The sequence below is a fragment of the Pseudomonadota bacterium genome, from assembly GCA_040752895.1.
GTDB lineage: Bacteria > Pseudomonadota > Alphaproteobacteria.
Map to the genome: position 1 here is coordinate 164,735 of JBFMHN010000002.1, position 111,951 is coordinate 276,685.

The 111,951-nt window shown below is 63.4% G+C and carries 107 protein-coding genes, 1 tRNA gene and 2 pseudogenes (2 of these 110 only partly in view); 59 read left to right on the plus strand and 51 right to left on the minus strand.

Going from position 1 to position 111,951, the window contains the following annotated elements; all coding sequences use genetic code 11:
• Positions 1-222: the 3' portion of a hypothetical protein gene (locus AB1781_04605; GenBank protein ID MEW5703851.1), read on the plus strand. It extends 90 nt beyond the left edge of the window; the window shows 222 of its 312 coding nt (coding positions 91-312); its start codon lies off the left edge, out of view; it ends in the stop codon at positions 220-222.
• Between the two features lie 37 nt (positions 223-259).
• Here the strand turns inward: AB1781_04605 and AB1781_04610 are convergent, their stop codons facing one another.
• The 4 genes from AB1781_04610 to AB1781_04625 all read right to left on the minus strand — a co-directional run bounded on the left by AB1781_04610 (position 260) and on the right by AB1781_04625 (position 4,263).
• Positions 260-466: a hypothetical protein gene (locus AB1781_04610; protein ID MEW5703852.1), complete on the minus strand. Its 207-nt coding sequence runs from the start codon at positions 464-466 to the stop codon at positions 260-262.
• Positions 467-583: 117 nt separating this feature from the next.
• Positions 584-1,090 (minus strand): histidine phosphatase family protein, encoded by a 507-nt coding sequence (locus AB1781_04615; GenBank protein MEW5703853.1) that lies wholly within the window; start codon positions 1,088-1,090, stop codon positions 584-586.
• Positions 1,087-3,042 (minus strand): asparagine synthase (glutamine-hydrolyzing), encoded by a 1,956-nt coding sequence (gene asnB, locus AB1781_04620; protein MEW5703854.1) that lies wholly within the window; start codon positions 3,040-3,042, stop codon positions 1,087-1,089. Before asnB ends, AB1781_04615 begins: the two co-directional genes overlap by 4 nt.
• Before the next feature lie 9 nt (positions 3,043-3,051).
• Positions 3,052-4,263, minus strand: coding sequence for a glycosyltransferase (locus AB1781_04625; GenBank protein ID MEW5703855.1), 1,212 nt, complete (start codon positions 4,261-4,263; stop codon positions 3,052-3,054).
• A 167-nt stretch (positions 4,264-4,430) separates the two neighbouring features.
• On the opposite strand from AB1781_04625, the gene AB1781_04630 reads away from it, so the two are divergent.
• Positions 4,431-5,579 carry a glycosyltransferase family 4 protein gene (locus tag AB1781_04630; protein MEW5703856.1) on the plus strand — a complete coding sequence of 383 codons (1,149 nt, stop codon included), beginning with the start codon at positions 4,431-4,433 and terminating at the stop codon, positions 5,577-5,579.
• Here the strand turns inward: AB1781_04630 and AB1781_04635 are convergent.
• Both AB1781_04635 and AB1781_04640 read right to left on the minus strand, forming a co-directional pair.
• On the minus strand, positions 5,576-6,448 hold the full coding sequence (locus AB1781_04635) for a class I SAM-dependent methyltransferase (protein MEW5703857.1): 873 nt from the start codon (positions 6,446-6,448) through the stop codon (positions 5,576-5,578). The genes AB1781_04630 and AB1781_04635 overlap by 4 nt on opposite strands.
• A gap of 71 nt (positions 6,449-6,519) precedes the next feature.
• A complete protein-coding gene (locus AB1781_04640; protein ID MEW5703858.1) occupies positions 6,520-7,773 on the minus strand; it encodes an O-antigen ligase family protein in 1,254 nt (417 codons plus the stop codon).
• Positions 7,774-8,032: 259 nt separating this feature from the next.
• On the opposite strand from AB1781_04640, the gene tkt reads away from it, so the two are divergent.
• Positions 8,033-10,069 carry a transketolase gene (tkt, locus tag AB1781_04645; GenBank protein MEW5703859.1) on the plus strand — a complete coding sequence of 679 codons (2,037 nt, stop codon included), beginning with the start codon at positions 8,033-8,035 and terminating at the stop codon, positions 10,067-10,069.
• A gap of 27 nt (positions 10,070-10,096) precedes the next feature.
• Positions 10,097-11,353: a phosphoglycerate kinase gene (locus tag AB1781_04650; GenBank protein ID MEW5703860.1), complete on the plus strand. Its 1,257-nt coding sequence runs from the start codon at positions 10,097-10,099 to the stop codon at positions 11,351-11,353.
• Between the two features lie 3 nt (positions 11,354-11,356).
• On the opposite strand, the gene AB1781_04655 is transcribed toward AB1781_04650, so the two are convergent.
• Both AB1781_04655 and AB1781_04660 read right to left on the minus strand, forming a co-directional pair.
• A complete protein-coding gene (locus AB1781_04655; protein MEW5703861.1) occupies positions 11,357-13,294 on the minus strand; it encodes an ATP-binding protein in 1,938 nt (645 codons plus the stop codon).
• A gap of 71 nt (positions 13,295-13,365) precedes the next feature.
• Entirely contained in the window at positions 13,366-14,493 is a 1,128-nt protein-coding gene (locus AB1781_04660) for a DUF2336 domain-containing protein (GenBank protein MEW5703862.1), read from the minus strand.
• 200 nt (positions 14,494-14,693) lie between these two features.
• Here AB1781_04660 and AB1781_04665 point away from each other — a divergent pair, with 200 nt between their 5' ends.
• Together AB1781_04665 and AB1781_04670 are read left to right on the plus strand one after the other, a co-directional pair.
• Positions 14,694-15,983, plus strand: coding sequence for a PQQ-dependent sugar dehydrogenase (locus tag AB1781_04665; GenBank protein ID MEW5703863.1), 1,290 nt, complete (start codon positions 14,694-14,696; stop codon positions 15,981-15,983).
• Between the two features lie 57 nt (positions 15,984-16,040).
• Positions 16,041-16,301, plus strand: a complete 261-nt coding sequence (locus tag AB1781_04670; GenBank protein MEW5703864.1) for a hypothetical protein — start codon at positions 16,041-16,043, stop codon at positions 16,299-16,301.
• Positions 16,302-16,314: 13 nt separating this feature from the next.
• Here AB1781_04670 and ftsY read toward each other — a convergent pair whose 3' ends face one another.
• From ftsY to AB1781_04690, 4 genes are read right to left on the minus strand one after another with little or no spacing between them, the layout of a single operon-like run.
• Complete coding sequence (gene ftsY, locus AB1781_04675; protein MEW5703865.1) at positions 16,315-17,238, minus strand: signal recognition particle-docking protein FtsY; 924 nt, start codon at positions 17,236-17,238, stop codon at positions 16,315-16,317.
• Positions 17,239-17,245: 7 nt separating this feature from the next.
• Complete coding sequence (mtaB, locus tag AB1781_04680) at positions 17,246-18,493, minus strand: tRNA (N(6)-L-threonylcarbamoyladenosine(37)-C(2))-methylthiotransferase MtaB (protein ID MEW5703866.1); 1,248 nt, start codon at positions 18,491-18,493, stop codon at positions 17,246-17,248.
• Positions 18,490-19,344 carry a diaminopimelate epimerase gene (gene dapF, locus AB1781_04685; protein MEW5703867.1) on the minus strand — a complete coding sequence of 285 codons (855 nt, stop codon included), beginning with the start codon at positions 19,342-19,344 and terminating at the stop codon, positions 18,490-18,492. The genes mtaB and dapF overlap by 4 nt, the downstream gene beginning before the upstream one ends.
• A 32-nt stretch (positions 19,345-19,376) precedes the next feature.
• Positions 19,377-20,087 (minus strand): hypothetical protein, encoded by a 711-nt coding sequence (locus tag AB1781_04690; protein MEW5703868.1) that lies wholly within the window; start codon positions 20,085-20,087, stop codon positions 19,377-19,379.
• Positions 20,088-20,272: 185 nt separating this feature from the next.
• Here AB1781_04690 and ffh point away from each other — a divergent pair, with 185 nt between their 5' ends.
• The 25 genes and pseudogenes from ffh (at position 20,273) to AB1781_04815 (ending at position 46,335) form a co-directional block, all read left to right on the plus strand.
• A complete protein-coding gene (gene ffh, locus AB1781_04695) occupies positions 20,273-21,643 on the plus strand; it encodes a signal recognition particle protein (GenBank protein ID MEW5703869.1) in 1,371 nt (456 codons plus the stop codon).
• A gap of 38 nt (positions 21,644-21,681) precedes the next feature.
• A complete protein-coding gene (gene rpsP / locus AB1781_04700; protein ID MEW5703870.1) occupies positions 21,682-22,050 on the plus strand; it encodes a 30S ribosomal protein S16 in 369 nt (122 codons plus the stop codon).
• Positions 22,051-22,074: 24 nt separating this feature from the next.
• Positions 22,075-22,668 carry a ribosome maturation factor RimM gene (gene rimM / locus AB1781_04705; GenBank protein ID MEW5703871.1) on the plus strand — a complete coding sequence of 198 codons (594 nt, stop codon included), beginning with the start codon at positions 22,075-22,077 and terminating at the stop codon, positions 22,666-22,668.
• Positions 22,661-23,368, plus strand: coding sequence for a tRNA (guanosine(37)-N1)-methyltransferase TrmD (gene trmD, locus AB1781_04710; GenBank protein ID MEW5703872.1), 708 nt, complete (start codon positions 22,661-22,663; stop codon positions 23,366-23,368). The genes rimM and trmD overlap by 8 nt, the downstream gene beginning before the upstream one ends.
• Positions 23,369-23,379: 11 nt before the next feature.
• Complete coding sequence (rplS, locus tag AB1781_04715; GenBank protein MEW5703873.1) at positions 23,380-23,805, plus strand: 50S ribosomal protein L19; 426 nt, start codon at positions 23,380-23,382, stop codon at positions 23,803-23,805.
• Between the two features lie 16 nt (positions 23,806-23,821).
• Entirely contained in the window at positions 23,822-25,228 is a 1,407-nt protein-coding gene (leuC, locus tag AB1781_04720) for a 3-isopropylmalate dehydratase large subunit (protein MEW5703874.1), read from the plus strand.
• 9 nt (positions 25,229-25,237) lie between these two features.
• Complete coding sequence (gene leuD, locus AB1781_04725) at positions 25,238-25,849, plus strand: 3-isopropylmalate dehydratase small subunit (protein ID MEW5703875.1); 612 nt, start codon at positions 25,238-25,240, stop codon at positions 25,847-25,849.
• Positions 25,850-25,879: 30 nt separating this feature from the next.
• Positions 25,880-26,992, plus strand: coding sequence for a 3-isopropylmalate dehydrogenase (gene leuB, locus AB1781_04730; GenBank protein ID MEW5703876.1), 1,113 nt, complete (start codon positions 25,880-25,882; stop codon positions 26,990-26,992).
• An 86-nt stretch (positions 26,993-27,078) separates the two neighbouring features.
• Positions 27,079-28,095, plus strand: a complete 1,017-nt coding sequence (locus AB1781_04735; protein MEW5703877.1) for an aspartate-semialdehyde dehydrogenase — start codon at positions 27,079-27,081, stop codon at positions 28,093-28,095.
• 79 nt (positions 28,096-28,174) lie between these two features.
• Positions 28,175-29,062 carry a CoA ester lyase gene (locus AB1781_04740; GenBank protein ID MEW5703878.1) on the plus strand — a complete coding sequence of 296 codons (888 nt, stop codon included), beginning with the start codon at positions 28,175-28,177 and terminating at the stop codon, positions 29,060-29,062.
• Positions 29,062-30,108 carry a MaoC family dehydratase gene (locus tag AB1781_04745; GenBank protein ID MEW5703879.1) on the plus strand — a complete coding sequence of 349 codons (1,047 nt, stop codon included), beginning with the start codon at positions 29,062-29,064 and terminating at the stop codon, positions 30,106-30,108. The genes AB1781_04740 and AB1781_04745 overlap by 1 nt, the downstream gene beginning before the upstream one ends.
• A 113-nt stretch (positions 30,109-30,221) precedes the next feature.
• Positions 30,222-30,620, plus strand: a complete 399-nt coding sequence (gene sdhC / locus AB1781_04750; protein ID MEW5703880.1) for a succinate dehydrogenase, cytochrome b556 subunit — start codon at positions 30,222-30,224, stop codon at positions 30,618-30,620.
• Positions 30,617-30,997, plus strand: a complete 381-nt coding sequence (sdhD, locus tag AB1781_04755; GenBank protein MEW5703881.1) for a succinate dehydrogenase, hydrophobic membrane anchor protein — start codon at positions 30,617-30,619, stop codon at positions 30,995-30,997. Before sdhC ends, sdhD begins: the two co-directional genes overlap by 4 nt.
• A gap of 6 nt (positions 30,998-31,003) precedes the next feature.
• Positions 31,004-32,791: a succinate dehydrogenase flavoprotein subunit gene (gene sdhA, locus AB1781_04760; protein MEW5703882.1), complete on the plus strand. Its 1,788-nt coding sequence runs from the start codon at positions 31,004-31,006 to the stop codon at positions 32,789-32,791.
• Between the two features lie 21 nt (positions 32,792-32,812).
• Positions 32,813-33,592 carry a succinate dehydrogenase iron-sulfur subunit gene (locus AB1781_04765; protein ID MEW5703883.1) on the plus strand — a complete coding sequence of 260 codons (780 nt, stop codon included), beginning with the start codon at positions 32,813-32,815 and terminating at the stop codon, positions 33,590-33,592.
• Between the two features lie 37 nt (positions 33,593-33,629).
• Positions 33,630-34,853: a cell division protein ZapE gene (gene zapE, locus AB1781_04770; GenBank protein ID MEW5703884.1), complete on the plus strand. Its 1,224-nt coding sequence runs from the start codon at positions 33,630-33,632 to the stop codon at positions 34,851-34,853.
• Positions 34,854-34,976: 123 nt separating this feature from the next.
• The gene (nadA, locus tag AB1781_04775; GenBank protein ID MEW5703885.1) at positions 34,977-35,996 is read left to right on the plus strand and encodes a quinolinate synthase NadA; all 1,020 of its coding nucleotides are present in this window, start codon (positions 34,977-34,979) and stop codon (positions 35,994-35,996) included.
• Positions 35,997-36,013: 17 nt separating this feature from the next.
• Entirely contained in the window at positions 36,014-36,847 is an 834-nt protein-coding gene (gene nadC, locus AB1781_04780) for a carboxylating nicotinate-nucleotide diphosphorylase (protein ID MEW5703886.1), read from the plus strand.
• A gap of 189 nt (positions 36,848-37,036) precedes the next feature.
• Positions 37,037-37,969 (plus strand): annotated as a pseudogene (gene mdh, locus AB1781_04785) (malate dehydrogenase).
• A gap of 407 nt (positions 37,970-38,376) precedes the next feature.
• The gene (gene sucC / locus AB1781_04790; GenBank protein MEW5703887.1) at positions 38,377-39,546 is read left to right on the plus strand and encodes an ADP-forming succinate--CoA ligase subunit beta; all 1,170 of its coding nucleotides are present in this window, start codon (positions 38,377-38,379) and stop codon (positions 39,544-39,546) included.
• Positions 39,546-40,421, plus strand: a complete 876-nt coding sequence (sucD, locus tag AB1781_04795) for a succinate--CoA ligase subunit alpha (protein MEW5703888.1) — start codon at positions 39,546-39,548, stop codon at positions 40,419-40,421. Before sucC ends, sucD begins: the two co-directional genes overlap by 1 nt.
• A gap of 90 nt (positions 40,422-40,511) precedes the next feature.
• A complete protein-coding gene (locus tag AB1781_04800) occupies positions 40,512-43,346 on the plus strand; it encodes a 2-oxoglutarate dehydrogenase E1 component (GenBank protein ID MEW5703889.1) in 2,835 nt (944 codons plus the stop codon).
• A 25-nt stretch (positions 43,347-43,371) separates the two neighbouring features.
• Positions 43,372-44,616 carry a 2-oxoglutarate dehydrogenase complex dihydrolipoyllysine-residue succinyltransferase gene (gene odhB, locus AB1781_04805; protein ID MEW5703890.1) on the plus strand — a complete coding sequence of 415 codons (1,245 nt, stop codon included), beginning with the start codon at positions 43,372-43,374 and terminating at the stop codon, positions 44,614-44,616.
• A gap of 30 nt (positions 44,617-44,646) precedes the next feature.
• Positions 44,647-46,059 (plus strand): dihydrolipoyl dehydrogenase, encoded by a 1,413-nt coding sequence (lpdA, locus tag AB1781_04810; GenBank protein ID MEW5703891.1) that lies wholly within the window; start codon positions 44,647-44,649, stop codon positions 46,057-46,059.
• 6 nt (positions 46,060-46,065) lie between these two features.
• On the plus strand, positions 46,066-46,335 hold the full coding sequence (locus AB1781_04815; GenBank protein ID MEW5703892.1) for a hypothetical protein: 270 nt from the start codon (positions 46,066-46,068) through the stop codon (positions 46,333-46,335).
• Here AB1781_04815 and AB1781_04820 read toward each other — a convergent pair.
• Complete coding sequence (locus AB1781_04820) at positions 46,332-47,282, minus strand: tyrosine recombinase XerC (GenBank protein MEW5703893.1); 951 nt, start codon at positions 47,280-47,282, stop codon at positions 46,332-46,334. The genes AB1781_04815 and AB1781_04820 overlap by 4 nt on opposite strands.
• Before the next feature lie 7 nt (positions 47,283-47,289).
• The gene (fsa, locus tag AB1781_04825) at positions 47,290-47,946 is read right to left on the minus strand and encodes a fructose-6-phosphate aldolase (protein ID MEW5703894.1); all 657 of its coding nucleotides are present in this window, start codon (positions 47,944-47,946) and stop codon (positions 47,290-47,292) included.
• A 65-nt stretch (positions 47,947-48,011) separates the two neighbouring features.
• Here fsa and AB1781_04830 point away from each other — a divergent pair, with 65 nt between their 5' ends.
• The 7 genes from AB1781_04830 to AB1781_04860 all read left to right on the plus strand — a co-directional run bounded on the left by AB1781_04830 (position 48,012) and on the right by AB1781_04860 (position 56,223).
• The gene (locus tag AB1781_04830) at positions 48,012-50,243 is read left to right on the plus strand and encodes a primosomal protein N' (GenBank protein MEW5703895.1); all 2,232 of its coding nucleotides are present in this window, start codon (positions 48,012-48,014) and stop codon (positions 50,241-50,243) included.
• Positions 50,244-50,450: 207 nt separating this feature from the next.
• Complete coding sequence (locus tag AB1781_04835) at positions 50,451-51,011, plus strand: F0F1 ATP synthase subunit delta (protein MEW5703896.1); 561 nt, start codon at positions 50,451-50,453, stop codon at positions 51,009-51,011.
• Positions 51,012-52,538 carry a F0F1 ATP synthase subunit alpha gene (gene atpA, locus AB1781_04840; GenBank protein ID MEW5703897.1) on the plus strand — a complete coding sequence of 509 codons (1,527 nt, stop codon included), beginning with the start codon at positions 51,012-51,014 and terminating at the stop codon, positions 52,536-52,538.
• A gap of 24 nt (positions 52,539-52,562) precedes the next feature.
• Positions 52,563-53,444 (plus strand): F0F1 ATP synthase subunit gamma, encoded by an 882-nt coding sequence (locus AB1781_04845; GenBank protein ID MEW5703898.1) that lies wholly within the window; start codon positions 52,563-52,565, stop codon positions 53,442-53,444.
• 41 nt (positions 53,445-53,485) lie between these two features.
• Entirely contained in the window at positions 53,486-54,907 is a 1,422-nt protein-coding gene (atpD, locus tag AB1781_04850; GenBank protein MEW5703899.1) for a F0F1 ATP synthase subunit beta, read from the plus strand.
• An 11-nt stretch (positions 54,908-54,918) separates the two neighbouring features.
• Complete coding sequence (gene atpC, locus AB1781_04855; protein ID MEW5703900.1) at positions 54,919-55,332, plus strand: ATP synthase F1 subunit epsilon; 414 nt, start codon at positions 54,919-54,921, stop codon at positions 55,330-55,332.
• A gap of 81 nt (positions 55,333-55,413) precedes the next feature.
• Positions 55,414-56,223 carry a ferritin-like domain-containing protein gene (locus AB1781_04860; protein ID MEW5703901.1) on the plus strand — a complete coding sequence of 270 codons (810 nt, stop codon included), beginning with the start codon at positions 55,414-55,416 and terminating at the stop codon, positions 56,221-56,223.
• Positions 56,224-56,236: 13 nt separating this feature from the next.
• Here the strand turns inward: AB1781_04860 and AB1781_04865 are convergent, their stop codons facing one another.
• Genes AB1781_04865 through rsfS form a run of 7 tightly spaced genes read right to left on the minus strand, consistent with a single transcriptional unit; the run spans position 56,237 to position 62,838 of the window.
• Positions 56,237-56,734: an RNA pyrophosphohydrolase gene (locus tag AB1781_04865; GenBank protein MEW5703902.1), complete on the minus strand. Its 498-nt coding sequence runs from the start codon at positions 56,732-56,734 to the stop codon at positions 56,237-56,239.
• Positions 56,731-57,921 carry a divergent polysaccharide deacetylase family protein gene (locus AB1781_04870; protein ID MEW5703903.1) on the minus strand — a complete coding sequence of 397 codons (1,191 nt, stop codon included), beginning with the start codon at positions 57,919-57,921 and terminating at the stop codon, positions 56,731-56,733. The genes AB1781_04865 and AB1781_04870 overlap by 4 nt, the downstream gene beginning before the upstream one ends.
• 20 nt (positions 57,922-57,941) lie before the next feature.
• Positions 57,942-59,234, minus strand: coding sequence for a S41 family peptidase (locus AB1781_04875; protein MEW5703904.1), 1,293 nt, complete (start codon positions 59,232-59,234; stop codon positions 57,942-57,944).
• Positions 59,234-60,346, minus strand: a complete 1,113-nt coding sequence (locus tag AB1781_04880) for a peptidoglycan DD-metalloendopeptidase family protein (GenBank protein ID MEW5703905.1) — start codon at positions 60,344-60,346, stop codon at positions 59,234-59,236. The genes AB1781_04875 and AB1781_04880 overlap by 1 nt, the downstream gene beginning before the upstream one ends.
• A 46-nt stretch (positions 60,347-60,392) precedes the next feature.
• The gene (gene gpmI / locus AB1781_04885; protein ID MEW5703906.1) at positions 60,393-61,997 is read right to left on the minus strand and encodes a 2,3-bisphosphoglycerate-independent phosphoglycerate mutase; all 1,605 of its coding nucleotides are present in this window, start codon (positions 61,995-61,997) and stop codon (positions 60,393-60,395) included.
• A gap of 59 nt (positions 61,998-62,056) precedes the next feature.
• A complete protein-coding gene (locus tag AB1781_04890; GenBank protein MEW5703907.1) occupies positions 62,057-62,524 on the minus strand; it encodes a 23S rRNA (pseudouridine(1915)-N(3))-methyltransferase RlmH in 468 nt (155 codons plus the stop codon).
• Between the two features lie 8 nt (positions 62,525-62,532).
• Positions 62,533-62,838 carry a ribosome silencing factor gene (gene rsfS, locus AB1781_04895; protein MEW5703908.1) on the minus strand — a complete coding sequence of 102 codons (306 nt, stop codon included), beginning with the start codon at positions 62,836-62,838 and terminating at the stop codon, positions 62,533-62,535.
• Between rsfS and AB1781_04900 the strand changes: the two genes are divergently transcribed.
• Positions 62,740-62,946 carry a hypothetical protein gene (locus AB1781_04900; GenBank protein MEW5703909.1) on the plus strand — a complete coding sequence of 69 codons (207 nt, stop codon included), beginning with the start codon at positions 62,740-62,742 and terminating at the stop codon, positions 62,944-62,946. The genes rsfS and AB1781_04900 overlap by 99 nt on opposite strands.
• Here AB1781_04900 and AB1781_04905 read toward each other — a convergent pair.
• From AB1781_04905 to rplU, 6 genes are all read right to left on the minus strand, one after another.
• Positions 62,943-63,641, minus strand: a complete 699-nt coding sequence (locus AB1781_04905) for a nicotinate-nucleotide adenylyltransferase (GenBank protein ID MEW5703910.1) — start codon at positions 63,639-63,641, stop codon at positions 62,943-62,945. The genes AB1781_04900 and AB1781_04905 overlap by 4 nt on opposite strands.
• Positions 63,605-64,846 carry a glutamate-5-semialdehyde dehydrogenase gene (locus tag AB1781_04910; GenBank protein MEW5703911.1) on the minus strand — a complete coding sequence of 414 codons (1,242 nt, stop codon included), beginning with the start codon at positions 64,844-64,846 and terminating at the stop codon, positions 63,605-63,607. The genes AB1781_04905 and AB1781_04910 overlap by 37 nt, the downstream gene beginning before the upstream one ends.
• A 64-nt stretch (positions 64,847-64,910) precedes the next feature.
• Complete coding sequence (proB, locus tag AB1781_04915; GenBank protein ID MEW5703912.1) at positions 64,911-66,053, minus strand: glutamate 5-kinase; 1,143 nt, start codon at positions 66,051-66,053, stop codon at positions 64,911-64,913.
• The gene (gene obgE, locus AB1781_04920; GenBank protein ID MEW5703913.1) at positions 66,050-67,075 is read right to left on the minus strand and encodes a GTPase ObgE; all 1,026 of its coding nucleotides are present in this window, start codon (positions 67,073-67,075) and stop codon (positions 66,050-66,052) included. Before obgE ends, proB begins: the two co-directional genes overlap by 4 nt.
• A 94-nt stretch (positions 67,076-67,169) precedes the next feature.
• On the minus strand, positions 67,170-67,427 hold the full coding sequence (gene rpmA, locus AB1781_04925) for a 50S ribosomal protein L27 (GenBank protein ID MEW5703914.1): 258 nt from the start codon (positions 67,425-67,427) through the stop codon (positions 67,170-67,172).
• A gap of 12 nt (positions 67,428-67,439) precedes the next feature.
• Positions 67,440-68,072 carry a 50S ribosomal protein L21 gene (gene rplU, locus AB1781_04930; GenBank protein ID MEW5703915.1) on the minus strand — a complete coding sequence of 211 codons (633 nt, stop codon included), beginning with the start codon at positions 68,070-68,072 and terminating at the stop codon, positions 67,440-67,442.
• Between the two features lie 200 nt (positions 68,073-68,272).
• On the opposite strand from rplU, the gene AB1781_04935 reads away from it, so the two are divergent.
• Positions 68,273-68,362, plus strand: a tRNA-Ser gene (locus AB1781_04935).
• A 52-nt stretch (positions 68,363-68,414) separates the two neighbouring features.
• Here the strand turns inward: AB1781_04935 and AB1781_04940 are convergent.
• The 3 genes from AB1781_04940 to AB1781_04950 form a co-directional block, all read right to left on the minus strand.
• Positions 68,415-69,038, minus strand: a complete 624-nt coding sequence (locus AB1781_04940; GenBank protein ID MEW5703916.1) for a pyridoxamine 5'-phosphate oxidase family protein — start codon at positions 69,036-69,038, stop codon at positions 68,415-68,417.
• 28 nt (positions 69,039-69,066) lie between these two features.
• Entirely contained in the window at positions 69,067-69,552 is a 486-nt protein-coding gene (locus AB1781_04945) for a nuclear transport factor 2 family protein (GenBank protein MEW5703917.1), read from the minus strand.
• Between the two features lie 68 nt (positions 69,553-69,620).
• Positions 69,621-70,166: a peroxidase-related enzyme gene (locus tag AB1781_04950; protein MEW5703918.1), complete on the minus strand. Its 546-nt coding sequence runs from the start codon at positions 70,164-70,166 to the stop codon at positions 69,621-69,623.
• A gap of 128 nt (positions 70,167-70,294) precedes the next feature.
• On the opposite strand from AB1781_04950, the gene AB1781_04955 reads away from it, so the two are divergent.
• Positions 70,295-71,209, plus strand: coding sequence for a LysR family transcriptional regulator (locus tag AB1781_04955; protein MEW5703919.1), 915 nt, complete (start codon positions 70,295-70,297; stop codon positions 71,207-71,209).
• Positions 71,210-71,361: 152 nt separating this feature from the next.
• Here the strand turns inward: AB1781_04955 and AB1781_04960 are convergent.
• Positions 71,362-71,655, minus strand: a pseudogene (locus AB1781_04960) (mechanosensitive ion channel protein MscS).
• A gap of 15 nt (positions 71,656-71,670) precedes the next feature.
• Positions 71,671-72,417, minus strand: a complete 747-nt coding sequence (locus AB1781_04965) for a mechanosensitive ion channel domain-containing protein (GenBank protein ID MEW5703920.1) — start codon at positions 72,415-72,417, stop codon at positions 71,671-71,673.
• 502 nt (positions 72,418-72,919) lie between these two features.
• Between AB1781_04965 and AB1781_04970 the strand changes: the two genes are divergently transcribed.
• The gene (locus AB1781_04970; GenBank protein ID MEW5703921.1) at positions 72,920-73,657 is read left to right on the plus strand and encodes a transglutaminase-like cysteine peptidase; all 738 of its coding nucleotides are present in this window, start codon (positions 72,920-72,922) and stop codon (positions 73,655-73,657) included.
• A gap of 58 nt (positions 73,658-73,715) precedes the next feature.
• The gene (locus AB1781_04975; GenBank protein ID MEW5703922.1) at positions 73,716-75,206 is read left to right on the plus strand and encodes an O-antigen ligase family protein; all 1,491 of its coding nucleotides are present in this window, start codon (positions 73,716-73,718) and stop codon (positions 75,204-75,206) included.
• Here the strand turns inward: AB1781_04975 and AB1781_04980 are convergent.
• From AB1781_04980 to AB1781_05000, 5 genes are all read right to left on the minus strand, one after another.
• Positions 75,203-75,874 carry a hypothetical protein gene (locus AB1781_04980; GenBank protein MEW5703923.1) on the minus strand — a complete coding sequence of 224 codons (672 nt, stop codon included), beginning with the start codon at positions 75,872-75,874 and terminating at the stop codon, positions 75,203-75,205. The genes AB1781_04975 and AB1781_04980 overlap by 4 nt on opposite strands.
• A 14-nt stretch (positions 75,875-75,888) precedes the next feature.
• Positions 75,889-78,138, minus strand: a complete 2,250-nt coding sequence (locus tag AB1781_04985) for a polysaccharide biosynthesis tyrosine autokinase (GenBank protein MEW5703924.1) — start codon at positions 78,136-78,138, stop codon at positions 75,889-75,891.
• A 47-nt stretch (positions 78,139-78,185) separates the two neighbouring features.
• Positions 78,186-78,746: a polysaccharide biosynthesis/export family protein gene (locus tag AB1781_04990; GenBank protein MEW5703925.1), complete on the minus strand. Its 561-nt coding sequence runs from the start codon at positions 78,744-78,746 to the stop codon at positions 78,186-78,188.
• Positions 78,747-78,784: 38 nt separating this feature from the next.
• The gene (locus AB1781_04995) at positions 78,785-80,059 is read right to left on the minus strand and encodes an outer membrane beta-barrel protein (GenBank protein ID MEW5703926.1); all 1,275 of its coding nucleotides are present in this window, start codon (positions 80,057-80,059) and stop codon (positions 78,785-78,787) included.
• A gap of 93 nt (positions 80,060-80,152) precedes the next feature.
• Positions 80,153-80,791 carry a hypothetical protein gene (locus AB1781_05000; protein ID MEW5703927.1) on the minus strand — a complete coding sequence of 213 codons (639 nt, stop codon included), beginning with the start codon at positions 80,789-80,791 and terminating at the stop codon, positions 80,153-80,155.
• 241 nt (positions 80,792-81,032) lie between these two features.
• Between AB1781_05000 and AB1781_05005 the strand changes: the two genes are divergently transcribed.
• The 14 genes from AB1781_05005 to AB1781_05070 all read left to right on the plus strand — a co-directional run bounded on the left by AB1781_05005 (position 81,033) and on the right by AB1781_05070 (position 94,625).
• Positions 81,033-81,212, plus strand: coding sequence for a hypothetical protein (locus tag AB1781_05005; GenBank protein MEW5703928.1), 180 nt, complete (start codon positions 81,033-81,035; stop codon positions 81,210-81,212).
• Positions 81,213-81,388: 176 nt separating this feature from the next.
• The gene (locus AB1781_05010) at positions 81,389-82,816 is read left to right on the plus strand and encodes an undecaprenyl-phosphate glucose phosphotransferase (GenBank protein MEW5703929.1); all 1,428 of its coding nucleotides are present in this window, start codon (positions 81,389-81,391) and stop codon (positions 82,814-82,816) included.
• A gap of 62 nt (positions 82,817-82,878) precedes the next feature.
• The gene (locus tag AB1781_05015) at positions 82,879-84,207 is read left to right on the plus strand and encodes a hypothetical protein (GenBank protein MEW5703930.1); all 1,329 of its coding nucleotides are present in this window, start codon (positions 82,879-82,881) and stop codon (positions 84,205-84,207) included.
• Positions 84,204-84,896, plus strand: coding sequence for a class I SAM-dependent methyltransferase (locus AB1781_05020; GenBank protein MEW5703931.1), 693 nt, complete (start codon positions 84,204-84,206; stop codon positions 84,894-84,896). The genes AB1781_05015 and AB1781_05020 overlap by 4 nt, the downstream gene beginning before the upstream one ends.
• Positions 84,897-84,972: 76 nt before the next feature.
• The gene (locus AB1781_05025; GenBank protein MEW5703932.1) at positions 84,973-85,440 is read left to right on the plus strand and encodes a hypothetical protein; all 468 of its coding nucleotides are present in this window, start codon (positions 84,973-84,975) and stop codon (positions 85,438-85,440) included.
• The gene (locus tag AB1781_05030) at positions 85,425-86,855 is read left to right on the plus strand and encodes a class I SAM-dependent methyltransferase (protein MEW5703933.1); all 1,431 of its coding nucleotides are present in this window, start codon (positions 85,425-85,427) and stop codon (positions 86,853-86,855) included. Before AB1781_05025 ends, AB1781_05030 begins: the two co-directional genes overlap by 16 nt.
• Positions 86,842-87,561, plus strand: a complete 720-nt coding sequence (locus tag AB1781_05035; protein MEW5703934.1) for a hypothetical protein — start codon at positions 86,842-86,844, stop codon at positions 87,559-87,561. The genes AB1781_05030 and AB1781_05035 overlap by 14 nt, the downstream gene beginning before the upstream one ends.
• Complete coding sequence (locus tag AB1781_05040) at positions 87,537-88,652, plus strand: hypothetical protein (protein MEW5703935.1); 1,116 nt, start codon at positions 87,537-87,539, stop codon at positions 88,650-88,652. The genes AB1781_05035 and AB1781_05040 overlap by 25 nt, the downstream gene beginning before the upstream one ends.
• Positions 88,653-88,713: 61 nt before the next feature.
• Complete coding sequence (locus AB1781_05045; protein MEW5703936.1) at positions 88,714-89,652, plus strand: SDR family oxidoreductase; 939 nt, start codon at positions 88,714-88,716, stop codon at positions 89,650-89,652.
• Positions 89,645-90,451, plus strand: coding sequence for a sugar phosphate nucleotidyltransferase (locus AB1781_05050; protein MEW5703937.1), 807 nt, complete (start codon positions 89,645-89,647; stop codon positions 90,449-90,451). The genes AB1781_05045 and AB1781_05050 overlap by 8 nt, the downstream gene beginning before the upstream one ends.
• A complete protein-coding gene (locus AB1781_05055) occupies positions 90,448-91,347 on the plus strand; it encodes an NAD-dependent epimerase/dehydratase family protein (protein MEW5703938.1) in 900 nt (299 codons plus the stop codon). The genes AB1781_05050 and AB1781_05055 overlap by 4 nt, the downstream gene beginning before the upstream one ends.
• A gap of 23 nt (positions 91,348-91,370) precedes the next feature.
• Positions 91,371-92,615 (plus strand): class I SAM-dependent methyltransferase, encoded by a 1,245-nt coding sequence (locus AB1781_05060; GenBank protein ID MEW5703939.1) that lies wholly within the window; start codon positions 91,371-91,373, stop codon positions 92,613-92,615.
• Between the two features lie 19 nt (positions 92,616-92,634).
• Complete coding sequence (locus AB1781_05065; GenBank protein ID MEW5703940.1) at positions 92,635-93,654, plus strand: hypothetical protein; 1,020 nt, start codon at positions 92,635-92,637, stop codon at positions 93,652-93,654.
• A 92-nt stretch (positions 93,655-93,746) separates the two neighbouring features.
• Positions 93,747-94,625, plus strand: a complete 879-nt coding sequence (locus AB1781_05070) for an FkbM family methyltransferase (GenBank protein MEW5703941.1) — start codon at positions 93,747-93,749, stop codon at positions 94,623-94,625.
• A gap of 80 nt (positions 94,626-94,705) precedes the next feature.
• Here AB1781_05070 and AB1781_05075 read toward each other — a convergent pair whose 3' ends face one another.
• From AB1781_05075 to AB1781_05095, 5 genes are read right to left on the minus strand one after another with little or no spacing between them, the layout of a single operon-like run.
• Complete coding sequence (locus AB1781_05075; GenBank protein ID MEW5703942.1) at positions 94,706-95,362, minus strand: class I SAM-dependent methyltransferase; 657 nt, start codon at positions 95,360-95,362, stop codon at positions 94,706-94,708.
• Complete coding sequence (locus tag AB1781_05080; GenBank protein MEW5703943.1) at positions 95,359-96,561, minus strand: glycosyltransferase; 1,203 nt, start codon at positions 96,559-96,561, stop codon at positions 95,359-95,361. Before AB1781_05080 ends, AB1781_05075 begins: the two co-directional genes overlap by 4 nt.
• Positions 96,558-97,880 (minus strand): hypothetical protein, encoded by a 1,323-nt coding sequence (locus AB1781_05085; GenBank protein MEW5703944.1) that lies wholly within the window; start codon positions 97,878-97,880, stop codon positions 96,558-96,560. Before AB1781_05085 ends, AB1781_05080 begins: the two co-directional genes overlap by 4 nt.
• Positions 97,881-97,923: 43 nt before the next feature.
• Positions 97,924-98,802 carry an FkbM family methyltransferase gene (locus AB1781_05090; protein MEW5703945.1) on the minus strand — a complete coding sequence of 293 codons (879 nt, stop codon included), beginning with the start codon at positions 98,800-98,802 and terminating at the stop codon, positions 97,924-97,926.
• A gap of 32 nt (positions 98,803-98,834) precedes the next feature.
• Positions 98,835-99,308 carry a hypothetical protein gene (locus AB1781_05095; protein ID MEW5703946.1) on the minus strand — a complete coding sequence of 158 codons (474 nt, stop codon included), beginning with the start codon at positions 99,306-99,308 and terminating at the stop codon, positions 98,835-98,837.
• A gap of 108 nt (positions 99,309-99,416) precedes the next feature.
• On the opposite strand from AB1781_05095, the gene AB1781_05100 reads away from it, so the two are divergent.
• Positions 99,417-100,226: a hypothetical protein gene (locus AB1781_05100; GenBank protein ID MEW5703947.1), complete on the plus strand. Its 810-nt coding sequence runs from the start codon at positions 99,417-99,419 to the stop codon at positions 100,224-100,226.
• Here the strand turns inward: AB1781_05100 and AB1781_05105 are convergent.
• Positions 100,218-101,363, minus strand: a complete 1,146-nt coding sequence (locus tag AB1781_05105; protein ID MEW5703948.1) for a glycosyltransferase family 9 protein — start codon at positions 101,361-101,363, stop codon at positions 100,218-100,220. The two genes, AB1781_05100 and AB1781_05105, sit on opposite strands and share 9 nt — an antisense overlap.
• A gap of 67 nt (positions 101,364-101,430) precedes the next feature.
• On the opposite strand from AB1781_05105, the gene AB1781_05110 reads away from it, so the two are divergent.
• Positions 101,431-102,636, plus strand: a complete 1,206-nt coding sequence (locus AB1781_05110) for a glycosyltransferase (GenBank protein ID MEW5703949.1) — start codon at positions 101,431-101,433, stop codon at positions 102,634-102,636.
• Between the two features lie 108 nt (positions 102,637-102,744).
• Here the strand turns inward: AB1781_05110 and AB1781_05115 are convergent, their stop codons facing one another.
• The 8 genes from AB1781_05115 to hyfB form a co-directional block, all read right to left on the minus strand.
• Positions 102,745-103,713: a flagellar motor protein MotB gene (locus AB1781_05115; GenBank protein ID MEW5703950.1), complete on the minus strand. Its 969-nt coding sequence runs from the start codon at positions 103,711-103,713 to the stop codon at positions 102,745-102,747.
• A 3-nt stretch (positions 103,714-103,716) separates the two neighbouring features.
• On the minus strand, positions 103,717-104,583 hold the full coding sequence (motA, locus tag AB1781_05120; protein ID MEW5703951.1) for a flagellar motor stator protein MotA: 867 nt from the start codon (positions 104,581-104,583) through the stop codon (positions 103,717-103,719).
• A gap of 243 nt (positions 104,584-104,826) precedes the next feature.
• Positions 104,827-105,351, minus strand: a complete 525-nt coding sequence (gene nuoB / locus AB1781_05125; GenBank protein ID MEW5703952.1) for an NADH-quinone oxidoreductase subunit NuoB — start codon at positions 105,349-105,351, stop codon at positions 104,827-104,829.
• 11 nt (positions 105,352-105,362) lie between these two features.
• Positions 105,363-106,874 carry an NADH-quinone oxidoreductase subunit C gene (locus AB1781_05130; GenBank protein MEW5703953.1) on the minus strand — a complete coding sequence of 504 codons (1,512 nt, stop codon included), beginning with the start codon at positions 106,872-106,874 and terminating at the stop codon, positions 105,363-105,365.
• Between the two features lie 19 nt (positions 106,875-106,893).
• A complete protein-coding gene (locus tag AB1781_05135; GenBank protein ID MEW5703954.1) occupies positions 106,894-108,345 on the minus strand; it encodes a hydrogenase 4 subunit F in 1,452 nt (483 codons plus the stop codon).
• Positions 108,342-109,004 carry a hydrogenase-4 component E gene (locus AB1781_05140; protein ID MEW5703955.1) on the minus strand — a complete coding sequence of 221 codons (663 nt, stop codon included), beginning with the start codon at positions 109,002-109,004 and terminating at the stop codon, positions 108,342-108,344. The genes AB1781_05135 and AB1781_05140 overlap by 4 nt, the downstream gene beginning before the upstream one ends.
• A gap of 1 nt (position 109,005) precedes the next feature.
• The gene (locus tag AB1781_05145; protein ID MEW5703956.1) at positions 109,006-109,962 is read right to left on the minus strand and encodes an NADH-quinone oxidoreductase subunit H; all 957 of its coding nucleotides are present in this window, start codon (positions 109,960-109,962) and stop codon (positions 109,006-109,008) included.
• Positions 109,953-111,951, minus strand: partial view of a hydrogenase 4 subunit B gene (hyfB, locus tag AB1781_05150; GenBank protein ID MEW5703957.1) — the 3' portion only. The gene runs 14 nt beyond the window's last position; 1,999 of the gene's 2,013 nt are visible here — the last part of the coding sequence; its start codon lies beyond the right edge, outside the window — the gene reads right to left on this strand; the stop codon is at positions 109,953-109,955. Before hyfB ends, AB1781_05145 begins: the two co-directional genes overlap by 10 nt.

A 111,951-nucleotide genomic window follows, 5' to 3' on the forward strand; every position in this document is an offset into this window, starting at 1 on the left:
GGATCCACCGAAGCGACATCGGAGAAAGAAAACTATCGAAGCCAGGCCGCCGCCTATTGCAAGGAGAAGGCGCAAGCCGAGAAACTCCGTTACGTACGGGAGGCGCGACGGGAAAAAAACACCGGCACGGATCTCGGCGGGCGGGTGCAACAAGCCTTCAACCAGGCCTATGACCAATGCCTCGAAGCTTACGGCGTTCCGCGGACGAGTTCGGGCGAGTGACGAAACGTCCCGCCACGCGTACGAACGGACAGCACCGTTAACCGGCTTTCCGCGCACCCCGACAGATCAGGCCAAGACCGACCAGCACGGCAAGCGCACCGACGGCCACGCCAAGCTGGGCCTTCCAGCCCAGGAAGATCCAGCCGTCGCTGGTGTTCAAAAGGACGTCGTAGAGAAAACTGAAATTGTTGACGAGCAGACCGAGGAAGATCAGCCCAAGCCCCATCTTTGTGTTTTTCGTCATCTGAACGCTCCTTCTCAAGGTAGCCCTCGCAAAAGCTTAGCCCATCCTACCCCCATACCCAAGGGGGGTGACGAAGCGTGGCCGGGGTCGCGAAATTCCAGGAAGGAAGCCGTTTCCTTAAGGCCAGGCAAAGCAGGCAAGCTCTCCCTCCCCGTCTGCGACCCGTTCCCAACTTTCCGCCTGAAAGCGGATGGCGGCAAGACCGGCGGGCGGGAAATCCTCCTTAAGGCGCGACAGGGCGGCGCCGTCGCCCCGGCCGACCAGCCGGCAAGCGAGCCGCCGGAAACCAGGGTTGTGACCGACGACGAGGACGCAGTCCATCCTTGCCGGCAGCCGCGCCAGCCGTTTCAGAATCCGATTTGGGCCGGCCAGGTAGAGCGATTTCCGGAAGCGGACCGGGACCTCGGCCTCGAGCCCGATATGGAATTGCCGCCAGGTTTCGACGGCGCGGCGGGCAGCCGAGCATAGGACAAACTCGGGCCTCGGGATCTTCTGCGCCAGATGGGCGCCCATGCGCATGGCGTCCCGACGTCCCCGGGCGCTCAACGGGCGGTCGAAATCGATGAATGCCGCCGCCGTTTCCGCCTCGCCGTGGCGAAGCAGGTAAAGCGTCTTCGTTCTCATAAGCCCCGCCCACGGTTGCCACTCTCCTGTTCGAGCCAGGCTTGAAACATAAGCACGTCCCAAAGCAAGTACTGCCAATTGCGCTTGCCGCTCAGATGTTCCGCCCATTTCGCGCGGATGGGCGCAGGGTCGAGAAAACCTTCCTCGCGCAGGCGGTGCACATCCAGCAGGGCTTCCGCCCAGTCCCGCAAGGGGCCGCGGAGCCACGCATCGATCGGCACGCCGAAGCCCATCTTCGGCCGCCCGGTCAACGCCTGCGGAACGTAGCGGTCGAGAACCTGGCGGAGAAGCCACTTCCCCTGGCCGTTCCGCACCTTCATCTCCCGCGGCAGCCGCCAGGCGAATTCGACGACGCGGTGGTCAAGCAGCGGCACCCGCGCCTCAAGCCCCACCCGCATGCTGGCGCGGTCCACTTTGGTCAGGATGTCGTCCGGCAGGTAGGTGACGGCGTCCAGGAACTGCATGCGGTCCGTGAAGTCCGGAAAGGTTTGCGCAACGCTTCTATCCCGGAGGATGCCGGCGGGCTCGCTGCCTGCCAAGACGACGGCGGCCGGGTCCTCCCAATGGGTCAGCAATCCCAGGTAAAGCGCCTCGGCGTCGGGAAGGGCCAGCAACCCGGCCAGCTTATGCAGCTTGTCGCCGGCTTGGCGCACGCGCAGGCCGGAAGGCGCCCAGCCGAAAAGACGGTCCCAGGCGGCGGGCGGGGTGGCGCGGATCATGGCCGCCGCCAAAAGGCGCATGGACTTCGGCAAAAGCGAAAGTTTCCGCCACAACCGTTCGGCCCAGAAGTAACGGTTGTAGCCGGCAAAAAGCTCGTCGCCGCCGTCGCCGGAAAGGGCGACCGTCACGTGCTTGCGGGTAAGCTCCGAGATCAGGAAAGTGGGCACCTGCGAGGAATCGGCGAACGGCTCGTCATAGATTAGGGGAAGCTTCGGAATGACCTCGAGCGCGTCCTTGGGCGCGACGTAAAGTTCCGTGTGCTCGGTCCCCAGATGGACGGCGACTTTCCTGGCGTCCGCCGCTTCGTTGTAGGCTTCCTCGTGAAAGCCGATCGTGAAGGTGCGCACCGGCCGTTCGCTTTGCGCCTGCATGAGCGCCGTCACGGTCGAGGAATCGATGCCGCCGGAAAGGAAGGCGCCGAGGGGTACGTCCGCGATCATCTGCTGCTTCACCGCGTCGCGAAGCAGACGATCGAGCGCATCGACCGCTTCCTCCTCGCCGACCGAATTGGGCGAACGCACGCCCTGGCCGGCGACTTCCCGCAAGTTCCACCAGGTGGAAACTGCCGGCTCCCTTCCCAACCGCAGCGTCAGCATCTTGCCCGGCTCCAGCTTGAAGGTGTCGCGGTAGATACTGTAGGGAGCGGGGATGTAGTTGTGGCGAAGAAAGGCCGTAAGCGCGTCGCGATTCACCTCGGCCCGGAAGGAAGGATGCGCGTGAAGCGCCTTCAGCTCCGAAGCAAACAGAAAGAGATCCCCCTGTTTTGCCCAGTAAAGCGGCTTGATGCCCAGCCGGTCGCGAACGAGAGTGAGAACGCGGTCCTCGCGATCCCAAAGCGCTAACGCAAACATGCCGTTGAGGCGGGTAAGCGTGGCGTCCAGACCCCAGGCCGCGATGGCTTCGAGTATGACTTCCGTATCGCAATGGCCGCGAAAGCCGACCCCGCGGGCGATCAATTCCTTGCGAAGTTCGGGAAAATTATAGACCTCGCCGTTGTAGGAAAGGACGTAACGGCCGCCGCGCGATTCCATCGGCTGATGACCGGCGGGCGAAAGATCGAGAATGGCGAGTCTGCGATGGCCGAAAGCAATCCCGGCACCGGGGTCGATCCAGGCGCCGTCGTCGTCGGGACCGCGGTGGCGAAGGGTTAGCATCATCCGCCTTACAATCGCCGCCAGGCGTTCGGGCGGCGTGCCCCGGGCAAGATCGACGAAACCTGCAATGCCGCACATGGCCGCCGCCTAGCTCGGCCGCCCGCGGGTGGCGCGCGCACGGGAAGGCGCTACCCCATCGGCGAGAAGGCGTTCGTAAAGCCCGGCATAGGCCTGCGCGCAGGCCTCCAGGGTGAAGCGGCGGGCGACCCGGGCCTGGCCCGCTTGCCCCATCCGGCGGCGAAGCGCCGCGTCACCGGCCAGCCGGAGGATCGCCCCCCCCAGGCGTCCGGCATCCTGCTGCGGCACGACGAAGCCGGTTTCGCCGTCAACCACGGCCTCGGCATTGCCGCCGACATTCGTCACAACCATCGGAAGCCCCGCCGCCATGCTTTCGAGCAGGCTGTTCGAAAATCCTTCCTGATCCGAGCAGAGAAGCCCGATGTCGGAAAGCGCCAGAAGTGCGGCGACGTCCGATCTCGGGCCCAGCCAGTGCACGTGTCGCGCAAGGCGGTTCTCGCGAGCCACTTCCGCCAGCGCCTCGCCAATGCCGTCGTCCCTGCCCACGCACAAAAGCACCCACTCGCGCGGCAATTGCTCGCGCACCCGCCCAAGGGCCCGCAGAAGACCCGTATGCCCCTTATAGTAAATCAGGTTCGCAACCAGGATCAGCACGAGCGTTTCTTCTCCGATCCGATAGGCGGAAAGAAGCGCCTTGCGCGTCGTTTTTTTCGTGGCGGTGACGACGGCGGAAAGGTCGAGCCCGTTATAAATCAGGCCGAGTTTTTCTTCCGGGATACCTTCCAGGCGAAGCTGCGCGACGACCGCCTTCGAGTTGCCCACCGCCATCCGCACGTGCCGGTGCAGCCGCCGTTCCAGCCGCGCGAGAAGAGGGTGCTTCAACTGATAGGTCGCGAGGTTTCGCCGGCTCATGGCCCGGCAAGGAACGCGCGCCACAAGCGCGCAAAGGCCGCCGACCAGGTAAGCCATCGGAAGAAAAAAATGCGCGATGTCCGGCTTCCGTCTCCGCATGAGCAGCGTCAGGCGGACGGCCGTCAAAGGCAGGAGCAAGGCGTACCCAACCGCCCGCGGCAGAAGGCGCCGAACGACCGACCCGCCCCACGGCTCTAGGACGGGAACGCCCGCGGCTTCCAGTTTCGGGGCGAGGACACCCTTGTGGGTCAGGGCATACACAAGGACCTGGAAGCCATCGCGATTGAGACGGGGAAGAACTTGGGTAAGATGTTGCGCCGTGCCCCCGACGTCCAAATCTCCGACCACGATGAGGAGGGTTCTTTTCATCTTCCAAATGCAAGCGGCGCCGGACCGATTTTTATTCCCCGTTTCCGTAAACTTCCGGACGCCGCCAAACGGCGTTTACCGGTAGAATGAGAAAGTGTCGCCCGCCACGCCTTAAAAGAAAGACCGGCCAAGGCATGCGCCGGTCGGAGAACGCAGAAAAGTAACATATGTCCGACCCCCGAAAAGCAAAGATTCTCTTTCTGGTCACCGAAGACTGGTACTTCTGCTCGCACCGCCTGCCCATCGCCCGCGCCGCGCGCGACGCCGGCATGGAGGTCGTTGTCGCCACACGGGTTTCGGACCGCGCCGAGGCGATTCGCGCCGAGGGCTTCCGCCTTCTCCCGATCGGTCTTCGCCGGCGCAGTTTCAACCCGTTTCGCGAGGTCGCCGCCTTGGCCGAGCTTGTTCGCCTATACCGACGCGAACGGCCGGACCTCGTCCACCACGTGGCCATGAAGCCGGTGCTCTACGGCTCGTTCGCCGCCTGGCTGTGCGGCGGGCTGACCGCCGTCAACGCGTTGGCGGGGCTGGGCTTTGTCTTCGCCTCGTCGAATCTGCGGGCGCGCGCGCTTCGTCCGTTTGTCCGCTTCGCCTTGCGCTTCCTGTTGAACCGCGTGAACGGAAAGGTCGTTCTGCAAAACCCGGACGATCGGCGAGCCCTTCAGGAAACGGCCGGCATCAAACCGGAACGCATGATGGTCATTCCCGGCTCCGGCGTCGACACGACCCACTTTCAACCCCTTCCGGAACCGCCCGGCGCCTCGATCGGCGTCGCCATGGTCGCCCGCATGCTGGCCGTGAAAGGCGTTTACGACCTGATCGCGGCGGCCCGCCTCTTGGCCCGCCGCGATAAACGGGTGCGCGTTCTTCTCTATGGGATGCCCGACCCGGACAACCCGACCTCGATCCCGCGGGCGCAGCTCGAGGCGTGGACCGCCGAAGGAATCGTCGAATGGCGCGGCTTCGAGGTGGACGTCCGACGCATCTGGCGGGAAGCCCATATCGCGGTTCTGCCTTCCTATGGCGAAGGCGTGCCGAAATCGCTTCTCGAAGCGGCGGCCTGCGGACGCCCCGTCGTGACAACGGACGCGCCCGGCTGCCGGGAAGTCGTGCGTCCGGACGAGACCGGCCTTCTGGTCCCGCCGGGTGAGGTGGAAGCCCTGGCCGGGGCGCTCGCCCACCTGGCCGGCGACGAGGCCCTGCGGCGGGCCATGGGCGAGAAGGGAAGGCGCTTCATCGAGGCGACGTTTTCCGAGCGTCTCGTCGTCACCCAGACGATGGCGCTCTACCGCGAACTTCTGGCACGCGCGCGCTAGTCCGATACGGGCCGCGCGAAAACCTCGATGACATGGCCGCGCCGGGCAAGGCGATCGGCGACCCAAAGCAAACCCTGCAAAGGCTTCGTCACCAGCCGGTTCGAAAGGTGGAAGGCCTGGTCCGGAAGCCAGGTCGCCAGGCGCTCGACCCGGAAGCCGCCCTTCTCCATAAGCCGGCAGAGGCTTGCGACCGTGTAGAAATACGGGTGGTGGATGGATTCCAGCCCATAGCGCCGCCGCAACCCCGCCGCCCGGTACAGAAGATCGATCGGGTTGATGAACTGCTGCGGCACTTCGACGACGAGCAGCCCGTCCGGCAGCAAAAGCGTGCGGATGCGGTCGAGATAGGTAAGCGGTTCCGCCAGATGTTCGAGCACGTGATTCATGTGAACGACGTCGTAACGCGGCCGCAGCGGCAGCGCGTCGCGGACGAGGTCGCCCTTGATCAAAGCGATCCCGTGCTCCCGCCGCGCCGCCTCGCAGGCCTCCCCGGAAAGCTCGATCCCATCGGCCGCAATGCCCGCCTCCCGAGCGGCGCGGACGGCAAGGCCGTTGGCCGCCCCGATATCGAGCAAGCTTTCCGGCCGGCGGCCCAAATGCCGGACAACGCGCGTCATCCGGTGGCCGAAATAGCGGAGCATGTCGCCCTCTACCCGGCGGAGCGAGGCAGCCGCCAAGCGCGCCGTGTGGTAATTACCTGTATAGAGCGCCTCGCATTCCTCAAGCGTCGGCGTCGGGTAAAGCCAGGCGATATCTCCGCAACGCAATACTTTGCGGCCGGGCGGCAGCGACAGCAGCCGTTCGGCGGCGCGCCATTCGACGACCGGCGGCAGGGGCTTGGCAAGGAAGCAGCGTGGGGTTTCCGACATGGCCTTTCACATTCCCAACCTATACGCCCATCGTAGCGCCATCGTAGCGCCGGCCGGGCAGAGATAGCGCGTCAAATGTCCGGGGTTTTCCGCTTGGCCGCCGCCGCCAGCGTCCGGGCCAGGCCATAGGCCAGAACGACGTGGAAAACGCGCAAGCCCAGGACGCCGTGCAGCAGCATCGGCAGCAGGATATAGACACCCAGCATCGCCCGGCGATACCCATCGAACCGCCGCGCGGCAAAGCCAACCAGGGCAAGAAGCGCGCCGCCGATGCCTATCCCCAGCGCCCCAAGCTCGGTCAGAAGCTGAAGGGGAACGTTGTGGACGTTGCCGCCGCCGATAACCAAGGCTTGCGCGTTCGCAGCCCTCTGCAGGGCGGGGCCGAACTGGTTGACCCCGATCCCCCACGGAAAGCTTTCGACGGCGAACCGCCACGCCGGCGTCCACAACTCCAGGCGCAAGTCGAAGGACTTTTGAATCTCTTGCCAAGGCATTGTGTAGATCGAGACCCTGCCCAAGCCCAGCTTGATGTCGATGAGCGCAAAAACAAAGAAAGCGGCAAGCGCGGCAAACGCGCCAACGCCGACGGCAAGCCACCTTCTCCGGCCAGGTTCAAGCCTGCGGAACTGCAAAAGCAGAAAAAGCGCAACAAGCAGGAAGGCAACCAACGTGAATATCTTCGCATAGAGCAGGAAAACGACGGCAAAAGCCCACGCGGAAAGAACAAGAGTCTTCAAGAAATTCATCGGTTTCTGCCGCATCTCGGCCGAAGCGAACAGGAGCAAAAGCAGCCCCGTGATGGTCGCGGCGTAGATCGTCTCGTAGGTTACCCATTGCGTGATGTGCACTTCCAGGTACTGCATGCCGAGGGCTTGAACGGAAGCGCCGAAGACGAGGAAGAGGAGAAGCCCGAGGGAAGGCCGCCGCCCCGCCCCCTGCAGCAGAAGGGCAAGCATGCCGATGTCGAGGAAGAAAGCCGCCGTTTTCAGAGTGCCGAACGCCAGCGAGGGAAGGTGGACGCCGCTTGCGAACGCCACCATCGCCACCGAATGGAGGACGATGAGCAACACCGGCGTCAGAAAGAGCAGGACCGTTGTGCGCCCGGGCCAGCTAACCCAGCCCCGCGCCGCCGCGAAAAGAAAAACCAGCGGCAAGAACAGGTCATAGAGGGAAAGGCTGACCGGGGCGCCGTCCGGGCCGACCGGAAACGGCCAGATGGCGAGAAAGCTTAGGCCCAGGAGCAACCAGAAGCCGTCCACCCTGCTTTGCGAAAGCTTGGGTACGGCCCCTTTGCCCGTGGAATTGCCGCCGTCTGGTGGGAACATGGCGCCGTGAACACGCGTGGAAAGATTGGCTTCGGTCGGCTAGACTTATACCGCATCGCATCCTTTATCGCACCCTTGGCCGGAGGGACGAAAAAAGCGGGAAAAACCGGTTTCCTCCGACCCATTGGATTTTACGGAAAACGCCCTCCCACAGCCGGCCGCGATCTGTTATAGACCCATCTCCATCTTCGCCCGTGACGCCGCCGGCCGAGCGATCCGCACTGTCGAAGCCGGCAAGCCCCGTGACCGGAAATCTCCGATGGCCGCAAACTTGTTCACCCCCGTCTCCCACCCATCCACCCCTCCGACCGCAAGCGGGGCACCCACCCACCGGGACCTCGCCAACGCCATCCGGGCGCTGACGATGGACGCCGTGGAGAAGGCCCAGTCCGGCCACCCCGGCATGCCGATGGGAATGGCCGACGCGGCGACCGTCCTCTATGGACAATTCCTGAAATTCGACCCGGCCTGGCCAGCCTGGCCGGACCGCGACCGGCTGGTGCTCTCGGCCGGCCACGGTTCGATGCTGCTCTATGCGCTTTGCTACCTCACCGGCTACCCGGACATGCCGATTGAGGCGCTTGAGAATTTCCGTCAACTGGGAAGCCGCACCCCCGGCCACCCGGAATACGGCCACGCGCAAGGCATCGAGACGACGACAGGGCCCCTGGGCCAGGGATTGGGGAGCGCCGTCGGCATGGCAATCGCCGAACGCCACCTCGCCGCTTGCTTCGGCGAGGACGCTGTCGATCACTACACCTACGTCATCGCCGGCGACGGCTGCCTGATGGAAGGGATCAGCCACGAGGCGATCTCGCTGGCGGGGCACTTGCGGCTCCGCAAATTGATCGTCCTTTTCGACGACAACCACATCTCGATCGACGGGCCGACTTCGCTCACCCTTTCCGAGGATGCCTTGAGGCGTTTCGAGGCGGCCGGCTGGGATGGCGCCCGCATCGACGGCCACGATCCGGACGCCATCGCCAAGGCTATCGCAAGCGCCCGGCTGTCCGCGAAGCCTTCCCTCATCGCCTGCCGGACGACGATCGGCTACGGCGCGCCGACCAAGGCCGGCACCGCCGCCACCCACGGCGCGCCCTTGGGCGCCGAAGAAGTAGCCGGCGCGCGGAAGGCGCTTGGCTGGAAGGCGCCACCCTTCGTCGTGCCGGAAGCGATTCTGGCCGCCTGGCGCGCCATCGGGGAACGCGGCAAGGAGGCGCGCCTGGCCTGGGAAAAAAGGCACGCGCATATGGCGGCGGACTTACGGTCCGAGTTCGATCGCAGGCTGGCCGGCGCGTTGCCGGTGAACTGGGAAGCGCCGCTTGAGCGCCTCAAGGCAAAATGGCTGTCGGAAAAGCCGAAGCTCGCCAGCCGGCAGGCCTCCCAGAAGGCGCTCGAGGCGCTGACCGAGACCTTGCCTGAATTGATCGGCGGTTCCGCCGACCTGACCGGCTCGAACAACACCCAGACCGCCACCCAAAAGCCGCTCACGGCGGACGATTACGGCGGCACCTATCTCCACTACGGGGTGCGTGAGCACGGCATGGCGGCGGCCATGAACGGGCTTGCGCTGCATGGCGGCGCGATTCCCTATGGCGGCAGCTTCCTTGTCTTCACGGATTATTGCCGGCCGGCGCTTCGGCTTTCCGCGCTGATGGGCCAGGGCGTCGTTTACGTGATGACCCACGACTCGATCGGGCTTGGCGAGGATGGGCCGACGCACCAGCCGGTCGAGCATTTGGCAGCCTTGCGGGCAATGCCGAACCTCAACGTCTTCCGCCCGGCCGATGCCGTGGAGACGGCCGAATGCTGGGCGCTCGCCATCGCCCAGCGGCGACGCCCAAGCGTGCTGGCGCTGAGCCGCCAGGGACTTGCCGCCCTTCGCACGACGCCCTCGCGGACAAATCTTTCGGCGAAGGGGGCTTACGTGCTTGGCGCGCCGAAGGCCAAGACCCGCGTGACGCTGCTCGCCACCGGCTCCGAAGTGGGGCTGGCGCTGGAAGCCTGCGGAAGGCTAGAGGAAGAAGGCGTTCCGACCCGTGTCGTTTCGATGCCGTGCTGGGAATTGTTCGAGGAACAGGGCGCCGATTACCGCGAGGAGGTCCTAGGCCCTGGCACCCTTCGCGTCGGCATCGAGGCAGCCGTTGCCTTCGGCTGGGAGCGTTACCTCGGCGCCGACGGCATCTTCATCGGCATGGCCGGCTTTGGCGCCTCGGCGCCGGCGAAGGACCTCTATGCCCATTTCGGAATCACGGCCGAAGCGGTGGTCGAGGCGGTCCGGCGGCGGCTAGCCTGATCACCTCGCCCGTTTATTCCTGAGACGATGAATATTCCTGAGACGATGGAAACCGCGGCAATCTTTCACACGATCGACGACTTCAACGTCCGGGGAAAACGCGTGCTGCTGCGCGTTGATCTCAACGTGCCCATCCGCGACGGCAAGGTTACGGACACGCTTCGCATCGCGCGCGTGCTGCCGACCATCCGAACGCTGACCGAACGCGGAGCGAAGGTCGTCCTGCTTTCCCATCTTGGCCGGCCGAAAGGCAGGGCGGTGCCGGAGCTTTCGCTCCGCCCCATCGTTGCCCCCCTGGAGGCTGGCCTCGGACGAAAGGTGGCCTTCGCCGAGGACTGCGTCGGGGATGTCGCGGCGGGCACCGTAGCCGGGCTCGAGGCAGGCCAGATCGCGCTGCTCGAAAACCTTCGCTTCCACCCCGGCGAGGAGGCGAACGCCGCCGACTTCGCCGGCCAGCTTGCCGCCTTGGGCGAACTATATGTGAACGACGCTTTTTCCTGTTCCCACCGCGCGCACGCTTCCGTCGAGCGGCTGGCGAAGGAGATGCCTGCCGCCGCCGGTCCGCTGCTGGAGGAAGAACTCACAACCCTCGAACGGCTGCTCACACGTCCCAAGCGGCCGATTATGGCCATCGTCGGCGGCGCCAAGGTTTCAACCAAGCTCGATGTTCTCGACCATCTCGTTGGCAAGATGGACAGTCTTGCGATCGGCGGCGCGATGGCGAACACCTTCCTGCTTGCGCAAGAGCTGCCGATCGGAAGATCGCTGGCCGAGCCGGACATGGTGAAGACGGCGGCGGCGATCCTGGCGCGGGCGGCGGCCAATGGCTGCCGGATTCTGTTGCCGGAGGACGTCGTCGTGGCGAAGGAACTGCGGGAAGGGATCGCGACGGAGACGGTGCCGGTTTCGGCCATGCCGACGGACCGCATGATCCTCGATGTCGGTCCGCAGACGGTGGCCCGGCTCATGGAAAATTTGCGGGCGGCCAAGACGCTGGTATGGAACGGCCCGCTCGGCGCCTTCGAAACCCCGCCTTTCGACCGGGCGACGGTGGCGGCGGCGAAGGAGGCGGCCCGTCTCACGCAGGCCGGAAACTTGCTTTCCGTCGGTGGCGGCGGCGACACCATCGCCGCCCTGCACCGGGCGGGGCTGGATACCGCTTTCTCTTATATCTCGACGGCGGGCGGCGCCTTCCTGGACTGGCTCGGCGGCAAGACGCTGCCGGGGATCACGGCCCTTGCCCCGCCTCCGGGTCGGCAAGTCACCTCACGCAAGAAAGACTGAAGACTAAAGGGCGTTCGCCGCCGGCGGCGGCATATCCTGGACCTCGAAACGCTCGGGCGGGAACCACAGCGTCACCTTCGTTCCCTGATCCGGGGCGCTGGCCAGGGTCAGCGTGCCGCCGTGCAACTCGACGAGCTTCTTCGTGAGCGGCAGGCCGAGGCCGGTTCCCGGATAGCGGCGGCTCAAGGAGCTGTCGACCTGCCCAAACGGGGCCAACGCCTTCGGAATATCTTCCGCCGCGATGCCGATGCCGTTGTCCTTGACGCTGATCAGCAGGCCGCCATTCGGGCTGCGCCAGATCTCGACGGTGACGGCGCCGCCCTTCGGCGTGAATTTGATCGCGTTCGAAAGCAGGTTCAGCAAAATCTGCTTCACCTTGATCCCGTCGGCCCGGAACCGCGGCAGGTCCGGCGCCACTTCCCATGTGAGATCGAGACTGCCTTCCATGGCTTTCTGACGAACCAGGCGGATCGCCGCTTCCATCACCTGTTGAAGATCGAGAAGCTGCTCTTCGACATCGAGCCCGCCGGCCTCAGCCTTCGAAACGTCGAGGATATTGTTGATGATGCCGAGCAGGTGACGGGCGCTTTCGAAGATATCCTTCGCGTACTCGCGGTAGCCGTCGCTGCCAAGCGGCCCCATCAATTCGTGTTGCATGATTTCCGAGAAGCCGATGACCGCGTTTAGCGGCGTGCGCAGCTCGTGACTCATGTTGGCGAGAAAGTCCGACTTCGTCTGGTTGGCGGCCTCGGCCACTTCCTTTGCCGCTTGCAGCACGGCCTCGCGTTCCTTCAGCACCGTGATGTCGGAAAAGAAGCCGATCGTCCCGCCGCCGGTGACCCTTTCGAGCGTAAACTTGACCCAACGCCCGCCCTTTAGCGCCATCTCGACGAAACTTTTTTCCCGACGGAGGTAGGCGAGCTGATCCGTGAGCCAAGCCGGGTCCTGTCCGGGAGCGAGGATGCGCCCTGTCTCGACACCGACGCGAAGGATGTCGTCGAGCGTGGCGTTCGAATCGGCAAGCGCGGTTCCTTCCAGAAAAACCGCGCGGAAAGGCGAGTTGCAAAGAGCCAGCTTCTCGGAAGCATCAAAAATGGCGAACGCATCCTCGATACTCTCGATCGCCTCCATGAGCTGGATGCGGGATTCGACCGCCCGGGACCAGGCAAGCGTTTCGTTCGTGACGTCCTCGGCCGTTCCGCGGTAACCGCGAAACCGGCCCGTTGCATCGTCGAAGATGGGAAGACCGCTCAGGCGAAACGTCCGTTTTCCCCCTTCCGGAAGGTCCACCTCATACAGCTCTTCCCGAAAGGGCGAGCGCATATGAGGACCTGGCCGGTCAACGCCTTCGCCGATCGCCTTAAACTGTCCGAAGGCGAAGAGATTTCGCCCTTCCAGTTCGCGGGACAACACGCCGATCAGGTCGAAGACGCGGTCGGACGCGTAGGTGAAGCAAAAGTTTTCGTCGGTCTCCCACAGCCAGTCGGAGACGAGCCGAGCCAGATCCTCGAAGCGCTCGCGCTCGCGCGTCAGCTGCTTGCGAAGACCCGCGCCATAGCTGGCCTTCTGCACGACGCCCGCAACGGCGGCGAGCTTCCCCTCGCCGTCGCGCACCGGAAAGTGGCGCGAATGGAATTCCTCGCTATGGGCGCCCATGCGCAGCGTAAAGGCGTGCTGAACGGCATCGCCTTCCCGCCGAACGGCCGCCACGATATCGGCCAGCGAGAAAGGCGGCGCATCCCCCGCCTTCAGATTCTCGAAGGCCTCGTTCGCGTAAAGAAGGTCGCCGTCGAGATCCGCCAGGTAAACGGGGTTCGTCGATTCGAGGAACGGCGTTGCCGCAAGCGTTCGGATCGCATCGAGACTCCGCGCCGCGGCTTTCTCGCCTCCGGCCGCGCCGATAGCCTGCAGATAAACGGGTTTCGCCCCTTTGTATTGCAAGATTTTCTCGATGCCCCCCTTGACGCGAAACCTTGGCTCCGGCGCGAGGGTTCTTGAGTTTACGTCTCCCCCTAGGAGTTATCCTCCGCCGCATCCAGCCGCTTTATAGCATAAAGGTATTCTGGATCGCGCTGCCACTGTTTCGTGACCTTTGCCGCCGCCTCTGAGTCCATTCGCTCGTAAAAGGCGAGAATCTTTGAAAGTTCGCCGGGGTCAATTATGTGCTCGCCGGGCCTTGCCTTGCGGCTCAGCAGGAAAATCGAGGCGAAGGCCTGCTTGGGGATCGCCTCGGCCTTGCAGGCGATCGCCAGGCCCTCGCCGCCCGGCTCGAACAGAAGCCGCCGCACCAGCTTGGCGGAAAGGCTCGTGTATTTCGCGAACAGCGCCGCGAACAGCGTGATCTCGCCCTGGCGGAGAACGCGGATCAGAAGCTCCGGCGTGACCTCGACTTCCTGCGCAAGCCGCGCGGCGGGGTCTTCTTTCTTCTTCGGCTTGGGCGCCCCCTGGTCTTCTTCCGCCAGCAGGCCCCGCACCGAGGATTCGATTTGATCGTCGAGAACGGTGATATCGATTTCGAATTTGGCGGCAAGCTCCTGCCGCAAGGCGGCCGACACCCACCAGTACATCTTCTCGGCAAGCGCCGGCGACAGATCCTTCCGCTGGATGAGGGGCTCGCGGTAAGTATTCACCTTGCGCGACTGTTCGACGAGATATTCCTTCGTGCCTTGCGCGATTTTGGCCTCGGCGTTTTCGAGAAGGGTTTTGATGACATCCGTGTTGCCCGTCTCGACAAGGGCGTCCGAGACGGCTTCGCTGACGTTCTTCCGCATGGCGATGGCGAGATGGTGCTCCATCGTGCGGTGCTGGATGACTTCGATAAGATCGATGTCGTGAAGAATTTCGCTTTTCAGAAGAACCGGGCGGGCGACGGCGATTTCGTCGTTGGCAAGGGTCAGAATCAATTCGCGCGGCGCGTTCGGCAGAATCGAGAGCCGTTCCGAAAGGTGGCGGCGGACGGCCGTCTCGACGTCCTGAACCAACTGGTTGAGGATGTCCGTCATCAGCGCGCGCTCGCGGTCGGTCAGCCCGTTATCTTCCACCATGAAGAGATCGCTGATCGTATTGACCAGACGCTCCCTACCGGCGCTGGATTTGTCGCGCGCCAGACTGAGAAGTGTCTCAATCTCTCTGTCTTTCATGCCTCGCATCCCGGTTGCCACAGAAACGAAGGCCGGCCCCTTCGAGCCGGCGCTTTGCCAAGCGCCCCTTCCGCCTTCGATTGATCCCCTCTTACGCACCTTGCGGCAATCCTAGCCGGAAGATGGTTGCCCATTTCTTACTTCGGCTGCGGAATTCTGCTTAAATGACGAGAAAATTTTTAGCAAAAATGGTTAATCCCATGACGCGCGGAACGAATCGCGCGATCGCCGGCATAGGCGTTCTTGGCTTTCTCTTGGGCTTTTGTTTCCTGTGGCTTGCCTTCGCCGCCGGCCCCGGACAAACGGCCGAGCTCGGAGCGCGGATCGAGGTTCGTCTCGAAAACCTGCCGCCCCCTTACGCGGGAAAAAGCTTCACCAACCCGCCGCTTACGATTCCGCGACCGGCAACGGCCGAGCTTCGCGTGCCGGAAGGCTTTCGCGTCACCCTCTTCGCCGAGGGCCTTTCGCACGCGCGCTGGCTTTGCGTGACGCCGGAAGGCGAGGTCTTCGTGGCCGAGCCTTCCGCCGGCCGCGTCACCCTTCTTGCCGACCGCGACGGCGATGGCCAGGCGGAGTTTCGAAGCGCCTATCTCGAGGGGCTGCGCAGCCCACACGGCCTCGCCTTCCGGGACGGCGTCCTTTACCTCGCCGACACGGCGCGCCTTTGGCGGGCGGCGCACCGGCCCGGCGCCACCCAAGGCAAGGCCGAGCCCTTGACGCCACCCGGCGCGCTGGGCACGAGTGGCGGCCATTGGACCCGCAACCTGGCCATCCACCCGGACGGCACGCGGCTTTTCGTCGCCATCGGCTCGCGCGGCAATCTGGCCGAAGAACCGGAGCCCCGGGCGACGATCCGCGAATTTCCAATCGCGGGGGGCGCGGGAAAAACCTTCGCGAGCGGTCTGCGCAACCCGGTCGGCATCGCCTTCTACCCGGAGACGGCGGACCTTTATACGGTCGTCAACGAGCGCGACGGGCTTGGCGACGAACTGGTGCCGGATTACCTCGCCCGCGTCGAGGGCGGCGATTTCTACGGCTGGCCTTACGCCTATCTCGGCCCCAACCCGGAGCCGCGCTTCGCCGAGCTTGACCCCGACCGCGTCGCGAAGACGAAAAAGCCCGACCTGCTTTTCCGCGCGCACTCCGCCCCCTTGGGACTCCTTTTCTATGCGGGCGCGCAGTTCCCCAAACGCTTTCGCGGAGACGCCTTCGTGGCCCTGCACGGCTCGTGGAACGCGAGCCGCCCGCAAGGCTACATGGTCGTCCGCGTCCCCTTCGCCGAGGGCCGCCCGCAAGGTTGGTACGAGCCCTTCGTGACCGGCTTCCGCTTGGACGGAGACGGCGCGCCCGGGCGCGCCGAGGTGTGGGGCCGGCCGGCCGGCTTGGCCGAACTTCCCGACGGCAGCCTGCTGATTGCCGACGACGTGGGAAATCGCATCTGGCGGGTGAGCTATGCGGGTAACGCGCAAGAGGGCAAGCCTACGCCTTAACGTTTTTTTAAAGGGGCCGTCCCTAGCTTTCCCTTCGGCTTAAATTAAGGTCCAGCGATGAACGTTTCGTCGATTCCGACGCTTCTCCAGGCGCTTGCCGCCCAGCCGGTTCCGCCGAAAAGCGAGGGTTCGCCAGCCGTCCAGGCGGCGCAACGCGTGCTGGCCACCCGCCAGGCGGAAGCTTCCTCGGACCGGGCCAAGCCGCGCCAGCCGCCGCCTTCCGCAGCCGCCCTCCGGACCGAGACGGCCCTGGCGCGCGCCCACACCGGCCCCACCCGCGATCTGCCGCGCGGCAGCCTCCTCGATATTCTCGCCTGATTTTTCAGCCGGCCTACAGCCCCAAAAGGTTGCGGGCGAAGCTCTTGGCCTCGAAGGGGTGGAGGTCCTCGACCGCCTCGCCGACGCCCACCGCATAAACGGGGAGGCCGAAGCGCTGGGCAAGCGCCACGACGACGCCACCGCGCGCCGTGCCGTCGAGCTTCGTCACGATGAGGCCGTCCACCGCCACCATGTCGCGGAAAGTCTCGACCTGGGAATGGGCGTTCTGGCCGACATTGGCGTCGAGCACGAGAAGGGTGGCGTGGGGGGCTTCCGGGTCGCGCTTTTTCAGCGCGCGCACCATTTTCTGCAACTCCGCCATGAGGGCGATCTTGTTTTGAAGCCGCCCGGCGGTGTCAATGAGCAGAACGTCGAATTTTTCCCGCGCCGCGCGTTCCAGCGCATCGTAGGCAAGCCCCGACGCGTCCGCCCCTTCCTCTTTCGAAAGAACGGGAACGCCGGCACGCTTGCCCCAGTGTTCGAGCTGGGCCACGGCGGCGGCGCGGAACGTGTCGCCGGCCGCCAGCAAAACCGTCTTCCCGGCGTCGCGAAACTGTTTGGCGAGCTTGCCGATCGTCGTCGTCTTGCCGCCGCCGTTGACCCCAACGACGAGGACGACGAAGGGCTTCTTGTCGGTGTCGAGAACAAGGGTTCTGGCCACCGGTTCCAGCAGCCGTTCGATGGCTTCGGCCAAGCGTTCGCGGATCGGATCGGGACCGGCATCCTCGGGCCTCGAGACGGCTTTCAGTTCCGCGACCAGCGCCGCCGCCGTGCCGACGCCCAAATCGGCGCCGATGAGAAGCTCTTCGAGTTCCTCCAGCTTCGCCGCGTCGAGCTTGCGGTCGGTGAAGATGCCGCGAATGCCATCGGCGAGTTTGGTCGAGGATTTCCGAAGGCCGCCGCGCAGGCGGCGAAGCCAGCTTGTCGCTTCGGCCATCGCGTCGCTACCCGGAGAGACGGCCCTGAAGGGCGTCGCCCTCGGCGCCAACGATCCGGGCGGAGACGATGGCGCCGGGCCGGGCCTCGCGGTCCAGACGAACGGGTGCGTACTGGGCGCTCCGCCCGAGCAAAGGCCGCTCGATCAGAAGATCGGCGTCCTTGCCGACGCAAGCCTCGAAAAAGTGCTGCCTGGCCGCAGCCCCTGCTTCGCGCAAGCGCGCCGCGCGGGCCTTGCGGACCGCGACCGGCAGTTGCGGCATGCGGGCGGCCGGCGTCTTGGCGCGCGCGGAATAGGGAAAGACGTGGAGATAGGTAAGCCCGCATTCGGGAACCAGGCAGAGCGTATCCTCGAACATCGCATCGGTTTCCGTCGGAAACCCCGCGATGAGATCGGCGCCGAAGACGATGTCCTTGCGCAGCCCCCGCGCGCGTTCGCAGAACCGCACGGCGTCTTCTCGCGAATGCCGCCGCTTCATGCGCTTCAGCACGAGGTTGTTGCCGGACTGCAGGCTTAAGTGCAGGTGCGGCATGAGGCGGGGTTCGTCCGCCAAAAGCGCCATCAGCTCTTCGTCCGCCTCCGCCGGGTCGATCGAGGAAAGCCGGAGACGGGGAAGCTCCGGCACAAGCTTGAACAAGCGACGCAGCGTGGCGCCGAGCGTGGGCTTCCCCGGCAGGTCCGCCCCATAGGCCGTGAGGTCAACGCCGGTCAGCGCGATTTCCCGGTAGCCGTTCGCGACGAGCTTCTGCGCCGAAGCGACGAGAGCGCCCAAGGGCACGCTCCGGCTGTGGCCGCGGCCGAAGGGAATGATGCAGAACGTGCAGCGATGGTCGCAGCCGTTCTGCACCTGCAAAAAGGCCCGCGCCCGGCCCTCGAGGCCTTCCACCAGGTGGCCGGCCGTCTCGCGCACGGAAAGGATGTCGTTAACGGCGACGCGTTCGGCGTTTTCGACGCCGTAACTTTCCGGCCTGAGCTTCTCGGCGTTGCCGAGAACGCGAGTCACCTCCGGCATCCGCGCGTAAACTTCCGGCGAAATCTGAGCGGCGCAGCCGGTGACGACGATGCGCGCGCCGGGCCGTTCGCGGCGCAGACGCCGGATCGCCTGGCGGGCCTGGCGCTCGGCTTCGGCGGTGACGGCGCAGGTGTTCACATAGACGGTGTCGCGCTCGCCAGCGGCAAGGGCGTGGGCTTCGATGACTTCCGATTCGTAGGCGTTGAGCCGGCAGCCGAAGGTAAGGACGCTGGGCTCCCTCACGCCGCCGCCTCCGTAACGAGATCGAGCGGCAACTCGCCCGAAAAACTCAGGGCCGCCGGACCGGAAAGCAGAACGTGGCCGTCCTCGCGAATCCGCACGAACAGCGAGCCGCCGTCGAGAACGACCTCCGCTTCCTTGCCCAAAAGCCCGCGGCGGTTGGCGGCGACGGCGGCGGCACAGGCGCCGCTGCCGCAGGCGCGCGTCAAGCCTGCGCCGCGCTCCCAGACGCGAAGGCGAAGCCGGTTTCCAGAGAGGATCTGGGCGACGCCGATATTCGCGCGTTCCGGGAACCAGGCGTCGTTCTCAAGCCGCGGCCCGATCTCGGCGAGCGGCACTTTTTCCGCGTCCCCGACGAAAAAAACCGCGTGCGGGTTGCCCATGCTGACGGCGACCGCGTCGCGCAGCGTGCCGGCCCGCAGATCGAGGTGGAGCGTATCGGCCGGCCCCTTCAAGGGAATCGCCTGCCAATCCGTTTTCGCCGGACCCATGTCGACGCGGATGCGGTCCGGGCCTTCGCGAATCGCTTCGATGGGGCCGGCCAGGGTTTCCAGCCGGCACCGATCGGTCCCCTTCTCCGTCATCACCAACCGGGCGACGCAGCGCGCGGCGTTACCGCACGCCTCGGCCTCCTCGCCATCGGCGTTCCGGATGCGCATGACGGCGTCCGCCCCCGGGTTCCGGGCCGGTTCGATCAGCACGACCTGGTCGCAGCCCACCCCGGTCCAGCGATCGGCGATGGCGCGCGCGCCGGGGGCCGTGAAGGCCTTCGCCGCGCGCCGGTCGGTGCGCGCATCGAGGACGACGAAATCGTTCCCAGCACCATGCATCTTGCGAAACAGGATCCCCGTCATGCCCGTTAATATGGCGTAAAAATGGCGGAAGTCTATTGGTTTCCAGCACTTTTCCCGGCGCCAGCGGCGCGCAGGAAGGCGGCCATGTGAAAGCCGGCCTGCGGCGGCGCGTACGCCGGGCCGACCGGGCAGGCGCGCCGGGCGAGGCAGCCGCCGCCCCGACAATCGCCGCCTTCCGGGCTTTCCAGATGGCCTATGCAGCGGGGCACGTCGTAAGCCCCGTTTTGAAAGGCGCCGACCGGGCAGGTGGTCAAGCAGGGCTTCGCCACGCACCCCTCGCAAGGCTTGGCCGCGGTCAAGGGCGGTGGCACCGGGTGCCGGGTTTCAAAGCAAAAAACCCCCCGGTAGGCGTGCCAGAGGCCATAGTCGGGATGGATGAGAAGGCCGATCGGGGATTGGGCAATCCCTTCCGCCCGTTTCGCCCAGCGGAAAATAGGCCGCGCCCCAGGGCCGAATGGAAAGAGAAGCGCAGCCCCGATTGCCGCCGCGACAGAGGAAAGCACCCGCACCGTCCAGCGGTCGAGGGGGTCCGGCTTTCCATCTCTCGCCTCAGCGGAGACAGCGAAGGCCTCCCACATGGCGGGGCCGGCGTTGCCGGCCAAGATCACGGTCCCGACCCTTCGGCCGCTAGGCAAGGGCGGCACGCCGTCGCCGGCTTCCGGATGGAAGCCGCCGCGCGGCAAGAGGCCGAAGGGGGAAAGCGCCGCGGCAAGCGTTGCATAGATTTCCATATGGGCTTTCATGGGGGGCATCTTACGCAAGCGGCGGGTTGCCCGCGAATCCCTTGAAACGCTTGACTCTTCAGGCCCCGCCCCCTAGCATACCGGACCTTTTCGGATAGGGGACCCGATCGCCCTAGGGGGTCCGCCAGCCCGCGAGTATCGCGCGCTGGCGCGTTTGGCATTTGGGAAACGGCAAGAACAAGAACATGTTCGAGAACCTAGCAAACCGTCTTGGCGATGTCTTCGGACGGCTCAAGAAACGCGGGACGCTCTCGCCGGAGGACGTCCGCGTGGCGTTGCGCGAGATTCGCGTGGCGCTGCTCGAGGCGGACGTGGCGCTTCCCGTCATCAAGGACTTCCTCACCAAGGTCGAGGCGGAAGCGACCGGTGAAACGATCACGCGCGCCGTCGCTCCCGGCCAGATGGTCGTCAAGATCGTCCACGACGCGCTGACCGAAATGCTGGGGCCGAAGGCGGCCGCCCTCAAGCTCGACGGGCCCCTGCCCACGGCCATTCTTTTCGTCGGCCTGCAAGGGTCGGGCAAGACGACGACGGTCGCCAAGCTGGGCTTGAAACTGGCCCGCGAAGAAAAGAAGAAGGTGCTGCTTGCCTCCCTCGACGTCTACCGCCCCGCCGCCCGGGAACAGCTTGCGATCCTGGGCCAGCAGGCCGACCTCGCCACCCTGCCGATGATCGCCGACGAAAAGCCGGTCGCGATCGCCCAGCGCGCGATGGCGCACGCCCGGCAGGAAGGCTTCGACGTCGTTCTCCTCGACACCGCCGGGCGGGGGCACGTGGACGCGGCGATGATGGCGGAGGCGGAAGCCGTCCGCGACGCCGTGAACCCCGCCGAGACGCTGCTGGTGGCCGACGCCATGACCGGCCAGGACGCCGTCCGCGTGGCGGAAAGTTTCCACACCCGTTTAAACCTTAGCGGCATCGTGCTGACGCGGCTTGACGGCGACGCCCGCGGGGGGGCGGCCCTTTCCATGCGGGCGGTGACCGGCTGCCCGATCAAGTTCGTCGGCGAAGGCGAAAAACTGGATCGGCTGGAGACTTTTCACCCCAACCGCATCGCCGGCCGCATCCTCGGCATGGGCGACGTCGTGAGCCTGGTCGAAAAAGCGGAGGCCGCCGCCGACGAAGCGGAAATAAGCCGCCTTGCCTCGAAACTCGAAAAAGGCGCCTTCGATCTCAACGACATGGCGGAACAGTTTCGCCAGCTTGGCCGGATGGGAGGGATCGGCGAGTTCCTCGCGTTGCTTCCCGGCCTCGACCGGGGACAAAAGCAAAAGGCGATGGCGAAGATCGACGAACGCCTGCTGCGCCGCCAGGAAGCCATTATCCGTTCGATGACGCCGCTTGAACGGCGCAACCCGAAAATTCTGCACGCCTCGCGCAAGCGGCGGATCGCAGCCGGTTCCGGCTCCGGCGTGAACGACGTCAACCGCCTGCTGAAGCAGTTCCGCGACATGCAGACGATGATGAAGCGCATGAAACAGATGCAAAAGATGGGGCTGGGCAAACCGGGCCGGAGCGGCGGCCTGCCCTTCAATCCGATGCAACCTCGCCACTAACCAAGACCCGCAACCGACAAAGGAAAGCAGATCAAGAGATGAGTGTAAAAATCCGAATGTCCCGCGGCGGCGCCAAGAAGCGCCCCTTCTACCGTATCGTCGTAACGGACGTGCGAAACTCGCGCGATGGCCGTTTCATCGAACGGGTCGGCACCTACAATCCGATGCTGGCGAAAGACCATCCCGACCGCGTGAAGCTCGACCCCGAACGGATCAAGCATTGGCTTGCGGTCGGCGCCTTGCCGAGCGACCGCGTCGCGCGCTTCCTGGGCGAAGCCGGGCTGGCGCCGATGCCGCCCAAGCGCCACAACCCGGAAAAGGCGATCCCGAGGAAGGACCGGAAGAAGGCGGCGACGGAAGCGGCCGCCGGGCCGGCGCCGGCGCCGGCCGAAGCGCAAAAGGCGTAAGCACCTCCCACGGGAGCTTTTTGCATGATCGCCGGAAAGCAACATCGCAACGAAGAAAGCGCCGAAGAAGCGAAGCGCGTTTGCGTGGGCGTCGTCACCGGCGCCCACGGCGTGAAAGGTCTGCTTCGCGTTCGCAGCTTCACGGGGAACCCGGCCGACGTCGCGGCCTATGGGCCGGTCTCGGACGAGGCGGGCGAACGCCGGTTCGATCTCGCGGTCGAAGGCCGCGCGAAGGACGACCTGCTCGTGCGCGTCGCCGGTATCGCCGACCGCGATACCGCGGAAGCCCTGAAGGGGATGCTGCTTTACGTCGCGCGCGCGGCATTGCCGGAGACGGAGGAGGACGAGTACTACCACGGCGACCTCATCGGCCTGCGGGTCGAAGACCGTCAAGGGAACCGCCTAGGCAGCGTTGTCGGCGTGCACAATTTCGGCGGCGGCGACATCCTGGAGATCGCGATCGAAAGCGGACCGGCCGCGATGGTCCCCTTCACGCGGGAGGCGGTGCCCGAGGTGGACATGGCGCGCCGCCGCGTTCGGGTGGACCCGGCCGCCATCTTGCAAACGGAAGGAAAGGCAGCGAAAGAAGAAGCGGCAAAGGAAGGGTGCGATGGCTGAGGCGGGGCCCTTGTGGCGGGCGCGGGTGCTCACGCTTTTTCCGGAGATGTTCCCGGGGCCGCTTGGCTTTTCGCTGCCGGGCAAGGCGCTGCGGGAGGGGGTCTGGACCCTGGAAACGATGGACATCCGCGATTATGCGAGCGATAAACACCGTTCCGTCGACGACGCGCCTTTTGGCGGCGGGGCCGGTATGGTGATGCGCCCCGACGTTGTCGACGCCGCCCTGAAGGCGGCCGCCGATCCGGGACCTGTTCTCTACCTCTCGCCGCGGGGGAAGCCGCTGGACCAGGCCGTGGTTCGCCGCTTGGCGGACGGGCGTGGGGTGACGCTTCTTTGCGGGCGTTTCGAAGGCGTGGACGAACGCGTGCTGGAGGCGTGGGCGATGGAGGAAGTGAGTCTGGGCGATTTCGTGCTTTCCGGCGGCGAGCCGGCGGCGATCGCCTTGATTGACGCCTGCGTGCGGCTGCTGCCGGGCGTGATCGAGAACGCGGACGCGCTGAGGGAAGAAAGTTTCGAGGACGGGCTTTTGGAATACCCGCACTACACCCGGCCGCAAAGCTGGGCGGGACGAGAGGTGCCGGATGTGCTGATCTCCGGGCACCACGAGAAAATCCGCGACTGGCGGCTCGCCATGGCGGAAGAAATTACGCGCAAACGACGTCCGGACCTTTGGGCCCGTTACGTCCGGGAAAAACCTTGAGGAAAATGGCCATGAACACGATCGAACAGCTTGAAAACGAAGCCATGCAGAAGATGAACGCCGAGCGGCCTCTCCCAAATTTCGGGCCCGGCGACACCGTGAACGTGAAGGTGAAGGTGGTCGAGGGAACCCGCGAGCGAATCCAGGCCTTCGAGGGCATCTGCATCGCGCGGGCGAATCGCGGGATCAATTCCTCCTTCACGGTGCGGAAGGTTTCCTATGGCGAAGGGGTTGAACGCGTTTTCCCGCTATACTCCCCGTACGTCGCAGGCATTGACGTCATCCGCTACGGCGCCGTCCGCCGGGCGAAACTTTACTACTTGCGGGACCTCGCCGGGCGCCGGGCGCGCATTGCGGAAGACACTTCCCGTCGCATCGCGGTGCAGAGCGAAACTGCCGCCGCCGCGGACGGCGCGCCGGAGGCAGGCAAGGCATAGGGTTTAAGGATCGGCGATGGCGCGGCCAAGAACACTTTTCGACAAAATCTGGCACGACCACCTGGTGGACGTCGCAGAGGACGGCACCTGCCTTCTCTACATTGACCGTCACCTCGTCCACGAGGTGACGAGCCCCCAAGCCTTCGAGGGCTTGCGGACGGCCGGGCGCAAGATGCGCCGTCCGCAAGCAACCCTTGCGGTCGCCGACCACAACGTGCCAACGACAGACCGTTCGCACGGCATCACGGACGCCCAGTCGCAACTCCAGGTCGAAACCCTGGAGAAGAACTGCAAGGAATTCGGCATTCCCTACTTCGCGATGGCGGACACCCGCCAGGGCATCGTCCACGTCGTCGGGCCCGAACAGGGCTTCACGCAGCCCGGCATGACGATCGTCTGCGGCGACAGCCACACGGCGACTCACGGCGCCTTCGGCGCCCTTGCCTTCGGTATCGGCACTTCCGAGGTCGAGCACGTGCTGGCGACGCAAACCTTGATCCAGCGACCGGCCGAAAACATGCGAATCACGGTCGAGGGCGCGCTCAAGCCCGGCATCACGGCGAAGGATATCGCCCTTGCGATCATCGGCAGGATCGGCACCGCCGGCGGCACCGGCCACGTCATCGAATACGCCGGCTCCGCCATTCGCGGGCTTTCGATGGAAGGGCGGATGACGCTTTGCAACATGACGATCGAAGCCGGCGCGCGCGCCGGCCTCATCGCACCCGACGAAACGACCTTCGCCTATCTCAAGGGCCGGCCCTTCGCCCCCAAGGGTGCTGCCTGGGAGCAGGCCTGCGCCGCCTGGCGCGAGCTGCCGTCCGACGCCGAAGCCTTTTACGACAAAGAAATTGTGCTGGCCGCCGCCGACATCGCGCCCCAGGTCACTTGGGGAACCAGCCCCGAGGACGTGCTGCCCATCACCGGCGCCGTTCCCGACCCGGCGCGGGAGAAGGACGCCGCCCGCCGGGACGCCATGGAACGCGCGCTCGACTACATGGCGCTGCGGCCCGGCACCAAGCTGACCGACATCCGGGTGGACCGCGTCTTCATCGGTTCCTGCACGAACGGCCGGATCGAAGACCTCCGGGCGGTCGCCGCCGTCGTCAAGGGAAAGAAGGTGGCGAGCAACGTCGGCGCCATGATCGTGCCCGGTTCCGGCCTCGTGAAGGCGCAGGCGGAGCGGGAGGGGCTCGACAAGGTTTTCCTGGAAGCCGGGTTCGAATGGCGCGAGGCCGGCTGCTCGATGTGCCTGGCGATGAACGCCGACCGGCTGAAGCCCGGCGAACGCTGCGCGGCGACCTCGAACCGCAATTTCGAGGGCCGCCAGGGCCGCGGCGGGCGGACCCACCTGATGAGCCCGGCGATGGCCGCCGCCGCCGCCATTACCGGCCACCTGACCGACATCCGCGAATTCGACTGAGGGAAGCCGATGGAAAAATTCCAAACCCTTGAAGGAATCGCCGCCCCCCTGCGGAGGATCAACGTCGACACCGACATGATCATCCCCAAGCAGTTCCTGAAAACGATCAAGCGGACGGGGCTGGGCGAAAGCCTCTTCCACGAAATGCGCACCGCGCCGGACGGCAGCCCGAAGGCGGACTTCGTCTTAAACCGCGCGCCCTGGAACCGGGCCAAGATTCTGGTCGCGGGCGCCAACTTCGGTTGCGGTTCGTCTCGCGAGCACGCCGTCTGGGCGATTCTCGATTTCGGGATTCGCTGCGTCATCGCGCCTTCCTTCGCCGACATTTTCTACGGCAATTGCTTCAAGAACGGGATCCTGCCGATCCGGCTTCCGGAAGAAACCGTCGCGGCCCTGATGGCGGACGCCGAAAGCGGCGAGAAGGGCAAGTTGAAAGTGGACCTGCCCGCCCAGACGATCACGCGCGCCGATGGCGCCACGATCCCCTTCGCGATCGAGCCCTTCCTGAAGAGCTGCCTGCTCGAAGGCCTCGACGACATTGCGCTTACGCTGCGGAAGGAGGCGAAAATCGCCGCCTTCGAGGCAAGCCAGCGCGAAACCCGGCCCTGGCTCGCCGCCTGAGCCTCCTTAGCGACTGGAAACCTTGAAGCCATGACCATGACCGGAAAGATTCTGCTTTTGCCCGGCGACGGCATCGGGCCGGAGGTGATGGCCCAAGTCCGCCGCCTGATGGATTGTCTGGCCGGGGAGGGGCGCGTTCGTTTCGAGGTCGAGGAGGACCTGATCGGCGGGGCCGCCTTCGATGCCCACGGCACGCCCTTAAGCGAAGAGACGCTTCGCCTCGCCCTTGCCGCCGACGCCGTCCTGCTCGGCGCCGTCGGCGGGCCGAAATGGGACAGCCTTCCCTTCGACAAGAAGCCCGAGCGCGGGCTTCTGCGCATCCGGAAGGAGATGGGTCTTTTCGCCAATTTACGGCCGGCCATCGTCTTCGAGGCACTGGCCGACGCCTCGCCCTTGAAACGCGAGTTGGTCGCCGGCCTCGACATCCTGATCGTGCGCGAGTTGACCGGCGGGATTTACTTCGGCGAACCCCGCGGCATCGAGGACATCGGCCACTGCGAACGCCGGGGCATCAATACCCAGGTCTACACCTCCGGAGAGATTCGCCGGGTTGCCCGCGTCGCCTTCGAGCTTGCCCGCAACCGGGACAACCGGGTCTGCTCCGTCGAAAAAAGCAACGTCATGGAAAGCGGCCTTCTATGGCGCGAGGAAGTAACGAAGCTGCACAAGGCCGAGTACGCGGATATCGCGCTTTCGCACATGTATTCGGATAACTGCGCCATGCAGCTTGTCCGCGCGCCGAAGCAGTTCGACGTCATCGTGACGGATAATTTGTTCGGCGACATGCTGTCGGACGAGGCGGCGATGTTAACCGGCTCCCTCGGCATGCTGCCTTCCGCCTCGCTGGGCGCTGCCGACAAGCAGGGCAAGCGGAAGGCGCTTTACGAGCCCGTTCACGGCAGCGCGCCGGACATCGCCGGCCGCAACGCCGCCAACCCGCTGGCGGCGATCTTGAGCTTCGCCATGCTGCTGCGGCACTCCTTCGAACGCGCGAAGGAAGCGGACCGCATCGAGGCGGCGGTCCGCAAGGTGCTGGAGGGCGGGCTGCGCACGGCCGACATCATGCAGCCGGGCAAGGCGAAGGTGTCGACCGCGGTGATGGGCGAGGCCGTCGCCCGCGAGTTTGAGAAGCTTGGCGGTTGAGGCCGCTCGGCCGGTCTTGAAAAAAGAAGGGCCCAGGCGTATCTAGGGGCCCCCTTACCCTTGAGCGGCAGGCTATAAGAAGAACCATGGGATATCGCGTTGCCGTCGTCGGCGCGACTGGCGCCGTCGGCCATGAAATACTGCAAGTCCTTGCCGAGCGGTCCTTTCCCGCCGACGAGATCGTGGCCCTTGCCTCCGATGCCTCGGAAGGAAAAGAGATCTCCTTCGGCGAGGACGAGACGCTCAAGGTCCGCGCGCTGGAGAAGTTCAACTTCGCCGGCATCGATATCGCGCTTTTCTCGCCCGGCGCCAAGGTCTCGGCCAAGTACGCGCCGCGTGCAGCGGAAGCCGGCGCCATCGTCATCGACAATACCTCCCACTTCCGGATGGAACCGGACGTGCCGCTCGTGGTGCCCGAAGTGAACGGGCACGACATCGCCGGCTACCAGAAGCGCAAGATCATCGCCAACCCGAACTGTTCGACCATCCAGATGGTCATGGCCCTGAAGCCCCTCCACGACCTGGCGCGCATCCGCCGCGTTGTCGTCGCCACCTATCAGTCCGTCTCCGGGGCCGGCCGCGAGGCGATGGACGAGCTGTTCCGCCAGACCCGGGCGATCTACGTAAACGACGCCGTACAAAAAAGCGAATTCCCGAAGCAGATCGCCTTCAACGTGATCCCCCAGATTGACGTCTTCATGGCGGACGGCGCGACGAAGGAAGAGTGGAAGATGGTGGTCGAAACCCAGAAGATTCTGGACCCCGCCATTCAGGTCACGGCGACCTGCGTGCGCGTGCCGGTTTTCATCGGCCACGCCGAAGCCGTGAACGTCGAGTTCGAAAGCCCGATCACGGAGCAGGCGGCGCGAATCGCCATGCAGAATTTCCCCGGTGTTACCGTGGTCGACCACCGCGTCGAGGAAGGTTACGTCACGCCCCAGGAATGCGCCGGCGAAGACAACGTCTTCGTCTCCCGTATCCGTAAGGACCCGACCGTCGCGCATGGGCTGTCGCTTTGGATCGTCGCCGACAATTTGCGGAAAGGCGCCGCCTTGAACGCCGTCCAGATCGCAGAGAAGCTGGTTTCCGACTATCTCGACTGATCAGGCGGCAAAGGCGGGGTTGCCGGAAACGCGGCCTTTTCGATAGTCTCAACCCGCCGGCCTTTCAGGGAGACCTTGCATGCCGAAAACCATCCGCCCCCGCCGCAGCGTCCTCTATATGCCGGGCTCGAACGCGCGCGCCCTCGAAAAGGCGCGCACGCTTCCCGCCGACGGCCTCATCCTCGACCTCGAGGACGCCGTCGCCCCGGACGCCAAGGTCGAGGCCCGCGCCATGGTCAAGGCGGCCCTTGCCGAAGGCGGCTACGGACAGCGTGAGATTCTTCTTCGGGTGAACGGCCCGGAAACGCCCTGGGGAAAAGACGACCTCCTAGCCGCCGCCACCTCCGGGGCGGACGGCGTGCTGCTGCCAAAAGTCGGAAGCGCCGAGACCGTGCAGGCGGCGGAAGCCCTGCTCAAGGCGAACGGGGCGCCGGAAGAACTTGCCATCTGGTGCATGATGGAAACGCCGGACGCCATTCTGCACGCCGAGGCGATCGCCAAGGCAAGCCCGAGGCTCGGCGGTTTCGTCATGGGCACTTCGGATTTGGCGAAGGACTTGCACGCCGCCCATACGGCGATGCGCCTGCCGATGCTAACCAGCCTAAGTCTCTGCCTGCTGGCGGCGCGCGCCGCCGATCTTGCGATCGTGGACGGCGTTCACCTCGACCTCGACGACGCCGAAGGCTTCGCCGCCGTCTGCCGCCAGGGCGTCGAGCTTGGTTTCGACGGCAAGACGCTGATCCACCCCAAACAGGTGGGGCCAGCGAACGCGATCTTCGCGCCGTCGGAAAAAGAGGTGGCCTTCGCCCGCAAGATCATCGAAGCCCACCGGCAGGCCGCGAAGGAAGGGAAAGGCGTCGTCGTGGTGGACGGCAAGCTGATCGAGAATCTGCACGTCCTGAGCGCCGAACGCATCGTGCGGATGGCAACCGCGATTGCGGAAATGGAGAAGGAAGCGGTGGCGTGATGAAGACGAACGCCGGAAATTTCTTCGAGGACTTCGAAGTCGGCCGGGAAATCGTTCACGCGACGCCGAGGACCGTCACCGCCGGCGACGTCGCCCTCTACACCGCCCTTTACGGTCCACGCTTTGCCGTTCAGTCCTCGGATCAGTTCGCCCGCAGCATCGGCTATTCCCGGGCGCCGGTGGACGACCTTCTCGCTTTTCACGTCGTCTTCGGAAAGACCGTCTCCGACATCTCGCTGAACGCCGTCGCCAATTTGGGGTACGCGGATTGCCGCTTCGGCGTACCGGTCTTTCCAAACGACACGCTTTCCGCGCGTTCGACCGTTATCGGCGTCAAGGAGAACTCGAACGGAAAGACGGGCGTCGTCTATGTCCGCTCGCAGGGGGTAAACCAGCGTCACCAGACCGTCCTGGAATTCGTCCGCTGGGTCATGCTGCCGAAGCGCGATGCCGCCGCCAAGGCGCCGGCGCCGGTCGTGCCGGAGCTGCCGGAGAAGGTTGCCTTCTCCAACCTCGTCTTTCCGTCGGAGATCAAGTTCAACCTCTACGACGACCGGCTGGCCGGGTCCGCCCATCGCTTCGGCGACTACAAGGTGGGCGAAAGGATCGACCACGTGGACGGCATGACGGTCGAGGAGGCCGACCACATGCTGGCCGCAAGGCTTTACCAGAATACGGCGCGGGTGCATTTCAACCAGCACGTCGAGCGCGAGGGCCGCTTCGGCCGCCGGATCGTCTATGGCGGCCATGTCATCAGCCTGGCCCGCGCCTTAAGCTTCAACGGGCTTGCCAACGCCTTCCGCCTAGCCGCCATCAACGCCGGCAGCCACGTCGCCCCCTGCTTCGCCGGCGACACCGTCTACGCATGGTCGGAAGTGCTGGAGAAGGAAACCGACGGCCAGAGGAAGGCGCTCGGCGCGCTCCGCCTCCGGACGGTGGCGACGAAGAACCGCAATTGCGCGGATTTCCCCTACAAGGGAAAAGACGGCGCATACGATCCCGCTGTCATCTTGGACCTCGATTACACGGTTCTTCTGCCCCGTTAACCGCCGGCCGCGCGGGCTTTTCCCAAAGTTGACTTCGGCCGGGGCGGCAAGCTAAATCTGGGCGGTCCGCGCGGTCCGCCCGGATCAAGCCATTACCTGCACGAGGCATCAGCATGTCCTTGAGGAAGCGCCCTCTTTCACCCCATCTCCAGATCTACCGGCCGCAAATCACGTCCGTCCTTTCGATTCTCCACCGCTTCGCCGGCATTCTGCTGGCGGTGGGCACGCTGCACCTCGTCTACTGGATCGCCGCGGCGGCAGCCGGGCCGGAAGCCTTCGCCACGGCCCAGACCTTCACCGCCACGTGGATCGGGCGGCTCCTGCTGTTCGGCTGGACGGCCGCCTTTTTCTACCACCTTGCGAACGGCATCCGGCACCTCGTATGGGACACCGGCTACGGGTTCGAACTCGGCACCGTCACGGCCAGCGGCTGGACCGTTGTCGCCGCGACGGTGGTGCTTACGCTGATCAGCTGGGCGGTTGGCTATGGGTTGATCGGAGGGGTGTCGTGAGCCTGCGCTCTCCCTTGGGTCTTGCCCGCGGCCTCGGTTCCGCCAAGGAAGGCACGGCCCACTGGTGGGCCCAGCGCGTAACCGCGATCGCGCTGGTGCCGCTTGGCCTTTGGTTCGCAGCCTCCCTTCTCTCGCTGATCGGCGCCGAACACGCAACGGTCGTCGCCTGGATCGGCGCGCCGGCGCCGGCGGTCCTGCTCGTGCTCTTGCTGTCGGCGGTGTTCCACCACGCCGCCCTCGGGCTTCAAGTCGTGATCGAGGATTACGTCCACCACGAAGGCGGCAAGCTTGCCGCCATCCTTTTTGTCAAGTTCGCCTGCCTCGGGCTTTGGCTCGTCGCCGTCTTCGGCGTCCTCAAAATCGCGCTTCAGGGCTAGACGGAAATGACAAAAGCATACGAAATCATCGACCACACCTACGACGCCGTCGTCGTCGGCGCCGGCGGCGCCGGGCTGCGCGCCACCCTTGGCATGACGGCGGCGGGCCTCAAGACGGCCTGCGTCAGCAAGGTCTATCCCACCCGCAGCCACACCGTCGCCGCCCAGGGCGGCATCGCGGCGGCGCTTGGCAACGTGATGGAGGACGATTGGCGGTACCACATGTACGACACCGTCAAGGGGTCCGACTGGCTGGGCGACCAGGATGCCATCGAATACATGTGCCGGAACGCCATTCCCGCCGTGCTCGAACTCGAACATTTCGGCGTGCCCTTCTCGCGCACGCCGGAAGGGAAGATTTACCAGCGCCCGTTCGGCGGCCACACGATCAACTACGGCGAAAAAATGGCGCACCGGGCGAACGCCGCCGCCGACCGCACGGGGCACGCCATCCTGCACACGCTCTACCAGCAATGCCTCAAGCGCCAGGCGGAATTCTACAACGAGTATTTCGCGCTCGGCCTCTTGATGGACGAGGAAGGCGCCTGCCGCGGCGTCCTGGCGTGGTGCCTGGACGACGGCACAATCCATCGTTTCCGCGCGCACGCGACGGTGCTGGCGACGGGCGGCTATGGGCGGGCCTATTTCTCCTGCACCTCGGCCCACACCTGCACGGGCGACGGCAACGCCTTGGTCGCCCAAGCCGGCCTGCCGCTGCAGGACATGGAATTCGTCCAGTTCCACCCGACCGGCATCTACGGCGCCGGCTGCCTGATCACGGAAGGTGCGCGCGGCGAAGGCGGTTACCTCACGAATTCGGAAGGCGAGCGGTTCATGGAACGCTACGCGCCCTCGGCCAAGGACCTGGCCTCGCGCGATGTCGTCAGCCGCTCGATGACGGTCGAGATCCGCGAAGGCCGCGGTGTCGGGCCGGAGAAGGATCACATCTACCTTCACCTCGAACATCTGGCGCCGGCGCTTCTGCACGAGCGCCTGCCCGGCATCTCCGAGACGGCGAAAGTCTTCTCCGGCGTTGACGTGACGAAGGAGCCGATCCCGGTCCTGCCGACCGTCCACTACAACATGGGCGGCATCCCGACCAACCATCACGGCGAAGTCCTGCGACCGACCCGGGAAAACCCGAACGCCATCTGCCACGGCCTCATGGCGATCGGCGAAACGGCCAGCGTTTCCGTCCATGGCGCCAACCGATTGGGCTGCAACTCGCTTCTCGATATCGTCGTCTTCGGTCGCGCCGCCGCCCTGCGGGCGGCCGAAACCGTGAAGAAGGGAGCGCCCCACCCGCTGCTCAAGAACGCCGGCGAAGAGGCCGTCGCGCGGCTTGACCGCTTCCGCCAGGCCAAGGGCGGCTTACGCACGGCCGATATCCGTCTCAACATGCAAAAGACCATGCAGGCGAACTGTGCCGTCTTCCGCAACGAAGACGTGTTGAAGGAGGGGGCTCGAAAGATCGACGCGGTGGCCGTCTCGCTGGCCGATGTCTTGGTCGAGGACCGTTCGCTCGTCTGGAACTCGGACCTCATGGAGACGCTCGAGCTGGAGAACCTGCTCATCCAGGCGCGGGTAACGATGCACGGGGCCACGGCACGGCACGAAAGCCGCGGCGCGCACGCCCGCGAGGACTATCCGAAGCGCGACGATGCAAACTGGCTGAAGCACACCCTGGCCTACGCCGGCACGGAAGGCGAGGTCCGCCTCGACTATCGGCCGGTTCATTTGAATACGCTGACGGACGAAGTGAAAACGATTCCACCGAAGGAACGGGTCTACTAGGAGGCGCGGAAGGAAGAACGCATGGCGGAATTCACGCTGCCGAAAAATTCGAAGGTCGGGAAGGGCAAAACCCACAAGGCGCCGGCAGGCGCTACGAACGTCAAGGCGTTCCACGTCTACCGGTGGGACCCGGACGCGGGCGAAAATCCCCGTCTCGACAGTTTCGAGGTGGATATCGACCGCTGCGGGCCGATGGTTCTCGATGCCCTCATCAAGATCAAGAACGAGACGGACCCCTCGCTCACCTTCCGCCGTTCCTGCCGCGAGGGCATCTGCGGCAGCTGCGCGATGAACGTCGACGGCATCAACACGCTCGCCTGCCTGCACCCGATCCAGGACATCCAGGGCGACGCCAGAATCTATCCCCTGCCCCACCTGGAGGTCGTGAAGGACCTGGTGCCGAATCTCACCCACGCCTTCGCCCAGTACGCCTCGGTGAAACCCTGGCTTCAGGCGGACACGTCGGCCCCGCCCAACCAGGAACGCCTGCAAAGCCGCGAGGACCGGGCCAAGATCGACGGCCTTTGGGAATGCGTCCTATGCTTCTGCTGTTCAACGAGCTGCCCAAGCTATTGGTGGAACAGCGAGCGTTATTTGGGCCCCGCCACCCTCTTGGCCGCCTATCGCTGGATCGTCGACAGCCGGGATGAGGCGACCGGCGACCGCCTCGACAACCTGGAAGACCCGTTCCGCCTCTACCGCTGCCACACGATCATGAACTGCACGAAGACCTGCCCGAAGGGGCTCAATCCGGCGAAGGCGATCGGCGAAGTTAAGAAATTGTTGGTCGCCCGGCGTTAATCTCCCGTCATTCTTGACGCCAGCCGAGGCACTCCTGATGAAGGCCGGGCCGCTTGCCGCCTACCACCGCCGGACACGCGAAGGCCGGGTAACGCCGGACCCGGCCCAGCTTGCCGTTCTCGAGGACCTCGACACCCTCTACCTGGCCTTGCGCGATCACCGCCCGCCAACCAGCGCCCGACGGCTTCTCGGCAAGCTGCTGCCTGGCGGTCGTTCCCTGGCGGCGGCGAAAGGCATCTACCTTCACGGCGACGTTGGGCGCGGCAAGTCGATGCTGATGGACCTTTTCTTCGAGACAGCACCGGTCCGCCGCAAGCGCCGCGTGCATTTCCACGAATTCATGCTTGAGGTGCATGGGCGCCTGCACGCCCGGCGGAAGGCGCGCAAGAACGCCCATAAGGCCGGCGGCCTCTTGCCCGAGGTCGCGGCCGAAATAGCGAAGGAGGCCCGGCTTTTCTGCTTCGACGAGATGCAGGTTCTCGACATCGCCGACGCCATGATCCTTGGCCGTTTGTTCGAAGCCCTTTTCCGGCAAGGCGTTGTCGTTGTCGCCACCGCGAACCGGCCGCCGGACGATCTCTACAAGGACGGCCTGCAACGGGAAAGCTTTCTGCCCTTCATCGCGCTTCTCAAGGACCGGCTCCGCATCCGCGAGCTGGCGGGCCCGACGGATTACCGGCTGCGCTTGCTTCGGGACTTGAGCGTCTACCGGACGGACGGCGGCGCGGAAGCCGCCCTAGACCGGGCCTTCGAGAAGCTCACGATGGGAAGCGAGCCGGTTTCCTGCACCCTTCTCGTGCACGGCCGCAAACTCGCCGTCCGCCGCGCCGCCCGCGGGGTGGCCCGGTTTTCCTTCGCCGAGCTTTGCGAAGCGCCGCTAGGCGCAGCCGATTACCTTGAGATCGCCAACCAGTTCCATACCGTCATCCTCGACCGCATCCCCCGCCTGGGCGCCGAGAAGCGGAACGAGGCGAAGCGCTTCGTGACCCTGGTGGACGCCCTCTATGAGCGCAAGGTAAAGCTGATCGCGAGCGCAGAAGACAATCCCCAAGACCTCTATCCCTCAGGCGAGGGCGCCTTCGAGTTCCGGCGCACCACCTCGCGGCTGCTCGAAATGCAGTCGGAAAACTATTTTGCGAGGCCGCACCTTGTGCTGACCGAGACGGAAGACGCCCAAAGCCCCGGCGGCGGATCTTCGGAAGACCTTGCGGAAAGCCGAAATCTCCTGAAAAATGATGAAATTCGGCGGGTTCCTTATTAAATAGTAGAAGAATGGACCGGGGCGGCAAGGGCACCCCTTAAGCGAACGCGACGGCTAGACGTTATCTATCTGGAAGGGTTTCCGGCCGAAGACTTCCGCCCGGAGAAGAGGCGATCAATCATGATGGCAAGCCGCATCTTGCCTCCGGCGCCCGGCGCGCTGACGGCAAAAGAACTGGACCCGACCCTCGACCTCGAGGCGGAGATCGGCCGTCTGCGCCGCAAACAGAACGCCGTCATCCTTGCCCACTACTACCAGGACGCCGAGATTCAGGACATTGCCGACTTCGTCGGCGATTCGCTCGATCTTTCGCGGCGCGCCGCGGCAACGAAGGCCGATGTGATCGTCTTCTGCGGGGTCCGGTTCATGGCGGAAGTCGCCAAGATCCTGAGCCCGACGCGCACCGTGCTGCTGCCGGACGCCGAGGCCGGCTGTTCGCTGGAAACCTCTTGTCCGCCGGACCTTTTCCGCCAATTCCGCGAGGCCCACCCGGACCATATCGCACTGACCTATATCAACTGCTCGGCCGAGGTGAAGGCCCTTTCCGACATCATCGTCACCTCCTCGAACGCCGAAGCGATCATCCGCCAACTGCCGGAAGACCAGCCCATCCTCTTCGCGCCGGACCGCCACTTGGGCGCTTGGCTCGCCCGCCAGACGGGGCGCGATCTTTTGCTGTGGCCGGGCACCTGCATCGTCCACGAGCAATTCTCCGAACGCGAGCTCGTGCGGCTTAAGGTCCACCACCCGGAAGCCAAGGTCGCCGCCCACCCCGAATGCCCGGAGGCCATCCTGAACCACGCCGATCATATCGGCTCCACGTCTTCCCTCATTCGCTTCGTCCTCGATTCGCCGGCACCAACCTTCATCATCGCGACCGAACCCGGCATCCTCCATCAGATGAAGAAGCGCGCGCCCCACAAGCGCTTCCTCCCCGCACCTGGCATGGACGAAAGCTGCGCGTGCGCGGCTTGCCCGTTCATGGCGCTGAACACGATGGAAAAGCTCTACCTCGCCCTCGCCAACCTGGCGCCCGCGGTCGCGATCTCCGAGGAGCTCCGCCTGGCCGCGGAGAAGCCGATCGCGCGCATGCTCGAGATGTCGCCGATGCCGGAACCCGCGCAGCTTCGCGCGACCGGCTAGACGGCCTCTCCTTACCCATGCAACTGGAAGCCCGGGAAATCGAAGAAATCGTCGAGCGCGTCCTCGTCGAGGACGCCGCCCAGAACGACGTCACCAGCCGGGCGATCGTTCCGGAAGAGGCCGAAATCGCCCTAAACCTGGTCACCCGCGAGCCCACCGTCGTGGCCGGCCTCCCTATCGCTGCGGCGATTTTCCGCCGGATGGCGCCAGAGGCCAAGATCACCGTCTGCGTCGCCGAAGGAGACGAAGTGGCCGCCGGCGCCTGGCTCGCCCGTCTGCAAGGACCGGCGCGCGGACTGCTCGCCGCCGAACGGGCCGCGCTTAACGTCGTGCAACACCTCTCCGGTATCGCCACGCTCACCCGCGCCTATGTCCGGCAAATCGCCGGCACCGGAGTCATGCTCCGCGATACCCGAAAAACGACTCCCGGTCTTCGCCGGCTCGAAAAATACGCCACCTATCTGGGCGGCGCCCAAAATCATCGCCCGGACCTGGCCGGGGGCATTCTCATCAAGGACAACCACCTGGTCATTGCCGGCGGGATTGGAGAAGCGGTGCGTCGCGCCAAGCATGCGAAGGCGGGCGCGGTCGAGGTGGAATGTGAAAATCTTGATCACGTACGGGAAGCAATCGCGGCCGGCGCCGACGTTTTGCTGCTCGACAACATGGGCCTGAAAGCCTTGCGGGCAGCGGTTTCCAGCGTTTCCGGCCGGGCGAAGCTGGAAGCGTCCGGCGGCGTCACGCTCGAGTCCATTCGCGCCATCGCCGAAACCGGAGTCGACTTTATCTCGGTCGGTAAAATTACGCATTCCGCACCCGCCATTGACGTTGGACTCGATCTCGATTTGTGATTCCAACCGACGACGGTCGTAAATGAATCCGAAACGAATTTCATAAACACTTGCACAAACGCTTGCAGAAACTCGCCGTTCGCGCTAAATCCCTCATTGGAATGTGTGAAATGTGCCACGGTCCGAAAAAGGAATCGATTCGAAGGAGCGGCTGAATTGTTCTCGCCGGCGCGCACTTCAAGGTACGATATGGCACGTAACAAAATCGCTTTAATCGGTGCAGGCAACATTGGTGGCACGCTTGCACACCTGGCCGGGCTAAAACAGCTTGGCGACGTCGTGCTCTTCGACGTCGTGGAAGGCGTGCCCCAGGGCAAGGCGCTGGACCTGGCCCAGTCCTCTCCAGTCGAAGGCTTCGACGCCGCCCTCGCCGGCGCGAACGGCTACCAGGCTATCGCCGGCGCGGATGTCGTCATCGTGACGGCAGGCATCCCTAGAAAGCCGGGCATGAGCCGCGACGATCTCGTCGAGGTCAACGCCAAGATCATTTCCGCAGTCGCCGAAGGAATCAAACGGCACTGCCCAAAAGCCTTCGTTATCGTCATCACCAATCCGCTCGACGCGATGGTGGGGCTGATGCAAAAGGCAAGTGGCCTGCCGCCGGAAATGGTGGTCGGCATGGCGGGCGTTCTGGATTCCGCCCGCTTTCGTTATTTCCTCGCCGAAGAGTTCAAGGTTTCGGTCGAGGACGTCTCCGCCTGCGTCCTTGGTGGACATGGAGACGCGATGGTGCCGCTGCCGCGTTATTCGACGGTTGCGGGAATACCGCTCCCCGATCTCGTTAAAATGGGATGGACAACGCGAGAGCGGCTCGACCGTATCGTGCAGCGAACAAGAGACGGCGGTGCAGAAATCGTCGGGCTCCTGAAAACAGGGTCCGCCTTCTACGCCCCCGCCTCATCGGCCATCGCGATGGCCGAATCGTACCTCAGGGATAGGAAGCGCGTATTCCCCTGCGCCGCAAGGCTGAATGGGGAATACGGCGTCCAGGGACTCTATGTCGGAGTTCCCGTTGTAATTGGCGGCAAGGGAGTGGAGCGAGTAATCGAAATAATGCTCAACGCCAGCGAAAAGAAAATGTTTGAGAAATCGGTCGCGGCTGTTCGCGACCTTGTGGAAATTACGGAGGGTATAATGGCAGCGAAAAAGAAAGCAGCGAAAAAGAAAACGGCGAAAAAGAAAACGGCGAAAAAGAAGGCCGCGAAGCGCAAAACCGCGAAGCGGCGTTCGCCCGCGAAACGGAAGACCGCGAAGCGCAAAACCGCGAAGCGCAAAACCGCCAAGAAGAAGACCGCCAAACGCAAAACCGCCAAGAAGAAGGCGGCTCCGAAGCGTCGGCGTCGTAAGGCGGCGAAAAAGGCCTAGCCTTAGCCTATTCGGCGGTTTTGCCGAAACGCCTAGGGTGTCCGCCTGCAAGGGCGGCGCTAGCCAAGCGGGGCGGGGGGTGCCTGGCATCCCTCGCCCCTTTCTTGGCATCTTTCAAGAAAAGCCCCCTAGGTTCGACACATAAGGTTTGACATAGTGGCGGCATGAATATTCACGAATATCAGGCAAAAGGTCTGCTCGCGCGTTACGGCGTCGCCGTGCCGCGCGGAGGTGTTGCCTACACCGGCCAGGAAGCGGAAAACATCGCCACCGAACTTGGCGGCCCCGTCTGGGTCGTCAAGGCGCAGATTCACGCCGGCGGCCGAGGCAAGGGCGGTGGCGTCAAGGTCGTCAAATCCGAAAAAGAGGTCATAAACGCGACCAAGAAAATGCTTGGTTCGCGCCTCGTCACGCATCAGACCGGACCCGAGGGCAAAGAAGTCGAGCGCGTCTATATCGAAGAAGGGTGCGACATCGCGCGCGAACTTTACCTCAGCATGCTGGTGGACCGCGCGAAGGGACAGGTCACGGTGATGGCCTCCACCGAAGGCGGCATGGACATTGAAGAGGTCGCGGCGAAAACACCGAAAAAAATTCACCGGGTTCCCATTGATCCGGTAACCGGCATCCAGCCCTTTCACGCGCGCCGCCTGGCATACGGGCTTGGCCTGCGCGACAAGCAGGTAAGCTCCGCCCAGCGGTTTATCCTTGCAATGTACAAGGCGTTCACGGAGCTCGACGCGAGCTTGATCGAGATCAACCCGCTTGTCGTTACCGGCGCGGGGGAAGTCGTCGCGCTGGATGCAAAAATGAATTTCGATGACAACGCGCTTTTTCGGCACAAGGACATCGAGGAGCTGCGCGACGAGCACGAGGAAGACCCGTCCGAAACCGAAGCATCGCGTCATAACCTGAATTACATCAAGCTCGATGGCAACGTCGGCTGCATGGTGAACGGCGCCGGTCTTGCCATGGCGACGATGGACATCATCAAGCTGCACGGCGGGGAACCCGCGAATTTCCTGGATGTCGGCGGCGGCGCCACGCGCGAGCGCGTCACGACGGCCTTCAAGCTTATTCTGTCGGACCCGAACGTCGAGGGTATTCTCGTCAACATCTTCGGCGGCATCATGCGCTGCGACGTCATCGCGGAAGGCGTCGTTGCGGCCGCCCGCGAGGTCAGCCTGAACGTGCCGCTCGTCGTGCGACTCGAAGGAACGAACGTTGATCTCGGCAAGCAGATCCTCGAACGCTCCGGCCTTCCCATCGTCGCGGCAAGCGACCTCGGGGACGCCGCCCGGAAGATTGTCCAGGCGGTGAAAGAGACAAGCTGATGCCCATTCTTGTCGACAAGAATACGCGAGTCATCTGCCAGGGGTTCACCGGCTCCCAGGGCACCTTCCACTCCGAACAGGCCATCGCCTACGGCACGCGAATGGTGGGGGGCGTTACCCCGAACAAAGGGGGGACGCAGCACCTCGATCTTCCGGTCTTCGATACCGTTGGCGAAGCCGTCGCGGCGACCGAAGCGAACGCCTCGGTCATTTACGTGCCCCCGCCCTTCGCCGCCGACGCCATCCTCGAAGCGATCGACGCCGGCATAGCGATTGTCGTCTGCATCACGGAAGGAATCCCGGTCCTCGACATGGTGCGCGTGAAGCGCGTGCTGCGGGAGACAAAAACACGCCTGATCGGCCCCAACTGCCCCGGTGTCATCACCCCCGGCGAGTGCAAGATCGGCATCATGCCCGGCCACATCCACAAGCGGGGCAGGGTCGGCATCGTCTCGCGTTCGGGCACGCTGACCTACGAGGCCGTCGCCCAAACGACGGCGGCGGGCCTTGGGCAAACGACCTGCGTCGGGATCGGCGGCGACCCGGTCAACGGCACGAACTTCATCGACTGCCTTGAGCTTTTCCTGGACGACCCGGAAACCGAGGGCATCGTCCTGATCGGTGAGATCGGCGGCACCGCGGAAGAGGAAGCGGCAGCCTTCTTCAAGGCGGACAAACGGAAAAAGCCGGTCGTCGGCTTCATCGCAGGGGTCACAGCACCGCCCGGGCGGCGCATGGGGCACGCCGGCGCCATCATATCCGGTGGCAAAGGCACCGCTCACGACAAGATCGAGGCCTTCCGGAGCGCCGGCATCGCGGTCGCCGAATCCCCCGCCGAAATCGGCCGAACGATGCTGAAGACGTTGAAGAAATAGCGCGCGGCATTCTATATTTAGCGAAACGTTAACCAAACCCACCGCATCCTAACTTCCAACAAGAAGCCGGGAGGAAGGCGCTTTCCGATTATGGCTCAAGGCCCTATCGAACCAACGTTTCTTTCCGGCGCCAACGCCGCCTTCGTCGAGGAACTTTTCCGCCGCTACCTGGAAAGCCCGGGGGCGGTTGATCCGAGTTGGCGGTCATTTTTCGACGAGTTGAAGGACGGCACCGGGCCAGGCGACCTTGCCGGCGCCAGCTGGGCGCCAAGGCGCGCCTTCGCACCGGCGCTTGCGGAAAGGCCGGCGCGGCTGGAGGCGCCTTCCGGCGACGTCCGCGCCGCCACCCTCGACAGCATCCGCGCGCTCATGATGATTCGGGCCTTCCGGGTGCGCGGCCACCTGGTCGCCAACCTCGACCCCTTGGGCCTCCAGGAGGAAAAATACCACCCCGAGCTCGACCCCAAATCCTACGGTTTCACCGAGCAAGACTACGACCGCCCGATTTTCATCGACAACGTGCTCGGCATGGAAACGGCAACCGCGCGCGAAATCCTCGACACCCTGCATCAGACCTATTGCGGCAACATCGGCGTCGAATTCATGCATATGCAGGATCCCGAGCAGAAGGCCTGGATCCAGATTCGCGTGGAGAGCGAGCGCAACCAGCCGAGCTTTACCCCGCGCGGCAAGCACGCCATCCTCGAACGCCTGACGGAAGCGGAGATTTTCGAGAACTTCCTGCACGTCAAATACCCGGGCACCAAGCGTTTCGGGCTGGACGGCGGCGAAAGCCTGATCCCGGCGCTCGAGCAGGTCTTGAAACGCGGCGGCCAGCTTGGCGTGAAGGATGTCGTGATCGGCATGCCCCATCGCGGCCGGCTGAACGTGCTGGCCCATGTGCTGAACAAGCCGTTCACGGCGATCTTTTCCGAATTTCAGGGGAACTCCGCCCATTCGGACGACTTCCAGGGTTCGGGCGACGTGAAGTACCACCTCGGCGCTTCGGCCGATCGGCTGTTCGACGAAGAAACCATCCACCTCTCGCTGACCGCGAACCCTTCCCACCTAGAGGCGATCAACCCGGTCGTCCTCGGCAAGACCCGCGCCAAGCAGTTCCAGCGCAAGGACAAGGAGCGCAGCCAGGTGCTGGCCATCCTCATGCACGGGGACGCCGCCTTCGCCGGCCAGGGGCTGGTTCCGGAAAGCCTCGAGCTTGGCGACCTCCAGGGCTATCGCTGCGGCGGCGCCATTCATTTCATCGTCAACAACCAGATCGGCTTCACGACAAGCCCGAAATTCGCACGCGGCACCCCCTACCCGTCCGACATCGCGAAGGGAATCCAGGCGCCGATTTTCCACGTGAACGGGGATAACCCCGAAGCGGTCGTCCACGTCGCCAAGATCGCCACCGAGTTCCGCCAGCAATTCCACAAGGACGTCATCGTTGACATGTTCTGCTACCGCCGCTTCGGTCACAACGAAGCGGACGAGCCCGCCTTCACCCAGCCCTTGATGTACAAGGCGATCGCCAACCATCCCACGACCCGCACGCTTTACACCAGGAAACTGGCGGAGGCAGGCGAGGTGACGGAAAAAGAGGCGAAAGCCGTTTACGACGCCTGCATGGAAAAGCTCGAAACCGACTTCAAGGCGGCGCAACATTACAAGTCGAACAAGGCGGACTGGCTGGAAGGTGCATGGACCGGCTTGGGCCTTGCCACCGAGGGCAAGCGGCGCGGCAAGACCGGGGTGGCGCTGGAAACGCTTCGCGAGGTGGCGCGCGCGCTCGTGAAAGTGCCGGAAGGGCTGAACGCCCACCCGAAGATTCTCCGCCAATTGAAGACCAAACGGAAGATGATCGAAAGCGGCGCGGGCATCGACTGGGGCACGGCCGAGGCGCTGGCCTTCGGCACGCTTCTCGTCGAGGGCTTCCCGGTCCGCCTGAGCGGTCAGGATTCCACGCGCGGCACCTTCTCCCACCGTCACGCCGCCCTCATCGATCAGGAAACGGAAGCGAAACACGTCTTCCTCGAGCACGTCCGGGAAGGCCAGGCGACCTTCGAGGTAATCGACAGCCCGCTTTCGGAAGCCGCCGTGCTCGGCTTCGAATACGGCTACACGATGACCGAGCCGAACGCGCTTGTTCTATGGGAAGCGCAGTTCGGCGACTTCGCGAACGGCGCCCAGGTCATCATCGACCAGTTCCTGGCCTCGGCCGAAAGCAAATGGATGCGGATGTCCGGCATCGTCCTGCTGCTGCCCCACGGCTACGAGGGGCAGGGGCCGGAGCATTCCTCCGCCCGGCTCGAGCGCTATCTGCAGCTTTGCGCCGAAGACAATATGCAGGTCGCAAACTGCACGACGCCGGCGAATTATTTCCATCTCCTGCGCCGCCAGATTCACCGGAACTTCCGGAAGCCGCTCATCGTGATGGCGCCGAAGTCGCTGCTGCGCCACAAGAAGGTCGTATCGACGCTGGAGGAGATGGGCCCCGATTCGACCTTCCACCGCGTGCTGGCGGACCCGGAAAAGCTGGCCGCCGGCGCCAAGGTGAAGCGCGTCGTCCTGTGCGCGGGCAAGATTTATTATGACCTCGAACAGGAACGCGCGAAGCGCAATATCCGCGACGTGGCCCTTGTCCGCATCGAACAGCTTTATCCCTTCCCGGCCGACGCCTTAACGGACGAACTCGTGAAATACCCGAACGCCGAAATCGTCTGGTGTCAGGAGGAACCGAGAAACATGGGCGCCTGGACTTTCCTCGACCGACGGCTCGAAGAAGTTCTGACCGGGGCAAACCACAAGACGAAGCGCCCGGCCTATGTCGGGCGCCCGGAGGCCGCCTCGACGGCGACGGGGCTTTTGCGCCGGCACAACCAGCAACAAGCGGAAATCGTGGACGACGCGTTGACGGTGTCGTAACGGTAGAGGAAATTTCGAGGACAAGATGGCGCAAGAAATCGTAGTTCCGGCCTTGGGCGAGTCGGTGGTGGAAGCAACCGTCGCCAAGTGGTTCAAGGCCGTTGGCGACACGGTCACCGCGGACGAACCCCTGGTCGAACTGGAGACGGACAAGGTCACCCTCGAGGTGCCGGCGCCCGCCTCCGGGCATCTGAGCGAAATCGTCGCCGAGAGCGGCACCGACGTCGCGGTCGGCGCAGTGCTCGGCCGGATCGAAGCCGGAGCCGGCAAGAAGGCCGGGAAGCCGAAGACGGAAGCCAAGACGGAAGCCAAGACGGAAGCCAAGACGGAAAAAAAAGAACAAAAGACGGAAAAGCCGGCGGCGGCGACCGTGCTGACGCCCGCCGTCCGCAAGCTGGTCGCGGAAAACCGGCTGGATGCGTCCGCAATTCCAGCCTCCGGCAAGGACGGGCGGCTCACCAAGGAAGATGTCCTCGCCCATCTCGAAAAGGCCAAGGCCGCACCTCCGCAAGCCAAGGCAGACACGCAAACCAAGGCGCCTGGCTCCGCGCCGACCGGCGAGGCCAAGCCCGGCGCCGAGGAACGCGTCCGCATGTCGCGCCTGCGCAAACGGATCGCCGAGCGGCTGAAGGAAGCCCAGAACACGGCGGCGATGCTTACCACCTTCAACGAGGTGGACATGACCGCCCTGAAGGCGGTCCGCGATGAATACCGCGACGGCTTCGAAAAGAAATACGGCGTCCGCCTCGGTTACATGTCCTTCTTCATCAAGGCCGCGATCGTCGCGCTCAAGGAAATTCCGGAAGTGAACGCCCAGATCGACGGCGACGAGATCGTTTATAAGAACCATTACGACATTGGCGTCGCCGTCGGCTCGCCGCAAGGGCTCGTCGTGCCGGTCCTGCGCAACGCCGACCGTTTGGGTTTTGCCGAAATCGAACAAGGGATCGGCGATTTCGGCGCCAAGGCCCGTGACGGCAAGCTCACGATGGAAGATCTGACCGGCGGCACCTTCACGATCTCGAACGGCGGCGTCTTCGGCTCACTGCTTTCGACGCCGATCCTCAACCCGCCGCAATCGGCCATCCTCGGCATGCATAAGATCCAGGACCGCCCGATGGCCATCGACGGCAAGGTCGAGATCCGGCCGATGATGTACCTGGCGCTAACCTACGATCACCGTCTGGTCGATGGGCGCGAAGCGGTGACGTTCCTCGTCCGCGTCAAGACATGCATCGAGGACCCGAGCCGCCTTTTTCTCGACATCTAAGCGATCAAAAAAAGCGCCAAGAGGAAGCACATGAGCGACAAGCAATTCGACGTGGTGGTGATCGGCGGCGGCCCCGGCGGCTACGTTGCCGCCATCCGCGCCGCCCAGCTTGGGCTCAAGACCGCCTGCGTCGACGCGCGCGGGCCCCTGGGCGGCACCTGCCTCAACGTCGGCTGCATCCCCTCGAAGGCGCTGCTGCATTCGAGCCACTATTTCGAAATGGCGGCCCATGACTTCGCCGGCCACGGTATCCGGACGGGCAAGCTCGGACTCGACCTTCCCGCCATGATGGCGCGCAAGGAAAAGGTCGTGAAGGACCTGACGGGCGGGATCGCCTACCTCTTCAAAAAAAACAAGGTGACCCACTTTCATGGCGTCGGCCGGATCGCGGCGAAGGATACCGTCGTCGTCACGCTTGCCGGCAAGAAAGGGGAAACGACGCTCAAGGCGTCGAACGTCGTGATCGCGACCGGTTCCGTGTCAGCACCCCTGCCGGGCGTCGAAATCGACGAGAAGCGGATCGTCTCCTCGACCGGCGCGCTGGCGCTGCCGAAGGTCCCGAAGCGGCTCGCCGTTATCGGGGCGGGGGTCATCGGGCTTGAGCTTGGTTCCGTCTGGCGGCGGCTTGGCGCGGAGGTAATCGTCCTTGAATACCTCGACCGCATCCTGATGCCGATGGACTTGGGGCTTGCGAAGGAAGCGCAGAAAATCCTTAAGAAACAAGGGATTGACTTCAAGCTGGGCGTCAAGGTAACGGACGCGAAGGTGGCGAAGGACAAGGTCGAACTCGCTTTCGCGCCGGCCAAGGGAGGGCGCCCGGAAACGCTTGCCGCCGACGTCGTCCTCGTCGCGATCGGGCGCAAACCCTATACGGAAGGGCTTGGCCTGGAAGAGGCGCAGGTTGCCCGCGACAAGCAGGGCCGGGTCGAGATCGACGATCATTTCCGGACGAACGTGAAAGGCGTTTACGCCTTGGGCGACGTCGTGCGGGGCCCCATGCTCGCCCACAAGGCCGAGGACGAGGGAATCGCCGTCGCCGAGATCATCGCCGGCCAGGCCGGCCACGTGAACTACGACGCGATTCCAGCCGTCGTCTATACCTGGCCCGAGATCGCCGCCGTCGGCAAAACGGAAGAGGAGCTGAAGGCGGCCGGCGTCCCTTACAACACCGGCCAGTTCCCTTTCCAGGCGAACAGCCGGGGGCGGGCCAACGCCGACACCGACGGCTTCGTGAAGATACTCGCCGACAAGAAGACCGACCGCGTGCAGGGCGTCCACATCGTGGGGCCGGTCGCCGGCGAGCTGATCGCCGAAGCGGCCTTGGCGATCGAGTTCGGCGCCTCGGCGGAAGACATCGCGCGCACCTGCCACGCCCATCCCGGCTTCGGCGAAGCCGTAAAGGAAGCCGCCCTAGCCGTGGCGGGCCGTCCCATCCACTTTTAAGCCGCCGTGGCGGGTCGCCTCAACGATACGGTTGGCCGCTGGCTGCGCCGGATTTTAGGCGTTCTCTTCCTCATTGCCGGCGTGGTCGGGCTTTTCCTTCCCGTGCTGCAGGGTGTTCTGTTCCTTCTGATCGGGACGCTTTTGCTGGCGGGCGATTCGATCTGGGTGCGGCGAAAAATCGCCAGCCTCAGGAAACGCCACCCGAAAACCTATGCGATGTTTCGCAAATGGCAGCGGAAGACGCGCAAAAAAAGCGGGAAGAAGCGGCGTTCCTAGCCCCTGGCTTTCTTCCTGGCCCGCGGGTGCGCCTTCTCGTAAACGACGCGGAGGGCGTTTTCGTCCACTTCGGTATAGCGCTGCGTCGTCGTCAGCGAGGCGTGGCCAAGAAGTTCCTGGATGGCGCGCAAATCCCCGCCGCCAGCAAGCAGATGGGTGGCGAAGCTGTGGCGCAGTGCATGGGGGGTTGCGGTTTCGGGAAGGTTGAGACCGGCGCGCAGGCGGCGCATCTCCTTCTGCACGATGGCGGCCTGCAGGCGTCCGCCCCGGCTGCCCACGAACAGCGGGCCGGCACCCCGCAACGGGAACGGGCAGGCCGCGAGATAATCCGCCACCGCCTGGCGGACGACGTCGAGCACCGGCACGATCCGTTCTTTCCCCCCCTTGCCGGTGACGCGAAGCGCTTCGCCTTCCGGCGCCTGATCGCGGTTCAGCGCAAGCGCTTCGCCGATCCGCAGACCGCAGCCGTAAAGAAGCGTGAGGACGGCGACGTTCCGCTTGGCGACCCACGGCATGGCCGAGCCTGCGGCGGAGGATAAGGTTGCCTTCGCCTCGGCTATGGAAAGCGGCCGCGGCACCGAGCGCGGGAGCCTGGGGCTGCGCAGGTTGGCGATAGCCGGGTTGTGGACAAGCCCGCGCTGATCGAGAAAGCGGAAGAAGCCGCGGACGACGGAAAGGGCGCGCGCGATCGAAACCTTTGCCTTGCCGGTCCCGGCTTCCCGGGCAAGCCAGGCGCGGAAATCGGCTGTCTTGAGGGCACGAAGCGCCGCCAGCCCCGGCCTTTGCCCGAAATGATGCGCCAGGAATTCGAGGAAGGCGGCAAGGTCGCGCCCATAGGCCTTGACCGTATGCGGCGAATAGCGCCGCTCGGCGGCAAGCCAGCCCCGCCAGGCGCGGATGCCGACCTCGAGTTCGGGGTCGGCCGCGGGCGGGGACGGCGTTCCCATCACGCCCTCAAAGGATGGACTGGCCGGTTTTCTGCCAGTCGGCAAGGAAAGTGGCGAGGCCCTGGTCGGTCAACGGGTGCCGAAAAAGCTGCCGCAGCACGCCGGGCGGCACCGTCACGACATGCGCCCCAAGCTTCGCCGCCTGGATCACATGCTGGGGGTGGCGGACGGAGGCGACGAGCACTTCCGTCGTGAAGGTGCTGTAGTTGCGATAGATCTGGCAGATGTCGGCGATCAACCCCATGCCGTCCTCGCCGATGTCGTCGAGGCGACCGACGAAGGGGGAAACGAAACTGGCGCCGGCCTTGGCGGCTAGGATCGCCTGGGCGGGCGAAAAGCAAAGCGTCACGTTCACCATCGCGCCCGCCTCGCGCAAAGCCCGGCAGGCGCGCAGCCCGTCCGGCGTCAGCGGCACCTTGACGGCGATGTTCTTGGCGAGCTTGGCAAGCTTCTGCCCTTCCTGGATCATCGTCGGGTAGTCGGTCGCCGTTACCTCGGCGCTTACCGGGCCGGGCACCACTTTGCAAATTTCCTTCACGACCTCGAAAAAGTCGCCGCCGGACTTGGCGACGAGGGAGGGGTTCGTCGTCACGCCGTCGAGCAGGCCGGAGGCCGCAAGGTCGCGGATTTCTTTTATGTCGGCGGTATCAACGAAAAATTTCATCGCACCCTTGGCAGGCTTGAAAGGTTGGCTGGTTCCCCAAGCGGGGCTTGATTAGAGTGTAGTCCATGCCTTTCGTCGGTGCCAGCGCCCGAACGGTCGAGACGGAAATCCGCGTTCCGGTTCTGCTGCCTTACCGTCTGCCGCACGTCTACGACTACGCCGCAAGCCCCGACCTTGGCCTGCGCCCCGGCGACTACGTGCGGGTGCCCCTGGGCAGGCGCGAGGCGATCGGCGTCGTTTGGGATGGGAATGCGGCGGGTGGCGCGAGCGGCGCGGACCGCACGGGAAAGCGGCCTATCCGACTGAAGCCCGTCGCCGAACGGCTGGAGACGCCGGCCATGCCGGCCGAGCTTCGGGCCTTCGTCGAATGGGTGGCCGGCTACACGATGAGCGCGCCAGGCCTTGTCCTTCGCATGACGATGAGCGCACCGGAGGCGTTGCGGCCGGTAATGCCCGCGATGGGCCTGCGGCGGGCCGCGGACAAGCCCCACGGCCGCCTCACGGCGAAGCGCCAGCGCGTGCTCGACTGCCTGGAGAAATCCGGCAACCTCCCGCTTGCCCGCAAGGCGCTGGCGAAGCAGGCGGGGGTCGGCGAAGCCGTTCTCCGCGGCCTTCTCGAGACCGGCCTCCTCGAGGCAACGCCAATGGCGGAAGCGGCCGCATCCGCGCCGTTCGGCAAGGCAAAGGCGGTAACGCTTTCCAGTGCCCAGCAGGCCGCCGCCGAGGCGCTGGAGGCGGACCTCGACCGCAACGCCTTCGCGGTCAGCCTGCTTGACGGCGTCACCGGGTCCGGCAAGACGGAGGTCTATTTCGAGGCCCTTGACCACGCCGTGCGTCAGGGAAAGCAGGTGCTCGTGCTGCTTCCGGAAATCGCCTTAAGCGCCCAGTGGCTGGAACGCTTCGAGGAACGCTTCGGGCAACGGCCCGCCGTCTGGCATTCGGGCCTCGGCCGCGCCACCCGCCGACACACCTTCCGCCAGGTGGCGGAAGGGAAAGCAAGCGTCGTCGTCGGCGCGCGATCGGCCCTTTTTCTTCCCTTCCCGAAGCTTGGCTTCCTCGTCGTAGACGAGGAGCACGATCCTTCTTACAAACAAGAAGACGGCGTCATCTACCAGGCGCGCGACATGGCGATCGTGCGCGCCAAGCTCGGGAAGCTTCCGATCGTGCTGGCTTCGGCGACGCCATCGATCGAGACGCTCCGCAACGCGACGGGCGGACGCTACCGGCGCCTCCACCTCCCGGACCGCCACGCCGGCGCCGATCTTCCCAGCGTTCGGCTGATCGATCTCCGCCGGGACCCGCCGCCGCGCGGGCATTGGCTGTCGCCCATCTTGCAAAACGCCATCCGGGAGACGCTGGAAAAGGGCGAGCAGGCCATGCTGTTCCTGAACCGGCGCGGCTATGCGCCGCTGACGCTTTGCCGGCGCTGCGGTTACCGTTTCCAATGCCCGGCCTGTACGGCGTGGCTGATCGCGCACAAGCAGGCGGGCCGTCTTCTCTGCCACCACTGCGGCTATTCGGAACCGATGCCCGCCACCTGCCCGGCCTGCGGGGTGGAAGATACCCTGGTTGCGTGCGGGCCCGGCGTCGAACGCCTCAAGGAGGAAGCGGCGGCCCTTTTCCCCCAGGCGCGGACGGCCGTCATGACGAGCGACACGGCGGCCAACCCCGCCGCGGCGGCTGCCATCGTCCGCCGCATGCAGGAAGGCGAGATCGACCTGCTCATCGGGACGCAGATCATGGCGAAGGGCCATCATTTTCCGGCCCTCACCCTGGTCGGCGTCGTGGACGCGGATTTGGGCCTGGCCGGCGGCGACTTGCGGGCCGGCGAGCACTGCTACCAGATGCTGCACCAACTGGCCGGTCGCGCCGGCCGCGAGGCCCGCCCGGGCGCCGCCTACCTCCAGACCCACCTGCCAGAGATGCCGGTCATGCAGGCGCTGGCCAGAGGCGAGCGCGACGCCTTCCTCGAGGCCGAGGCCCGCGGCCGCGAGGCGGAAGGCATGCCCCCCTTTGGCCGCCTGGCCGCCCTTATCCTTTCCGGAACCGAGGCGGCGGCGGTCGAACGCTATGCCCGCCTCTTAAGCCGGGTGGCGCCGGCTGGCGGGGGCGTTCATGTGCTGGGGCCGGCGCCGGCGCCGCTCGCCATGCTGCGGGGGCGCCACCGCTTTCGCCTGCTGGTCAAGGCCGCTTCGGGCGTTCCCATCCAGCGCATCCTGCACCGCTGGCTCGATCCCAGCCCGCCGCCGGCGGGGGTTAAACTGCAGATCGACATCGACCCCTACAGCTTCCTCTGAGCGCCCGTCGAAACCGTGCGAATGGCGCACAAAACTAGGACCTTCGTCGGGTTGCAACGCACCGACCCCTATGGTAGGTATCCGCTGGTTTTTTTCAGGGAGGGGGCCGCGCTTCCGGTGCGGCCGACCGTAGGCCGATCCCCTTTAAAACCAAGGTCGGCAAAAAGGTCTATTCACCCGCGTTAAACGCTTTAAAGGAACTGCCAGGTGTCATCCGAAGCCGCCGGTGTTTCCGGTCTCGCCAATCGCTACGCCACCGCGCTCTTCGAGCTCGCCCATGAGCAGAAGTCGCTCGACGCCGTCGCCGCCGACTTGCGCGCGGTGGAGAAGATGATCGAGGAAAGCGGCGACTTCCATCGGATGGTCCGCAGCCCCGTCCTTTCCCGCGAGGAACAGGCGCGCGCCATCGGCGCGGTCGCCAAGGCGGCCGGCCTTTCCAGCCTGGCCGGAAAGTTCCTGGGCACCCTCGCCAAGAACCGCCGCCTCTTTGCACTGCCCGCCATGATCGGCGCCTTCCGCCGGCTCCTTGCCGATCACCGCGGCGAGGCGTCCGCCACGGTGACGGCGGCAAAGCCCCTGAACGAAGATCAACTGTCCGCCATCCGGCAGGCCTTGAAACAGGCCGTCGGCAAGAACGTCTCCATCCACGCGCGGGTGGACCCGGGCCTGCTTGGCGGACTCATCGTGCAGCTTGGGTCCCGAATGGTGGACAACTCGCTGCGCTCGCAATTGGAACGCCTGAAAATCGTCATGAAGGGAAGCACGTAAATGGAAATCGGGGCCGCGGAAATCTCTGCCATCCTCAAGAAGGAAATCGCCGACTTCGGGACTGAAACCACGGTCAGTGAAGTCGGTCAGGTACTGTCTGTCGGTGACGGGATAGCCCGCGTCTATGGTCTCGACCGGGTCCAGGCCGGCGAAATGGTCGAATTCCCCGGCGGCATCCGCGGCATGGCGTTGAACCTGGAGGCGGACAACGTCGGCGTCGTCATCTTCGGCGACGACCGCGGCATCCGCGAAGGCGACACCGTGAAACGCACCGGACAAATCGTCGAGGTGCCGGTCGGCAAGGGCCTGTTGGGCCGCGTCGTCGACCCCTTGGGCAACCCGCTCGACGGCAAGGGTCCAATTGAGGGAGAGCGCCGCCGCGTGGACGTGAAGGCGCCCGGCATCATCCCGCGCCGTTCCGTGCACGAGCCGATGCAGACGGGGCTGAAGGCGATCGACGCCTTGATTCCGATCGGCCGCGGCCAGCGCGAACTGATCATCGGCGACCGCCAGACAGGCAAAACCGCCATCGCCATCGACGCGATCCTGAACCAGAAGGAAGCGCACGCGGGCAACGACGAGAAAAAGAAACTTTACTGCGTCTACGTCGCCATCGGCCAGAAGCGCTCGACGGTGGCCCAGATCGCCAAGACGCTGGCCGACAACGGCGCGCTTGACTACTCGATCATCGTCGCCGCCACCGCCTCGGAACCGGCGCCGCTTCAGTTCCTTGCTCCCTACGCGGGCTGCGCGATGGGCGAATATTTCCGCGACAACGGCACGCACGCCCTTATCATCTACGACGACCTTTCGAAGCAGGCCGTCGCCTATCGGCAAATGTCGCTTCTTCTGCGTCGGCCGCCGGGACGCGAAGCCTATCCGGGGGACGTTTTCTACCTTCACTCCCGCCTGCTCGAGCGGGCGGCGAAGATGAACGACGACAACGGCGGGGGCTCGCTGACGGCGCTGCCCATCATTGAAACCCAGGCCGGCGACGTTTCCGCCTATATCCCGACCAACGTGATCTCGATCACGGACGGCCAAATCTTCCTGGAGACGAACCTTTTCTACCGGGGCATCCGACCGGCCGTGAACGTCGGCCTTTCCGTGAGCCGCGTCGGCTCCGCCGCCCAGACCAAGGCGATGAAGCAGGTCGCCGGCACGATCAAGCTCGAACTTGCCCAGTACCGCGAAATGGAAGCCTTCGCGCAGTTCGGCTCGGACCTGGACGCGGCGACCCAAAGGCTCTTGAACCGCGGCCGGCGCCTGACCGAGCTTTTGAAGCAGGGCCAGTACTCCCCGCTCGCCGCCGAAGAGCAGGTCGTCGTCATCTTCGCGGGCGTGCGGGGTTATCTCGACGGGATCAACGCCGCCGAGGTGACGCGCTTTGAAGAGTCGCTGCTTTCCGAGATCCGCGCGAAAGGGCAAGACATCCTGAAAGCGATCCGGGAAGAGAAGGTGATCTCCGATAAGACGGGGGCCGAACTTAAGGCCTTCCTCGACAGCTTCAGCAAGACGTTCGCCTAGAACCAACCGATCGGATCGCACGGAATGCCCAGCCTCAAGGACCTTCGCATCCGGATCAACTCCGTTCGCTCGACGCAGAAAATCACGGCGGCGATGAAGATGGTGGCCGCGTCGAGGTTGCGACGCGCCCAGGAACAGACGGAAGCCGCCCGGCCCTATGCCGACCGGATGGAGCGGCTCTGCGGAGCGTTGGCAAAAAGCCTGGAGCATTTCGAGGCGGCACCCAGGCTGCTTACCGGCACCGGCAAGGAAGAAACCCATCTTCTGATCGTCGCCACATCGGACCGCGGGCTTTGCGGCGCCTTCAATTCCTCGATCGTGCGCGCCGCCAGGGCGCGGATTCGCGAGCTTCAAACTGCCGGCAAGACCGTGAAAATTCTTTGCGTCGGGCGCAAGGGGCGCCTGCAGCTTCGGCGGGAATATAGCGGGCTCATCGTCGATTCGATGGAAGAAATCAGCAAACGCCGGTTGCGGTTCCAAGACGCGGAAGGTGTGGCCGAGCGCGTGCTGGCGCTTTTTGAAAAAGGCGAATTCGATGTCGCGACGGTGATCTATAACCGCTTCGCCTCGGCGATCCTGCAAGTCGTCACGCTGCGACAGATCATCCCCTTCCCGGCGCCGGAAGAAGAAAAGGCGGCGGACACGCAAGGCGCTGTCTATGAATACGAACCCGAGGAAGAAGAATTGCTCGGCGAGCTTCTGCCCCAAAATCTGAGCACGCAGGTTTACCGATCGTTGCTCGAGAACGCGGCCAGCGAGCAGGGCGCACGCATGACGGCCATGGACAACGCCACGCGGAACGCGGGCGAACTGATCGACAAACTGACGTTGCACTACAACCGTACGCGCCAGGCGTACATCACGAAGGAACTTATCGAAATCGTGTCCGGCGCCGAAGCGCTGTAAAGATGGGACGCACGGGCGGCTTACCAAGGGAAACGGAAGACATGGCAAAAAAAGTCGGCAAGATCACGCAGGTGTTGGGGGCCGTCGTCGACGTGCAGTTCGACGGCGAACTTCCGCTGATCCTGAACGCGCTCCACTGCGACAACCAGGGCAACCTGCTGGTCCTTGAGGTTGCCCAGCATTTGGGCGAATCGACCCTTCGGACGGTGGCGATGGATACGACGGACGGTCTCGTCCGAGGCCAAGAGGTGACCGACACCGGCGAACCGATCAGCGTGCCGGTGGGGCCGGAGACGCTTGGCCGCATCATGAACGTCATCGGCCAGCCGGTCGACGAGCGCGGCCCGATCAACACCAAGAAAACTTCGCCGATTCACCGGCCGGCGCCTTCCTTCCAGGACCAGTCCACGGAGGCCGAGATCCTCGTCACCGGGATCAAGGTCGTGGATCTGCTGGCCCCTTACGCGAAGGGCGGCAAGATCGGCCTTTTCGGCGGCGCCGGCGTCGGCAAGACCGTCATCATCATGGAGCTTATCAACAACATCGCGAAGGCGCATGGCGGCTATTCCGTCTTTGCCGGCGTCGGCGAGCGCACACGCGAGGGGAACGACCTCTACCACGAGATGATCGAGTCCGGCGTCATCAAGCTCGACGGGGAAGGCTCGAAGGCGGCCCTCGTCTATGGCCAGATGAACGAACCGCCCGGCGCCCGGGCGCGCGTCGGTCTTTCCGGTCTGACGGTCGCCGAATATTTCCGCGACGAGGAAGGCCAAGACGTTCTTTTCTTCGTCGACAACATCTTCCGCTTCACCCAGGCCGGTTCGGAAGTGTCCGCGCTTCTCGGCCGCATCCCGAGCGCGGTCGGATACCAGCCGACGCTGGCTACCGACATGGGCACGCTTCAGGAGCGGATCACCACGACGAAGAAGGGCTCCATCACTTCCGTGCAGGCGATCTACGTGCCGGCGGACGATCTCACGGACCCCGCGCCGGCAACATCGTTTGCGCACTTGGACGCAACCACGGTGCTGTCTCGCCAGATCGCCGAACTTGGCATTTACCCGGCGGTTGACCCGCTGGATTCGACCTCGCGCATGCTGGATCCCCGCATCGTCGGCGAGGCCCACTACGCGGTCGCGCGCGACGTACAGAAAGTCCTGCAAACCTATAAGTCGCTTCAGGACATCATCGCGATTCTCGGCATGGACGAGCTTTCGGAAGAAGACAAGCTGACCGTGACGCGCGCGCGCAAAATCCAGCGCTTTCTTTCCCAGCCCTTCCATGTGGCGGAAATCTTCACTGGAAAACCGGGCGTCTTCGTCAATCTCGAAGACACGATCAAGGGCTTCAGGGGTATCGTCGCCGGCGAATACGACGACCTGCCGGAAGCCGCCTTCTACATGGTCGGCACGATCGAAGAAGCGATCGAAAAATCGAAACAGATGGCCATCGAGGCGGCCTGAGGAAACACGGCATGGCTGAAACAGTCACTTTCGAACTGGTCTCCCCGGAAAAGCTTCTGCTTTCCCGCGACGCGGCCTTCGTCGTCGTGCCGGGCGCGGAAGGGGATTTCGCTGTGCTTCCGGGGCATGCGCTCTTTCTTTCGAGCCTGCGGCCCGGTGTTCTCGAAGTCCACGACGAAACGGATAAAGCGACCGCCCTTTTCGTTGCCGGCGGCTTTGCCGAGGCAACGCCCAAGCGTTGCACGGTTCTGGCCAGGGAGGCGATTCCCATGGAGGAGATGGACCGCGCCGAGATCGAAAAACGGCGGGGGGAAGCAAAGGAAGACCTGGGCGCCCACCCCGACGACCGCGAAGCCGCGACCCTTCTCGCCACGGCGGAAGCCATGCTCGTCGCCCTCGACACCTGGGGAAAAACCCGCGCTTAAGCAAGGCGTTGCCTACTTTCCGCCGCCTTGGCATACCCCTCCCGGAAATCTATACTTTTCGAAAGAACAGGAAGGACGGCCATGTCCGGGCACTGGACGCTTGACGATATTCCCTGGGAACGGTTCGACCCCACGAAGGTGGACCCCGACCTGCTTCGCGTCGCCAAGACCGCCAGTATGGTCGAACGCAACGCGGAGGATTATGCGAACTATCTCTGCAACGTCTTTGACGACGATCCGGCGTTTCGGGAAGCCGCGCGCCACTGGGCGAAAGAGGAAGAGCAGCACGGCGAGGCGCTTCGTCGCTGGGCGGAAATGGCGGACCGGGACTTTGATTTTCAGAAGAGCTTCCGCCGTTTCACGGAAGGTTTCCGCATTCCGGTCGAGGCGGTCCGCTCCGTCCGCGGCTCGCGCACCGGCGAGCTGATCGCGCGCTGCGTCGTCGAGGTGGGGACCAGTTCTTACTACTCCGCCCTTGCGGACGCCTCGGACGAACCCGTCTTAAAGAAAATCTGCCAGAACATCGCGAGCGACGAGTTCCGCCATTACAAGCTTTTCTATACGCACATGAAGCGCTACCGCGCACAAGAACCCTTGAGCGCCTTCCATCGCCTTCGCATCGCCTTGGGACGCATGGTCGAGGCCGAGGACGACGAACTCGCCTTCGCCTACTTTTGCGCGAACGACGAGCCCGGCCCCTATCAGCGCAAAAAAAGCAGCGCCGACTATATCGGCCGCGCATTCCGTTACTATCGGCCGCACCATATCGAACGCGCCATCGCGATGACGATGAAGGCGGCGACGCTTCGCGTAAGCGACGGCGTGGTGCGGGGAATCGCCAAGATCGCCCACTGGGTCCTCCGGTGGCGGGTGAAGATGGTCTCCACCTGAAGCCTTCCGTCTTTTACTTTTTTTCCACAAAATTGCGGACGACCGGCGCGAAGGCCCGCACGAGTTCCTCATACAGGCGGCGCTTGAAGGGAACGATGACGTCGGGCAATTCCTCAAGCGTTACCCATCGCCAGTCGTGAAACTCGGGCTCTTCGGTGCCGATCCGAATGTCCGAATCGCAACCCAGGAACCTGAAGACGAACCACTTTTGCTGCTGACCGCGGTATTTCCCGTTCCAGATCTTGTCCACAAGCGCGTCCGGTAAATCGTAGAAATACCACTCTTCGCTTTCGGCGACGATCTCCGCCCGGTCGGTGCCAACCTCTTCCAAAAGCTCGCGGAAGGCGGCTTCCGCCGGTGTTTCGCCCGCCTCAATACCGCCCTGAGGCATCTGCCAGGCTTCGCTCCGCATGTCGATGCGGCTGCCGACGAAGACCTTGCCTGCCCGGTTGAAAAGCAGAATGCCGACGCCCGGCCGATAGGGAAGAGCCGCGGCTTTCTCTTGCGTCATCTCACCATCTTCTCGGCCGCGACCGCGCTTACCGGCACCAGCACGAAACCTTTCCTCTCCAGGGTCGGAATCCAGGCGGCCAGCCGCTCTAACGTCACCGGATAGGGAAAACCGATGCCGATCGCATGGCCCTGCACACGCGCCATGGTTTCAAGTGCGGCAAGTTCCTTGTCGATCGCCACGCGGGAGGCCTGGTTGTCGAGGAAGCGGTTGTTCTCCACCCACGGCAGACCAAGCTCCGCCGCCACCTCCGACACCAGGCTCCGTGAGGACGAGCGGCTGTCAAGAAAAAGAAGGCCGCGGCCTTTCAAGGCCTGCAACACCGGCTTAAGCGCCGCCTCCGAGGTTGTGAAACGCGACCCCATGTAGTTCGTGACACCGACATAGCCAGTCCCGCGGGAGAGCGTCCACTCCAGGCGATCGAGGTTGCGAGCCGGGCTTAAACTGGTGAGCAGGGTTTGGGGCCCGGGATCGTTGGCCGGGTAGTTGAGCGGCTCCATCGGCAGGTTGAGGAGAACTTCGTGACCGGCGGCGCGCGCGAGTTCGACCCAGCGCGCAAGATTCTCCGCGTAGGGCGCGAAGGCAAGCGTAACGCCGCCGGGAAGCTGCTGGATGGCGGTTTCCGTCGCTGCGCCGCTCAGGCCGAGCCAGTTTATGGCGATCGCGATGCGCGGCCTCGTGTCCTTATGGTCGAACGGCCGGGCGTAAACCCGCCATGGCTCGCGGCCGTCCTTGCCGATCGCCGGCAGCGGGCCCTTCTGGCTTTCCTCGACGAGGCCGGGGTCCGGCGCCGGCTTCAGTACCATCGGCACCGGCGCGGGCAGGGCGGCCATTGTCTCTGTTTCCACCGGCGGGTGCGCACGTACAGGCGCAACTGGCGGCGCTTTTGTTTCTGGCGGCGCTTTTGTTTCTGGCGGCGCTGGCGGGCTTTCGACCGGCAGTTCCGGCGTTACGGCGGCGACGGCGGGCGGGCTTTCCGTTTCGGCCTCCGGCGCCGGCGGGAGCGGCGGCAGGGCAACCGTGACGCCGGCCGAGTACCCTCTGCGTTCCTCCAGCCGCACGTCGCCCATGACGAGAAGCCAGCCCGCGGCAACGCCGACCCCAAGGATCAACGTACACCAAGCCCCCACCAGAAGCTTGCCGCCTGAAGGCTTCCCGGACCGATAGCGTGCTAGTGTCGCTGCCATGGGTTGGCGAAACGATGCGTTTAGGATGGCGGCTGGCGAAGCCGCTCGGAATAAAGCGAAACGCCGCGGATGAGATCAAGCGCGCGCAGCAGTTGGTAGTCCTTCATTTCCGCGTCCTCCTTGCCCGTCTTTTCAGGGGCGGCAAGCCCGGGCTCTTCCGCTTCTTGCAAAAGCGCGCCCTCCAAATCTTTCTCGCGCAGCGGATTAAGGGCGGTCAGTTTTTCTATCCGCGCCTGTTCAACGAGGATATCCGGCTCGATCCCCGTCGCCTGAATGGAGCGTCCGGAGGGCGTGTAGTACCGCGCCGTCGTCAACCGTATCGCCCCATGCTTGCCCAGCGGGATAATGGTTTGCACGGACCCTTTCCCGAAAGAGCGCGTGCCGAGCACGATGGCGCGGTGATGATCCTGAAGCGCACCGGCGACGATTTCCGAGGCCGAGGCGGAGCCGCCATTGATCAGAACGACGATCGGCAGGCCGCCCACCAGATCCCCCGAGCGCGCGTTGAAGCGCTGGGCGTTTTCGGGCTGGCGGCCGCGCGTTGAAACGATCTCGCCCTTCTCAAGGAAGGCATCGGAAACGGCGATGGCCTGATCCAGAAGCCCGCCCGGATTGTTCCGAAGGTCCAGTACGACGCCCTGCAGGTTCTTGCCCTTCTTTTTCTGGAATTCCTTGATTGCATCCGCAAGGGCGGACTCGGTTTGCTCGTTGAAGGAGGTGACGCGGACGTAGCCGATATCCCCTTCAAGGTGGGAGCGGACGGACTGAATCTTGATTCGGTCGCGCGTGACTGTTACCTCGATAGGGCCGCCTCCATCGCGGCGGATGGTAAGTTTGATTTTTGTCCCCACATCGCCGCGCATCTTCTCAACCGCCTGCGGCAGGGTCAGGCCAAGGACCGGCTTGTCATCCAGATGCGTGATGTAATCGCCGGCCTGAACCCCGGCGCGAAAAGCGGGCGTGTCGTCGATCGGCGAGACGACCTTCACCAGGCCGTTCTCCATCGTAACTTCGATGCCAAGGCCGCCGAATTCGCCGCGCGTGCGAATCTGCATGTCTTCGAAATCTTTCGGATTCAAATAGCCCGAATGCGGATCGAGCGAAACCAGCATGCCGTTGATCGCCGATTCGATCAGTTTCGAATCCTCGATCTCGTCCACGTAGTTCGCGCGCGCGCGCTCGAAGACCTCCCCAAGCAAATTCAACTGCTGGTAGGTGTCGGTTAAGTCCTTTTCTTCTTTTTCCTTCGCGTCAACCGCTGCGGAAAACAAAAACGCCACTGTCAAGGTGACAGTCAGAACAAAAATACGCATTATCCGCTAACCTTGCCTTTGCCTGCCGCCAGCCATGGCAGCGGGTTGATGGAATGGCCTTCGTGACGCAGTTCGATATAGAGGCTGGGCTTCCCCCCGTCAGGGTTTCCCATGGCCCCCACCGGCTCGCCGGCGAGCACCCATTGGCCAACGGCGGCGTCAATTCGGAATAATCCAGCCAATAGAGTATGATAACCCTCGCTGTGGCGGATGATCAAGAGCGGGCCATAGCCGCGAAAAGGGCCGGCGAAAACGACCTGGCCGTCGAAGGGGGCGATGACCTGGGCATGGGGCCGGGTCTCGACCGTAATTCCCTTGCTGGGCATGCCGAATTCCGTCGGTTCGTCGTAGAGGCGGGCGATCCGGCCGCGCGCCGGAAGCGGCAGCGTGCCGGCCGCCTGGCGAAAGGAAGGGACGCCGCTCTTGGGAAAGGGCGCCAGCGCCAGGCTTCGCGGCGCGCGTTCGAGACGCGCCAGAAGCTCGCGCAGGTCCTTCGCCTGGCCGGCGAGTGCGGCGAGGCGCGCCTGTTCCGCCTTGCTCTCCGTGCGCGTTTTTGCTTCCAGGGATTGCTTCTGCGTGAGCAGTTGGCCCAGGCGGTCGCGTTCCTTTTCAAGCGCGTTTTTTCCTTCGGCGAGGTCTCCTTGGCGGCGAACAATCTCCGCTTTCAGGCTCGCAAACACCGTCAATTCGCGGCGAAGCTCCGCCGCTTTCGATTCGATTCTCGGCACGGTAAAGCGGATCAGATTGATGCTGCGAACGGTGTCGATGGGCCGCAGCGGAAGCACGAGCAGCGTTTCCTTCGGTACGATCGCCAAACGCTCGAGGGCGGCGGTAACCTCGCCGAACCGCCGTTGCTGCTGCCACAACGCCTGGCGTTTCTCGACGAGTTGCCCCTCGAGGGTCTTGAGCCGCCCTTCGTGAGCAGAAACCGACTCCTCGCGTTCCTGGGCGCGGCGCGCCGTCGCGATCATTTCCTTGCGAATATTCCGAACGTTCTTCGCCAGCTCGGCCGCTTTCTTCTCAAGCGTTTGCTGGCGGCTGCGGCCCGCCTCCATCGCCCGTTCGACGTCGCGCAATTCCTGCCCGGGGTCCCCGGCGTGCGCTTCCGGCAACGCGAAACCCGCCGACAGGACAAGGCCCGCGGCGAACAGCCTTACCTTACGCCGTCGCCCGTCTTTCGGGTTTCGCGCGCGCGGCGGCAGGATCGGGAATGAGAAGCGAATGGCCCGTCATCTCCTTAGGCTTGGGAAGGCTTAAGAGTTCGAACAAAGTGGGGGCGACGTCCGCCAGCACGCCGTCGGTCAAACGGGCCGCCGGTCCGTTGATCAGCACGACCGGCACGCGATCGAGGGTATGCGCCGTGTGCGGCTCGCCGGTCTTGGCGTCCTGCATGCGCTCTACGTTCCCGTGGTCGGCCGTGATTAGCAGCGCGCCGCCCGCCTCCCGGACGGCGGCGGCAAGCCTGCCCAGGCAGGCGTCCACCGCCTCGACCGCCCGAATCGCCGCCTCGAGCTTGCCGCTATGGCCGACCATGTCGGTGTTCGCGTAGTTCACGACGATAAGATCGAAACGCCCCGCACCGACCGCCTCCACCAGGCGATCGGTCACCTCGAAGGCCGACATTTCCGGCTTCAGGTCGTAGGTCGCAACCTTGGGCGAGGGCACCAGAATTCTTTCTTCACCCGCGTAAGGCCGTTCGCGACCGCCGTTCAGGAAGAAGGTCACGTGGGCGTATTTTTCCGTCTCCGCGATGCGGAGCTGGGTTTTTCCGGCCTTCGCCACGGCCTCGCCCAGCGTCCCCTCGGGCCTGGCGCAAGGAAAAAGAACGGTATGAAAGGCGTTCAATTCCTTGGCGTATTCCGTCAGGCCGGTCGCCGCGCAAAAGCGGATGGGCTTCGTCCGCAAAAACGCCTTGAAATCGGGGTCGAGCAGGGCGGCCAGAATCTGGCGGACACGGTCGGCGCGGAAGTTCCCCATCAGGACGCCGTCGCCGTCCCGCATGCCCGCGTAATCGCCGAGAGCGACCGGTTCGACGAATTCGTCCGTCACGTTCTTCGCATAGCTGGCGTTGATCGCCGCCATTGGATCTTCGGCGCGCGGCCCCTTGCCTTCGACGAGGGCACGGTAAGCCTTCTCGATCCGTTCCCAGCGGTTGTCGCGGTCCATCGCGTAGTAGCGCCCCATGACGCTTGCCGCCCGCAAGCCCGCCACGTCTTTCGTCGCCGCAAGAAAGGCCTCGACATAGCCCAGGGCGCTTTTCGGCGGCGTGTCGCGCCCATCGAGAAAGGCGTGCAACGCCACCGGCACGCCGGCGGCGTCCACGATCTTGGCCAGCGCCACGAGATGCGCCTGGTGGGAATGAACCCCACCCGGAGAGAGCAGTCCCATCAGGTGACAGGTGCCGCCGCTCGCCCGCAGTTTTGCGATGAAATCGCGGAGCGCCTCGTTTTCGGCAAGCCTTCCGCTTGCTACCGCCGCGTCGATGCGGGGCAGATCCTGGAGGACGATGCGGCCGGCGCCCAGATTCATGTGGCCGACTTCAGAATTTCCCATCTGGCCCGGCGGCAGGCCGACTTCGCCTTCCGAGGCCTGCAAAAGGGCGTGCGGAAAAGACGCCATGAAGCGGTCCCAGTTCGGCGTTTCGGCAAGCGCGATCGCGTTCATTTCGCGCCCCTCGCGGTGGCCCCAGCCGTCCAGGATGCAAAGGACGACGGGACGGGGCGGATTTGCCTGCGTTCTTTCCTGCGTTCTTTCCTGCGTCATGGGGGGATATATAAGGGAAATCCGGGGCGAACGGTAGCCCGGGCCGGGAAACGCCGGCCCTACCTGCCGCCGCGGTGATAGGGGTGCCCGTTCAGAATCTGCTGGGCCCGGTAAAGCTGTTCGATGAGAAGCCCGCGAACCAGAAGATGCGGCCAGGTCGCCGAACCCAGGGAAAGCACGCTGTCCGCCCGACCAAGGGCCTTTTCGCCAAGCCCCTCGGCGCCGCCGATGAGAAAGCAAAGCGGCCCGCCGCCTTCCCGAAAGCGCCGGAGAGTTTCGGCGAACGTCTCGCTCGCAAGCATTTTTCCCCCCTGGTCGAGGGCGACGACGCCGGCCCCTTCCGGGACGAGGGAAAGGAGTTTGGCTGTTTCTTCCTGCTTTTGCCTGGCGGGCGGGCGGGCGGGACGCACCTCTACTTCCTGCAAGCGCAGCGGCCAGCGAAGCCTTTTCGCGTACGCCTCGAAAAGTGCACGCTCCGGCCCCGCGCGGGCCCGCCCGACGGCCAGGATGTGAAGGGCGAAGGCCATCCTTCCGGTCAGACGCCCGACCGCGCCGCTTCGGAGGCGGCGTGGTCGTCGGGCAACGGCAGGCCCCACATTTTTTCCAGGTTATAAAAAGCGCGGATTTCCGGCCGAAAAAGGTGGACGACCGCGGCGCCGGCATCGACCAGGACCCAGTCGCCCTGCCCCATGCCCTCGACCGGCGCGTTCCCGAATCCGCTTGCCTTCAGCTTTTCGACGATATGCTGCGCCATCGCAACGACCTGCCGGGTCGATCGGCCGCTTGCGATGAACAGGCGGTCGGCGATGTCGGATTGCCCTTTGAGATCGATAACGACGATATCTTGCGCCTGATCATCCTCGAGAGAAGCGCGGATGAGCGTTTCGAGTCGTTTGGCGGAAAGCTGTTTCTTTTTGCCGCTCAGCGTGTGTGGCCCTCCATGACTTAAAAGCCTCCCCCCACATACCGGCGGGCGGCCGCACGGATTCCACGGGCAGGGTGGCGTTTGCGAATCCGCGTCGCGGAAACCGGGTTGAGCGCCGTTTTCAGGAACACCCACGCCGGTGGCCGCATGTCGGCAAGCATGCTTGCCTGGCGCTCCGGCAGACAGGATCGCCCGAACCGTCGCGCCGCCCCTCCGGTTGACGCAGAAAAAGAATAGGAAGGACGGTCGAAAACCGCAATGGGAACCGTGTCGAAGATAGCCGTCCAGTCCCGCCAGCGGGAGATCTGCGCCAGGTTGTCCGCCCCCATCAGCCAGACGAAACGGCATCTCGGAAGGGCGCGGAGAATGGCGCGCAGGCTGTCGATCGTGTAACGGGTTTCGAACCCCGCCTCGAGGTCGGTAACGCGTATCCGCGGGTGCCTAGCCACTTCCCTCGCGCGGCGGAGGCGTTCCTGCAGGGGCCGCGTTTCCTTGGCGGGTTTCAGCGGATTCTGAGGGGAGACCAGCCACCAGACCTCGTCGAGGCCGAGGATGCGAAGGGCGAGCAGGCTTATGTGGCGGTGCCCGTCATGGGCCGGGTTGAACGAGCCGCCGAGCAGCCCGATGCGAAGATTTGGGCGCCCTGCCCCGGACGGCAGATGGGCGCCTCCAGCGCGCGTCCTCAGGGGCGCACCTGCCCGTCGCCAAGCACGACGTATTTGTAGGTCGTGAGCTGCTCGACGCCGACCGGGCCGCGGGCGTGCAGGCGGCCCGTCGCAATCCCGATCTCCGCCCCCATGCCGAACTCGCCGCCGTCGGCGAACTGGGTCGAGGCGTTCCGCATGACGATGGCGCTGTCCACGCGATCGAGGAAGGTGGCGGCGGCCTTTTCGTCTTCGGTCACGATCGAGTCCGTGTGATGGGAACCGTAGCGGTTGACGTGCCGGATGGCTTCCTCGACGCCGTCGACGACCCGAACGGAAAGAATGGCGTCCAGGTATTCCGTCGTCCAGTCCGCTTCCGTCGCCACCTTCGCCCGCGGGTAGATTGCCCGCGTTCTGTCGTCGCCGCGCAGCTCGCAGCCCGCCTTCGCCAGATCGTCGAGGATGGGGGGAAGAAACGTTTCGGCGACGCTTGCGTCAACCAGCAGCGTTTCCATCGCCCCGCAGATGCCGGGACGGCGCATTTTCGCGTTCAGCACGATCTTGCGCGCCTTTTCAAGGTCAGCGGCGGCGCCCACATAGACGTGGCAGATGCCTTCGAGGTGGCGAAGAACGGGGATCCGGCTTTCGCGGAGCACGCGTTCGATCAAGGGCTTACCGCCGCGCGGCACGATGATGTCGATGAAATCCTCCATCTTCAGCATCTCGCCGACGGCGGCGCGGTCGGAGGTCGGCACTATCTGAATGGCGGCAGACGGCAGATCGACAAGCCTGAGGCCGCGCCGGAGCCGTTCGAGAACGGCCGCCGCCGAATGGAAACATTCGGTGCCGGGCCTTAAGATGACCGGATCGCCCGCCTTCAGGCACAAGCCTGCGGCGTCCGCCATCACGTTCGGGCGCGCCTCGAAGATGACGCCGATCACGCCAAGCGGCACGCGCACGCGGCGAATGCGAAGCCCGTTCGGGCGGGTCCACTCGGCCATCACCTCGCCGATGGGGTCGGCGAGGCCGGCGACGGCTTCCAGCCCCTTCGCCATTCCTTCGATTCGCGCCGGGTCGAGGCGCAGGCGATCGAGGAAGGCCGGCGTCGCCTCACCCTTTGTTTCCGTCTCGGCGACGTCTTGTGCGTTGGCCTTCAGGATCGCCGCCGCGTCGGCGCGGATGGCGGCGGCGGCGGCGAGAAGGGCGGCGTTCTTGGCTTTTGTGGAGGCCCGGGCGAGAGGCTCGGCGGCGGCGCGCGCATCCTCGCCAAGCCTGCGCATGCGCAGCGAGAGGTCGTCCCCGGTTCTGGATTTTGCCACGCTCAAGGCGCCGCTTCCTCCCGCCTCAACGCAAGACCAAATCGTCGCGATGGATCATTTCGTCGCGCCCACGGTAGCCGAGAATCGCTTCGATATCACGGCTTTTATGGCCAAGGATACGGGCCGCGTCGGCCGCCGAGTAGGCGGAGATCCCCCGCCCCACTTCCTCGCCGTCTGGCCCCTTGACGACGACGGTGTCGCCGCGCAGGAAAGCGCCTTCCACCCGCGTGACACCGGCCGGCAGCAAACTTTTGCCGCCTTTCAGCGCGCGCAACGCGCCCCCGTCCACCGTTAAGCTGCCCAAGGGCCGAAGGCCGCCTGCGATCCACTGCTTGCGCGCCTGCTTCGGTCCTTCGGAGGGCAGAAACCAACTGCAGCGCGCACCGCCCTCCAGCGCGCGCAACGGGTGCGGCGCGCGCCCGTCCGCGATCACCATCCGGCAGCCGGCCGCCAGCGCGATGCGGGCGGCCTGCAACTTCGTCACCATGCCGCCGGTGCCGTGCGCAAGGGTGGTTTCGCCCGCCATCGCCTCGATCTCCGGCGTGATTTCCCGCACTTCTTCGAGATGGCGCGCGGCGGCTTGCCGCCTGGGGTCGGCGGTGTAAAGCCCGTCGATATCGGAAAGCAGGACGAGGGTATCCGCGCTCACCATCTGGGCGACGTGGGCGGCGAGACGGTCGTTGTCACCGAAACGTATTTCCTCCGTCGCCACCGTGTCGTTCTCGTTGATGACGGGCAGGGCGCCCAAGGCAAGCAGCGCGTTCAGCGTCGTCCGCGCGTTCAGGTAGCGCCGCCTGGCTTCGGTGTCCTCAAGCGTCAGCAGGACTTGGGCGACGGCGACCCCATGGCGCGCCAGCGCTTCCTGCCAGGCGTGGGCGAGACGGATCTGCCCGGCGGCGGCGGCGGCCTGGCATTCTTCGAGCTTGAGCGCTTGCTCTTTAAGGCCGAGCGGCGCCCGTCCGGCGGCGATCGCCCCGGAGGAAACGACGACGACTTCCCGGCCGCGGGCGCGCCAGTCCACGATATCGTCGGCGATCGCCTCGAGCCAATCCTGGCGAAGGGCGGTGGCGTCCGGCGCGACAAGCAGGGAAGACCCGACCTTGACGACGATCCGCTTTCCTTCGGCGATCCCCTTGACGAGACGGTGGGCATGGCCGGCGTTCTTCATGACGCGGCGGTTTCCTGTTCCCGGGCGTCGGCGGCGGCACTGCGGACTTTTTCCAGCAACGCCCGCAGCACGGCCCCCACCCCCGCCTGGGTGGCGGCGGAGATGACATGGGCTTCCTTGCCGGCGGCGTTTGAAAGTTCGGCCTTCAGCGCCGCCGCCGCCGCCGCGTCCAGCAGATCGCATTTGTTGAGCGCGACGATTTCCGGCTTTTCGGCGAGGCCGTGGCCATAGTGTAAAAGCTCCGTCCGCACCGTCCGGTAGGCCGCGGCGACATCGGGGAGGGTGGCGTCCACCAGATGAAGAAGCACCCGGCAGCGTTCGACGTGGCCCAGGAAGCGATCGCCAAGGCCCGTCCCCTCGTGCGCCCCTTCGATCAGGCCGGGAAGGTCGGCCAGCACAAATTCCTCGCCCGCCGCCGTGACGACGCCGAGCTGCGGCCAGAGCGTGGTGAAGGGATAGTCGGCGATTTTCGGCCGGGCCCGCGTAACGGCGGCGAGAAAGCTTGACTTGCCGGCGTTTGGAAGGCCGACCAGGCCAGCGTCGGCCAACAACTTGAGCCGGACCCAGACCCACATCTCGGCCCCCGCCCAGCCCGGTTCCGCCCGGCGGGGCGCTTGATTGGTCGAGGATTTGAAGCGCACGTTGCCCCGCCCGCCGTCGCCGCCCGGCAGCAGCAGGACGCGCATCCCCGCTTTCGTGAAATCGGCGATCAGGGTTTCGCCGTCTTCCGCGAACACCTGGGTGCCGATGGGAAATTTTAGGACGATGTCGCGACCGGCCCGGCCCGTGCGTTCGCGCCCCGCCCCGTCCTGGCCGCCCTCCGCCTTTATATGCTGCGTGTAGCGGTAATCGATCAGCGTGTTGAGGCCGGCCACCGCTTCGCCGAAGACGGCGCCGCCGCGCCCGCCATCGCCGCCGTCCGGCCCGCCGAACTCGACGAATTTCTCGCGCCGGAAGCCGACGCAGCCGGCGCCGCCCTTGCCGCTTTGGAGGTGAATCTTTGCCTGATCGAGAAAACGCATCGTCGTTCCCTTGCCGGAAAGGACAAGGCGGGCATCAAAAAGGGGGAATGGCTGCCCATTCCCCCCGCGATTTTACAACGCCCGCGGAGAAAGATCAGCCAAGCGGATCCACGGAAACGTAGGTGCGGCCGCCAAGGCTGGTGTGGAACTTCACGCGACCTTCGCGGATGGCGAAAATGGTGTGGTCCTTGCCCATGCCGACGTTCTCGCCCGGATGAACCTTCGTGCCGCGCTGGCGGATGAGAATGTTGCCGGGCACGACAGCCTGGCCGCCATACCGCTTCACGCCAAGACGGCGGCCCGCCGAGTCGCGGCCGTTGCGAGAACTGCCCCCTGCTTTCTTGTGTGCCATTGTCCCGTGTCCTTACTTTTTCTTCGACGGCTTTGCCGTTGTTTTTCTCGCCGTGGGTTTCTTCATCGCCGGCCGCTTCACCATCGCTTTTTTCGGGGCGTCCTTCTTCGAAGCCCCTTTCTTCGCGGGCGGCGGCTTCGGTGCCGCTTTTTTCTTCGGCGCCTCCTTTTTGGCGCTCGTCTTCTGCGCGGCCGCCTTCGCGGGCGCAGGTGTTTGTTTCGAAGCCGCTTTCGGCTTGGCCTCCGCGCGGGGCGCCTTTTTCTTCATGGCCGGCTTTTCCTTCACGACGACACGTTCCGCCGGCAACGGTTTCGGCGCTTGCCGCTCCGCGCCCGGCGGGCAGACCGCGTCGATGCGAAGCACGGTTCCGGCCTGGCGGTGGCCCCGGGTGCGGCGATAATTCTGACGGCGCTTTTTCTTGAAAATGAGGACCTTGTCGGATTTCGTCTGGTCGAGGATTGTCGCCGTCACCGCCGCCCCTTCGATCATCGGCGTACCGACGACCGTTTCCGTACCGCCGCCGATCAGAAGAACCTCGCCGAGCTCGATCTGGGTGCCGCGCTCGCCTTGCAGTTTCTCGACGACGATCACATCGTCCGCCGTAACCCGATATTGTTTACCGCCTGCGCGCACGATCGCATACATGGGAAATTCGCTTTTTCGTCCAGAAGGAGAGCCGGCAGTGGCCGGAGGCCGCGGAAATATAGCGCGAACCCTCGAATTGTCAACGGCTTCCCGCCCTTTCCCTCGAAAAGCCAAGGCCCCGCAACGGCTTGCGGTAGGGGCGGGGCACCCCCGCGCCAGCCTTGCGGGCAACGGCCTCTGCGGCTAGGCTCCCCCGCCCAGGAGGGGTGCCAGAGCGGTCGAATGGGGCGGTCTCGAAAACCGTTGTGCCTTCACGGGTACCGTGGGTTCGAATCCCACCCCCTCCGCCACCACCCCGAGAGATGCTGAAATCCAACACTCTCTGGGCCGGACGCAAATGTCTTAGGGAGTCGGTGTCGGCGCCGGGCGGCGGGTGAGTTCTGCTTCGAGTTCGGCGATCCGCGAGGTTAGCGATGCGGTCATTGCGCGTACCTCGTCGAGCGTAAACCGTTCGGTGATGTGCTGCGGACAGTTCCAATCGAACGCTTCGACCTTAATCAAGAAGCCGCGTTCGACATGGGCGCGGTAACCCGGCATTTCGAGGCCTGACAGAATCGCCCGATCATCCAGGCCAACGATCTTGGCGCGGCCGAACACCTTCAGACGCGTTTTGTTCGGGTAATCCATGAAGAACAGCGACACTCGGTCGTCGGTCACGATATTGCCGACGCTGACATATTGCCGGTTACCGCGAAAATCCGCGAAACCGATCGTGCCTTCGTCCAGAACCCGCACAAAACCGGTCGGCCCGCCGCGATGCTGGATATAGGGCCAGCCCGTCTCGCTCACGGTCGCCATGTAGAGCGAATTGCGCGCCGCAAGAAAGCCGGCCTCCACCTCCGTCAGCCTGTAGTTCGTCACTTCCGGCGCACTCTCCATGCGGGCATAGGACTTTCGGCTTCCCATTTCCTCCTGGACTTCCTTCACCATCGGTGTGAAGGCAATGTCCGCGAAACGATGCGACATAGTTTCCTCCTGCGAAGATCCGCGCACGTCACAGTCCCAGATTCGACAAACCCGGGTGATCCACGGGCCTAGGCCCTTGCGGCCATGAGAATTTCCGGCCGCCCTCGCAAATCGGTTGATCATTGATGCTGGCGAAACGCAGCCGCATGAGTCCGCGCTCGTCGAACTCCCAGTTCTCGTTGCCGTGGGACCGGAACCAATTGCCCGCGTCGTCGCGCCATTCATAGGCAAAGCGCACTGCGATTCGATTCTCGGCAAAGGCCCAGAGTTCCTTGACGAGACGATAGTCAAGCTCGCGGGCCCATTTGCGCTGCAGGAACGCGACGATGTCAGCCCGTCCGGTTGGAAATTCTGAGCGGTTGCGCCAGCGACTGCCTTCCGTATAGGCGAGCGAGACCCTAACCGGGTCGCGCGCGTTCCAGGCGTCCTCCGCCATCCGCACCTTCTGGATCGCGGTCTCCCGCGTGAAAGGGGGCAAGGGCGGCCGCGCGGCCAATGTTGTCACGTTGATCATATTATTTCTCCTTGCACGCGCCGTTGACGGCGCGGCTGAAGCCGCGCCGTCCGGCCACGGATTTAGGGTTAGGCGGCCTTGTTCAGGTCGATCTTCGGAAAGTCGATCTCGACCTGCGTCGCCTTCCCGAGCAGGTTGGTAAAGATGTTCATTGCCACATGGGTGATGATCTCGATGATGTCCGCGTCGGAGTGGCCGGCGGCGCGAACAGCGTCGAATTCGGCCTTGCTTACTTGGCCGGCATGCTCGACCAACGCGCGCGCGAAGGTCAGCGCCGCCTCTGCCTTCGCGTCTGCTGACCGGCCCTTGCGGTTGGCGATCATTTCCTGGTTGTCGAGTCCGACCTTGCGCCCAATGGCCGTATGGGCGGACACGCAGTACTGGCAGGCATTCTGCTCGGCGACCGCCAGCGCGATTCTCTCTCGCGTCCTCGGGTCGAGAACGCCCGCGCCGGCAATGCCGTGGATGCCGAGGAATGCGCTTAGGGCAGCCGGCGAATTCGCCAGCACGCGGATGAAGTTCGGAACCATACCGAGGCTAGACTGGACAGCGTCCAGAAGCTGCTTGGCCTCACCAGTGGCGGTTTGGGGATCGATAACGTCAACACGAGCCATGAGATTGGTCCTTCCATAACTGATGGTGCGGTGCCCTGCGGCCCCGCTCCTCCGCAATTTGCCCCAAGATGATCATTGAAAGAATATCTGACGTATGGAACACTTTATTCCAATAAAAGGAATAATAAATGGACCGACTGCACGAGATCGAGGTCTTCATCGCGGTAGCGGACGCCGGCAGCTTCGCCAAGGCCGGGGCGCGGCTGCGGCTGTCGCCCCCGGCCGTGACTCGCGCCATCTCGGCGCTCGAGGACCGGCTCGGCGCGCGCGTCTTCAACCGGACAACCCGGAGCTTGACGATCACCGACGTCGGTCACCGTTTTTTGGAAGGCGCGCGGCGCGTCCTCTCGGATCTCGACACGACCGAGAAAGATGCGGTCGGTGAGGCCGCAATGCCCCAAGGTCGTCTAACCATCACGGCCTCGGTGACCTTTGGCCGGTCCACGCTCCCGCCGGTTATTTGCGACTTCCTCGGCCAGCACCCGCGTATCTCGGCGTCCGTTCTCCTGCTCGATCGCGTCGTAAACCTCGTCGAGGAAGGGATCGACATCGCCGTGCGCATCGGTCACCTTCCGGACTCGAACCTGATCGCCAAGCGGATTGGCGAAGTCCATCGAGTCCTGGTTGCGAGTCCGGACTACCTCGATAAGCGCGGGGCGCCCACGTCACCGGCGGACCTGCGGCTCCATTCCGTGCTTGCCTTCACGGGCCTCATGCCAAACCGCGAATGGCGTTTCCAGAAAGGGCGGAAACAGGGCAGCGTGAGCCTGCGTCCGACGCTCGAGATCAACGACGCGGTCGCCGCGATCCATGCCGCCGAGATGGGCCACGGCATCACGATAGCGCTGTCCTACATGGTGGGCGAGCAAGTCCGCGAAGGAAGGCTTGTGCCGGTCCTCGACACTTTCACGCTGCCGCCCCAACCGGTACACTTGGTCTATCCTCATGCCCGACTTATCGCGCCCAAGATCCGTGCTTTCATCGACTTTGCCGCTCCCCGGTTGAAGAACGCCCTCGACGAGTTGGCGTGGAGAAGCGCATGACCCGTCCCCACGGCCGCCCGGAATTGTTGGAAGATGCGAGGCATTGAGACAGAGAAGGTTCGATCCCAGTTTCTTTCCCTCCGCCAAGCGCAGCGGCCCCCGTTTTCGGGGCCGTTTCGCGCTTGGGGGCGGCGGACGGGTCCCTGTCCGTCCTAACTTTTCTTCGGCTCGCGGATCTCGACCGGGATGGCGCCTTCGACCGATTTCAGGTGAAGGTCCCGCTGCGGAAAGGGAATTTCGATTCCCTGTTCCTTGAACTTGTCCCAGACGTTCAGCAGGACAGCGCTTTTCACGTTCCCGATGCCCTGCGACGGATCGTTTATCCAGAAGCGCAATTCCAGATCAACGGCGTTGTCCCCGAAACCGGTCAGCAAGCAAACCGGGGCCGGGTTACTCAGAACACGCTTGGTCTCGGCCGCCGCCTGCAGGCAAAGCGCCATCGCCTGATGAGGGTCGGAATGCTAGGAAATGCCGACGGGAACTCGCTGTCGCACGAGGTTGTTCGAGTACGACCAGTTTTCCACACGCTGGGTGATCAGCTCTTCGTTCGGGATCAGGTGTTCGGTCCCGTCGCGCGTAAGGATCGAGACGTAGCGTCCGCTTAAGGAATTTATCCAGCCGTAGGTATTGCCGATCGCGATCACATCGCCCGGCTTGACGGACTTATCCAACAGCAGGATCAGGCCGCTCACAAAATTCGAAACAACCTTTTGCAAGCCAAAACCGAGACCGACACCGACCGCGCCGCCGAACACGGTGAGCGCGGTAAGGTCAATGCCAAGCGTGTTCAGGCCCGCCAGAATAGCGATCGCGAACAAGACGATTTTTAAAAGCTTGCCGAACAGCACCTGCAAGGTGGGCGTCAGGCTTTCAACGCGGCGGAGACGGCGCACCAAAAGATTGGAAACGAACGCCGCCGCCCACAGCAGAATGGCCAGCGTCATCAGCGCTTCGACGATCATCAGCAACGAGATGCGCAAGTCCTTGCCAATGCTCACCGCCGCCACGTCGAGCAGATCCATCGTCGGCTGCAGAAGGCCGAGAATGTCCAGGGCGACGATGCCCCAGACGATAAGGGCCAACACATTCGCGAGGGCCCTTTCGACGATCAGGAGGATGCCCAGCCGGATGACGACCCAGGCCACCAGAAGCTTGAGAACGATATCCAGCAGACCGTGGCTGACGCCCGCTTCGACGCCGGCAATCACCGCCACCCCCTGCAAGCCGAGCCACAGAAGCGGAAAAGTCAGGTGGCGAAGGGAGGTCGTAAAGCGCGCCGATCAAGTTTCCGTTTCTTCGCCCCCGCCGAAACGCCCGGCCGGCCAGAACATAGGCGAACAGAAATATGGCGAGGCTGACGCCCGCCTGAACGAGGATCGCGGGAACGAAGACGTGATGAAAAAGCCAGGCGCGAACGGCTTCGACCAGCCGCACGGCAATATTCAAGTCCATTAAGCCTTCCACGGGAACCCTCGAGGCAGCGCGGACGGAATTTCCCTATCTTGGGTAGGATTTCACGGCTTGGCAACCAACCCTCGCGCGCGGGCTGGCGGGCGGGCAGTCGGGGCGGCAATTCCTCTCGTCGGATCCATGCCTTCGCCGCGCCGAACGTTCCAAACCTTCCTCAAGCGACCCCGCGGCAATTAACGCCGCGTTAGGGGGTAGCGAGTACGATGGGTTTGGTAATCCACAGGTAGTGGTTAACGCGCGATGAACCAAGTAGGTAAGCGCGCGGTCCGTCTGGGCCGTGCACGCGGCGCTCGAACACTGGCAGCATTCCTTTACGGCGTGGCGCTCATGGCGGCGGTCGGCGCGCCGCTTCGAGCCGATGACAACGTCGCTACGGCGTATGGTTCCGATGTCAACCACACGCCCCTTTTTAACACGATCTCCTACCGCTCCGACGACGTCAGCACGTTCCGAAAATGGACCGACATGCTGGAACGCTACCGCCGAGAAACGGCGACCGAGCTCGTATGCGCCAACGGCACGGCGTGCGCTCGCACCGGCCAACCGACGCCGTGGCGTGCGATTATTGACGACCTTCGCACCTATAGCGGCAAGGCCCAGCTTGAAGCGACGCAGGCGATATTCAACCGCGTCTCCTATGAAGACGACGACCGGAATTTCGGGGTCAACGATTATTGGGCCAGTCCCGGCGAGTTTCTGGCGCGCGGCGGCGACTGCGAAGACTACGCCATCGCGAAATTTCTGGCCCTGATCGAACTCGGCTGGCCCAAGGATCAGGTGCGGCTGGTGACGCTGAACGACGTTGCGGAAAAGGTCGCACACGCCGTCGTCGTCGTCTATCTGCCGGACGGCCCCTGGGTGCTGGACAGCCGCCGTAAGCGTCTGGAACTGGCTAAAAATTTTACCGATTACCGCCCGCTTTTTTCCCTGACCGAGCGCGCCTGGTGGTACCATGTCGCGCTTGGAAACGCGAGCTGACGCCCACTAGCTTCGGTCCGGGCCCAGCGACGAAGGCGGAGCCGAAGCGGGAAATTCCATGGTTGCACAACCGGAGCCAATCCCAACGCCGCCCGGCGCTTTGTCGCCCGGTGGCGAACGTCGCCGCCCGTCGGAACCGCTGCCGCCGGTCTTTCTCGCGTTACTCTCCGTCGTCGCGCTCGCCCCTTTGCCGTTTGGCAGCGTTCATCTTTGGAGCTGGCCTTTCATCGCCACCCTGATAGGGAGCCTGCTCGGCTTTTGGGCTTTGGACCGCCTTCGGACCGGCAGCCCCGCGCCGGTGCACCCGGGGCGTTTCACGGTTTCCTTGGTGGCGCTCGGCATTGCCGTGGCCTGGGCTGACGTTCAAACCATCGGGGCAACACCAAACCATTGGCACCACCCGGCGTGGGTAACCATGGGTCATCTTCTCGGCGTTTCCGGCGAGCGCGCCATTTCCATCGCGCCCCTCGACACCTGGTCCACCATCGCGCGGTGGCTCACCGTGGCGGCGACCTTCTGGCTGGCCCTTCAATATGGCCGCGCCGTGTCGCGCGTCCGGCTCGGTTTGACCGTGATCGCCGTAATCGGCGCAGGGGTCGCCGCCTATGGGCTCATCATGACGCTCGGCGGCATCGAAATGGTTCTCTGGCGTGAGCGGACCTGGTCCATTTACCGTGGCTACGTGTCAGGAACCTTCATCAACCGCAACACCTTTGCTACCTATGCGGGGCTTGTTGTGCTTATCGCCAGCGCCTTCCTGCTGGAGGCTTATTTCAACCACCGCCGCCGGGCCATGGGCCGCGGTCCAAGTCTGCTCAAGGCCGTGGAAACGTATGTTGCGGGAAACTGGCTTTGGCTTTGTATCTGGTTCCTTGCCATGACGGCGTTGCTGCTGAGCGGCTCGCGCGGCGGCTTTTTCTCGACCATAGCAGGCGGCATCGTCATGATTTTTGCCGCGGGTGTCGGCGCCAAACAGACACGCGATCTTGCGCGCTTGGCCATGTTGCTGGCCGGGCTTCTGGTTCTCGCGGCCTTTGCCATGAGCGGCGAAACCCTGGTCGCCAGTTTTGGACCGCAGTTCGGCGAAAGCGCCGCGGGACGCGGCGTGATCTACGATCTGACCATTCGCGCCTTGACCGACCGTCCGTTGCTCGGAAGCGGCGCGGGCACGTTTCAGAATCTGTTCTATCTATATTGGGACCTCGCACTTGGCATGCGGGCGACCGAAACGCACAATTCCTATCTCGATTCCATCGTCACCCTGGGTCTGCCGGCCGGCGTCTTGCCGACGCTGGCCGTCGCCGCCGCTGCGTTCCCATGCATTTTGGGACTGCGACGGCGCCGCCGCGACACGATCTTTCCGGCCCTTGGCGTCGGTGCGACCGCGCTCGTGGGTGTCCACGCGCTGATGGATTTCAGTCTCGAAAACCTGGCCGTGGCGACCACATATTTTTTCATGCTGGGTCTCTGCGTCGCCCAGAGCTGGTCGAGCGCCGAAGATACCGCCAAGATTTCCGGTGGCGTCCAGCGACGCCGGCGCCTGGTCTAAAGCCGCGACAACCGGTCGAAGGCTTCGCGCTGGCCTATCTCGCCGAGCGCCTCGCGGACGATGGCCCGTATGGTTTCCGATCGCGCCGCCGACACCAGTTCCTCGGGTTTTGTTTCCCAAGCAAGCTGAATCTGCGCCGCCACGAGATGGCGTTCCTCGGCGGAGAAAAAGCGCCAGGATTGAAACGCAACGATCAGCCGCGGCACTACCAGCTTGGAATCGTACCGTCCCATATAGATGGATTGCGCGACATATTGTGCCACCGCCGCGCTCGGCCCATTGTGGCGCTGCTCCGCATGGGCCAGCCAGGTCCAGATCCGGGGATTGACCGGCGATACCTCAATTGCGGCCCGGAAGGCGTCGAAAGCGCCGGCATAAAGGCGGTCCCGTTCCTCCGCGTTTGGGGCGCGCGCGGCCAGGATCAGTCGGACAAGCCCCAGTTTCGCGAGGTAGTCGTCGGACCGGTACCATCCCGTCGCCCGGGCAAACGCGCTCTCGGCCGCTTTGAGCCGGTCATTATCCAGCGCCGAATTCAGCGCATAGTTGTCTATGATTCCGGTGTGCGGCGTTGCGATAAGCGCCGCTACCAGCCGGGGCAGCGCGATGGCCGCGACCGTAATCCCGATGGCCAGCGCCGCCCATGCCGTCCAGTGCCGGAAGTGGCGCATAGCCAGACCGCCGCTCAGGTCGTGTAGTATCGGCGATACCGGCCGTAGTAATAGCCCGAATCGCTGAAGCCGTATTGCGCGTGGGCTTTCACGTCCACCATCGACAGGACGATGCCGGCAATGTGTACGCCCGTGCTTGCGAGCTGCGTGAGCCCCATGCGCACGACCTCGCGCCGGGTACTCGCCCACTGCGCGACGAACAACACCGTGTCGGCGTGCCGCGCCAGCATGCGCGAATCAGAGACCGCCAGAACCGGCGGCGAATCGATCAAAACCAAATCGAACTGCTTGCGCAGCCCTTGAATCAGGTTGCCGAATTTCTCCGATCCCAAAAGATCCGTGGGGTTCGGCACCGATCGCCCGGCCGTGATGACATAGGCGCCGTTCGCGTCGTCGCGCAACAGGACCGCTTTCAGATCCGCTTCGCCCAGAAGATATTCGACGAGACCGGGCTTCGACGGCAGGCCGAATTTCTTATGCATCGCCGGGCGGCGCAGATCGCCATCCACCAAAAGCGTCTTCTGCCCAGCCTTGGCCGCAAGCCGGGCGAGCGCCGAGGCCAACGACGATTTGCCTTCGTCGGGCAGCGATGAACAGACCATCACTGCCCGCGTCTCCAGATCAACGTTGGAAATGACGAGGCTGGTGTGAATTTGCCGTATGGCTTCGCTAAACGCCGATAGCGGCTTGCTTAGCACCACCGATTCTGGCGCCTCATTCTCGATGTCCACGCTGGCAAGAGTCGGGATCAGACCCAGCCCGGGCACGCCCACTTCCTTTTCAATCTGATCAATACTGCGGAAACCTTGGTCGAGTTTTTCCAGAACGACCGCGAGAAGGCCGCCGATGCCGATAGAGGCAACGAAAACCAGTCCGATCAGAAGGCCCCGCTTCGGAAAGCTTGGAACCGACGGGGTATCCGCCGGCGAAATGATTCGCGCGTCCGCCTGTTGAATGTCTCCCTGCTGCGTCGTTTCCTTGAATCGGTTGAGGAAGATTTCCTGCACCGTCCGGTTCGCCTCGGCCTCGCGCTGCAACGCGCGCAGTTGCACTTCCTTGATATTAAGTTCACTGGCCTGGCTTTCGAGGCCGCGCAGGCTTTGGGTCAGCGCGTCCTCCCGGGCGGTGGCGACTTCGACCTCGTTGGCGAGGTTCTGGGTGATTTTCTTCACTTCCGACGCAATTTTTGCCCGCAGGTCTCTCGCCTCGGCCTGCACGTTGACTATCTTCGGATGCGATGGACCGTATCGGGAAGTAAGCTCTGCCGCCTTCCGGTTGACCTCCGCTTCCTGTTCGCGAAGACGTTGAATGAGGGGTGAGGTCAGAACCTCCGCCGCCGATTCCGCGCCACCCGGCGATTGAAGAAGCGATTCCACCTGGCGCAGGCGCGCATGGGCTTCCGCCCGCGCCGCGCGCGCGATAATGAGCTGGGAATTAACCTCGGTGATTTGCTGGCCGACAAGCGATATCCCATTGCTCTGAGTCAGACCGTTTTCACGGCGGAAAGTCTCGACGGCCTGCTCGCTGGCTTTGACCGATTCCCGCAGGGTCGAAAGCCGGTCGCCGAGCCATCGCGTGGCCACCTGGGTTGCCTCAAACTTGGCCTCCAGCTGCTCGACGATATAGAGATCGGCGACGTCGTTGGCGACGCGTGCCGCAAGCGCCGGGTCGGTCGACGTGAAGCTGACCTGCAGCACCAGCGACCGGCCCACCGCCTCGACGTCGAGGCTATCTAGGAACGCATCAATAATGCGGCGTTCCAAGGCTTTCATCTCTTCTTCGGTGATTGGCTCGATGGGGGAAATGTAGTCTGCCCAGCTGTCGGGCAGATAGGTCCGGACAGAGAAAAGCGTCGCCAAGAAACCGGGTTTACGTAAATCGAGGTTGAACTCGGGTTCAAGATCGAGACGGCTTTTTTGGATGACGCGGCGGGCGAGCGAGCGCGAACGGATGACCTCAATCTGGCCGTTGAGGGTTTCAAGGCCCTGGGGCAGGGCGGCCATAACCGTCTCGATACTGACGATCTTGTTCTCGCGCGGCTCGATCATGATGTGCGCGTGGGCGGTATAGCGCGGCGTGACCTGGTAGACGATCAGCCCCGCCAGCAGCGTCAGAAGGGCGATGGTCCCGCCAATGACATTCCGCCGCCGCCAAAGCTTCCGCAAAAGCTCCTGCAAATTTTCCGAGTTCGGCAGTGGAATGGCGCCCCGGCCCGTTTTCGGGACCCGGCCGCTGGCCATTGGCCCCGCGCTATCGTCACCCATGAATGAAAATCCCCCAGAGTCCGGACCACGTCAAGGCCGGCGCGGCGTTAGAAAAAACGTTCCGGCACTTCGATGATATCGCCGGGCAGAACGGGCGTGTCGTGATCGGCCACGGTTCCCGACCCTTCCGGCGTATCGGCCCGGCGAAGCAGGGTATGGTTCTGCCGCGCGCGGTAAGTATATCCCCCCGCCATGACAACAGCTTTCACCACCGTCATCCCCTCGACATAGGGATAACTGCCTGGCTTCTGGACTTCTCCAAAAATATAGAACGGTCGGTAGTTCAGAACTTCGATGCTGACCCGCGGATTAACGAGGTAATCCGGGCTTAGTTCCTGCTCGATGGCGGATATCAATTCGGGCGCCGATCGTCCTGCCGCCCGGATTCCCCCGATCAACGGCAGGGATACGACCCCGCTGCCGTCGACGACGAATTCCCCCGAAAGATCCTCTTCGCCGAAAACGATGATGCGGAGCTGATCGCCCGGACCCAAAAGATACTGGATCCCATCGGCCGCCGCCGCCCCCCGACCCATCACGGCAATGGCGAGCGCGGCCAACAACGCGGCTACGCCAAAAACGGTCTTCAGAATGTTAGCGGCGGTCATCCGCACGGAAGGGATGCTCCGTGATTTCGGTTGATCACCTACCGGTGAAGGACGAGGCGGACCATCACCACGTTCTTGGTATAGTCCTGCCCGACGATGTTCGAATTGCGATTCGTCAACTCGTAGCTCAGCCGCGCCGTCGCGAGCCGGTTCATCTGGTAGTCAAGGTTCATGCTGAAATTTACCAGGTCGTCGTCGCGCGAAATGCCCTCGTAATCCTGGTTGGTGTAGCTGAACCCAAGCCCACCTATGATGTTCCGCCGCAGCTCATGATTGACCGCAATCCCGGCCGTTGTCATGAAATAGCCGGATGCCGCGGCCTGGGTGGTTTCCTCGATCGTGCGCCGGACGGTTGCCGTAAAGGTCGTCAAGTTGCCGGCGTTCCAGTTCATCTCGCCGCCGAACGTCACGCCGTTGATCTTCTGCAGGGCCAGGTCGTCGAAGTCCTGTTCGCGGTAACCGACATAGACGTCGCCGAACAGTTTGCCGCCGAAATCCACTGCCGTACCGCCGACGATCTCGTACCCGTCCGAATCGCGATTGAACCCGTTGTCGTCGAGGGCGTTGTCGTAATCACGGTTGAAATAAGCGAAGCGCGTGAAGGCTTCGTACTCGGGAACGATCTCGTAACCGAGACGTACGCTCGATTCCAACTCGTCGCGATCGCGGTCGTCGTTGTTGATCGACGCCCCGGCCGAGGTCAGCACGTCGTCAAAATTGATCCGTTTCCAGATTTCTTCGGCCTTGAAGGACAGCCGGTTGAACTTCTGGAACCAACCGCCACGGGCGCGGTTGGTATCGTATTCCGTTGGTTCGATGCCGTTCACGTTGTCGGGTGAGCCGCGCGCTTCATGCAACTTGCGGTAATCATAGCCCGCCGAGAAATAACCCCGCGGGCTGTAGTCGAACCTTCCGTCGGCACCGGCGAAATAGTCCTCGTAGTTCTCGTCCGTATTATCGGCGTAGAACCCGAAATCACCGGATGCCCGCAGGTTGAGCGCGTGACGGCTCCACTGGGACGCGATCGTCGCCTCGGGCTGCACCTTGGTGATGAAATCGTCCACCTCGTTGCTGTCGGTGGCGAAAATATTGTCGTCGTACTCTTCGACGACGCCCAAGTTCGGAAACATGCGGAACCCGCCCAGCGGCATGCCCGTCGGGTCCAGTTCAGGCCGCGGCCGTTCGACCACCGTCAGGCCGCGAACGGTTTCGCGGGAGTATTGCTGCGCCGAAGCGGGCGATACGCCGTAGGCCAGCAGCGCCAGCATGGCGCTGCTGATCGAGACGAAACCGGGTTTGAAAAATTTGCGCATGTTTCTGTTTTTTCCATTAACCATAATATGGTCGCGCTTGCGGCGTCGTGCGTCCTTATTTCCGGCCGCGCCGGCGCCCGCCCGCTTTGCTGCTTACTGCGACTGGCTAATGGTATTTTCGTTGGCTGCCAGGGTCGTGATGTCCTTCGAGGAAGTTTCTTTGTCGATTGGCGGATTGGCCCCCTGGTTGCCGGCGGCCGGGCTGGTCTGGGCCAGCACTTGCGCCGCGCGCGCCTCGATCGCTACGCGCGCCTGCGGCGCCGCCTTCGTCACCGCCGCCGCGATGGTCGTCACCTGATCCGGCGCTTTTGCCGCCAGCGCGTCGAACACCGCCGTCGCCGCATCGGGCGCCCCCGCCGTCACGCTGGTCGCGATGATCGAAACCAGATTGGGCGCGACGTCGAATGCAAACGCGGCCACATCCGCCGCGAGCGCCGGATTTTGCGCCACAAGCGCTTCCAGCTTCGCGCCGATTTCGTCGGCCGGGCCGTTCATAATTTCTTCGACCGCCGCCTGGGTGGCCGGATCGAGTTCGGCATGTGCAGGTGTAAAGGAAAGCCCCATGACCGTCGCGGCGATCGCGATAGAACGCATAAAGAACTTCATGTCATCTCCCCCATCCGATCGGCCGCGCTGGTCCGCGCCAAAGGCTCCTACTTCCAGTTGCCGCCAATATGGCTTGTGCCGCCAATACGGCTTGAAAAAGTTACCAGAAACCGTCGTGGTGAACAACGGCGGAAGTTATTTCGACGCCATTCCATGGGGTTAAGCGTCATTCCTAAGGGTTGGACGCGCCTTCCATAAGGTTAGGGGGGCTGGACTAATGGCTTGATTTTAAAGGATTTCCGTTGCGGACTTGTCATACCGGACGGTAAAAAAACGCCGCCCCAGATTCGTCCGTTGACGACGGCCTTAAATCTTTTTTTACGGCTCCGGGGCAGGATGGTGGCGCGTCCCGACGAAGGATTCGGCCATGGCACTGATCGAGGTTTCCGATTCCGCCCCCCTTGCTGCCGGCGATCTTTTCGCAGATCGCCGTCATGCCTACGGCCAAGCCGGCAAGTGGTCGATCCGTCGGGTTTTTCTCGTTGTGATCGGATTCAACGCCCTGTTCTGGATCGCCTCGGTCCTCGCCGTCCAGGCCCTCCTCTAGCCCGCCCGGCGGCCCTTGCGTTCCCGGTGCACGCCCCGTTCGTCTCGCTCCCTAAATCTTCCTCGGCATCGCCCGCCGCGCCTTTCCTGAACGGATGGTCTATATCTTCTATTCCCTTGGCCGCCGCCTTGGCGGCGGCCCGTGACCGGCGGGATCTTCGTCCCGAATAGGTAGTCATGGCCGATATCAAGACCCTGCGACCGATTTCCGAACCGCTCGTCGTCGGCGCCGTCCGCGCATTTGACGCGACTGCGGTCATGCTCGTCGGCGCCGCCGGCTACGGCCTTTATCTCGAAGGCGAAAGCTATGCGGTTCCGGAATACTACGCAGGCTTCATGGTCGCGCTGCTTCTGCTGCAGCAGAATTTCTTCGGTTTGTTCCGCGTCTACGCAACCCTTTTCGATCCGTCGCGTTTTGCCCTGCTGCGTCGCATCTTTCTTGCCTGGACCACGGCGCTCGTCACCATCGTTGCCGCCGCCTTCCTGGCGAAAGTGTCCGAAGAGTTTTCGCGCGCCTGGGTCGGCATTGTGTACGGCGGGGGCCTGTTTGCCATGCTGCTCGTCCGCACAGGGCTGGCGGTGGTCATTCGGCGCTGGCATCGCGACGGTCGGCTCCGTACCGTCCTTGCGCTCGTGGGCGGGGGAGAGAATGCCCGGCGTTTCATCAAACGGTTGAAGCAGCGAAACGACGACGCCTACACGGCCATCGGCGTGTTTGACGACCGGGCGGCGCGCACGCCCGCGGACATCGACGGTTGCCCGTATTTGGGCACGGTCGACGATCTCATCGTTTATTGTCGCACCCATCGCGTGGATCAGGTCGTTCTGACCCTTCCTTGGTCCGCCGAAAACCGCATACTCGAAACGCTCGAGCGCGTGATGGCCTTGCCGGTTCGCGTGCGCCTGGGACCCGATCTTGTCGGCTTCCATTTTGGCCGCGCCAACGTCACCCATTTGGGCGACGTGCCGGTCCTGCACCTCGCGGAGCCCGCGCTTTCGGACTGGAGCCACTTCGTCAAGTCGGTCGAAGACAAGATTCTTGCCGCCGCCGTCGTGTTTTTCATTGCGCCGCTGATGATCTGTATCGCCCTTGCCATCAAACTGGACAGCCCCGGCCCCGTGTTCTTTCGTCAGCGGCGCTACGGGTTCAACAACCGCATCTTTATCGCTTACAAATTCCGCACCATGCATGTGCATATGAGCGACGAGAGCGCGCGGGCGCTGACGGCACCCGGTGACGTGCGGGTAACGCGCGTCGGCGCGTTTCTCCGCCGCACCAGCCTTGATGAGGTGCCCCAGTTCCTGAACGTGCTGAAGGGCGACATGTCCGTCGTCGGGCCGCGGCCCCACGCACTTGGGGCAAAGGCGGGGGCAAAGCTTTATCACGACGTCTTCGCTAAATACGCCCATCGTCACCGGGTGAAGCCGGGCATCACCGGATGGGCGCAGATCAACGGCTGGCGCGGCGCCACCGATACCGTCGAGCAGCTCGAGAAACGCGTCGAAGCCGATCTCTATTACATCGAGAACTGGTCGATTTGGCTGGATTTGCGCATCATTCTGGCAACGCCGATTGCGATTCTCCGGGGTGAAAACGCATACTGAGCGGCGCGCGCGGCGACGTCCGCCAAGGGCCTCGCCGATCAACGGCGCGGAGAGCACGAGAAGTGAAAGCGATCTGGATTGACAGAAAACCGGAGGCGGGCACGGTTTACACGTTCCTGAACCGGTCGTGGTCGATCGTTTCGACGCTCGTTTTCATCGCCCTCGTGATCTACGCCCTCAGCCCAGAACTTCAGGGATATTATTATACGTTTTTAAGCCTGCTCGTCCTGCTGCAGCTTGCCGACATGGGCTTCGGCAGCGTCCTGACGCAGTTTTGCAGCCACGAATGGGCGCATCTCCGCTTCGATGAAAACGGTGCCGTTGTTGGATCGCCGGAAGCCAAGGCGCGCCTTGCTTCGCTCGTCGATATCGGTTTCCGCTGGTACGGCGTTGCCGTTATGGTTTTCTTCGTCGCGTTGGGCTTGGGCGGCGACCTGTTCTTCGCGACCCAGGCGGGGTCGGAAAATATCGACTGGCGGTTGCCGTGGTGGCTGCTGGCGGGTTTCGCCGCATTCTGTCTTCTGCTTGTTCCCGTCACCAGCCTGTTGGACGCAAGCCACCAGGTGGCGCTCAGCCAGCGCAATCAGCTTGCCGCCAACGTGGTCGCTTCGTTCGCCGGTTGGGCGACGCTCGGGTTGGGCGGCGGTCTCTATGCCGTGCCGGTGGTGTTCGCCGGCCGCGCCGTCCTCGGTCATGCCCTCAACACCCTGGCCGCCCGGCCCTTGCTCCGCCTTCGCCACGGCCGCGACCGGGCGTCCGCCATCGATTGGCGGCGCGAATTCTGGCCCCAGCAATGGCGCATCTTCGCAAGCTGGACAGCGGGCTTCCTCGTGTTCCAGAGTTTCACGCCCATCGCCTTCAAGCTTTCGGGGCCGGTGGCGGCAGGCCAGATCGGCATCATGGTCCAGGCTTTTCACGCAGTGAACCAGCTGGCCTCGGCGCGGCTTACCGTCGACCAGCCCAAAATGGGCGCGCTGGCCGCCAAAGGAGATCTCGGCGGTCTTCGGGCGCTGGTGCGGCTGGCCATCGGGCGCAATATTCTCGTCTCGGCGATCCTCGCGGCGGCGGCCGTGGCGCTGGTCTATGGCATCCAAGCCTTCGCGCCTGCCATCGGGTGGCGCTTCGGCAGCCTTCCCGCTTTTACTTTGTTCGTCTTGGCGGCCGTGCTCTATCAAGTTTCGAATGTCGAGACCGCCGCCGTGCGCTTTCAGAAGAAGGAGCCTTTCGTGACCGCCGTCTTCGTTTCCGCAATTCTGGTCGTCCTTGGCAATCTTCTCGTCGCCGCCTACGGTGACGCCGCGTGGATGGCGGTGGTTTTTACAGCCGTGTCGCTGTTCGTGCTGGTGCCCTGGGTGCACGCCATCTATCGCCGTCACATGGTGCCCGGATGAAACGGCCGCTCGACAGCTGTCTCTTCGAATCACCCCGGAACGGCGCCGTGCTCGATGTCGGGTGTTTCGGCTTCGCGCGGGTGGCCCAGGCCGCGGGCCTCGGCCGTGGCGATCTCCGCCATGCCGGCGTCGATTTCACGGACCCCGGAAACGTGCCGGTCGGGGTCGATTTCCGCCGTGCAGATCTCAACCACGAACGCCTCCCGTTCGACGACGACAGTTTCGACCTCGTGGTTGCATCCCATGTCCTCGAACATGTGCGCGATCCGATAGGCCTCGTCATCGACTGCCTCCGGGTCTGCCGCCCAGGCGGAAGGGTCTATATCGAGGCGCCGTCCGAGCGCGCGCTCTTTCTCCCTTCCATGCCGTTCAAGTTCGAGGCTTTCCATTCCCTTTCGTTCTTCGACGATCCGACCCATCTCTCGCGCCCATGGACGCCCCAGGCGCTTTTCCGTCTGGCGCGCCTCCTCGGCTGCGAGCCCGAGGTCACGAAACACCAGATTTCCTGGCTGATCCGGATTCTCTCGCCGGCGCTTATCCCGTTAACGCTGATTTTGCGCGACGCGCGGCGATTCGAATACTGGTCGTGGCTGACCGTGGGCTGGAGCTGCTACGCTGTCATCCGCAAGCCGGCATCCTTGCAAGGCGCCCCGGCCCTGCGTTACAGCATCCCTCCGCGCGGGCGCTAAGTTATGCGGTCAACGCGCGCCGGCGGTGTTGCGACATGACGACCGGTAAGACCATGAGGAAGGCCCGACAGAACCCATGGCTCAGAAAATCCTGGCGACCGGCGGCGCCGATATAGCCGGCGCCGCCCTGGTCCCGAAGCTCCTCGAAGAAGGCGCGCGCCTTCGCGGCCTCGCCCCGTCCGCGTTTGCGGTGCCGGTCATCGGTTCGTTTAACTTGCTGAAAAACCGGTTTGCTTGGAATCGGATTTTGTCCGGGGCGGGTATTGCGACGGTCTGTTTTCATTTATTGAAAAAAGGATCGCATAAAATATTCCATAAAAATATTTTATTGCGCCTTCTGATTTTTCTTCTGTTCTTTGATGTCAATAATGCGGCTTACGCTTATTTAGATCCCGGAACAGGCAGCATAATTCTTCAACTCCTTTTTGGAGGTGTTGCCGGCGCCCTTGTGATTGCCAAATTGTATTGGCATCGCATCAAAAGCTTTTTTGGCCGGAAGGGAAACTCCAAGGGGTCTGAGGGGGGAAGGTGGGGCAGGCGATGACTCGGGTCCGCCTTGAACCCGGTTCCTTCCGGGATCCGAGCGGCCGGATTTATTATGTCGACGATCGGGTCTTTCGGACGATCAAAACCTATGCCGCTGAGGATTTCGAGTTTGTTCGCGGCACGGGCCTGCTCGACCGTCTTGCGGATGCGGGCCAAGTTATCCGGGCAACGCCTGTGTCTTCGGATGTCTTGAAGGACTACGGCAAGGACGCCGAGTACGTTGTCGAGCATCCGCGTTTGCCATTTATCTCCTATCCATACGAATGGCCATTTCCCGCCCTTAAGGCCGCAGCGCTACTCCAGTTGGACATTCAAATTGAGGCGCTTGCGTCTGGAATTACGCTGTCCGACGCGAGCGCTTACAATATTCAGTTTCTGGGAACGCAACCGCTTTTCATCGATATCCTGTCCTTCCGCAGGTACCGCGAGGGTGAAGTCTGGGGTGGTCATCGTCAGTTCTGCGAGCAATTCCTCAACCCGCTATTGCTCCGCGCGAAGCTCGGTGTTCCCCATAATGCCTGGTATCGGGGCTCGGTTGAGGGAATTGGGACGACCGAGCTACGGAGACTCCTCCGCTGGACGTCCAAATTATCGCCCAATGTCCTGGTCCACGTGGTCCTGCAATCCGCCTTGCAGAGATCGTCGCTTTCGAACAGGGAAAGCAAAGGAACGCTTGCAACAGCCAAGCTGCCGCTAGCCTCCTACCGGCGGATGCTCTCGAAGCTGAGGTTATGGATTGAGACCCTTGAGCCCGCCGATACCGGAAAGACGGTTTGGCAGGATTACACGCGCACCCACAGTTACAGCGATGACGAGGTCGTTGAGAAAAAGTCATTCATCGGAAAATTTGTGGCGGCAACGAAACCTGCGATTCTCTGGGATATGGGCTGCAACACCGGCGACTATGCCGATACAGCCTTAAGAAATGGTGCCGGTTACTGTGTGGGGTTTGATTGCGATCAGGGGGCTTTGGAACTCGCCTTCTCCCGCTCCGCAACTCAAAATCTGAGGTTTCTGCCTTTGCTCCTTGATGGTGCCAACCCCTCGCCCAGCCAGGGCTGGAGCGAACGCGAACGCCTGGGTCTGGCTGGCCGTGCCGGGGCGGACGGAATTGTCGCCCTGGCATTTGTTCACCACATCGCGATTGGCCGCAACGTCCCGCTCGACGAGGTCGTTTCCTGGCTTACAAAGCTGGCGCCCCAAGGGGTAATCGAATTCGTACCCAAGCAGGATCCCATGGTTCAGGAATTGCTTGCATTCAGAGAGGACATCTTCCCGGATTATACCGAAGAGAATTTCCTGGGCGCGCTAGCCAAGCGTTCCGAGATTGTCGAAATGAAGACCGTGACCCGGAGCAATCGGAAGTTAATCTGGTACCGCAATCGCATGACGGCAAAAGATGATGCCAGATAATCTTGGCGATATTTCTGCGAAGACGGCCCGAAGGGCGTTCCTCCTCGACGCCCTGTCTTTCTTTCTTCTTTTGCTGTTCCCCTATCTTAATTTTATCGCCCGCAATGATTTTGTCTTCGAGAGCAGCAATCTGATCGTTGGCGTGGGCTTTGCTTTTTTGGCGGGGGGACTCGCACTTTTTTTGAAACTAGCGCCATTTCCCGGTCTTCGGCTTCTGATGCTGACGGGACTCATTCTGGTTTTCGCGGATTTCCAGTTTATTGGCGGCTTTCTCGTCGTTGCCGTTACCGGATCAGCCTTTCTCATTATGCTGTGTCTGCCCAGTGCCCACCGGAGCCTGGTGGTGACTGCCGTATTCGGCACGATGGTGGTCGCGACGCTTGTATCACTGCCGTTTGCCGACGCAGGTCCGGTCACAACATCCGCCTCGACATCTTCTCCAGCGGAAAATGCGGCAAAATCGGATTTGCCTGTCTACGTTCATATAATTCTGGATGGGCAGTTGGGTGTTGAGGGCTTTCAAGACGACGCGCCTGCACAGAAGGCCATCAAAACGGAAATCCAGGAGCTCTTCTCGGGGAATGGTTTTCGGGTATTCAGCCGGGCCTACAGTTTATATGACCGTACCCAACAGTCGCTTTCCTCTGCCTTCAACTCCGAAAAAATGGAAAGCTCGAAGGCTTGTTTTCAGAGAACGAATATCTGACATCCTATCGACTGAACCGGAACCTCTATTTCGACAAGCTCGGCGCCAGGGGCTATCGAATTAATGTTTATCAATCCATGTTCTTGGATTTTTGCGGTTCGTCAAAAAGAAATACCGGTACCTGCGTATCCTATGATCAGGGCAAGATTTCAAGCGTGAATCTGAAAGGCTTCAGTGATTCGGAAAAGCTGGAATTCGTACTATCCGTTTATTCCGACTTATTGTTTCTGAAAAAAAAACTGAAGGCATTGTATAAACCGGTTCGAAAGCATCTCGGCAGAATCGGTTTCGATCTTCCCGCGTGGGGAGTCCACCACCTCTATCGTATCTGGCCGTTGACTGTTCTGCCCGCATTCGAACGCCTGATCGCCGATGTAGCATCGGCGCCGCGGGGGGACATGTTTTTCGCCCATTTCCTCCTGCCGCACGAACCCTTTGCGGTCGATTCATCCTGTGGCATCCGCCGACCGGTCCTGCAATGGCCGACGAGAGTTAGCAGCCAATGGGATGGGGATCCGGTTTTGTTCAATACGCCAGGTTCGCGCCTAGCTGGATATGAGGCCTATATCCCGCAAGTCCGGTGCGCTTTGTCCAAGATAGAGAAGCTCCTGAATGTTATGAAAGAGCGGAAAGCTCTTAAGGATGCCATCGTTATCGTTCACGGTGATCACGGCTCGCGGCTAATGCTTGTCGACCCAACAAGTGAAAACAAGAACCGGTTGTCCAAACAGGATTATTTTGATGCCTTTTCGACCCTTTACGCAATCAAATCGCCGGGGATAGATTCCGGGATCGACCGGCGGATGATGTCACTGGATGACCTGCTGGGTGGCGCGCTAGAAGGGACCGGTCCGGAAAGCGCTTTCGCTGCGAATTCGCCTCATTTTATCTATCTGAGGATGGAGAACTTCGATCCCTACGGTCATTGGCTTTGTCGGGTCATCCCTATCTCGTGGATGCGGCGAAGCGATGATTTCCTTCCCGAGACTCTGAGGCGATGGAAGGAGGGTGCATGCCGAGGTCGATCGGCTTCCATATATGCGAAGGTCGAGAAAGTTGATATGCCCGAAATTCCAGGCGGCAATAGATAAAGGGCTAAAGGCGGGTCAAGGGGCCTAAGGTGGCGCCTAACAAAGTAGTTTAGGGTAACGCATGAAATCAAAAATCCTGGTGACCGGCGGCGCCGGCTATATCGGCGCCGTCCTGGTCCCGAAGCTCCTCGAAGAAGGCCACAACGTCGCGGTTCTCGACAGCTTTGCGCGCGGCGAGGCCCATCTCGCCGCCTGCTGCCAGTATGACGGGTTCGAGCCGGTGCGCGGCGACGCCCGCGACGAAAGGGTCGTCAAGGGTCTTGCCGCCAAGGCCGACATCGTCATCCCGCTGGCGGCGCTGGTCGGCGCGCCGCTCTGCGCGCGCGATCCGATCGGCGCCGAAACCATCAACCGCGACGCCGTGCTCATGCTGTTGAAACACATTGGCCGGGACCAGCGCCTCGTGTTTCCGAACAGCAACAGCGGTTACGGCATCGGCCAGGGCGACAATTTCTGCACCGAGGATAGCCCGTTGAATCCGATCTCGCTCTATGGCCAGACCAAGGTCGAGGCGGAAAAGGCAATCCTCGATTCAGGAAAGGGGATTTCGCTGCGCCTCGCCACGGTGTTCGGCCTATCGCCGCGCATGCGCCTCGACCTTCTCGTCAACGACTTTACTTATCGCGCAGTCAACGACCGCTTCGTCGTCGTTTTCGAGGGCCATTTCAAGCGCAACTATATCCACGTGCGCGACGTCGTTGCGGCTTTCGTCCATGCGATCGGAAATTTCGAGGCCATGCGGGGCATGGCTTTCAACGTCGGCTTGTCCGACGCCAATTTCTCGAAACTGGAACTCTGCGCCCTGATCCAGCGCTACGTGCCCGACTTCGTTTTTCTCGAAGCCCCCATCGGCGAAGACCCGGACAAGCGCAACTACATCGTCTCCAACGCGCGCATCGAAGGGACCGGATTCAAGCCCGCCTGGTCGCTCGACCGCGGGGTACGCGAACTCCTCCGCGGCTACCGCATGCTTAACAACGCGCGCTTCTCGAATGTCTGACCGGACGGGGCTTTCGTCGGGAATGCCGCCGGCGATCGTTCTGGTGGGCGGGCGCGGCGCGCGGCTTGGGCCCGCAACGGCTGATATGCCGAAACCCATGCTCTGCGTGGCGGGGAAGCCGTTCTTGCACTGGGTCACGGCTTGGCTTTTGGGGCAGGGCGTCACGGAAATCGTTTTCGCCACCGGCCATTCCGGGGAAAAGGTCGCGGACTGGGTGGCGACCCTCGACCTGCCTGGCGGCGTGTCGGTTCTCTGCCGGCAGGAGGAAGCGCCGCTCGGCACTGGCGGCGCACTGCTGTTTGCGCTGCAGGCGGTCCACCCTGACTATCGCCGCGTTCTCGTCCTGAACGGGGATTCTTTGCTGCTCTGCGATCTTTCCGCGCTCGTCGCGCGCTATGACGAGGGTGGGGCCGATGCGGTGCTGGCGGCGCTTGCGGTGGACGACGCCCTGCGTTACGGCGCGCTCGATATCGATCTTTCGGGGCGCATCACCGCCTTCGGCGAGAAACGGCCGGGGGGCGGCTGGATCAACGGCGGGGTTTACCTTTTTTCGCGCGCTCTCCTCGGGCGGTTTCCGGCGAATGCCGCCATGAGCATCGAATACGATCTTATCCCGCAGGCGCTTGGCGCGGGCTCTGCCTTCTTTGCCTTCAAGGTGACGGCGCCCTTCATCGATATCGGCACGCCGGAAACCCTGGCCGCCGCCAGCGCCTTTATCGAACGGCACGGCGGTCTGATCCACAGCAACGCCGGCGGCATGTCGGCACCGAAGCCGGAAAGGAAACGGCAAACGCCATGAAGGCGCTGGTGACAGGGGGGACCGGTTTTCTGGGGCGGCATCTCGTCCCCGATCTCGCGCGCCGCGGGTTCGACACCACCGTCGTCCATTCGAAAAACTGCGACCTGACGCGTCAGGAAAACCTCGCCCATATTCCCGACATCGCTTTCGACCGCATCTACCATCTGGCGGCCTGGACAAAGGCTGGCGATTTTGCCCTCCGTCACGCGGGCGAACAGTGGATCATCAACCAGCAAATCAACACCAACGCGCTTTGGTACTGGCGCGAACGCCAGCCCAGGGCGCTTTTCATCACCATGGGGACGAGCTGCGCCTACCCGCCCGAATTGCCGCTTTCCGAAGAAAACTACATGACGGGCGAGCCGGACCGGGATCTCTATACCTACGCCATGACCAAACGCATGCTTCTTCAGGGGCTTCGCGCCTTCGACAAGCAGTTCGGCATGCGGTACCGGTATTTCATTCCCTCGACCCTGTTCGGGCCCGATTTCGACCACGCGGATTCGCACTTCATCTTCGATCTCATCAAGAAGATCGTCGCGGGCAAACGGAAGGGCGATCCGGTGGTGCTCTGGGGCGACGGGTCGCAGGTGCGCGAACTCATCTTCATCGATGACGCGATCCGCCTCATCCATATGGGGACGGACGCCATCGGCAACGACATCCTCAACCTTGGCAGCGGACAGGCGCTCACCATCCGCGAATACGCCGAGATGATCTGCGCCATCGTCGGCTACGACCCCGCCAAGGTTCAGTACGACACCACGCGCTATACGGGGGTCGGCAAAAAAGTGTTTGACACCGCAAAGATTCGGGGCACGCTCGACTTTCAATTTACGCCGATCCGTGACGGTATCGCCAAGACTGTCGATTACTACTTGCGCTCGAGCGCCTAGCCGTCCTTTACCGGAAACCCGCTATGAATTGCCGCGTCTGCCATGGGTCGAACGTCGTTCCGGTTCTCGATCTTGGCGACCAGCCCCATTGCAATACGCTGATCCCGCCCTCGCGCGACGGCGAACCGGAACCCGTCTATCCTCTCCGCCTTTGCTTCTGCCGCGATTGCTCCACGGCGCAGATCGACCACACGGTGCCGAAGGAAATCATGTTTTCCGATTATCCCTACGTGTCGGGGACGACCCGGACCCTTCGCGCCCATTTCGAGGACAGCGCCAACCGGCTGGTCAAGACTCTGGGGCTCGCGCCGGGCAGCCTCGTCGTCGATATCGGCAGCAACGACGGCACCTGGCTCAAATATTTCAAGGCCGCGGGCATGCGCCCGCTCGGGGTCGAGCCCGCCGGCAATCTCGTCGAACTTGCGCGGCGGGACGGCATCGACACGCTGCACCGTTTTTTCAACGCCGAGACGGCGCGCGGCATCCTGCGCGATGCCGGCGCGCCCGCGCTGGTCACCGCTGCGGGGGTGTTCTTCCACCTTGAAGAACTGCATAGCGCCACCGAGGGCGTCGCCCTTATGTGCGAGGCCGGTGCCGTGTTCTGCGTGCAGGCAATCTATCTCGGCGAGATGATCGCCAAGAACCATTTCGACAACATCTATCACGAGCACCTGACCTATTGGTCGCTGACCTCGATTTCCCGGCTTTTCGACAGGCACGGGCTTGAGACCTTCGAGGCGTCCTTAGTGCCGATCCACGGCGGCACCATGGAGCTTCTCGTCGCCAAAAAAGGCGCGCGCCCGATCGGACCGTCGGTCGCGGCCATGCGCGCCGACGAGGCGCGCCGCGGTTTCGCCTCGATCGAAACCTACGAGGCTTTCGCGCGCCGGGTCTCCGTCATCCGCGACCAGTTGCTGAATATTCTTCGCCGGTTCCGGGACGAAGGGAAAACCGTGCATGCCTTGGGCGCGCCGGCCAAGGGGTCGACGCTGCTGAATTCGTTCGGCATTACGACCGATCTCGTCTCCCTCGCCACGGAACGCAACCCGCTCAAGTTCGGCAAACTCATGCCCGGCAGCCATATCCCGATCGCCGACGAAGACGCGACGCCGCCGCCCGACGCCTATCTCGTGCTGCCATGGAATTTTCTCGACGAATTTCTCGTCAAGAAACGTGCGTACATCCTGGGCGGCGGCGCCTTCATTGTGCCGTTGCCCGAGCCGCACGTGATCGACAAATCCAATTACGCGCAATACGCGCGCGGATGACCGGGCGGTACAAGACGCCATGATCTTCACCTCCAGAACCCCCCTGCGCGTCAGCCTGTTCGGCGGCGGCACCGATTATCCCGAATATTTCCGCGACAACCCGGGCGCCGCCCTCGGCTTCACCATCGACAAATATATTTATATTTCCGCCCTGCCGCTGACGGCCATGGTGGATTACCGTTTCCGTCTGGGCTATTCGCGCATCGAAACGGTCGACCATGTCCGCGACATCCGCCACCCCGTGGTGCGCACGGTTCTGGCCGACGAAGCCGCCGTTGAACCCACCGATTACGGCGTCCAGGCCGATCTGCCTGCCAGCGCCGGCCTCGGCAGTTCGTCGGCCTTCACCGTGGGGTTTCAGAATCTTGTCTGGCACATGGCCGGGCGGTGCTGCACGAAGATGGAGCTGGCGCGCCGCGCGATCCATGTCGAGCGCGAGATGTTGAAGGAACGCGTCGGCGTTCAGGACCAGCTGCACGCATCTTTCGGCGGGCTGAATCGCTTCGATTTCAGAGGCGACGACATCGCGGTGAGGCCCATCGATCTGGCGCCCGATTCTCTCGATGCGTTGGGCCGGTGGTTCGTCCTCGTCTATACCGGTATCAAGCGCCATGCTTCCGAAGTTCTCGACGAGCAGATCAAGAATACGTCCGAGAAAAAGCGCGACGGCGAGCTTGCCGCCATGCGCGACATCGTCGATGCGGCGGAGGCGGTCATCCGCGGCGCCCGCGATCCCCATGACATCGCGCCCGCCCTGGCCCCGCTCTTGGCGGAATCCTGGCGCCTCAAGCGGTTGCTTTCGTCCAAGGTCTCGGGCTCCGAAATCGACGATCTCTACCACGCCTGCCTTGCGAAGGGCGGGCTGGCGGGCAAGCTTTGCGGCGCGGGCGGGGGCGGATTCCTTCTGATAATCGTGCCGCCGGAACGCAAGCCCGCCTTTATCGAGGCGATGGGCCGCCGGCGCTGCGTCGATATCGCCATCGACCGGGCGGGTTCGACAATCCTGCAGGCGGTCGCCCAAGGCGTTGGGAGTGAGTAGCGTGGCCTGCTTCGCACGCAGAGAGATCGTGCGTCGCGTTTCGCGAATTTGTGTACAGCTACGTTTTTTGAGAATTCCTCTGGGCAGGATCGGTGCTTGCTGAAAAATCGAGGATGGGTATGTTCAGGAAAATATTTAAGAAATATAAAGAAAAGGGGCCGATTGGCGTTTACGATTCAGTGCGTTTTCGCATAGATAGGAAAATATTTAAGCCCTACAAAAAATATATAAATATCAAAGAAAATATATTTGTTCTGAACATAGAAGATTTCGAGGCGCATACTTGGTTCGGGAAATATCGGTATAACTGGATCGTCTGGCCGGAGCAGGAGTTCGATTGGATCGCAGACAACCTATCGGTCAAAGATGTGGTGCTGGATATTGGCGCCCACCAGGGAATATGGAGCATGCTTTTCGCTAAATGCGCTCGCGAAGGAGAAGTGCATGCCTTCGAAACGTCAAGATTTAACTCCAACGTAGCGCGTAAGAACCTGCGTGATAATCACATCACGAACGTCGTTTTCAATAATATGTGCATTGGAAACGAAATCGGATTCGCCACCGTTAGCGATGACTCGGGTGGCGTTGCCAGCCTCCTGTCATCGGGTGCCGCACCCGCACAACGAATTACGGTGCCGATGATAACCGGTGACGAATACGCCAGAACGCACAACATCGCGCCGTCATTCGTTAAGATTGACGTTGAGGGTTTTGAAGTGGAAGCGCTGTCAGGCCTTCAGCAAGTCCTCTCTCGGCGCCCAAAACTTCTACTCGAACTGCACAATTTTAAATTTTCCGACAAGGAATCATATGTCAAAGCTTGCCTGTCCCTAGTCGATCTGACCCGCTACCGCGTAATGGCACAGACCGACCCGGGGACCGAAATGCGAACCCTCGCGGGCCTCGGCGACCGAGAGATCGCGCTTATCGCGAGCGGCCAGAACCCCCATCTGTATTGCCGCCCGATCTAAGGTCATTTTCGCTGGCCCTAACCGCCGGGGTCGGAACGCTGCTGCGACAATTTGGTGTGGAGCTGGGCATTCGTCGCGGCTTATCCTCGGTACGCGCGCCGCCGAGCGCGCACCACGCAGCAGAACCCGGTCAAATCCCACCAGTCATAGAGAACAAGACGCCGGTTGCGTAGCGAGTGAATGACAATCAGCGCCGGCGACAGCAGGATTCGCAGCCACATGCGCCGGTATCCCGCATGGTCGATGTCGAACCCTTGGGCGCGGGCGATCCCCGCAATTTCTTCCGGCGCGAAGGTGCGCACATGGGTCGGATCGTCGAAGAAATTCAACCCGAAACCGCGAAGCGGAAAGTACCGCGACTTTTCGCTCGGCCATTCCAGATAGAGATACCCGCCCGGCTTCACCTTGTCGCAAAGCCTCGCCACGAGGTGTCTTCCATCTTCGAGATGTTCCTGCGTGTGCGATGAGACGACATAGTCATAGGCCCTGTCGGGCGAGCCGGCGAGGTCGGACCGATTGAGATCGGTCCGGTGATAGACATCGAAGCCCGACGCGCGCGCATCGCCGATGTCGGCGATGTTGTAGCCCTCGAACCGGCAATCGGCGAACAGCGCCTTGGCGATTCGCGCATCGTCCTTGCCCGCGCCGGCGTCAAGAATGCGGACGGCTTTCCCGAAAAAATCGTCCGGCAGCCACGCATAGCGCGGGTTGAGCCGGTGGCGGAGCCAAGCGGTCATGGCGCTTCGTTCCGCAAACGCCGAATGGCGTCCCAAAATGCCCGGCCGCGGCTCGCCCAATCGAATTGCCCGGCACAGGCGGCGAACGCCCGGTTCTGCAGCGCGTTGAGCCGGGCCATGTCGTCGAGCGCCGCGAGGCAAACGGTCACGAGACCGGCCATGGTTTTTGCGGTCAGGATGCTTTCGCCGGGCCGCAGCGGCAGCCCCGCGACGCTGCCTTCCAGTGCCGCGACCGGCAGCCGGTTGAAGATATACGACAGCACCTTGTGTTTGAACCCGCCACCGGTCTGTTCCGGCACGATGCCAAGGCGCGCTTCGACGAGATAAGGCGGCAGCGTGTCGTAACGCCCGGTAACGCGAACCGTCGGGTAACGCGTGCGCAACGTTTCGCCATAGCCATCGGGCATGTTGCCCAGAATTTCGATCTCCGCACCCGCTTCGTGAAAGCGCGCCGCCCCCGCTTCCAGAAACGCTTCCAGGTTCATCCGTTTTGCGAACCAGCCGAAACTGCCGACCACGATCGCCCGTTTCGGCGCCTCGCCGCCGATGGTGCGATGGCCCAGCACCGGCCCATCGTAACCCGGGGTCAAGGGCAGATAGGTTTTCTCCGGATGGGTCCGGCGGAACAGCGCTTCGTCTTCGCGCGTATTCACGGTCACGAGGGCGCTGGCATCGACCATTTTCCGTTCCAGTTCTGCGGCTTTCTTCGCCTCAAGCTTGAGGGCGAATTTCTTCAAGACCGATCCTTTGAAATGCCTGGCCACCTGCCCGCGCACGCTGGTTTCGTGGTTGTGCGAAAGGTAGATGAAATCCGGCGGCCTGTTCGTCCGTTCCGCGGTCCGGCAGAGGGGCGCCAGCGGCCACCCCGATCCGATGTGATCGAAAACCACCGCGTCAACGCCCGCCCCGACCGCGGCGCGCGCCGCCGCCAGATAGGCCCGCGACCGGAACCGGTGCGCGATGCTGGGAAGATATCCGAAAATGCTTTGCCAGGCGGGTCGGTCGGGCAGCGGAAAAATACGCCAGTCGACGCCGTTCACTGTGGCGCTGTCCCGGGCATCGCCGCCATTCTCGAAACAAAGTCCCGTGACATGGGCCCCGGCACCGGCCAGCCCCTCCGCCAGTTTCGAGGAATAGATCGCGTCACCGCCGTAAAACGGCGGGTAGGGCAGGAACCGCGTCAGCCAGAGAACCTTCATGTCGAACGCCATCCCCCGCCCATGCGGTCGGAACCCGCGGCAACATCGGCTTCCTCGCGCGAGCTGTTCTCGGCCTCGTTTTCCGCGGCGTCGTGAACGCGCGCCTCAGCCCGTCGCGCCGCCAGAACGCCGGTCACCGCCGCGACCAGAAGAATGGGCGGCACCAGGGACGTGCCGAACAGCCCGAGCAGCAGCACGCCCATCAATATGGGCAGCCAGTATCCCGGCACCCAGAGAACGCGTAAAATCCACCCCGCGACCAGCAGACCGAACGCGCCCAGTTCCGCGACGAGGTTCAGCAGCAAAACGTCGGACTTATAGAACGCCGTCTTATAGAGATCGAGGTAACGATCGAACTCGGCGCCATAGACACCGAAATCGCGGAAATTTCCATAGCCCGTGCCGAGCGGGAAGGTGGCGCGGATGACATCCAAAGCTACGCCCGCCGAGGCCAATCGCATGTTGGTCGAGGGATCCATGCCTTGCCAGACGACGATAAGCCTGTCCCACTGGAGATAGGTCAGGCCGGCAAGCGCAAGCAGTACCCCGAAAACACCGACAGCCCACACCTCGATGGAACGCCGCTCGAACAGATGGGCCGCGCAAAAGACCAAGGCCAGCAGATATCCGGTGCCGGTATTGGTGAAGATCGCGGCGACGAGAAACGCCAGCAGCGCCATGGACCGCTGGCTCGGCAGGAGATAGTGGATGGCAAGATAGGTGCAGCCGATGGCGAACGCCGCCCAAGCCGGCTCCCGGCTGAGCCCCGCAGCGCGGAACCCGTAATACTCGCCGATCTCGGTCGGTCTCACCAGGTCCAGCGGATTGAGGTTCACGGAAAAAACAAACCAGGCCAGCGCTGCGACGATGATGCACGCGCATTGCACGTAATGGATGACCAGAACCGATCCCATCAGCCGCCCGACGAGACGGTCGGTCGTTTCAAACAACTGCCGCGTCAGAAACAGGAACACGAGAAAAATCGCGAGCTGGCCATATCCCAGGATATAGGCGCGTCCGATAAACGCCTCCTGCACGAAGAGCCAAACCACCAGCAATGTGGAAAACGTGACAATACCCCGAAACGCCGATCCGGGATCGCGGTTGGGGAGCAAGGCGAAGGCGAAGAGCAGCAAGAACCCGAAAAACGGCAGTATCAAAAGATGCGGGCTCGGAAGATTGACGGCGGCTTTCAGAAAATAACCCAACCCGTCGCCGAGAGCGATGAACAGGATCAAAAGCGTGAACGACACCGAGAAGATCGGTTCAGGCAACCCGTCGGTGCCGTTATGGGCGTCGTCGCTTGGAACGTTCGTCATGACTCGCTCCGCGTGAACCGGAAAGAAAGGATGCGCCGCAACCTCATGCCGGAACGGCCGTCCAATGCCGCCGGAGCATAGCGATAAATGTCGGCGCCGCGAGGGGGGAAGCCGGATCGTCCGCGTCATTCCCGGGCACCGCGAAATAGGCGTTGGTCTCGGCGTTCAGCGCATGGGCGACGGTGAAGCCTGCTTCGCTTGCCGCAAAGATCGCATACCCCGCCGCGGCGAAGTAAGACCAGATCGGTCGCCAGTCGCGTCTGCTTCGCGTCAGATGACGCTGTTCGCATTCGAAGTAAATGAGCGGCCGCCATTTCTCGATCGTCGCGGCCGCACCGGAAAGAACGTCCATCTCGCCGCCCTCGACGTCGATCTTGAAGAACAGGGGCCGTCGGAGCGACACGTCGCCGCGCGCTATCGCCGCGTCCAGAGTGCACACCGTCGTTTCCTGGACAACGGCGTTCCGGTTGCTCTCGCTCCCCGCCTCTTTCCGGTTCGAGACCCAGCCCAACGCCGTCACCGGATTGTTTCGGCCGTCGGTCGGTACGTTGAGATAGGCCGTCTCCGTCCGCGCCCCGAGTGCGCAATTGAACAGCCGGACCACAGGTCGGCGTTCGAGATTGGCCTCCAAAAGCCGGAACGCCGCCGGGTTAGGCTCGAAGGCGTAAATCCGCGCGTCTTTTTTCGCGCGGGTCGCGAAAAACCAGCTGTAGCGGCCGATATTGGCGCCGGCGTCCACGACGCTCGAAGCCGTTCGGACAACGAAATCGAGGGCTTCTATCACCGGCTTCGGCTCCGGAACGCCGAAAAGTCCCGCCGCTCTCAGGGTGCGGTGATACAGCACGTGCAGCCCGACCTCCGCCCCCGGACCGAAGGCCGTCGCGACGGCTCCTCGGATGCGTGCGCGAAGAAATCCAAGCATGGTTTCGGCCCGTTTCCATTCGAATTGCCACCTTAGACCGGCGCGTTCCTGTGTATACCCGCCTTTTCTTTCCTGTATATACTTGTCTTTAAGGCGAAGCCGGTAGACTGAAGGCGGGCCGGGGCGCGCAGAAAAATCCGTTTTACATTCAATCCCTTGCCCAATGGGCGGACCGGCATGGCATGCCGGCGGCGGGAGATGACCGGGTTTCCCTGCAAGCCATTCGAGCCGGAATGGGCGCCTAAGGCAAAACAAGGACGACAGAGGTTGAAATGGCCGACCACTTTCGGATTGGTCGCGGACAAATCGCTATTGTAGACACCGTTACAGGCCGACGGCACGGCGGACATCAGGCCGACTACTTGAACGTGCTCGAGGATGCGCTCGGGGATAGCCTCGTAGAAACCTATGCCCCATTCCGAAATATAGATGCGAAGGATGAAATTCCGGCGAAACTGGTTCGTCTTTACGCGATTATTCGCGGGATAAGAAAACTGATCGGCCACCGGGAAAAACGGATCTTAATTTATCACACGCCCGAATTTCTCGATTTTGTGGCGTTTTATGCCGCTGCAGGCTTTAGCCGTATCCACTCGAAGGGGAAGGTCGCCGGCTTGTTTGTTTTTCGTCGCGATGCGGCGGGAATCATCGGCCGGTCCGGGTGGAAGGCGGCCGTTCTCGTGTGGATCGCCCGCCGCCTTGCGAAAAGCGGCCTCCTGTTCCCGGTCTCCGATTCGTCAGCGGCCCTCAAGATGTGGGAAAGAACGCTTGGGATATCGGGGCAATTGGTGGCGATTCCGGTCCGCCCGCGACCAGCAGAAAGCGCTGCAAAAAAACCGGAAGACCCGATAACCTTTGGGCTTATCGGGCAATTTCGTCCCGAAAAAGGAACGCCACATTACGGCGGCATCGTCGGCGCGGCGCTTTCGACTTCGCCGGACGCAAAAATCATCCTGCAGCTACCCGACAACGCCCCGGATGCAACACCGCCCGAAGCCGAAATCCTGAGGGCTTCGTTGGCCGGTCAGGGCAGGGCGCGGCTAGTGGCGGGATACTTGCCGGACAACGAGTACACGCGGCTTCTGGCGGAAATCGATGTCCTGGTCCTGCCGTACGATGTGCGGAGTTATGGACTGGGGACCAGCGGGGTGATGTTCGAAATTCTCTCGATGAACGGGGTTGTGCTGACGACCCGATTCGAATGGGCCGTAAGCGAATTTGCGGACCATCCGAATGTCTTCTGGATGGAAACGCTTGAAGACGTCGAGATCAAACGCGGGCTCCGCGCGGCAGCCGAGAAAGTCCGCGAATTGCGCGCGCGGGATTCCGGCGATTCGCGCCCGGGGACGATCGCGTTCCAGGCATCTTGGCTTGAAGCGATTCAACGCGCGGCGGACCGTAAAAATACGCGGGCTCTAACTTGACAGCAGAAACCTGACAGCGCCGAGGACCTCCTCCACCGAAGTTTTTTCCATGCACCCCGGAGTCTGAGCGCAACCAGAGCTATAGTTACATGGCGTGCAATCCGTCGGGTGATATAGAACCATTGCCCGTTCGGTCACCGGCCCCCAGCGCTTGGGGTCCGTGGGGCCAAAAATCGCAACCACCGGCGTTCCGATTGCCGCCGCCAAATGCATTGGCCCGCCGTCCACCGTAACGATCAGATCGGAATTTTGTATCACGACCGCGAGATCGGAACAGCTGGTTTGACCCGTAAGATCCTCAATCTCGACGTTACATTCTTGCCTAAGGGCAATGGATTTTTCTTTGTCCCCCGGGGCGCCGGTTATAACAACACGCGCCGATAACGACGCGACTAGGCGCTCTATGAGGGCGCCCCAACGGTCAATCGGCCATTCCTTTTCGGGATATGCGCCAAAGGGGTGAACGAGAATTTTCGGCCCCTTCAAGGAAGCGCGCCACGTTCGAGCTAAGCCTTCCGTAGAAACTGCGGCCCTGTCCGAAAGCACAATGGCTGGGTCGTGTACGGGGCGAGGAATACCAAGCTGCACGAGCAAACACGCGAACTCGGAGTGAATATGTGAATCGCGCGGTTCGGGAACGCTATTCCGTGCCAGCCTCCGGGCCACCCGGTATGCCCCATAATCCACGAAGTAGTCAGGGCGCAACAAAACCGAGGCGACCAATAGAAAAAGGCTGGTATGCAGAGAGATAACGACGTCGAACTTCTTCCGGCGAAGCGCTTTAAACTGAGCGATCGAATGCCAAAAAGAACTTTTGCGCCCGGTACGCTTCGCCCAAGCGCTGCCAAAATATTCGAATGTCTCGTCCGCGGAATCAGAAATCCGAACGATCTCGGCATTCCACGGCCCGACTAAAATGGAAATCTCTGCGCTGGGGAATGTTTCACGGAGAGTCCGCAGTAAACCGAGCGATAGAATTACGTCGCCCATGTGGCCCATGTTGACCAATAGAATCTTCTTCACCGAATGCGGGCGCTCGACCGCTTCGTGATTTCTCCGATACAGTACGGAAACAAAATACGCCACGAAGTGGCGTGGGTAAGAACGATATGGGCTGGGGAAATACTTCGTGAGCATGGCAGGTTATTCCAGCGGCCTTTGAAGAATGTAAGCAAACCGAAGCCGATTTAGCGAATAATATTCCATGGCGCTCAAAAGCATTCTTCTCCACGATTACGGCGCCTATGCGTTTACGCTCGAACTCGCCCGTGCGCTTGCTCGCCGGGGCCATCGCGTCGCCTACGCCTATAGCGGCGACCTTAGAGCGCCGAGCGGCCCCCTCGCGCCCCGGCCCGACGATCCTGCCGCCTTCTCCCTGCACCGGCTCGCCACCGGTGCGCCGCTTGCCAAATACGCCTATCTCCGCCGCCGCCGGCAAGAGCGGCGCTATGCCGCGCGTCTCGTAGCGCTTTTGGATGAAATCCGGCCCGACATCGTTCTTTCCGCCAATACGCCCTTGGAGGCGCTGCATGGCGTCCAAGGCGCGGCGGCGCGCATCAATGCGCGCTTCATCCATTGGCTGCAAGACATTCACTGGATCGCGATCCGGGGAGCGCTTCGAACCAGGCTGCCGCTTTTGGGCCGCGCGGTCGCGGTCTATTACCGCCGGGTCGAGCGCGGGATCCTCGGCGAAAGCGACCTCGTCATCGCGATTGCCGACGAATTTCTGGCGGAATGCGAGGCGGCTGGCGTACGGCACGTCGTGGTGCATCCCAACTGGGCGCCGCTTGCGCCGGTGCCGCGTTTCGAGGGCGCCAATCCCTGGGCCGCGCGGCACGGCCTCATCGGCAAGACCTGCCTTCTCTATGCCGGCACCCTCGGCCTCAAGCACGACGCATCGCTCTTCCTCGACCTCGCCGACCGGTTCCGGGGTCGCGACGACGTGCGTGTTGTCGTTGTCTCCGAAGGGTCCGGGGCGGTGTTCCTGCGGGCCGAACAGGAAAAAGCGCCGCGCGCCAATCTCGTGCTGCTGCCCTTCCAGGGCGCCGCCGAGGTGCCCGCCATGCTTGACAGCGCCACCGTGCTTCTTGCCGTGCTCGAACCCGATGCCGGGCTTTATTCGGTCCCGTCGAAAATCCTGACCTATGCGGCTTCCGGAAAACCCGTGGTCGCCGCCATGCCGCTCGCCAATCCCGCCGCCCGGCTGATTGTCGATCACGGCTTGGGGATTGTGGTGGACGCCGGCGACCGCGGCGGGTTCTGCCGCGCCGCCGAAACGCTTGTCGCCGACGAAGCGCGGCGCGCGAACTGTTCCAGGGCGGGGCGAGCCTATGCCGAAGAAAATTTCGATATCGCGGGCATATCGCTTCGATTCGAAGAGATATTCTCTCGTGTCGGGAACCCCGCTTAAGTTGTCCGTGCGTTTGAAGCGTTACTTGGAATTAGACGCGGCCTCCGTCCAGTGGACGCGACATCCGAGCAAACTTCTGTGCAACACAAGACCATCTTCGGACAGGAACTATAGATGCGGGGCGGGTGTCGTGCGCTGCTCGCGCAGCAAAACGATGCTGATCCGCCGGTTGAGTGGCGACAACGGATCGCCGGCCACCAGCGGTTCCTTGTCCGCCCGGCCGGTCATCGTCGCGATACGCGAAGGCGACAGGCCCGCCTCGACCATGGCGCGCCGGCTGGCGTTCGCCCGGTCGGTGGAAAGGTCCCAGTTGTCGTACCCGCCGGCGTTGACATAGGGCGTCGCGTCCGTGTGGCCGGTGATGGCGATCTTCTGCGGCATATTCCGAATTACCTCGGCGACCTTGTGCAGGAGCCGACGGGCCTTTTCGTCCATCTTGGAACTGCCGCGGGGAAACATTGCGTACTTCTCCCGATCGACGACCTGGATGCGCAGGCCTTCGGGCGTGCGCTCGATGAGAAGGTTCTGGGCGAGGTCCCGCAGGTCGTCCGCTTCCTGAATCGCCTGGCGGAGCTGGGTTTCGGCTTCCCGGAACTGGTTCTCCTCGATATCGGCAAGGACCTTTCTGGCCGTCTCCGTGTCCATGGACGGCTCGACCTCGAGCGGGGCCAAGGCCGCCTCGGCGGTTTCGCTTTCGCCCTCGGTCCCTTCCAGGCGCAGGCTCGGCTCGGGCACGGCCACGACGAGAGGCGCGCCCTGGTTGACGAGCGGGCCATCGACCGCCACCGTCTTGCCCCCGAAGAAGTTCTCCCCGCCGCTTACGTTGCGCATATGCGCGGGCACCACCGAAAAATAATCCGCGATGCCGCGCTTCTGGTCTTCCGTCGTCGCATTCAGCAGCCACAGAAGAAGAAAGAAAGCCATCATGGCGGTGACGAAATCGGCATAGGCCACCTTCCAGGCGCCACCGTGATGGCCGCCGTGATGGCCTTTCTTGCCTTTCTTGACGATGAGCGGCGCCTCGCCCTTGGCGCCGGAGGTTTTGTTGTTCGCCGGTTTGCTGTTGGCGCCAGCCATGATTTAGGCCTGCGGGGCGGTGGGGGTCTGGACCGCCGCTTCGACCTCGTAGAAGCTCGGCCGCACGTCCGAGGTCAGCGCCTTCCGCGCGAATTCAACCGCCACGGCCGGCGCGTTGCCTTGCACGTAGGCAAGGATGCCCGCCTTGATGCACTGGTAGTACTTGTTCTCGGCGTCGTAGATCGCGCTGAGCGAACGCGCCATCGGCCCCACGAAGCCGTAGGCAAGCAGGACGCCGAGGAAGGTGCCCACCAAGGCGCCGCCGATCGAGCGGCCGAGCACTTCCGGCGGCTCGGTGATCAAGGCCATCGTGTGAATGACGCCAAGGACGGCCGCAACGATGCCAAGCGCGGGCAGGCTGTCGGCGACGGTTTGCCAGGCGTCGACAATTTGCCGCGCTTCGGCGTGATGGGTTTCGATTTCTTCGTCCATCAAGGCTTCTATCTGGAAGGCGTTGTCGGTACCGAGCAAAAGCAGCCGCAAATAGTCGCAGAGGAACGTCATCGCGTGGTGATTCTTGTGAATGTGAGGGTATTGGGAAAACAGATCGCTCTCGTCGGGGTTTTCGACATGCGGTTCGATCGCAAGCATGCCCTTCGTGCGCGCGAGCTTGAAGGTGGCGTAAAGAAGGCCGAGAACTTCGAGGTAATTTTCCTTGGTGTAGCGCGGCCCGCGGATGACCTCGCCGAATATCTTGCCGGAGCGCAGCACGACCGGCTTCGGGTTGGCGATGACGAAGCCGCCAAGGGCGGCACCCACGATGATCACGAACTCGAAGGGCTGCCAGAGGACGCCGAGGTGCCCGCCCGCCCCCAAATACCCCCCCATGACGCTGCCCAGAACGAGGAGGGCGCCAATGATGAAAAACATGCCGGGAACCTTGTTTCGCTGGCGACAGCCACCGCACCACGCGGCCTCGAACGCCGATGGCATCCGATGCCTTAACCTTACGTGACCAATTCTGGTTGGATTCGGATTAAGAAAAACCTAAGGAGACCGGCAAGCGGCGGGTTTCGGCCCTCTCTTCGGCTTCTTGGCAATCGCGGAACTGGTTATCGGCACCACCCTTCCCCGAACGGAAGGTTCGGGCGGGGCGAACGGGCGGGGTTTCCTTCACCCCCGTTTGCCCTTCGCCCCCAGCAGCGCGAGCAGACCCTGAAGCAACTGGGTGGGGCTCGGCGGACAGCCGCGAACGTGTATATCCACCGGCACCGCCGCCGAAATTCCGCCCTCGATGGCGTAGCTGCCGGCGAAGCAGCCGCCGTCGGCGGCGCAATCGCCGACGGCTATGACCCATTTGGGGTCGGGCGTCGCCTGGTAGGTGCGCCAAAGCGCCTCGCGCATGTTCTTGGTCACCGGGCCGGTGACCAAGAGCACATCGGCGTGACGCGGCGAGGCGACGAAGCGGAGACCGAAACGTTCAAGGTCGTAGAAGGCGTTGTTCAAGGCGTGAATCTCGAGCTCGCAGCCGTTGCAGGAACCGGCGTCGACCGCGCGGATCGCGAGGCTTCGGCCGAGACTTCGTCGCGCGGCACGATCAAGGGCAGCGGCGAGTTCGTTCATCATGGCATCGTCCGGCGCCGGCGGCCATTCGGCTAGCGGCGGTCGCATCAGGCCTTCGAAGAGAAGTTTGCGCATGGCGGCGTTCCTTAGAGATCGTGGCCCGAGTAAGAGCAGTTGAACGACTTGTTGCAAAGCGGAAAGTCGGCGACGATGTTGCCCTCGATCGCGGCCTCAAGCAGCGGCCACTGGAACCAGGACGGGTCGCGCAGGTGGCAACGCGCAACCCGGCCGTCGCCGGCGAGTCGCAGCCAGACCAGGATATCGCCGCGGAAACCCTCGACGAGGGCCATGCCTTCCCCCGGCACGCCGGCCGTCACCTCGACGCGGACCGGGCCGCCGGGCAGCGTCTCCAGAATCTGTTCGATCAGCGAAAGGCTTTGCTCGATTTCGCAGATGCGGATCCAGACGCGGGCGTTGACATCGCCGCCTTTCACGACCGGCACCTCGAAGCGCATGCCGTCATAGGGTGGATAGCCCGGCGCGCGCCGCGCATCGAAGGCGCGGCCAGAAGCCCGGCCGATATAACCGCCGGCCCCATATTGGCGGGCGAGAGCCGGCTTGAGGATGCCGGTTCCGACCGTGCGGTTCTTGAGCGAGGCGGTGTTGTCGTAGAGCTTGACCAGCGCCGGGAAACGACGCAGCACCTCGTCCACGAGCACGCGCAAGGTTGTTATGCCCGCCTCGTTCAGATCAACGCTGACGCCGCCGGGCACGACGCGGTCGCGCATCAGCCGGTGCCCGAAGCAGATACCGGCCGCGCGCAGCACGCGCTCGCGCAGCACGCCGCAGTGGGCGTGCATGAGCGCGAAGGTAGCATCGTTGCAGATAGCGCCGACGTCGCCGAAATGGTTGGCAAGGCGCTCAAGCTCGGCCATAAGCGCGCGCAGCCAGGTCGCCCGCAATGGCGGCTCGACGCCGAGCGCGGCCTCGACGGCGCGGGCGAAGGCAAACGCGTAAGCCACGGTGCTGTCGCCGGAGACGCGACCGGCGAGCTTCTCGGCACGCTCAAGGTCGGCGCCGGTCATCAGGCTTTCGACGCCCTTGTGCGCATAGCCAAGACGCGTCTCCAGGCGGACGATGGTCTCGCCGTTCGCCGTGAAGCGGAAATGGCCCGGCTCGATGATGCCGGCGTGCACGGGGCCGACCGGAATTTGGTGCAGGCTCTCGCCCTCGGTGGGCAGGAAAACGTAAGGCGGGGCGGGTGAAAGGGCGGGGCGGGACGCACCCAGCGGATGGCGGACATCCCAGCGGCCGTGGTCGAGCCACGGGCGCGCATCGGGCAGGCCCTCCGGCTCCAGCCCGAACAGGTCCCGAAGCGCGCGTTCCGGGCGCAGCGCCGGCGGGTGGTGTTGCCCGACCGAGGGGTAGCGGCCGTCCGGGCATGCCAGACTCGCCACGCCGATGTCACCGGCCTGCTCATCGCGCAGCGCCATGTGAACGGCATCCGCCTCGCCCCAAAGTCCGAGCAGAGTCCACCGCCCCTCGGCAAGCGCTCCGACGGCACGGTTCCAGACCGCCGGGCCAACGACGGCGCGCGGCCACGGCCCGTGACGCTCGACCCGGCGTCCTTCCAGGATGAGATCCATGAGTGTCGGCATCCTCCGCGCTTCCTCCAATCTATCCGAGCAGGCCCGCGACCTGCTGGAACCAGGCGACCAGCGGCGGCGGCAGGTAGAGCCCGACGGCAAACACCAGGGCGAGATGGGCGTACATCGGCACATAGGAAGCCTTGGCCGGCGCCATACTGCCGCGCGGCTCGCCGAAGGCGAGGCCGCCGAGGCGAAGCAGCAAGGCACCGAAGGCGATAAGCAAGCCGAAGACAAGCGGGATGGCAAGCAACGGCGCGAGGGCGAAGGTCGAACTCACCACCAGGAATTCGCTCATGAAAATGCCAAACGGCGGCAGGCCGGCAATGGCAACGACGCCGAGGACGAGCCCCCAGCCAAGCCACGGGTGAGTCTCGGTAAGCCCGCCGATGTCGGCAATTTTCTGGGTACCCTTGACCTGGGCGATATGGCCGACGGCAAAGAAGATCGCCGATTTGGTCAGGCTGTGCATCACCATGTGCAAGAGCCCGGCAAAGTTAGCGAGCGGTCCACCCATGCCAAAAGCGAAGACGATGATGCCCATGTGCTCGATCGAAGAATAGGCAAACAGGCGCTTTATATCGCGGCGGCGGTAGAGCATGAACGCCGCGAACACGAGCGAGGTGAGTCCCATCGTCACCATAAGCGGCCCCGGGGTAAGCACCGCCGGGTTAGCCGCGAGCAGCATCTTGAAGCGCAGCAGTACGTATAACGCGACGTTCAGGAGAAGGCCCGACAGCACCGCCGAGATCGGCGTCGGGCCTTCGGCATGGGCGTCCGGAAGCCAGGCGTGGAGCGGCGCCAGGCCGACCTTGGTGCCGTAGCCAAGCAACAGGAACACGAAGGCGACGTTGAGCAGAGCCGGGTCGAAGGCGGCGACGCGCTGGATAAGCACCGTCCAGATCATGGCCTCCGACCCCTCTCCCACCGCCGGCAGCGCCGCCATGTAGACGAGAATGGTCCCGAACAGCGCCAGCGCGATGCCGACGCTGCCCAAGATAAAATATTTCCACGCCGCCTCCAGCGCTTCATGAGTCCGATAAATACCAACCATCAGCACGGTGGTAAGCGTGGCAAGCTCCACCGCCACCCACATCAGGCCGATGTTGTTCGCGACGAGCGCCAGGTTCATCGCAAACATCAGCACCTGGTACATGGCATGGTAGAAACGAAGATGGGTCGGTGTCAGGCGACCAATAGCAAGCTCGTGACCGATATAGCCCGCGCTGAAGACGCTGGTGGTGAAGCCAACGAAGGCGCCGAGCACGATGAAGACGATGTTGAGATCGTCGACGAAGAAATACGCCCCCGGCTCGGGGCGCCCGGAGAAGAAAAGCGAGAACGCCGCAAGCAGCGTGCAAAGCGCCACCAGCGCGTTGAGCCGCGCGGTGAACCGGTAACTAGGCAGGAGCGCCAGCAGCGCTGCCGCACCGAGCGGGATCAAAAGAACCGCGGCGGTTGCATCGAAGGCAAGTGCGCTCATCGTCGCTCTCCCCGATAGCGGTCAAGCACGTGCACGTCCACCGTGTCGAAGCGTTCCCGGATACGAAACAGGAAGATGCCGATGACAATGAAAGCGATCAGGATCGAGAAGGCGACGCTGATCTCCACCACGAGCGGCATGCCCTTGGCGCCGGTGGCGGCTAGGACCAGACCGTTCTCCAGCGACATGAAACCGACCACCTGGCTGACCGCGTTGCGCCGTGACACCATCATCAAAAGACCCAGCAGGATGACCGACAGCGCAAACGCGAGGTCTTCGCGCGCCAGCAGACCGGCTTCGGCGGTTACCCGCAACATCACGACCATGGAAAGGGCAACCAACCCCATGCCGGCGAGCATGGTCAGACCAACGCCGACGACGGTTTCGATCTCGCGGTGAATGCCGAGCCGCCGGACGATGCGATGGAGGGCCATCGGAATAACGATCGCCTTGAAAACGAGCGCGATCGCCGCCGTGACATAAAGGTGCGGCGCACCCTGGATCGAGGCCTGCCAGGCGACCGAAAGCGCCAGCGCCAGAGCGTGGAATGCGAAAAGATTGAGAAGCGCAGTGAGGCGGGCCTGGTAGAGCATCAGGAAGCTCACCAAGACGAGGCCACCGGCGAGCAGGTGCGCAATATCTAAGGCGAGGCCGTACATCCTAGAGGCTCCGCGCGGCAACCAGTAAAAGGGTGCCGAGTAGGCCGAGCATGAGGGCAACGCCCAGGAACTCGGGCACCCGGAAGACTCGCATCTTGGCGATAGCGGTTTCGAACAGGGCAAGGCCGACGCCACCGATGGCCAGCTTGGCAAGGTAGGCGACCGCACCCACAACGTAGGCCGCCGGCCCGGTGCCCGAAGCCGCCAGGCCCCAGGGCGCGAATACGCACGCGATCAGCGAGACATACAGCAAGAGTTTGAGCGCGGCGGCGAGCTCGATCACCGCGAGATGCCGCCCGGAATACTCCAGCGCCATCGCCTCGTGCACCATGGTGAGTTCCAAATGCGTCTCCGGGTTGTCCACGGGAACGCGGGCGTTCTCGGCGATCGCCACCATAACAAGCGCGACAAGCGCCATCCCAAGGGAAACGCGCAAGCCCATTTCCGGCGAAGCCATGAAGGCGGCGATCGTTGAAAGCTGAGTCGAGCCGGCCACCAGCGCGAGCGTAAAGACAACCAGCAACATGGCCGGCTCGGCCAGCGAGGCGATCATGACCTCGCGGCTCGAACCGATGCCGCCGAAGCTCGTGCCGATGTCCATGCCGGCGAGCGCCAGGAAGAAGCGCGCGCTGGCGAGCAGCGCGACAAGAGCGATGAGGTCCGCCGTCCAGCTGAACAGAAGGCCCGTCGCGAAGGTCGGCACCAGCGCCGTGGCAACCCAAGTGGCGGCAAAGACGAGATAGGGTGTCGCGCGGAACAGCCAGGACGCGTTCTCGGCCAGCGCTGCTTCCTTGCGCAAGAGCCGTCGGAGGTCGCGATAGGGTTGCACAATGGAAGCCCCCCGGCGGCGCAAAAGTCGCGCCTTGATCTTGCGGACGAAGCCGGTAAAGAGCGGCGCCAGCAGCAGCACGAGGCCCATCTGCGCGCCTTGGACGAAGAGATCGAAGATCACGGCCATAACGCAAGCACCAGAAGCAGCGTGACGAGGGCGAGGAAGACGAGGCTCAAATAGCGCCGGATAGTCAGAAACTGAAAGTGGTTTAGCCGGTCGGCGACAAAGCCGACGGCGGTGACGATCGGCGCGTAAAGCGTATCCCACACGAGGTCGCGCAGCTCGACGACGAGGCGCGCCGGTCGCACGTCGCCCGGCAGCGGCATCTCGACACGTTCGCGAGCGCGAAAGACGAGCGTCCCGAATACGCGCCGTATCGGCTGGGAAAAACTGCCGGCCGTATATTGCGTGGCCGGGCTCGAGTCGGGAAAGCCGCAATCCCAGACCGGCGTCCGTCGGTGGGCGCGCGAGGCGAAACGGTGAATGGCGACGACGGCAAGCAACGCCGCAGCTACGATGAAGAGGAACACGAGGAGTCCGTTGTAGGAACTGCGGCTTTCAGCAATCGGTACGATCGAGAGCCATGCCACGCTCGCCTGCATCGGCATGCGCTCGCCCAGCAGCGACATCGTCACCGGGGAAAGCCCGTCGATGACGAAGCCCGGCAGAATGCCGGCGGCAAAGCAGAGCACGGCAAAGGCAAACATGGCGGCAAGCGAGAGGCGATCTACTTCCTGCGCATGCGCCGCCGACGGCGTCCGCGGCCGGCCGAGAAAGGTAATGCCGAACGCCTTGACGAAGCAGGCGGCGGCCAGTGCCGCCGACAGGGCGAGCAAACCGCCGACCGCCGGCACCAGAACCTTAAGCCCCCATTGCGACAGGTCTGGACTCAACAGAATGGCTTGGAAGGTGAGCCATTCGGAGACGAAGCCATTCAAAGGCGGCAACGCCGAAATTGCGACGCACCCGACTAGAAAGAGAAAGCTCGTGGCCGGCATGCGGTGGATGAGACCGCCCATGTGCTCCATGTTGCGCTCGCCCGTCGCCGTCAACACGACGCCGGCGCCGAAGAAAAGCAGGCTCTTGAAGACCGAGTGATTGAAAACGTGGAAAAGCGCGGCGGTGAACGCCAGCGCCGCGGCGAAACCCATGCCGTTGGCCTGAAAAGCGAGCGCGAGGCCGAGACTCACGAATATGAGGCCGATATTCTCGATCGTACTGTAAGCGAGAAGGCGCTTGAGATTGTTCTCCATCAATGCGTGTAGAATCCCTAAGACCACGGTGACGCTGCCGAGGAAAAGCACGACGACGCCAGACCACCAGCCGGGCTCGCCGAGCAGGTCGAAGACGACGCGGATGAAACCATAGACCGCGACTTTGGTCATGACGCCGCTCATCAGCGCCGAGACATGGCTCGGCGCGGCCGGATGCGCGAGCGGCAACCAGACGTGCAACGGCACAAGCCCGGCCTTCGAACCGGCGCCGAACAAGACAAGGACAAATGCGACCGCCGCAACGAACGGCGTGTGTTCGGCGGCGCGGATCGCTTCAAACCCATAGCTTCCGTCCGGCCCCGACAGCAGACCGAAGGCAAGCAGCAGGGCAAACGCCCCGAAACTCGCCATGACGAGATAAACGTACCCCGCCCGCCTATTGTCCGGTTCGCGGTGATGAGCCATGACCAGCGCCCAGGAAGCGAGCGACATGAATTCCCACGACAGAAGAAACGTGAAGGCGTCGTCGGCCAGCACCACGAGGCTCATGCCGGCAAGGAAGGCTGGAAAAAATGGCAACACCCGGTGCGGTGCCGGTTCGTGCCGGCCGTAGCCCATGGCATAAAGACTGGCAGCCGCCCCGCCCAAGGAGACGACCGCAAGAAAGAAAGCGGCAAGGGCGTCTAACCGGAAACGCGCGCCAACCCATGGCAGGCCAAGCGGCAACGTCAGGGCGGGCGCGGAATCCAAACCCGCAACCAAATGCGCCAGCGCCGCGGCTAAGGCGGCGATGGAGAGGACGAGGCTCAAGCCATAGACGATCCGCGTGGCGGCAGACACCCGCTCGATCGCTACGGCCAGAAGAGCAACGCCGAGCAGAGCGGCTACGCACCACAACGCT

What these genes read in the sequence shown, in the direction of transcription:
- AB1781_04610 (MEW5703852.1), bottom strand. Translation starts at nt 466, where the DNA reads ATGACGAAAAACACAAAGATGGGGCTTGGGCTGATCTTCCTCGGTCTG.
- AB1781_04615 (MEW5703853.1), bottom strand. Translation starts at nt 1,090, where the DNA reads ATGAGAACGAAGACGCTTTACCTGCTTCGCCACGGCGAGGCGGAAACG.
- asnB (MEW5703854.1), bottom strand. Translation starts at nt 3,042, where the DNA reads ATGTGCGGCATTGCAGGTTTCGTCGATCTTGCCCGGGGCACGCCGCCC.
- AB1781_04625 (MEW5703855.1), bottom strand. Translation starts at nt 4,263, where the DNA reads ATGAAAAGAACCCTCCTCATCGTGGTCGGAGATTTGGACGTCGGGGGC.
- AB1781_04630 (MEW5703856.1), top strand. Translation starts at nt 4,431, where the DNA reads ATGTCCGACCCCCGAAAAGCAAAGATTCTCTTTCTGGTCACCGAAGAC.
- AB1781_04635 (MEW5703857.1), bottom strand. Translation starts at nt 6,448, where the DNA reads ATGTCGGAAACCCCACGCTGCTTCCTTGCCAAGCCCCTGCCGCCGGTC.
- AB1781_04640 (MEW5703858.1), bottom strand. Translation starts at nt 7,773, where the DNA reads ATGTTCCCACCAGACGGCGGCAATTCCACGGGCAAAGGGGCCGTACCC.
- tkt (MEW5703859.1), top strand. Translation starts at nt 8,033, where the DNA reads ATGGCCGCAAACTTGTTCACCCCCGTCTCCCACCCATCCACCCCTCCG.
- AB1781_04650 (MEW5703860.1), top strand. Translation starts at nt 10,097, where the DNA reads ATGAATATTCCTGAGACGATGGAAACCGCGGCAATCTTTCACACGATC.
- AB1781_04660 (MEW5703862.1), bottom strand. Translation starts at nt 14,493, where the DNA reads ATGAAAGACAGAGAGATTGAGACACTTCTCAGTCTGGCGCGCGACAAA.
- AB1781_04665 (MEW5703863.1), top strand. Translation starts at nt 14,694, where the DNA reads ATGACGCGCGGAACGAATCGCGCGATCGCCGGCATAGGCGTTCTTGGC.
- AB1781_04670 (MEW5703864.1), top strand. Translation starts at nt 16,041, where the DNA reads ATGAACGTTTCGTCGATTCCGACGCTTCTCCAGGCGCTTGCCGCCCAG.
- ftsY (MEW5703865.1), bottom strand. Translation starts at nt 17,238, where the DNA reads ATGGCCGAAGCGACAAGCTGGCTTCGCCGCCTGCGCGGCGGCCTTCGG.
- dapF (MEW5703867.1), bottom strand. Translation starts at nt 19,344, where the DNA reads ATGACGGGGATCCTGTTTCGCAAGATGCATGGTGCTGGGAACGATTTC.
- AB1781_04690 (MEW5703868.1), bottom strand. Translation starts at nt 20,087, where the DNA reads ATGAAAGCCCATATGGAAATCTATGCAACGCTTGCCGCGGCGCTTTCC.
- ffh (MEW5703869.1), top strand. Translation starts at nt 20,273, where the DNA reads ATGTTCGAGAACCTAGCAAACCGTCTTGGCGATGTCTTCGGACGGCTC.
- rpsP (MEW5703870.1), top strand. Translation starts at nt 21,682, where the DNA reads ATGAGTGTAAAAATCCGAATGTCCCGCGGCGGCGCCAAGAAGCGCCCC.
- rimM (MEW5703871.1), top strand. Translation starts at nt 22,075, where the DNA reads ATGATCGCCGGAAAGCAACATCGCAACGAAGAAAGCGCCGAAGAAGCG.
- trmD (MEW5703872.1), top strand. Translation starts at nt 22,661, where the DNA reads ATGGCTGAGGCGGGGCCCTTGTGGCGGGCGCGGGTGCTCACGCTTTTT.
- rplS (MEW5703873.1), top strand. Translation starts at nt 23,380, where the DNA reads ATGAACACGATCGAACAGCTTGAAAACGAAGCCATGCAGAAGATGAAC.
- leuC (MEW5703874.1), top strand. Translation starts at nt 23,822, where the DNA reads ATGGCGCGGCCAAGAACACTTTTCGACAAAATCTGGCACGACCACCTG.
- leuD (MEW5703875.1), top strand. Translation starts at nt 25,238, where the DNA reads ATGGAAAAATTCCAAACCCTTGAAGGAATCGCCGCCCCCCTGCGGAGG.
- leuB (MEW5703876.1), top strand. Translation starts at nt 25,880, where the DNA reads ATGACCATGACCGGAAAGATTCTGCTTTTGCCCGGCGACGGCATCGGG.
- AB1781_04735 (MEW5703877.1), top strand. Translation starts at nt 27,079, where the DNA reads ATGGGATATCGCGTTGCCGTCGTCGGCGCGACTGGCGCCGTCGGCCAT.
- AB1781_04740 (MEW5703878.1), top strand. Translation starts at nt 28,175, where the DNA reads ATGCCGAAAACCATCCGCCCCCGCCGCAGCGTCCTCTATATGCCGGGC.
- AB1781_04745 (MEW5703879.1), top strand. Translation starts at nt 29,062, where the DNA reads ATGAAGACGAACGCCGGAAATTTCTTCGAGGACTTCGAAGTCGGCCGG.
- sdhC (MEW5703880.1), top strand. Translation starts at nt 30,222, where the DNA reads ATGTCCTTGAGGAAGCGCCCTCTTTCACCCCATCTCCAGATCTACCGG.
- sdhA (MEW5703882.1), top strand. Translation starts at nt 31,004, where the DNA reads ATGACAAAAGCATACGAAATCATCGACCACACCTACGACGCCGTCGTC.
- AB1781_04765 (MEW5703883.1), top strand. Translation starts at nt 32,813, where the DNA reads ATGGCGGAATTCACGCTGCCGAAAAATTCGAAGGTCGGGAAGGGCAAA.
- zapE (MEW5703884.1), top strand. Translation starts at nt 33,630, where the DNA reads ATGAAGGCCGGGCCGCTTGCCGCCTACCACCGCCGGACACGCGAAGGC.
- nadA (MEW5703885.1), top strand. Translation starts at nt 34,977, where the DNA reads ATGGCAAGCCGCATCTTGCCTCCGGCGCCCGGCGCGCTGACGGCAAAA.
- nadC (MEW5703886.1), top strand. Translation starts at nt 36,014, where the DNA reads ATGCAACTGGAAGCCCGGGAAATCGAAGAAATCGTCGAGCGCGTCCTC.
- sucC (MEW5703887.1), top strand. Translation starts at nt 38,377, where the DNA reads ATGAATATTCACGAATATCAGGCAAAAGGTCTGCTCGCGCGTTACGGC.
- sucD (MEW5703888.1), top strand. Translation starts at nt 39,546, where the DNA reads ATGCCCATTCTTGTCGACAAGAATACGCGAGTCATCTGCCAGGGGTTC.
- AB1781_04800 (MEW5703889.1), top strand. Translation starts at nt 40,512, where the DNA reads ATGGCTCAAGGCCCTATCGAACCAACGTTTCTTTCCGGCGCCAACGCC.
- odhB (MEW5703890.1), top strand. Translation starts at nt 43,372, where the DNA reads ATGGCGCAAGAAATCGTAGTTCCGGCCTTGGGCGAGTCGGTGGTGGAA.
- lpdA (MEW5703891.1), top strand. Translation starts at nt 44,647, where the DNA reads ATGAGCGACAAGCAATTCGACGTGGTGGTGATCGGCGGCGGCCCCGGC.
- AB1781_04820 (MEW5703893.1), bottom strand. Translation starts at nt 47,282, where the DNA reads ATGGGAACGCCGTCCCCGCCCGCGGCCGACCCCGAACTCGAGGTCGGC.
- fsa (MEW5703894.1), bottom strand. Translation starts at nt 47,946, where the DNA reads ATGAAATTTTTCGTTGATACCGCCGACATAAAAGAAATCCGCGACCTT.
- AB1781_04830 (MEW5703895.1), top strand. Translation starts at nt 48,012, where the DNA reads ATGCCTTTCGTCGGTGCCAGCGCCCGAACGGTCGAGACGGAAATCCGC.
- atpA (MEW5703897.1), top strand. Translation starts at nt 51,012, where the DNA reads ATGGAAATCGGGGCCGCGGAAATCTCTGCCATCCTCAAGAAGGAAATC.
- AB1781_04845 (MEW5703898.1), top strand. Translation starts at nt 52,563, where the DNA reads ATGCCCAGCCTCAAGGACCTTCGCATCCGGATCAACTCCGTTCGCTCG.
- atpD (MEW5703899.1), top strand. Translation starts at nt 53,486, where the DNA reads ATGGCAAAAAAAGTCGGCAAGATCACGCAGGTGTTGGGGGCCGTCGTC.
- atpC (MEW5703900.1), top strand. Translation starts at nt 54,919, where the DNA reads ATGGCTGAAACAGTCACTTTCGAACTGGTCTCCCCGGAAAAGCTTCTG.
- AB1781_04860 (MEW5703901.1), top strand. Translation starts at nt 55,414, where the DNA reads ATGTCCGGGCACTGGACGCTTGACGATATTCCCTGGGAACGGTTCGAC.
- AB1781_04865 (MEW5703902.1), bottom strand. Translation starts at nt 56,734, where the DNA reads ATGACGCAAGAGAAAGCCGCGGCTCTTCCCTATCGGCCGGGCGTCGGC.
- AB1781_04870 (MEW5703903.1), bottom strand. Translation starts at nt 57,921, where the DNA reads ATGGCAGCGACACTAGCACGCTATCGGTCCGGGAAGCCTTCAGGCGGC.
- AB1781_04875 (MEW5703904.1), bottom strand. Translation starts at nt 59,234, where the DNA reads ATGCGTATTTTTGTTCTGACTGTCACCTTGACAGTGGCGTTTTTGTTT.
- gpmI (MEW5703906.1), bottom strand. Translation starts at nt 61,997, where the DNA reads ATGACGCAGGAAAGAACGCAGGAAAGAACGCAGGCAAATCCGCCCCGT.
- AB1781_04890 (MEW5703907.1), bottom strand. Translation starts at nt 62,524, where the DNA reads ATGGCCTTCGCCCTTCACATCCTGGCCGTCGGGCGGGCCCGCGCGGGG.
- AB1781_04900 (MEW5703909.1), top strand. Translation starts at nt 62,740, where the DNA reads ATGCTGCGCCATCGCAACGACCTGCCGGGTCGATCGGCCGCTTGCGAT.
- AB1781_04910 (MEW5703911.1), bottom strand. Translation starts at nt 64,846, where the DNA reads ATGCGCAGGCTTGGCGAGGATGCGCGCGCCGCCGCCGAGCCTCTCGCC.
- proB (MEW5703912.1), bottom strand. Translation starts at nt 66,053, where the DNA reads ATGAAGAACGCCGGCCATGCCCACCGTCTCGTCAAGGGGATCGCCGAA.
- obgE (MEW5703913.1), bottom strand. Translation starts at nt 67,075, where the DNA reads ATGCGTTTTCTCGATCAGGCAAAGATTCACCTCCAAAGCGGCAAGGGC.
- rpmA (MEW5703914.1), bottom strand. Translation starts at nt 67,427, where the DNA reads ATGGCACACAAGAAAGCAGGGGGCAGTTCTCGCAACGGCCGCGACTCG.
- rplU (MEW5703915.1), bottom strand. Translation starts at nt 68,072, where the DNA reads ATGTATGCGATCGTGCGCGCAGGCGGTAAACAATATCGGGTTACGGCG.
- AB1781_04940 (MEW5703916.1), bottom strand. Translation starts at nt 69,038, where the DNA reads ATGTCGCATCGTTTCGCGGACATTGCCTTCACACCGATGGTGAAGGAA.
- AB1781_04945 (MEW5703917.1), bottom strand. Translation starts at nt 69,552, where the DNA reads ATGATCAACGTGACAACATTGGCCGCGCGGCCGCCCTTGCCCCCTTTC.
- AB1781_04950 (MEW5703918.1), bottom strand. Translation starts at nt 70,166, where the DNA reads ATGGCTCGTGTTGACGTTATCGATCCCCAAACCGCCACTGGTGAGGCC.
- AB1781_04955 (MEW5703919.1), top strand. Translation starts at nt 70,295, where the DNA reads ATGGACCGACTGCACGAGATCGAGGTCTTCATCGCGGTAGCGGACGCC.
- AB1781_04970 (MEW5703921.1), top strand. Translation starts at nt 72,920, where the DNA reads ATGAACCAAGTAGGTAAGCGCGCGGTCCGTCTGGGCCGTGCACGCGGC.
- AB1781_04975 (MEW5703922.1), top strand. Translation starts at nt 73,716, where the DNA reads ATGGTTGCACAACCGGAGCCAATCCCAACGCCGCCCGGCGCTTTGTCG.
- AB1781_04980 (MEW5703923.1), bottom strand. Translation starts at nt 75,874, where the DNA reads ATGCGCCACTTCCGGCACTGGACGGCATGGGCGGCGCTGGCCATCGGG.
- AB1781_04985 (MEW5703924.1), bottom strand. Translation starts at nt 78,138, where the DNA reads ATGGGTGACGATAGCGCGGGGCCAATGGCCAGCGGCCGGGTCCCGAAA.
- AB1781_04990 (MEW5703925.1), bottom strand. Translation starts at nt 78,746, where the DNA reads ATGACCGCCGCTAACATTCTGAAGACCGTTTTTGGCGTAGCCGCGTTG.
- AB1781_04995 (MEW5703926.1), bottom strand. Translation starts at nt 80,059, where the DNA reads ATGCGCAAATTTTTCAAACCCGGTTTCGTCTCGATCAGCAGCGCCATG.
- AB1781_05005 (MEW5703928.1), top strand. Translation starts at nt 81,033, where the DNA reads ATGGCACTGATCGAGGTTTCCGATTCCGCCCCCCTTGCTGCCGGCGAT.
- AB1781_05010 (MEW5703929.1), top strand. Translation starts at nt 81,389, where the DNA reads ATGGCCGATATCAAGACCCTGCGACCGATTTCCGAACCGCTCGTCGTC.
- AB1781_05020 (MEW5703931.1), top strand. Translation starts at nt 84,204, where the DNA reads ATGAAACGGCCGCTCGACAGCTGTCTCTTCGAATCACCCCGGAACGGC.
- AB1781_05025 (MEW5703932.1), top strand. Translation starts at nt 84,973, where the DNA reads ATGGCTCAGAAAATCCTGGCGACCGGCGGCGCCGATATAGCCGGCGCC.
- AB1781_05035 (MEW5703934.1), top strand. Translation starts at nt 86,842, where the DNA reads ATGATGCCAGATAATCTTGGCGATATTTCTGCGAAGACGGCCCGAAGG.
- AB1781_05045 (MEW5703936.1), top strand. Translation starts at nt 88,714, where the DNA reads ATGAAATCAAAAATCCTGGTGACCGGCGGCGCCGGCTATATCGGCGCC.
- AB1781_05050 (MEW5703937.1), top strand. Translation starts at nt 89,645, where the DNA reads ATGTCTGACCGGACGGGGCTTTCGTCGGGAATGCCGCCGGCGATCGTT.
- AB1781_05055 (MEW5703938.1), top strand. Translation starts at nt 90,448, where the DNA reads ATGAAGGCGCTGGTGACAGGGGGGACCGGTTTTCTGGGGCGGCATCTC.
- AB1781_05060 (MEW5703939.1), top strand. Translation starts at nt 91,371, where the DNA reads ATGAATTGCCGCGTCTGCCATGGGTCGAACGTCGTTCCGGTTCTCGAT.
- AB1781_05065 (MEW5703940.1), top strand. Translation starts at nt 92,635, where the DNA reads ATGATCTTCACCTCCAGAACCCCCCTGCGCGTCAGCCTGTTCGGCGGC.
- AB1781_05075 (MEW5703942.1), bottom strand. Translation starts at nt 95,362, where the DNA reads ATGACCGCTTGGCTCCGCCACCGGCTCAACCCGCGCTATGCGTGGCTG.
- AB1781_05080 (MEW5703943.1), bottom strand. Translation starts at nt 96,561, where the DNA reads ATGAAGGTTCTCTGGCTGACGCGGTTCCTGCCCTACCCGCCGTTTTAC.
- AB1781_05085 (MEW5703944.1), bottom strand. Translation starts at nt 97,880, where the DNA reads ATGACGAACGTTCCAAGCGACGACGCCCATAACGGCACCGACGGGTTG.
- AB1781_05090 (MEW5703945.1), bottom strand. Translation starts at nt 98,802, where the DNA reads ATGCTTGGATTTCTTCGCGCACGCATCCGAGGAGCCGTCGCGACGGCC.
- AB1781_05105 (MEW5703948.1), bottom strand. Translation starts at nt 101,363, where the DNA reads ATGCTCACGAAGTATTTCCCCAGCCCATATCGTTCTTACCCACGCCAC.
- AB1781_05110 (MEW5703949.1), top strand. Translation starts at nt 101,431, where the DNA reads ATGGCGCTCAAAAGCATTCTTCTCCACGATTACGGCGCCTATGCGTTT.
- AB1781_05115 (MEW5703950.1), bottom strand. Translation starts at nt 103,713, where the DNA reads ATGGCTGGCGCCAACAGCAAACCGGCGAACAACAAAACCTCCGGCGCC.
- motA (MEW5703951.1), bottom strand. Translation starts at nt 104,583, where the DNA reads ATGTTTTTCATCATTGGCGCCCTCCTCGTTCTGGGCAGCGTCATGGGG.
- nuoB (MEW5703952.1), bottom strand. Translation starts at nt 105,351, where the DNA reads ATGCGCAAACTTCTCTTCGAAGGCCTGATGCGACCGCCGCTAGCCGAA.
- AB1781_05130 (MEW5703953.1), bottom strand. Translation starts at nt 106,874, where the DNA reads ATGCCGACACTCATGGATCTCATCCTGGAAGGACGCCGGGTCGAGCGT.
- AB1781_05135 (MEW5703954.1), bottom strand. Translation starts at nt 108,345, where the DNA reads ATGAGCGCACTTGCCTTCGATGCAACCGCCGCGGTTCTTTTGATCCCG.
- AB1781_05140 (MEW5703955.1), bottom strand. Translation starts at nt 109,004, where the DNA reads ATGTACGGCCTCGCCTTAGATATTGCGCACCTGCTCGCCGGTGGCCTC.
- AB1781_05145 (MEW5703956.1), bottom strand. Translation starts at nt 109,962, where the DNA reads ATGGCCGTGATCTTCGATCTCTTCGTCCAAGGCGCGCAGATGGGCCTC.